This window comes from Nesterenkonia sp. Act20 (assembly GCF_019173455.1).
GTDB lineage: Bacteria > Actinomycetota > Actinomycetes > Actinomycetales > Micrococcaceae > Nesterenkonia.
Genome location: NZ_JADPQH010000002.1, coordinates 1 through 113,828 on the forward strand (window position 1 = coordinate 1; position 113,828 = coordinate 113,828).

At 66.1% G+C, this 113,828-nt stretch carries 105 protein-coding genes, 1 rRNA gene and 2 pseudogenes (1 of these 108 running past the window's edge); 40 read left to right on the forward strand and 68 right to left on the reverse strand.

All coding sequences use genetic code 11. The features are described 5' to 3' along the window. From IY716_RS09650 to IY716_RS09670, 5 genes are all read right to left on the reverse strand, one after another. Window positions 1-383: ribosomal RNA gene (locus IY716_RS09650) — 16S ribosomal RNA — on the reverse strand; the annotation flags it as partial. Window positions 384-1,100: 717 nt separating this feature from the next. Then, on the reverse strand, window positions 1,101-2,426 hold the full coding sequence (gene tyrS / locus IY716_RS09655; protein WP_369699676.1) for a tyrosine--tRNA ligase: 1,326 nt from the start codon (window positions 2,424-2,426) through the stop codon (window positions 1,101-1,103). Between the two features lie 37 nt (window positions 2,427-2,463). Next, complete coding sequence (locus IY716_RS09660) at window positions 2,464-4,728, reverse strand: AAA family ATPase (RefSeq protein ID WP_255316779.1); 2,265 nt, start codon at window positions 4,726-4,728, stop codon at window positions 2,464-2,466. Between the two features lie 143 nt (window positions 4,729-4,871). After that, the gene (locus tag IY716_RS09665; protein ID WP_218221515.1) at window positions 4,872-5,546 is read right to left on the reverse strand and encodes a DNA-3-methyladenine glycosylase; all 675 of its coding nucleotides are present in this window, start codon (window positions 5,544-5,546) and stop codon (window positions 4,872-4,874) included. Between the two features lie 39 nt (window positions 5,547-5,585). Beyond that, a complete protein-coding gene (locus IY716_RS09670) occupies window positions 5,586-6,671 on the reverse strand; it encodes a GTP-binding protein (RefSeq protein ID WP_218221516.1) in 1,086 nt (361 codons plus the stop codon). Between the two features lie 88 nt (window positions 6,672-6,759). On the opposite strand from IY716_RS09670, the gene ykgO reads away from it, so the two are divergent. Beyond that, window positions 6,760-6,882, forward strand: a complete 123-nt coding sequence (gene ykgO, locus IY716_RS09675) for a type B 50S ribosomal protein L36 (protein ID WP_084479720.1) — start codon at window positions 6,760-6,762, stop codon at window positions 6,880-6,882. Here the strand turns inward: ykgO and IY716_RS09680 are convergent. From IY716_RS09680 to IY716_RS09690, 3 genes are read right to left on the reverse strand one after another with little or no spacing between them, the layout of a single operon-like run. Next, window positions 6,863-7,612 carry a lytic transglycosylase domain-containing protein gene (locus tag IY716_RS09680; protein ID WP_218221517.1) on the reverse strand — a complete coding sequence of 250 codons (750 nt, stop codon included), beginning with the start codon at window positions 7,610-7,612 and terminating at the stop codon, window positions 6,863-6,865. The two genes, ykgO and IY716_RS09680, sit on opposite strands and share 20 nt — an antisense overlap. A 17-nt stretch (window positions 7,613-7,629) precedes the next feature. Next, window positions 7,630-9,108, reverse strand: coding sequence for an argininosuccinate lyase (gene argH / locus IY716_RS09685; RefSeq protein WP_218221518.1), 1,479 nt, complete (start codon window positions 9,106-9,108; stop codon window positions 7,630-7,632). Then, on the reverse strand, window positions 9,108-10,346 hold the full coding sequence (locus tag IY716_RS09690; protein ID WP_218221519.1) for an argininosuccinate synthase: 1,239 nt from the start codon (window positions 10,344-10,346) through the stop codon (window positions 9,108-9,110). Before IY716_RS09690 ends, argH begins: the two co-directional genes overlap by 1 nt. 164 nt (window positions 10,347-10,510) lie before the next feature. Here IY716_RS09690 and IY716_RS09695 point away from each other — a divergent pair, with 164 nt between their 5' ends. Further along, window positions 10,511-10,969, forward strand: a complete 459-nt coding sequence (locus tag IY716_RS09695; RefSeq protein WP_218221520.1) for an ankyrin repeat domain-containing protein — start codon at window positions 10,511-10,513, stop codon at window positions 10,967-10,969. Between the two features lie 20 nt (window positions 10,970-10,989). Here IY716_RS09695 and IY716_RS09700 read toward each other — a convergent pair whose 3' ends face one another. From IY716_RS09700 to argC, 6 genes are all read right to left on the reverse strand, one after another. Beyond that, on the reverse strand, window positions 10,990-11,490 hold the full coding sequence (locus tag IY716_RS09700) for an arginine repressor (protein WP_218221521.1): 501 nt from the start codon (window positions 11,488-11,490) through the stop codon (window positions 10,990-10,992). A 1-nt stretch (window position 11,491) separates the two neighbouring features. Beyond that, complete coding sequence (argF, locus tag IY716_RS09705; RefSeq protein ID WP_218221522.1) at window positions 11,492-12,466, reverse strand: ornithine carbamoyltransferase; 975 nt, start codon at window positions 12,464-12,466, stop codon at window positions 11,492-11,494. Further along, complete coding sequence (locus tag IY716_RS09710) at window positions 12,463-13,731, reverse strand: acetylornithine transaminase (RefSeq protein ID WP_218221523.1); 1,269 nt, start codon at window positions 13,729-13,731, stop codon at window positions 12,463-12,465. Before IY716_RS09710 ends, argF begins: the two co-directional genes overlap by 4 nt. Then, window positions 13,728-14,672 (reverse strand): acetylglutamate kinase, encoded by a 945-nt coding sequence (argB, locus tag IY716_RS09715; RefSeq protein WP_218221524.1) that lies wholly within the window; start codon window positions 14,670-14,672, stop codon window positions 13,728-13,730. The genes IY716_RS09710 and argB overlap by 4 nt, the downstream gene beginning before the upstream one ends. A gap of 74 nt (window positions 14,673-14,746) precedes the next feature. Further along, window positions 14,747-15,946, reverse strand: a complete 1,200-nt coding sequence (gene argJ / locus IY716_RS09720; protein ID WP_218221525.1) for a bifunctional glutamate N-acetyltransferase/amino-acid acetyltransferase ArgJ — start codon at window positions 15,944-15,946, stop codon at window positions 14,747-14,749. Further along, entirely contained in the window at window positions 15,943-16,974 is a 1,032-nt protein-coding gene (argC, locus tag IY716_RS09725) for an N-acetyl-gamma-glutamyl-phosphate reductase (protein WP_218221526.1), read from the reverse strand. The genes argJ and argC overlap by 4 nt, the downstream gene beginning before the upstream one ends. Before the next feature lie 103 nt (window positions 16,975-17,077). On the opposite strand from argC, the gene IY716_RS09730 reads away from it, so the two are divergent. After that, the gene (locus IY716_RS09730; protein ID WP_218221527.1) at window positions 17,078-18,085 is read left to right on the forward strand and encodes a quinone oxidoreductase; all 1,008 of its coding nucleotides are present in this window, start codon (window positions 17,078-17,080) and stop codon (window positions 18,083-18,085) included. Window positions 18,086-18,117: 32 nt separating this feature from the next. Here the strand turns inward: IY716_RS09730 and nagB are convergent, their stop codons facing one another. The 7 genes from nagB to IY716_RS09765 are packed head-to-tail and all read right to left on the reverse strand — an operon-like array spanning window position 18,118 to window position 27,205. Further along, complete coding sequence (nagB, locus tag IY716_RS09735) at window positions 18,118-18,900, reverse strand: glucosamine-6-phosphate deaminase (RefSeq protein WP_218221528.1); 783 nt, start codon at window positions 18,898-18,900, stop codon at window positions 18,118-18,120. Between the two features lie 53 nt (window positions 18,901-18,953). Next, window positions 18,954-21,842, reverse strand: a complete 2,889-nt coding sequence (locus IY716_RS09740) for an FAD-binding and (Fe-S)-binding domain-containing protein (RefSeq protein WP_218221529.1) — start codon at window positions 21,840-21,842, stop codon at window positions 18,954-18,956. Beyond that, on the reverse strand, window positions 21,833-22,831 hold the full coding sequence (locus IY716_RS09745) for an N-acetylglucosamine kinase (protein ID WP_218221530.1): 999 nt from the start codon (window positions 22,829-22,831) through the stop codon (window positions 21,833-21,835). Before IY716_RS09745 ends, IY716_RS09740 begins: the two co-directional genes overlap by 10 nt. Beyond that, window positions 22,828-23,760: an N-acetylmuramic acid 6-phosphate etherase gene (gene murQ / locus IY716_RS09750; RefSeq protein ID WP_218221531.1), complete on the reverse strand. Its 933-nt coding sequence runs from the start codon at window positions 23,758-23,760 to the stop codon at window positions 22,828-22,830. Before murQ ends, IY716_RS09745 begins: the two co-directional genes overlap by 4 nt. After that, window positions 23,757-25,253, reverse strand: a complete 1,497-nt coding sequence (locus IY716_RS09755; RefSeq protein WP_218221532.1) for a sodium:solute symporter — start codon at window positions 25,251-25,253, stop codon at window positions 23,757-23,759. Before IY716_RS09755 ends, murQ begins: the two co-directional genes overlap by 4 nt. 48 nt (window positions 25,254-25,301) lie before the next feature. Continuing rightward, window positions 25,302-26,486, reverse strand: a complete 1,185-nt coding sequence (locus IY716_RS09760; RefSeq protein WP_218221533.1) for an anhydro-N-acetylmuramic acid kinase — start codon at window positions 26,484-26,486, stop codon at window positions 25,302-25,304. After that, window positions 26,483-27,205, reverse strand: coding sequence for a GntR family transcriptional regulator (locus IY716_RS09765; RefSeq protein ID WP_218221534.1), 723 nt, complete (start codon window positions 27,203-27,205; stop codon window positions 26,483-26,485). Before IY716_RS09765 ends, IY716_RS09760 begins: the two co-directional genes overlap by 4 nt. Before the next feature lie 112 nt (window positions 27,206-27,317). Here IY716_RS09765 and IY716_RS09770 point away from each other — a divergent pair, with 112 nt between their 5' ends. After that, window positions 27,318-28,484 (forward strand): N-acetylglucosamine-6-phosphate deacetylase, encoded by a 1,167-nt coding sequence (locus tag IY716_RS09770; RefSeq protein WP_218221535.1) that lies wholly within the window; start codon window positions 27,318-27,320, stop codon window positions 28,482-28,484. A 126-nt stretch (window positions 28,485-28,610) separates the two neighbouring features. On the opposite strand, the gene pheT is transcribed toward IY716_RS09770, so the two are convergent. From pheT to IY716_RS09790, 4 genes are all read right to left on the reverse strand, one after another. After that, window positions 28,611-31,154: a phenylalanine--tRNA ligase subunit beta gene (gene pheT / locus IY716_RS09775; protein WP_218221536.1), complete on the reverse strand. Its 2,544-nt coding sequence runs from the start codon at window positions 31,152-31,154 to the stop codon at window positions 28,611-28,613. A 3-nt stretch (window positions 31,155-31,157) separates the two neighbouring features. Then, entirely contained in the window at window positions 31,158-32,207 is a 1,050-nt protein-coding gene (pheS, locus tag IY716_RS09780; protein WP_218221537.1) for a phenylalanine--tRNA ligase subunit alpha, read from the reverse strand. A gap of 50 nt (window positions 32,208-32,257) precedes the next feature. After that, window positions 32,258-33,355, reverse strand: a complete 1,098-nt coding sequence (locus IY716_RS09785) for a hypothetical protein (protein ID WP_255316728.1) — start codon at window positions 33,353-33,355, stop codon at window positions 32,258-32,260. 212 nt (window positions 33,356-33,567) lie between these two features. Continuing rightward, on the reverse strand, window positions 33,568-35,280 hold the full coding sequence (locus tag IY716_RS09790) for a glycoside hydrolase family 13 protein (RefSeq protein ID WP_255316729.1): 1,713 nt from the start codon (window positions 35,278-35,280) through the stop codon (window positions 33,568-33,570). A 278-nt stretch (window positions 35,281-35,558) separates the two neighbouring features. On the opposite strand from IY716_RS09790, the gene IY716_RS09795 reads away from it, so the two are divergent. The 5 genes from IY716_RS09795 (at window position 35,559) to IY716_RS09815 (ending at window position 39,738) form a co-directional block, all read left to right on the forward strand. Continuing rightward, window positions 35,559-36,287, forward strand: coding sequence for a CDP-alcohol phosphatidyltransferase family protein (locus IY716_RS09795; RefSeq protein WP_218221538.1), 729 nt, complete (start codon window positions 35,559-35,561; stop codon window positions 36,285-36,287). Window positions 36,288-36,292: 5 nt separating this feature from the next. Further along, window positions 36,293-36,769 (forward strand): DUF2231 domain-containing protein, encoded by a 477-nt coding sequence (locus IY716_RS09800; protein WP_218221539.1) that lies wholly within the window; start codon window positions 36,293-36,295, stop codon window positions 36,767-36,769. Between the two features lie 89 nt (window positions 36,770-36,858). After that, complete coding sequence (locus IY716_RS09805; protein WP_218221540.1) at window positions 36,859-37,896, forward strand: glycosyltransferase family 4 protein; 1,038 nt, start codon at window positions 36,859-36,861, stop codon at window positions 37,894-37,896. Then, on the forward strand, window positions 37,851-38,777 hold the full coding sequence (locus tag IY716_RS09810) for a methyltransferase domain-containing protein (RefSeq protein ID WP_218221541.1): 927 nt from the start codon (window positions 37,851-37,853) through the stop codon (window positions 38,775-38,777). Before IY716_RS09805 ends, IY716_RS09810 begins: the two co-directional genes overlap by 46 nt. Before the next feature lie 4 nt (window positions 38,778-38,781). Then, complete coding sequence (locus tag IY716_RS09815) at window positions 38,782-39,738, forward strand: lysylphosphatidylglycerol synthase transmembrane domain-containing protein (RefSeq protein ID WP_218221542.1); 957 nt, start codon at window positions 38,782-38,784, stop codon at window positions 39,736-39,738. Window positions 39,739-39,903: 165 nt separating this feature from the next. On the opposite strand, the gene IY716_RS09820 is transcribed toward IY716_RS09815, so the two are convergent. Continuing rightward, a complete protein-coding gene (locus IY716_RS09820; protein WP_218221543.1) occupies window positions 39,904-40,377 on the reverse strand; it encodes a (deoxy)nucleoside triphosphate pyrophosphohydrolase in 474 nt (157 codons plus the stop codon). 11 nt (window positions 40,378-40,388) lie between these two features. After that, the gene (locus IY716_RS09825) at window positions 40,389-40,910 is read right to left on the reverse strand and encodes a polyketide cyclase (protein ID WP_255316731.1); all 522 of its coding nucleotides are present in this window, start codon (window positions 40,908-40,910) and stop codon (window positions 40,389-40,391) included. A 246-nt stretch (window positions 40,911-41,156) separates the two neighbouring features. Here IY716_RS09825 and IY716_RS09830 point away from each other — a divergent pair, with 246 nt between their 5' ends. After that, complete coding sequence (locus tag IY716_RS09830) at window positions 41,157-41,789, forward strand: YitT family protein (RefSeq protein ID WP_218221544.1); 633 nt, start codon at window positions 41,157-41,159, stop codon at window positions 41,787-41,789. Window positions 41,790-41,799: 10 nt separating this feature from the next. On the opposite strand, the gene IY716_RS09835 is transcribed toward IY716_RS09830, so the two are convergent. From IY716_RS09835 to IY716_RS09855, 5 genes are all read right to left on the reverse strand, one after another. Beyond that, window positions 41,800-42,729, reverse strand: a complete 930-nt coding sequence (locus tag IY716_RS09835) for an aldo/keto reductase family oxidoreductase (protein ID WP_218221545.1) — start codon at window positions 42,727-42,729, stop codon at window positions 41,800-41,802. A gap of 96 nt (window positions 42,730-42,825) precedes the next feature. Then, window positions 42,826-45,036 (reverse strand): catalase, encoded by a 2,211-nt coding sequence (locus tag IY716_RS09840; RefSeq protein WP_218221546.1) that lies wholly within the window; start codon window positions 45,034-45,036, stop codon window positions 42,826-42,828. 151 nt (window positions 45,037-45,187) lie between these two features. Then, window positions 45,188-46,099: an NADP-dependent oxidoreductase gene (locus IY716_RS09845; RefSeq protein WP_369699677.1), complete on the reverse strand. Its 912-nt coding sequence runs from the start codon at window positions 46,097-46,099 to the stop codon at window positions 45,188-45,190. 38 nt (window positions 46,100-46,137) lie between these two features. Next, on the reverse strand, window positions 46,138-47,412 hold the full coding sequence (locus IY716_RS09850; protein WP_218221548.1) for a HAMP domain-containing sensor histidine kinase: 1,275 nt from the start codon (window positions 47,410-47,412) through the stop codon (window positions 46,138-46,140). After that, complete coding sequence (locus tag IY716_RS09855; RefSeq protein WP_369699678.1) at window positions 47,405-48,190, reverse strand: response regulator transcription factor; 786 nt, start codon at window positions 48,188-48,190, stop codon at window positions 47,405-47,407. The genes IY716_RS09850 and IY716_RS09855 overlap by 8 nt, the downstream gene beginning before the upstream one ends. Before the next feature lie 131 nt (window positions 48,191-48,321). Here IY716_RS09855 and IY716_RS09860 point away from each other — a divergent pair, with 131 nt between their 5' ends. The 6 genes from IY716_RS09860 to IY716_RS09885 all read left to right on the forward strand — a co-directional run bounded on the left by IY716_RS09860 (window position 48,322) and on the right by IY716_RS09885 (window position 53,973). Continuing rightward, window positions 48,322-48,918: a M73 family metallopeptidase gene (locus IY716_RS09860; protein WP_218221550.1), complete on the forward strand. Its 597-nt coding sequence runs from the start codon at window positions 48,322-48,324 to the stop codon at window positions 48,916-48,918. Between the two features lie 36 nt (window positions 48,919-48,954). Then, window positions 48,955-49,524, forward strand: a complete 570-nt coding sequence (locus IY716_RS09865) for a signal peptidase I (protein ID WP_218221551.1) — start codon at window positions 48,955-48,957, stop codon at window positions 49,522-49,524. 227 nt (window positions 49,525-49,751) lie between these two features. Beyond that, a complete protein-coding gene (locus tag IY716_RS09870; protein ID WP_218221552.1) occupies window positions 49,752-51,554 on the forward strand; it encodes an Ig-like domain-containing protein in 1,803 nt (600 codons plus the stop codon). Then, complete coding sequence (locus IY716_RS09875; RefSeq protein ID WP_218221553.1) at window positions 51,554-51,958, forward strand: hypothetical protein; 405 nt, start codon at window positions 51,554-51,556, stop codon at window positions 51,956-51,958. The genes IY716_RS09870 and IY716_RS09875 overlap by 1 nt, the downstream gene beginning before the upstream one ends. A 9-nt stretch (window positions 51,959-51,967) precedes the next feature. Next, the gene (locus tag IY716_RS09880; RefSeq protein ID WP_218221554.1) at window positions 51,968-52,777 is read left to right on the forward strand and encodes an aldo/keto reductase; all 810 of its coding nucleotides are present in this window, start codon (window positions 51,968-51,970) and stop codon (window positions 52,775-52,777) included. A 71-nt stretch (window positions 52,778-52,848) separates the two neighbouring features. Further along, the gene (locus tag IY716_RS09885) at window positions 52,849-53,973 is read left to right on the forward strand and encodes a glutamate--cysteine ligase (protein WP_218221555.1); all 1,125 of its coding nucleotides are present in this window, start codon (window positions 52,849-52,851) and stop codon (window positions 53,971-53,973) included. Here the strand turns inward: IY716_RS09885 and IY716_RS09890 are convergent. Both IY716_RS09890 and IY716_RS09895 read right to left on the reverse strand, forming a co-directional pair. After that, window positions 53,970-54,905, reverse strand: coding sequence for an aldo/keto reductase (locus tag IY716_RS09890; RefSeq protein ID WP_218221556.1), 936 nt, complete (start codon window positions 54,903-54,905; stop codon window positions 53,970-53,972). The genes IY716_RS09885 and IY716_RS09890 overlap by 4 nt on opposite strands. Before the next feature lie 78 nt (window positions 54,906-54,983). After that, complete coding sequence (locus IY716_RS09895) at window positions 54,984-55,712, reverse strand: sulfite exporter TauE/SafE family protein (RefSeq protein ID WP_218221557.1); 729 nt, start codon at window positions 55,710-55,712, stop codon at window positions 54,984-54,986. A 24-nt stretch (window positions 55,713-55,736) separates the two neighbouring features. On the opposite strand from IY716_RS09895, the gene IY716_RS09900 reads away from it, so the two are divergent. After that, the gene (locus IY716_RS09900) at window positions 55,737-56,453 is read left to right on the forward strand and encodes a maleylpyruvate isomerase family mycothiol-dependent enzyme (RefSeq protein WP_218221558.1); all 717 of its coding nucleotides are present in this window, start codon (window positions 55,737-55,739) and stop codon (window positions 56,451-56,453) included. Between the two features lie 49 nt (window positions 56,454-56,502). Next, complete coding sequence (locus IY716_RS09905; RefSeq protein WP_218221559.1) at window positions 56,503-57,153, forward strand: hypothetical protein; 651 nt, start codon at window positions 56,503-56,505, stop codon at window positions 57,151-57,153. Between the two features lie 127 nt (window positions 57,154-57,280). Here the strand turns inward: IY716_RS09905 and IY716_RS09910 are convergent, their stop codons facing one another. The 7 genes from IY716_RS09910 to IY716_RS09940 are packed head-to-tail and all read right to left on the reverse strand — an operon-like array spanning window position 57,281 to window position 63,244. Then, the gene (locus tag IY716_RS09910) at window positions 57,281-57,670 is read right to left on the reverse strand and encodes a VOC family protein (RefSeq protein ID WP_218221560.1); all 390 of its coding nucleotides are present in this window, start codon (window positions 57,668-57,670) and stop codon (window positions 57,281-57,283) included. Next, window positions 57,667-57,948 (reverse strand): metalloregulator ArsR/SmtB family transcription factor, encoded by a 282-nt coding sequence (locus IY716_RS09915; RefSeq protein WP_218221561.1) that lies wholly within the window; start codon window positions 57,946-57,948, stop codon window positions 57,667-57,669. The genes IY716_RS09910 and IY716_RS09915 overlap by 4 nt, the downstream gene beginning before the upstream one ends. A gap of 32 nt (window positions 57,949-57,980) precedes the next feature. Beyond that, complete coding sequence (locus tag IY716_RS09920) at window positions 57,981-59,615, reverse strand: cryptochrome/photolyase family protein (RefSeq protein WP_218221562.1); 1,635 nt, start codon at window positions 59,613-59,615, stop codon at window positions 57,981-57,983. Further along, a complete protein-coding gene (locus tag IY716_RS09925) occupies window positions 59,612-60,889 on the reverse strand; it encodes an NAD(P)/FAD-dependent oxidoreductase (protein ID WP_218221563.1) in 1,278 nt (425 codons plus the stop codon). Before IY716_RS09925 ends, IY716_RS09920 begins: the two co-directional genes overlap by 4 nt. A 30-nt stretch (window positions 60,890-60,919) precedes the next feature. Continuing rightward, window positions 60,920-61,546 (reverse strand): hypothetical protein, encoded by a 627-nt coding sequence (locus tag IY716_RS09930; protein ID WP_218221564.1) that lies wholly within the window; start codon window positions 61,544-61,546, stop codon window positions 60,920-60,922. Further along, on the reverse strand, window positions 61,543-62,454 hold the full coding sequence (locus IY716_RS09935) for an endonuclease/exonuclease/phosphatase family protein (RefSeq protein WP_218221565.1): 912 nt from the start codon (window positions 62,452-62,454) through the stop codon (window positions 61,543-61,545). The genes IY716_RS09930 and IY716_RS09935 overlap by 4 nt, the downstream gene beginning before the upstream one ends. Beyond that, window positions 62,441-63,244, reverse strand: a complete 804-nt coding sequence (locus IY716_RS09940) for a glycosyltransferase family 2 protein (RefSeq protein WP_218221566.1) — start codon at window positions 63,242-63,244, stop codon at window positions 62,441-62,443. Before IY716_RS09940 ends, IY716_RS09935 begins: the two co-directional genes overlap by 14 nt. 156 nt (window positions 63,245-63,400) lie before the next feature. On the opposite strand from IY716_RS09940, the gene IY716_RS09945 reads away from it, so the two are divergent. From IY716_RS09945 to IY716_RS09965, 5 genes are all read left to right on the forward strand, one after another. Then, window positions 63,401-64,159 carry a YqjF family protein gene (locus IY716_RS09945; protein ID WP_218221567.1) on the forward strand — a complete coding sequence of 253 codons (759 nt, stop codon included), beginning with the start codon at window positions 63,401-63,403 and terminating at the stop codon, window positions 64,157-64,159. A 5-nt stretch (window positions 64,160-64,164) separates the two neighbouring features. Then, entirely contained in the window at window positions 64,165-65,370 is a 1,206-nt protein-coding gene (locus tag IY716_RS09950) for a glycosyltransferase (RefSeq protein ID WP_218221568.1), read from the forward strand. Between the two features lie 43 nt (window positions 65,371-65,413). Beyond that, window positions 65,414-65,854: an alternative ribosome rescue aminoacyl-tRNA hydrolase ArfB gene (gene arfB / locus IY716_RS09955; RefSeq protein ID WP_218221569.1), complete on the forward strand. Its 441-nt coding sequence runs from the start codon at window positions 65,414-65,416 to the stop codon at window positions 65,852-65,854. Between the two features lie 102 nt (window positions 65,855-65,956). Further along, on the forward strand, window positions 65,957-67,129 hold the full coding sequence (locus IY716_RS09960) for a N(5)-(carboxyethyl)ornithine synthase (protein ID WP_218221570.1): 1,173 nt from the start codon (window positions 65,957-65,959) through the stop codon (window positions 67,127-67,129). Between the two features lie 68 nt (window positions 67,130-67,197). Beyond that, window positions 67,198-67,698 (forward strand): SRPBCC domain-containing protein, encoded by a 501-nt coding sequence (locus IY716_RS09965; protein WP_218221571.1) that lies wholly within the window; start codon window positions 67,198-67,200, stop codon window positions 67,696-67,698. Between the two features lies 1 nt (window position 67,699). Here the strand turns inward: IY716_RS09965 and IY716_RS09970 are convergent, their stop codons facing one another. From IY716_RS09970 to IY716_RS09980, 3 genes are all read right to left on the reverse strand, one after another. Beyond that, a complete protein-coding gene (locus IY716_RS09970) occupies window positions 67,700-68,584 on the reverse strand; it encodes an alpha/beta fold hydrolase (protein WP_218221572.1) in 885 nt (294 codons plus the stop codon). A 5-nt stretch (window positions 68,585-68,589) separates the two neighbouring features. Next, window positions 68,590-69,174, reverse strand: coding sequence for a dihydrofolate reductase family protein (locus tag IY716_RS09975; protein ID WP_218221573.1), 585 nt, complete (start codon window positions 69,172-69,174; stop codon window positions 68,590-68,592). Between the two features lie 94 nt (window positions 69,175-69,268). Continuing rightward, a complete protein-coding gene (locus tag IY716_RS09980) occupies window positions 69,269-70,687 on the reverse strand; it encodes an FAD-binding oxidoreductase (protein WP_218221574.1) in 1,419 nt (472 codons plus the stop codon). Between the two features lie 120 nt (window positions 70,688-70,807). Here IY716_RS09980 and IY716_RS09985 point away from each other — a divergent pair, with 120 nt between their 5' ends. Beyond that, window positions 70,808-71,743 (forward strand): LysR family transcriptional regulator, encoded by a 936-nt coding sequence (locus IY716_RS09985; protein ID WP_218221575.1) that lies wholly within the window; start codon window positions 70,808-70,810, stop codon window positions 71,741-71,743. Window positions 71,744-71,751: 8 nt separating this feature from the next. Here the strand turns inward: IY716_RS09985 and IY716_RS09990 are convergent, their stop codons facing one another. Then, window positions 71,752-72,618 carry an AraC family transcriptional regulator gene (locus IY716_RS09990; protein WP_218221576.1) on the reverse strand — a complete coding sequence of 289 codons (867 nt, stop codon included), beginning with the start codon at window positions 72,616-72,618 and terminating at the stop codon, window positions 71,752-71,754. Between the two features lie 174 nt (window positions 72,619-72,792). Beyond that, entirely contained in the window at window positions 72,793-73,146 is a 354-nt protein-coding gene (locus IY716_RS09995) for a DUF1801 domain-containing protein (protein ID WP_218221577.1), read from the reverse strand. A gap of 212 nt (window positions 73,147-73,358) precedes the next feature. Between IY716_RS09995 and IY716_RS10000 the strand changes: the two genes are divergently transcribed. Genes IY716_RS10000 through IY716_RS10010 form a run of 3 tightly spaced genes read left to right on the forward strand, consistent with a single transcriptional unit; the run spans window position 73,359 to window position 75,397 of the window. After that, window positions 73,359-74,051 (forward strand): MSMEG_4193 family putative phosphomutase, encoded by a 693-nt coding sequence (locus tag IY716_RS10000; RefSeq protein WP_218221578.1) that lies wholly within the window; start codon window positions 73,359-73,361, stop codon window positions 74,049-74,051. A gap of 24 nt (window positions 74,052-74,075) precedes the next feature. Next, a complete protein-coding gene (locus IY716_RS10005; RefSeq protein WP_218221579.1) occupies window positions 74,076-74,630 on the forward strand; it encodes a DUF3090 domain-containing protein in 555 nt (184 codons plus the stop codon). Beyond that, a complete protein-coding gene (locus IY716_RS10010) occupies window positions 74,630-75,397 on the forward strand; it encodes an SCO1664 family protein (RefSeq protein ID WP_218221580.1) in 768 nt (255 codons plus the stop codon). Before IY716_RS10005 ends, IY716_RS10010 begins: the two co-directional genes overlap by 1 nt. Window positions 75,398-75,547: 150 nt before the next feature. Here the strand turns inward: IY716_RS10010 and IY716_RS10015 are convergent, their stop codons facing one another. Both IY716_RS10015 and IY716_RS10020 read right to left on the reverse strand, forming a co-directional pair. Continuing rightward, window positions 75,548-76,726: an AI-2E family transporter gene (locus tag IY716_RS10015; protein ID WP_255316733.1), complete on the reverse strand. Its 1,179-nt coding sequence runs from the start codon at window positions 76,724-76,726 to the stop codon at window positions 75,548-75,550. Window positions 76,727-76,905: 179 nt separating this feature from the next. Beyond that, window positions 76,906-77,313: a GntR family transcriptional regulator gene (locus IY716_RS10020; RefSeq protein WP_255316734.1), complete on the reverse strand. Its 408-nt coding sequence runs from the start codon at window positions 77,311-77,313 to the stop codon at window positions 76,906-76,908. A 695-nt stretch (window positions 77,314-78,008) separates the two neighbouring features. On the opposite strand from IY716_RS10020, the gene IY716_RS10025 reads away from it, so the two are divergent. After that, window positions 78,009-78,920 carry a hypothetical protein gene (locus tag IY716_RS10025; RefSeq protein WP_218221582.1) on the forward strand — a complete coding sequence of 304 codons (912 nt, stop codon included), beginning with the start codon at window positions 78,009-78,011 and terminating at the stop codon, window positions 78,918-78,920. Between the two features lie 170 nt (window positions 78,921-79,090). Next, a pseudogene (locus IY716_RS13815) lies at window positions 79,091-79,199 on the forward strand (recombinase); the annotation flags it as partial. A gap of 130 nt (window positions 79,200-79,329) precedes the next feature. Here IY716_RS13815 and IY716_RS10030 read toward each other — a convergent pair. The 3 genes from IY716_RS10030 to IY716_RS10040 all read right to left on the reverse strand — a co-directional run bounded on the left by IY716_RS10030 (window position 79,330) and on the right by IY716_RS10040 (window position 81,471). Further along, window positions 79,330-79,857 (reverse strand): GNAT family N-acetyltransferase, encoded by a 528-nt coding sequence (locus IY716_RS10030; protein WP_218221583.1) that lies wholly within the window; start codon window positions 79,855-79,857, stop codon window positions 79,330-79,332. Between the two features lie 645 nt (window positions 79,858-80,502). Beyond that, window positions 80,503-80,748 (reverse strand): PspC domain-containing protein, encoded by a 246-nt coding sequence (locus IY716_RS10035; RefSeq protein ID WP_218221584.1) that lies wholly within the window; start codon window positions 80,746-80,748, stop codon window positions 80,503-80,505. Window positions 80,749-80,817: 69 nt separating this feature from the next. Next, entirely contained in the window at window positions 80,818-81,471 is a 654-nt protein-coding gene (locus IY716_RS10040) for an SDR family oxidoreductase (RefSeq protein WP_218221585.1), read from the reverse strand. Between the two features lie 134 nt (window positions 81,472-81,605). Here IY716_RS10040 and IY716_RS10045 point away from each other — a divergent pair, with 134 nt between their 5' ends. Beyond that, window positions 81,606-82,838 (forward strand): trans-acting enoyl reductase family protein, encoded by a 1,233-nt coding sequence (locus IY716_RS10045; protein ID WP_218221586.1) that lies wholly within the window; start codon window positions 81,606-81,608, stop codon window positions 82,836-82,838. A gap of 33 nt (window positions 82,839-82,871) precedes the next feature. Here the strand turns inward: IY716_RS10045 and IY716_RS10050 are convergent, their stop codons facing one another. The 3 genes from IY716_RS10050 to IY716_RS10060 all read right to left on the reverse strand — a co-directional run bounded on the left by IY716_RS10050 (window position 82,872) and on the right by IY716_RS10060 (window position 84,924). After that, complete coding sequence (locus IY716_RS10050; RefSeq protein ID WP_218221587.1) at window positions 82,872-83,255, reverse strand: transposase; 384 nt, start codon at window positions 83,253-83,255, stop codon at window positions 82,872-82,874. Between the two features lie 309 nt (window positions 83,256-83,564). Next, a complete protein-coding gene (locus IY716_RS10055; protein WP_218221588.1) occupies window positions 83,565-84,029 on the reverse strand; it encodes a hypothetical protein in 465 nt (154 codons plus the stop codon). A 1-nt stretch (window position 84,030) separates the two neighbouring features. Then, window positions 84,031-84,924: a TIR domain-containing protein gene (locus IY716_RS10060; protein WP_218221589.1), complete on the reverse strand. Its 894-nt coding sequence runs from the start codon at window positions 84,922-84,924 to the stop codon at window positions 84,031-84,033. Between the two features lie 574 nt (window positions 84,925-85,498). Here IY716_RS10060 and IY716_RS10065 point away from each other — a divergent pair. After that, the gene (locus IY716_RS10065; protein WP_218221590.1) at window positions 85,499-86,113 is read left to right on the forward strand and encodes a hypothetical protein; all 615 of its coding nucleotides are present in this window, start codon (window positions 85,499-85,501) and stop codon (window positions 86,111-86,113) included. 290 nt (window positions 86,114-86,403) lie between these two features. Here IY716_RS10065 and IY716_RS10070 read toward each other — a convergent pair whose 3' ends face one another. After that, window positions 86,404-87,093 (reverse strand): hypothetical protein, encoded by a 690-nt coding sequence (locus IY716_RS10070; RefSeq protein ID WP_255316735.1) that lies wholly within the window; start codon window positions 87,091-87,093, stop codon window positions 86,404-86,406. A gap of 37 nt (window positions 87,094-87,130) precedes the next feature. On the opposite strand from IY716_RS10070, the gene IY716_RS10075 reads away from it, so the two are divergent. Further along, the gene (locus IY716_RS10075; protein WP_218221591.1) at window positions 87,131-88,213 is read left to right on the forward strand and encodes a DUF4062 domain-containing protein; all 1,083 of its coding nucleotides are present in this window, start codon (window positions 87,131-87,133) and stop codon (window positions 88,211-88,213) included. A gap of 1,214 nt (window positions 88,214-89,427) precedes the next feature. Here the strand turns inward: IY716_RS10075 and IY716_RS10080 are convergent. Both IY716_RS10080 and ychF read right to left on the reverse strand, forming a co-directional pair. Continuing rightward, window positions 89,428-89,973 carry a hypothetical protein gene (locus IY716_RS10080; RefSeq protein ID WP_218221592.1) on the reverse strand — a complete coding sequence of 182 codons (546 nt, stop codon included), beginning with the start codon at window positions 89,971-89,973 and terminating at the stop codon, window positions 89,428-89,430. A 28-nt stretch (window positions 89,974-90,001) separates the two neighbouring features. Then, on the reverse strand, window positions 90,002-91,087 hold the full coding sequence (gene ychF / locus IY716_RS10085) for a redox-regulated ATPase YchF (protein ID WP_218221593.1): 1,086 nt from the start codon (window positions 91,085-91,087) through the stop codon (window positions 90,002-90,004). Between the two features lie 274 nt (window positions 91,088-91,361). On the opposite strand from ychF, the gene betT reads away from it, so the two are divergent. From betT to IY716_RS10100, 3 genes are read left to right on the forward strand one after another with little or no spacing between them, the layout of a single operon-like run. Then, entirely contained in the window at window positions 91,362-93,497 is a 2,136-nt protein-coding gene (betT, locus tag IY716_RS10090) for a choline BCCT transporter BetT (protein WP_218221594.1), read from the forward strand. A gap of 9 nt (window positions 93,498-93,506) precedes the next feature. Continuing rightward, window positions 93,507-95,000 (forward strand): aldehyde dehydrogenase family protein, encoded by a 1,494-nt coding sequence (locus tag IY716_RS10095; RefSeq protein WP_218221595.1) that lies wholly within the window; start codon window positions 93,507-93,509, stop codon window positions 94,998-95,000. Window positions 95,001-95,009: 9 nt separating this feature from the next. After that, on the forward strand, window positions 95,010-96,566 hold the full coding sequence (locus IY716_RS10100; RefSeq protein ID WP_218221596.1) for a GMC oxidoreductase: 1,557 nt from the start codon (window positions 95,010-95,012) through the stop codon (window positions 96,564-96,566). Between the two features lie 119 nt (window positions 96,567-96,685). Here IY716_RS10100 and IY716_RS10105 read toward each other — a convergent pair whose 3' ends face one another. Continuing rightward, window positions 96,686-97,447 carry a histidine phosphatase family protein gene (locus tag IY716_RS10105; RefSeq protein WP_218221597.1) on the reverse strand — a complete coding sequence of 254 codons (762 nt, stop codon included), beginning with the start codon at window positions 97,445-97,447 and terminating at the stop codon, window positions 96,686-96,688. A 175-nt stretch (window positions 97,448-97,622) separates the two neighbouring features. On the opposite strand from IY716_RS10105, the gene rmuC reads away from it, so the two are divergent. Further along, a complete protein-coding gene (rmuC, locus tag IY716_RS10110) occupies window positions 97,623-98,834 on the forward strand; it encodes a DNA recombination protein RmuC (RefSeq protein WP_218221598.1) in 1,212 nt (403 codons plus the stop codon). Between the two features lie 3 nt (window positions 98,835-98,837). Here rmuC and IY716_RS10115 read toward each other — a convergent pair whose 3' ends face one another. From IY716_RS10115 to IY716_RS10135, 5 genes are all read right to left on the reverse strand, one after another. After that, complete coding sequence (locus IY716_RS10115) at window positions 98,838-100,496, reverse strand: DASS family sodium-coupled anion symporter (RefSeq protein ID WP_218221599.1); 1,659 nt, start codon at window positions 100,494-100,496, stop codon at window positions 98,838-98,840. 162 nt (window positions 100,497-100,658) lie between these two features. Continuing rightward, complete coding sequence (locus IY716_RS10120) at window positions 100,659-101,873, reverse strand: MFS transporter (protein ID WP_369699679.1); 1,215 nt, start codon at window positions 101,871-101,873, stop codon at window positions 100,659-100,661. Then, window positions 101,870-102,634, reverse strand: a complete 765-nt coding sequence (locus IY716_RS10125; protein WP_255316736.1) for a sulfite exporter TauE/SafE family protein — start codon at window positions 102,632-102,634, stop codon at window positions 101,870-101,872. Before IY716_RS10125 ends, IY716_RS10120 begins: the two co-directional genes overlap by 4 nt. Before the next feature lie 38 nt (window positions 102,635-102,672). Next, entirely contained in the window at window positions 102,673-103,785 is a 1,113-nt protein-coding gene (locus IY716_RS10130) for a 4-hydroxy-3-methylbut-2-enyl diphosphate reductase (RefSeq protein ID WP_255316737.1), read from the reverse strand. An 86-nt stretch (window positions 103,786-103,871) separates the two neighbouring features. Beyond that, complete coding sequence (locus IY716_RS10135; RefSeq protein ID WP_218221600.1) at window positions 103,872-104,777, reverse strand: hypothetical protein; 906 nt, start codon at window positions 104,775-104,777, stop codon at window positions 103,872-103,874. Between the two features lie 113 nt (window positions 104,778-104,890). Between IY716_RS10135 and xseA the strand changes: the two genes are divergently transcribed. Next, window positions 104,891-106,168: an exodeoxyribonuclease VII large subunit gene (xseA, locus tag IY716_RS10140; RefSeq protein WP_218221601.1), complete on the forward strand. Its 1,278-nt coding sequence runs from the start codon at window positions 104,891-104,893 to the stop codon at window positions 106,166-106,168. Then, entirely contained in the window at window positions 106,165-106,467 is a 303-nt protein-coding gene (locus tag IY716_RS10145; protein ID WP_369699680.1) for an exodeoxyribonuclease VII small subunit, read from the forward strand. The genes xseA and IY716_RS10145 overlap by 4 nt, the downstream gene beginning before the upstream one ends. Here the strand turns inward: IY716_RS10145 and IY716_RS10150 are convergent. The 4 genes from IY716_RS10150 to IY716_RS10165 all read right to left on the reverse strand — a co-directional run bounded on the left by IY716_RS10150 (window position 106,448) and on the right by IY716_RS10165 (window position 110,652). Beyond that, a complete protein-coding gene (locus IY716_RS10150) occupies window positions 106,448-106,822 on the reverse strand; it encodes a VOC family protein (protein WP_218221602.1) in 375 nt (124 codons plus the stop codon). The two genes, IY716_RS10145 and IY716_RS10150, sit on opposite strands and share 20 nt — an antisense overlap. A 198-nt stretch (window positions 106,823-107,020) precedes the next feature. Next, on the reverse strand, window positions 107,021-108,259 hold the full coding sequence (locus tag IY716_RS10155; RefSeq protein ID WP_218222175.1) for a pyridoxal phosphate-dependent aminotransferase: 1,239 nt from the start codon (window positions 108,257-108,259) through the stop codon (window positions 107,021-107,023). 112 nt (window positions 108,260-108,371) lie between these two features. Next, window positions 108,372-109,610: a pyridoxal phosphate-dependent aminotransferase gene (locus IY716_RS10160; RefSeq protein ID WP_218221603.1), complete on the reverse strand. Its 1,239-nt coding sequence runs from the start codon at window positions 109,608-109,610 to the stop codon at window positions 108,372-108,374. 79 nt (window positions 109,611-109,689) lie between these two features. Then, a complete protein-coding gene (locus tag IY716_RS10165; protein WP_218221604.1) occupies window positions 109,690-110,652 on the reverse strand; it encodes a glycine betaine ABC transporter substrate-binding protein in 963 nt (320 codons plus the stop codon). A 46-nt stretch (window positions 110,653-110,698) separates the two neighbouring features. On the opposite strand from IY716_RS10165, the gene IY716_RS10170 reads away from it, so the two are divergent. Then, window positions 110,699-112,438 (forward strand): hypothetical protein, encoded by a 1,740-nt coding sequence (locus tag IY716_RS10170; RefSeq protein WP_218221605.1) that lies wholly within the window; start codon window positions 110,699-110,701, stop codon window positions 112,436-112,438. A 7-nt stretch (window positions 112,439-112,445) separates the two neighbouring features. Here IY716_RS10170 and IY716_RS10175 read toward each other — a convergent pair whose 3' ends face one another. Next, entirely contained in the window at window positions 112,446-113,177 is a 732-nt protein-coding gene (locus IY716_RS10175; protein WP_218222176.1) for an alpha/beta fold hydrolase, read from the reverse strand. Window positions 113,178-113,286: 109 nt separating this feature from the next. Here IY716_RS10175 and IY716_RS10180 point away from each other — a divergent pair. Next, window positions 113,287-113,828: pseudogene (locus tag IY716_RS10180) on the forward strand (helix-turn-helix transcriptional regulator); it runs 123 nt beyond the window's last position.

Here is a 113,828-nt window from a genome sequence, read left to right on the forward strand (position 1 = left end):
CTTTCGCCCATTGTGCAATATTCCCCACTGCTGCCTCCCGTAGGAGTCTGGGCCGTGTCTCAGTCCCAGTGTGGCCGGTCACCCTCTCAGGCCGGCTACCCGTCATCGCCTTGGTGAGCCTTTACCTCACCAACAAGCTGATAGGCCGCGAGTCCATCCAAAACCGATAAATCTTTCCACCAGCACCCCATGCGAGGACTGGTCGTATCCGGTATTAGACCCAGTTTCCCGGGCTTATCCCAGAGTTAAGGGAAGGTTACTCACGTGATACTCACCCGTTCGCCACTAATCCAACCGTGCAAGCACGGTCTTCATCGTTCGACTTGCATGTGTTAAGCACGCCGCCAGCGTTCATCCTGAGCCAGGATCAAACTCTCCATTAAAAATTAATAAGAGATCAGCATCCACAATCAACAACGAGAAGAACCAGACCTTGCCAGAAAAACAAGGTCCTCACGATTCCACCATCATTGATCACAGACACCGGAATGAATCCTTGGCTAAATTTGCGATCATCACCACGGGGGTGGTAATGTCGCTGTTATTAACCAAATAAATAATTTGGTATCAACAAACTTGGCACACTATTGAGTTCTCAAACAACAACCGCTACCGGCACCATCAAGAAGTTTATGTTTTCCTGAATCGCTCCGAAGCAACTTTTCAAGCTTACCAACAAGCTTTCGCTTCGTCAATTCGATGTTTCCATCGAGTTTCTCGATGTTCTCATCTGAATTTGTGACGCCAGACCGTTCTCGTCTTCGTTCCTGCAAGTGCTGCTGGAGCGAAGCTGAACTCGTCGTCTGCGCGGTTCTCAACTCTACGTCCTGGTGTCTGACTGAGTCAACTCGAGGTCAACCCAGAAACAACACCGGGTTTCACCGGAGTCTCGAACCCTTCCCCGAACGAATCGGTGAAGGAAAGCTATATGGTTTTCAAGTCCTGCTCGGCCGCTGCGGTCCGCTTCAAGCTTTTCCGCTGCGCCCTTGAGCACGAGATAGAACTTTACACAGACTCTTCGGGCCGTGCAAACCAAATCCGGTGCGACCTCGGTCACACGTCTGGATGCCTGTGACCTGGGGGTTTTGAGGTCCTGCCACTCAGGAGCGGTGGACCAGCGCGAGGTTCTTCTTGCCCCGCCGGATGAGCAGGAACTTCCCGTGCAACCACCTTGAGGCGTCCACAACGGAGTCGCCGTCGTCGATCTTTTCGTTGTTGATGTAGGCCCCGCCGTCTTTGATGGCACGGCGCGCTTCACCGTTGGACTTCACCAATCCGGTGTCGACCAGCAGCCGCACCGCGGTGGCGCCCTCCGCCGGCACGCTCGCGCTGGGCAGCTCGGCGGAGACCGCGTGCAACGTGGGTTCATCGATGTCGCTGAGCTCGCCGCGACCGAAGATGGCGGCAGAGGCGTCGATGACCTTAGCCGTGGCGTCTTCGCCGTGCACCAAGGAGGTGACATCCCAAGCCAGGGCACGCTGGGCCTCGCGCTTGAAGGATTCTTCCTCCACAGCCCGCTCAAGCTCGGCGATCTGCTCGCGGGTGCGGAAGGTGAAGACCTTGAGCCGGTCGATGACATCAGCATCGGACTGGTTGAGCCAGAACTGGTAGAACGCATAGGGCGAGCAGAGCTCGGAATCCAGCCAGATGGCATTGCCCTCGGACTTGCCGAACTTGGTGCCGTCCGAGTTGGTGATCAGCGGAGTGCCGAGCGCGTGCACCTGGGCGTTCTCCGCACGACGGACCAGCTCCGTGCCGGAAGTCAGGTTGCCCCACTGATCGGACCCGCCGAACTGCAGCGTGCAGCCATACTGGCGGAACAGCTGCAGGTAGTCGAAGCCCTGCAGGATCTGGTAGCTGAACTCGGTGTAGGAGATGCCCTCATCGGAGTTCAGCCGCTTCGCGACGATGTCCTTCTTGATCATGGTCCCGACGCGGAAGTACTTGCCGATGTCGCGGAGGAACTCGATGGCGCTCACTCCCTGGGTCCAGTCCAGGTTGTTGACCATGGTCGCGCCGCTGTCCCCGTCGAAGGAGATGTAGTGCTTGATCTGGTTCTGCAGCGAGGTGACCCAGCCGGACACGATCTCGGGAGTGTGCAGGGTCCGTTCGCTCGAGGGCCGCGGATCCCCGATGAGTCCGGTGGATCCCCCCACGAGCGCCAGCGGCCGGTGGCCGGCGAGCTGGATGCGGCGCATGGTCAGCAGCTGCACCAGGTGACCGAGGTGCAGCGAGGCAGCCGTGGGATCGAAACCGCAGTAGTACACGATCGGCTCACCCGAGAGCGCCTGTTCCAGAGCCTCTTCATCGGTGGAGACATGGACCAGCCCGCGCCAGTTCAGCTCCTGCCAGACATTCTCGAAGCTTGCGTCGTTGCGCTGGTCGGCCAGCGCCGGGTTCGTGGATTCGAGGCTCGTCTGGGTCACAGCAGGTACGTTACCAATCATCTCGGGCCGGGCGGGGCTAGAACCCGGCGGGAAGTTCCCGCGCCGCCACGACGTGCAGGGCGTGAGTGGGACGGGTGAGCGCGACGTAGAGGCTGCCGACTCTGCCGGCCGTCTCCTCAAGGATCTCGGCAGGCTCGACCAGGACCACGGCGTCGAACTCCAGGCCCTTGGCCTCATCAGCGGAGAGAGCGAGGATGTCCTCGCTCAGTGAGCCGGCTCCCCGGCCCACTCGAGAACCGAACTGGCTCACCAGCGCCCGACGGGTCGCCCCGAGCAGACGCTCCGGGACGATCGCGGCGACCAGCCCCTCCCCCACACGCTCATGCTCGGCCTGCACGGCTGCCGTCGCGGCGGAGATCAGCTCATCGGACTCAACCTGCTCCACCACCGGTGGATACTCGCCCTCCCGGACCGTGCGCAGCGAGGTGGTCTCCAGCCCATTGGCCGCGGCCACCCGCTCCGCCAGCTCGACGATGGTGCCGGGGGTGCGGTAGTTGACGGTCAGCTCCTCCACGCGCATCCGCTCCCCCACGAACGGCGCCATGGCCTCCGGCCAGCTCGAGGCCGCGGAGGGCGAGGAGCCCTGGGCGATATCCCCGACGATGGTGAAAGACTTCAGCGGGCAGCGGCGCATCAGCACGTGCCACTGCATGGGCGAAAGCTCCTGCGCCTCGTCGACCACGACATGGCCGTAGGTCCAGGTGCGGTCGACCTGCGCCCGTTCCGCGGCGGTGAGCCGAGGCCCGGATTCGGTGTTCATGTCCACCACAGCCTGGGCGTCGAGGAAGCCCTCGATGCCCATCTCTTCCAGCTGCGGGGTGGCGTTCTCCACCGCGCGCTGCGCGTTCTCCAGTGATCGTGCCTGGGCGGCCTTCTGCCGCGCCGCCTCTCGTCCTGCGGAGACGTCAAGGGTACCGAGGAGCTCGGCTGCTTCATCGAGCAGCGGCACGTCAGCGCTGGTGAAGGGGCTGCCGGGCTCACGCCGCAGCAGGTCGCGCTGTGCAGGGCTCAGCTGGGGAGCCACATCAGCGAGGTAGGCAGGCTTGGCGAAGAGGTCCTCCAGGAGACCCTGCGGGCTGCGCGGCATCCAGCACAGGTTCAGCAGCACCCGCACGTCGCGGGCGCTGCGCACATCCTCGGTCAGATAGGACCGGTCGGCCTCGTTGCCCTCGGAGCGCTTCTCGATGATGCGTTCGAGCTTCTCGGCGATCTCCTTGACCAGGACCTTGACGAAGGTGGTGCGTGCTTCGTTATAGGGCTTGCCTGTGGCGCGCGCGCGCTCCAGCGCCCGGTTGACCATCTTCGGAGTGACTCCCACTCGGGTGCCGTCCACGGTGACGTCGCGGACCTCGGGGATGGTGCGCTGCCGGTGCCTCACCGCTTCCGCGATGATCTGCACCCAGTCAAGCCGTCCCTTGAGCTCCTCGACCTGCGGGTCCTTCTCCTCGATGCCGCGCACCCCGGGGAAGAGCTCAGAGAGGGAGGACAGCACCACACCGGTCTCACCCAGAGAGGGCAGGACGCGGTCGATATAGGACATGAAGGTGGAGTTCGGTCCCACGATCAGCACGCCGGCGGACTTCAACCGGTCGCGGTTGCTGTAGAGCAGGTATGCCGCACGGTGCAGCGCCACCGCGGTCTTGCCGGTGCCGGGCCCGCCCTGGACCACCATGACGCCGGGCATGCCGGCGCGGATGATGCGGTCCTGCTCGGACTGGATGGTCGCGACGATGTCGCCCATCTGTCCGGTGCGCCGGGCGGTCAGCGCCGCGAGCAGCGCGCCGTCGCCGTGGTTGTGGCTGTCCTCCTCCAGCATGGAGGCGTCCAGCACATCGTCTTCCACACCGTGGACCTCACGCCGCTTCAGCAGCAGATGACGACGACGCCGGACCCCCTGCCGTTCGAAGGCGGTGGCCTGGTAGAAGACCCCGGCTTCGGGAGCGCGCCAATCGAGCATGAGCCGCTGGTGGTTGGCGGCGGTGAGGCCGATGCGTCCGATGTACCGGCATTCTCCGGAGTCGTGGTCGAGCCGTCCGAAGACCAGCCGATCGTCCACCGCGTTGAGCTGAGCGAGGCGGTCCTCGTACATCGCGGCGAACGCGTCGCGCTCCGAGGCGTTCTGCATGGTGCCGCTGGATCCGACGCTGCGGACCTTCGCGAGCTGGGCCTCTTTCTCGGCGCGCAGCTCATCGAGCCTGGAGTACAGCAGGCCGACGTACTCCCGCTCTTCCTCCACTCCGGCTTCGAGGCCGGGCACAGGGATGTCGTTGTCGTCGGGCATCATCTCGGCCGTGGCCGAGGAATATGAGTCACTCATCAAGCAGCGCAGCTCTCCGTCGCGAAATTGCTGACCATCGATCATACCTCTATTCGTGTGAACCGGAGGTGACACACTTCTCCACCGCTGTCAGCCGCTGTCCCCCGCTAGGAGCTGATCTCGGCGGGGACGTTGCGTCCGGCGCGGTAGGCCGAGACGGTGGGGTCCGCATCGAGCCAGTAGCGCCACGGATAGCGGGTGCTGCCTCCAGTTCCGGAGACTCCTACCCGCGGACCGCTGCGGATCTGATGAGCATTGACCGCTGCGCTGGGTGGGACCAGCGTGAACTCCACCGCGTCGTGGCTGCCTGGCGTGACATGCGTGGTGTCTGCGATGTCCACGGCCCGGGCATCCATGCTCAGGGTGATCCCGAGCCCCTGCCCCAGCCGCCCCGGTCCCGAGAGCAGCTTCGCACCGGTGTCGCGGCCGCCCCGCCGTTCGATGGCCAGCTCGCGGCCCTGCAGCACCTCACCGGCGCGCAGCAGAACCCCGCCCGCGGTGCCCTCGCTGTTGCAGGCCAGGTTCAGACAGCGGTGGATGCCGTAGTTGAGGTACACGTAGGTATGACGCGGCGGTCCGAACAGCGCCGCGTTGCGGGCGGTCTTGCCGTTGAAGCTGTGCGCGCCCGGATCCTCTCCCTGGTCCCCATACGCCTCGACCTCGGTCAGCCGCACGCGGACGGTACCAGCAGACGTGGCGACGCTGAGCTCGCATCCCAGCAGCGCGGGCGCCAGCTCGGTGGCGTGGGCGTCGAACAAAGAGCTCAGCTGCGCAGAATCCATCCATCCATGATGGCAGAGGCCCTGGGATTCCCCTGTGGATCAGTTCTCAGACACCGATTCCCAGCCCGGAAAGGGGTCGGCAAACTCTTGCCACAGCGTCGGTCCCGCATGGAGCTCCGCATCTGTGACAGCGGCGGCATCGAGCGCGGCGGTGAGGCCGATCGGATCCAGATCCACGCCGATGAAGGCGAGCTCCTGGCCGATTGCCAAGAGCTCATCCGTCGCACCAGTGTCGTCATCATCCGTGGCCGGCGTCAGGGAGATGACCTGTCCGACGTGATCCCACTGGGCGGTGATGTGCGAACGCGTGGCCAATCTGGCAAACCCGGCGGAACGGGCTACTCGGCCGAATTCCTCCGCCTCCACGCGTTGATCCAAGAGGTCCTTCAACCTTCCGGGATGGAACGGTCTGAGCTGCTCATAGCGCACTGCGGAGACGCGGTCATGCTCTCTGCCGGGATCGAAGTCGCCGTTCAAGACACACATCCATCCGGCGCGAGTTTCCTCGCCCGTGTAGCCGGCGGCGGGCACGTCTCCGTGTGCCCACGATTCGGCCACGGAGCCCGGGGTTTCGCCCGCGCACTGGACGTCGGCTCGTGGACTCAGATGCGCCACCAGCGCAGTCAGCATCAGGAGCTCCTCCCGAGCCAGCTGAGACCAGTTCACCAGGACCACCGTGGACGCGTATTCGATCTGTTTCACGATGATCTCGGCTCGACAGACATATGAGAGATCTCCGCGCGCTGTCCAGCGCTGGTCCGCCTCCAAGACCACATAGTCGGCGCGGAAGAGGTCATCCAGAAGGTGGCTGGCATCGACCACACAGAACAGCTCCCTGAGCCGCGCGGTCTGTCCCTCCGCCTCGTCGTCCCGTTGAGTCAGGGACCCGATGACATCGGTCGCCCCGGTGGCCAGCGGATACTCGATCACCAGCTCGGGCGCCGGGTGCACGATGCCCAGCAGTCCGAGTGCTGATTCCACCGCAGAGGCGTCTTCCGCGATCCGCTCGGCCGGCAGCAACACCGACTCCCGTCTGAGCGCGAGGTCTCTGGCGAAGCGCCCCCGTTCGGGTGCACATGCTCCCATCACCGCCATGACTTCGACCTGTTGGCTGAGACCGCTCATCCTTGTGCCCTCCTGCCTGTTTCGCTTAGGAACCTTCAGGTAGCGTAGCATTATTGATAACGATACTCATTAACACTAGGAGGTTGAGATGAAGGTAAGAAACTCACTGCGAGCACTGAAGAACAAGCCCGGGTCACAGGTCGTCAGGCGGAGAGGCCGCACCTACGTGATCAACAAGAAGAATCCACGGCTCAAAGCTCGTCAGGGCTGACGTAGCCCTGGGCGTAGGAGGCGACGTCGTTGACGTATTCCACCGACTGGTTATACGCAACGACGGCGTCCACCCAACCGTCGTCCGAGGTCAGCTCTCCGCCGCTTTCGCACAGGTAGACCGCGGCCGTGAGCGCCGCGTCGTCGAACTGGTGCGGATCTGACTGACCGTCGCGATCGCCGTCCTGGGCATAGAGGCCCCAGGTCACCGGGATGAACTGCATCGGCCCCACCGCACGGTCCCATTCGGGGTCCCCGTCCAGGATGCCGCCGTCGGTGTCGGGGATCTCCGCAAATCCAGGGCCGCCGTCCAGCGGGACGCCGATGATCTGCGGGGAGACCTGCCCATCCTGCTGGACCCGCGAGTCTGCGTAGGTCCCATGCTGGGACTCGACCTGGCCTATGCCGGCGAGCGTGTTCCAGCCGAGCCCACAATCCGGCCGGGTCTGGCCCACCAGCAGAGCGGCCCCGCTGTAGGCGGCCAGGGCGCGCTCAGGGATGCCCGTGCGCTCGGCCACGGCAGCGAGCCACTGCTCATCGACAAGCTCGGCGATCGGGACCCACGGCTCCCCCGGTGCGGGAACCTGCGCGGGCTCGGCCGGTTCGGGGGTGCGCTGATCCGGGGCGTCCGGGTAGTCCCGTGCTGGGGACTCTCGGGGCTGGGCGCAGCCGCTGCTCACGAGCAGAACCGCCCCGGCCAACACGGCCAGGGCGGTTCGGGGGGCGCTCATGCGCTGGGACTCATCGCTCAGCTGACGCTGTCCGGACCGACATTGCTGCCTGCGGACGCGATGAACTCCTCAATGGGCTGCAGCTGTGACTTGAGCTCGGCCAGCTGTTCGGTGACCGCGGCGGGGGCCGTGCCGCCGCGCGAGGACCGGGAGTTCAGCGACCCGAAGGTGGTGAGCACCTCACGGACCGCAGGGCTCAGCTCCGGGGAGATCCCGGCCAGCTCCTCGTCGGTGAGGTCCCAGAGTTCGACGTCGCGGGATTCAGCGATCCGGACCGCCTCACCCGAGAGCTCGTGGGCCACGCGGAACGGCACACCCTGGCGGACCAGCCACTCGGCGATGTCGGTGGCCAGCGCGAATCCGCGCGGGGCGAGCTCGGCCATCCGTTCGGTGTTGAACTCCAGCGTGGCGATCATTCCGGAGACCGCGGGCAGCAGCAGCTCCAAGGTGTCCACCGCGTCGAAGAGCGGCTCCTTGTCCTCCTGCAGGTCCCGGTTGTACGCCAGCGGCAGGCCCTTGAGCGTGGCCAGCAGCCCGGTGAGGTCACCGATGAGCCGTCCCGATTTTCCGCGGGCGAGCTCTGCGACATCCGGGTTCTTCTTCTGCGGCATGATCGAGCTGCCGGTGGAGAAGGCGTCGTCGAGCGTGACGAAGCTGGCCTCTTTGGTCGCCCAGAAGATGATCTCCTCGCTGATCCGCGAGAGGTCCACACCGATCATGGCGCTGACCCAGGAAAACTCGGCGTAGACATCGCGTGCGGCGGTGCCGTCGATGGAGTTCCAGGCCGCCTGGTGGAAGCCGAGCTCCTCCGCGACCTGCTGGGGGTCGAGGCCCAGCGAGGACCCCGCGAGCGCTCCGGAGCCGTAGGGCGAGGTGGCGGCCCGCTGATCCCAGTCCAGGATCCGCTGCAGGTCTCGCAGCAGCGCCCAGGCGTGGGCCAGCAGGTGATGACTCAGCAGCACCGGCTGAGCGTGCTGGAGGTGGGTGCGTCCGGGCATGGGGGCGTTCGGATGTGTCTCCGCCTGGGCGATGAGCGCTTCGATGGTTCCCAGCACGCCTGCTCCGATGACTCGAGCATGATCGCGCAGGAACATGCGGCCCATCGTCGCGATCTGGTCATTGCGTGAGCGACCGGCGCGCAGCTTCCCGCCCAGATCCTCCCCGGCACGTGCAAGCAGACCGCGCTCCAGCGCCCCGTGGACGTCCTCGTCGCTGACAGCCGGCCCGAAGGCTCCGGAGAGCACATCGGTCTCGAGCTGGTCGAGGGCGGCCAGCATGCCGTCTCGCTCCTCGTCGGTGAGCAGACCGGTGCGGTGCAGCACTCGAGCGTGCGCGCGGGACCCGGCGATGTCATAGCGGGCAAGCAGGAAGTCGAAATGCGTGGACTTGCTCAGCGCTGCCAGCGCATCGGCGGGACCGGTGGCGAACCGTCCGCCCCAGAGCGCCCCCTCGTTGGTGCCATGCTTCCCTTCGGCTGCACCCGGGTCCTGCGCCATCAGCGGTCCAGGCTGCCGAGGCCGGAGAAGTCCGGCTTGCCGTGGATGCGCTGCTCGCGCTGGGAGGCCACCTTGGAGGAGAGGCCGAAGATGTCGATGAATCCACGGGCGCTGGACTGATCGAATGCATCGCCGGCGTCGTAGGTGGCCAGGCTGAAGTCATACAGGCTGGTCTCGGAGCGGCGGCCCTGCACTGTGGCGCGACCGCCGTGCAGCTCCAGGCGGATCTCACCGGAGACGTACTTCTGGGTCTCGTCGATGAACGCGTCGAGGTTGCGCTTGAGCGGGGAGAACCACTGGCCGTCGTAGACCAGCTCGGTCCAGCGCTGATCCACGGTCTTCTTGAACCGGGCCTGCTCGCGCTCCAGGGTGATGTTCTCCAGCTCGCGGTGCGCGGCGATCAGTGCCATCGCGCCCGGAGCCTCGTAGATCTCGCGGGACTTGATGCCGACCAGGCGGTCCTCGACGATGTCGATCCGACCGATGCCCTGGGCGCCTGCGCGGCGGTTGAGCTGCTCGATGGCCTCCAGCGCGGTCACGGTCTGACCATCCAGCGCCACGGGAACACCCTGGTCGAAGGTGATGTTCACGACGTCGGGTGCTGGCGGGAAGGAGGGGTCCTCGGTGTAGTCGTAGACGTCCTTGGTGGGGCCGTTCCAGATGTCTTCGAGGAACCCGGTCTCCACGGCGCGACCCCAGACGTTCTGGTCGATGGAGAAGGGGTTCTTCTTGGTGGTCTCGATCGGCAGGTCGTGCTTCTCGGCGTACTCGATCGCCAGCTCACGGGTCAGCGCAAGGTCGCGGACCGGGGCGATGCACTTGAGCTCTGGGCCCAAGGTCTGGATGCCCACCTCGAAGCGGACCTGGTCATTGCCCTTGCCGGTGCAGCCGTGGGCCACGGTGCTGGCGCCGAACTGCTGGGCAGCGGCGACCAGATGCTTGGTGATCACCGGACGCGAGATTGCAGAGACCAGCGGGTAGGAGTCCATGTAGAGGCCGTTGGCCTTCAGCGTGGGCATGCAGTACTGATCGGCGAACTCGTCACGTGCGTCGGCGACGTAGGCCTCGACGGCACCGCAGTCCAGGGCACGCTGACGCACGGTCTCCAGGGACTCGCCGCCCTGTCCCACGTCGACGGCGACGGCGACGACCTCCTGGCCGGTGGCTTCGGCGATCCAGCCGATGGCCACGGAAGTGTCGAGGCCGCCGGAATAGGCGAGAACAATACGATCAGTCACAGCGGATCTCCTTGAAGAACGGAATTTTGGCTCGGGAACACTCTACATAATTATTCGCGTGTCTGCATAAAATCGAGATCGGTGAGAGGGACTCGCTGTCAGGCTATCCGTTCCATGACGATCACGGGGGTGCTGGCGGTTCGGGCTCAGATAGACTTGCGGCCATGTCACAAGACTCCCCCCACTCGGCCGATGCCCCGGAGAACCAGCAGCCCACCGACGCCGGCACCGAAGAGCTGACCGAGGAGCAGATGGAGTTTCTTGCCTCGATGTTCGATGTGGCGCGCTCGGGCAAGACCGAGGAGCTGCTGGACCTCGTCGACCGGGGCCTGCCGGTGAATCTGACCAACGACAAGGGCGATTCGCTGCTCATCCTCTCGGTCTACAACGACCACACGGACCTCGCGAAGGGCCTGCTCGCACGCGGAGCCGATGTCCACAGGATCAATGATCGCGGGCAGACGGCCCTGGGCTGCGCAGTCTTCCGGCAGAACGAGGAGGCCACGAAGGCGCTGCTCGAGGCCGGCTCCGACCCGCAGCTGGGACGGCAGAGCGCCTACGCCGTCGCAGAGATCTTCGGCCTCGATGCCATGCGCGCCGTGCTCGACGCACACCAGAGCTGAACTAGCCCACCAGAGCTGAGCTAGCTGCGGCCCTCGGCGAAGCCGGTGAACCTGTCAGCGACGGCGGCTCCTCCGGTCGGACTGGTGGTCACCACCATGATCGTGTCGTCACCGGCGATGCAGCCGAGCACCTCGGCCAGGCCGGCGTGATCCACTGCGCTGGCCAGGAACTGCGCGGCCCCCGGAGGGGTGCGCAGAATGACCAGATTCGCACTGGACTCGGCCGAGACCAGCAGGTCCTTGCACAGCGCGATCAGCCGCGCCGTCGTCGTCGCCTCGGTCTGATCGGCCTGGAGCTCCCGGTCGTGCCCGTCGGAGGGCACCGCGTAGATCAGCGAGCCCTGGGCACCGCGCACGCGTGCGGCGCCGATCTCCTCCAGATCCCGGGAGAGGGTGCCCTGGGTGACCGTCACTCCCGCGTCGGCCAGGCGCTGGGCAAGCTCGGCCTGGGAGCGCACCGAGGACCGGGTGATGAGCTCACGGATCTTGGCGTGCCGCGCGGTCTTCGTGGTCGGGGTCATCTCAGCGCGTCCCGGCCCGGACGAGCCGCTCGGTCTCGGCATCGGCAAGCCCGGACTCCACCAGCAGCCAGGCCATCAGCGCCTTCTGCGCATGCAGTCGATTCTCAGCCTCGTCCCACACCACCGACTGGGGGCCGTCGAGGACCTCGGCGCTGATCTCCACCCCACGGTAGGCCGGCAGGCAGTGCAGGACGACGGCGCCGGGTGCGGCCTGTGCCATGGCCGCGGCATCCACCCGGTACTCACCGAAGAGCTGAAGCCGGGCCTCCTTCTCCTGCTCCTGGCCCATTGAGATCCAGGTGTCGGTGGCGACCACCTCGGCTCCGCGCAGCGCTTCGGCAGGGTCGCTGGTGATCAGCACGCTGCCGCCGGTCTGCGCGGCGCGCGCACGGGCAGCCTCGACGATGCGCGGCTCCGGCAGGTAATCCTGGGGTCCGGCGATGCGGACGTCCATGCCGGCGTTGACCCCGGCGAGGAGATAGGAGTTGGCCATGTTGTTGGCCGCGTCGCCGAGGTAGGCGAGCGAGCGGCCCTGCGTGGTGCCGAGCTGTTCCCGCACGGTGAGCAGATCGGCGAGCAGCTGGCACGGGTGGTAGTCGTCGGAGAGCGCGTTGATCACGGGGACGCTGCTGTAGGCGGCCATCTCCTTGAGTCCGGACTGCGCGTAGGTGCGCCAGATGATCAGGCTGACCATCCGGTCCAGCACCCGGGCCGTGTCGGCGATGGTCTCCTTGTGCCCGAGCTGGGACTCTCCGGGATTGACCACCAGCGGGGAGCCGCCCAGGGCGGAGATTCCCGCGGCGAAGGAGAACCGGGTACGCGTGGAGGTCTTGTCGAAGAACACCGCGGCGGTCTGAGGTCCCGCCAGCGGTTTGATGGCGTAGGGGTCTGCCTTCATCGTGGCGGCGAGGGTGAGCACCTGATCCAGCTCAGCCGGGCTGAGGTCGAGATCGGTGAGGAAATGGCGGATTCTCATGAGGTGCTCCTGCGGTGGATCTCGGGAAGGGCGTCGATGAAGCGCTGGATCTGCTCGGTGGTGATGATCAGCGGAGGGGCCAGGCGCAGCGTGGTCGGGCCGGTCGCGTTGATGATGAACCCGGCCACCAGGGCGGCGGCCACCATGGCAGGCGCCGGTGCGCCGCGTGCGCCGGAGGAGGTGCTACGGCCCGAGGGGCTGCTGGCGTCAGTGCTGCCATCAGGTTCGGTGGCGATCTCGATGCCGATCAGCAGGCCGTGGGCGCGCACCTCGGTGACGAAGTCCAGGGCCTCGAGCCGCTGCTGGGCATACCTGCTGACGTGGCGCACGTGGGCGAGAAGATCCTGGGATTCGATCACCTCCAACGTGGCCAGTGCGGCCGCGGTGGCGGCGGGGTTTCCGCCGAAGGTGGTGCCGTGCTGTCCCGGGTTGAGCAATGAGCTGGTGTGCTCGCCGAAGGTCAGCATCGCACCGATGGGGAATCCACCGCCGAGCCCCTTGGCGAGCGTCATCGCATCCGGGATCACCGGAGCGCTCTGCTCCGGGGCGGAGGCGAACCAGGTGCCGGTGCGTCCGATGCCGGTCTGGACCTCGTCGAGGATCAGCAGTGCCCCGGCGGCCCGGGTGATTTCTCGGGCCTGCTCCAGGTAGCCGACCGGGTGCCCGCGCACGCCGGCCTCCCCCTGCACGGGTTCGATGATGACGGCCGCCACGGTCTCATCCACCGCAGCCCGCAGCGCCTCGACGTCTCCTGCCGGGACCCATTCAACCCCTCCGGCAAGCGGCTCGAAGGGCTCACGGTAGCTGGGCTTATGGGTCATCGCCAGCGCGCCCATGGTCCGCCCGTGGAAGCCGTGCTCCAGCGCGATGATGCGTGGCCTGGATTCGCCCCCGTGCCGGCGAGCAATTTTGAAGGCTGCCTCGTTGGCCTCGGTGCCGGAGTTGGCGAAGAAGGCCTTGGAGCCCGACGGCGCGTGGGCCAGCTCCAGGAGCTTCTCGGCCAGTGCGATCTGGGTGGGGCTGGTGAAGAAGTTGGAGATGTGCCCCAGCGTGTTCAGCTGTTCCGAGACGGCACTGGTGAGCATCGGGTGCGCATGGCCCAGCGCGTTGACCGCGATCCCTGCCAGCAGGTCCAGGTACTCGCGCCCATCGGCGTCCCAGACGGTGACTCCGGAGCCGCGGACCAGCACCTTCTGCGGGGTGCCGAAGACCCCCAACAGAGAACCGGTGTACCGGGTGAGCAGCTCTTCGCCGTGGCCGCTCATGCGCTCTCCTCATCGGGCACGATCTGCGTGCCGACGCCCTCGGTGGTGACGATCTCCAGCAGCATCGAATGCGGTTTGCGGCCGTCGACCACGTGGGCGCGCGGCACGCCGGACTCCACGGCCTTCAGTGCGGCGGTCATCTTCGGGATCATGCCGGACTCGAGGCTGGGCAGCATCGCTCGCAGGTCGCTCGCGCTGAGCGAGGAGATCAGCGAGGACTTATCGGGCCAGTTCGCGTACAGGCCCTCCACATCGGTGAGCATCACCAGCTTCGCTGCTCCCAGGGCGGAGGCGACGGCGGCGGCCGCAAGGTCGGCGTTGACGTTGAGCACCTCGCCGGTGGGCTGGGCATCAGGCTGGTCCGAGTCGAACTCCGGGGCGATGGTGGAGATGACGGGGATGCGGCCGGCCGCCAGCAGGTCCTTGATCGCATCCGGGTTCACTCCGGTGACCTCTCCGACCAGGCCCAGGTCCACGGTCTCCCCGTCCACCTCGACGCTGGTCCGCACGGCCTGCAGCAGAGCGGCATCCTCCCCGGAGAGTCCCACCGCGTAGGGTCCGTGGCTGTTGATCAGCCCGATCAGCTGGCGTCCGACCTGCCCGGTGAGCACCATGCGGACCACGTCCATGGCCTCCGGGGTGGTCACCCGCTGGCCGGCGCGGAACTCGGACTCGATGCCCAGGGTCTGCAGCATCGCGTTGATCTGCGGTCCCCCGCCATGGACGACCACCGGGTTGACGCCCACGTGGCGCAGGAACACCACGTCCTCGGCGAAGGCGCGGCGCAGCTCATCGTTGACCATGGCGTTGCCGCCGTACTTGATCACGATGGTCTGGCCGGCGAACTTCTGGATCCACGGCAGGGCCTCGACCAGGACGGCGGCCTTGTCACCGGCAGCGCTGAGGCTTCCGGCGTCGCGGGGTTTCAGGGTGGATGTCATCGGGTCCTCTGCGGGGTGTGATGCTGCGTGCTGAGCTGCCGCGAAATGGGCGGCTGCGTACTGGGCTGAACGGGTCAGGTGGAGTAGGCGGAGTTCTCGTGGACGTAGTCATGAGTCAGGTCATTGGTCAGGATCGTGGCCTCCCGATCTCCTGATTTGAGGTCGATGACCACCTTCACGTGTCGACCGCTGAGGTCCACCAGGGCGCGATCCTCACCGATCCCCCCGGCCCGGCAGATCCAGACGCCGTTGACGGCCACGTCGATGGTGCTGGGATCGAAGTCCACATCGGTGGTGCCGACTGCGGAGAGGATCCGGCCCCAGTTGGGGTCCTGTCCGAAGATCGCGGTCTTGAAGAGGTTGGATCGCGCCACAGAGCGTCCGGCGGTCTCGGCCTGCTCCTCGGTGGCCGCATGGATCGTGGAGATCGCGATCTCGTGGTGTGCGCCCTCCGCGTCAGCGATGAGCTGGCTCGCGAGGTCCTGGCACACCTGGTTCAGCGCTGTCTGAAACTCCTCCAGGTCCACGCCTGAGGGGTCGGCGTCCGGGTGCGCGCCGGAGGCCATGGCGATCACGGTGTCGTTGGTGGACATGCAGCCGTCGGAGTCTGCCCGGTTGAAGCTGATCCGCACGGCTTCGCGCAGGGCGGCGTCAAGGTCAGGCTGGGAGATCACGGCGTCGGTGGTGACCACGGAGAGCATCGTGGCCATGCCGGGGGCGAGCATTCCCGCACCCTTGGCCATGCCGCCCACGGTGAAGCCGGCGCCGTCGGCGGTGGCGACCTTCATCACCGAGTCCGTGGTCATGATCGCTTGAGCAGCCTGGTGCCCCGCGGTCTCGTGGGGGTCGAGCTGGGCCACCGCCGTGTCGATGCCGCCCAGCAGCGCGGGCATGTCCAGCCGCTCACCGATGAGTCCTGTGGAGCAGACGAGCACGTCCCCGGCGGAGACATCGGCGCCGCCGGCCTGCAGCTTCTCCGCCACCACCTCGGCGGTCTGATGCGTATCGGCGAAGCCCGGCGCTCCGGTGCATGCATTGGCGCCGCCAGAGTTCAGCACGACGGCGTCGGCCCGGCCGTCGACGATTACCTGCTGGGACCACAGCACCGGTGCTGCGGCGACCCGGTTGGTGGTGAAGACTGCCGCTGCATGCTTATCGGGTCCTTCATTGCGCACCACCGCGACGTCGCGGGGCAGGCTGCCGTCGGCGGCGGCAGATTTGAGCCCGGCGGCGACTCCGGCGGCGGTGAATCCTCGGGCGGCCGTGACACTCATGGGGTGACTCCCAACAGGTTGAGCCCGGTGGTCTCGTCGAGGCCCAGGGCGATGTTCATGGATTGCACGGCGCCGCCCGCCGTGCCCTTGGTCAGGTTGTCAGCGGCGGAGACGATGACCGCTCGCCCGGCGTGTGAGTCGACGGCCAGCTGCAGGGTGACGTGGTTGGAGCCGACGACCTGCTTGGTGACCGGCCACTGGCCTTCGGGGAGCAGGTGGACGAAGGGCTCGGCGTCGTATTGCTGGTGATAGGCGGCGCGCAGCTGCGCCTCGGTGGTGCCGGGGGCGAGCTTGGCCGTGGAGGTCGCCAGGATCCCGCGCGACATCGGCGCCAGGGTCGGGGTGAACGAGATCTGCACCGGGGCTCCCGCGGCATGACCGAGTCCCTGTTCGATCTCGGGGGTGTGTCGGTGCACTCCCCCGACCCCGTAGGGACTCATACCGCCGATGACCTCGGCGCTGAGCAGGTGCGGCTTCAAGGACTTGCCCGCACCAGAGGTGCCGGTGGCCGCGACGATGACGATGTCGGTGGGCTCCACCAGACCTGCCGCCAGCGCAGGGGCCAGTCCGAGCATGATCGTGGTCGGGTAGCAGCCGGGCACGGCGATCCGCCGGGCACCGGCGAGCTTGGCCCGCTGACCCGGCAGCTCGGGGAGTCCATAGGGCCAGGTGCCCTGATGGGCCGAGCCGTAGAACTGCTCCCAGGCGGAGGCTGATTCCAGCCGGTGATCCGCCGCGGCATCGATGACGATGGTGTCCTCGCCCAGCTGCGCCGCGATCTCGGCCGAGGCGCCGTGCGGAAGCGCGAGGAACACGACGTCGTGACCAGCGAGGTTCTCCGCGGTCGTCTCGCTGAGCACCCGATCGGCCAGCGGGATCAGCTGCGGCTGGAGCGCTCCCAGTCGCTCCCCAGCGCTGGAATGCGCGGTGACGGCGCCGATCTCCACCTCAGGGTGGCCAGCCAGCAGTCGCAGAACTTCTCCCCCGGCATAGCCGGAGGCGCCGGAGACGGCGATCTTATAGGTCATGCTCAGCAGTCTAATCGGATATATGCGGCTTATCCAATATTTATGCAATACGCTGGCAAGGGAACTTCGTCCATGCAGGCCTGTGTTGGGTACGCTTGCCGCCATGAATGAACAGAGCGTTTTCCCAGAGGATCTGCCGGACAGGGCACGAGTGGTGCACGCCGCGCAGGCCGGGGGGACAGAGGTTCTCGTCCCGGCCGAGGTGGCCATGCCTGAGCCCGGCCCCCACCAGGTGCTGGTGGAGACCGCCGCCGCGGGCGTGAACTTCCTCGAGACCTACCAGCGCAGCGGCGTCTACCCGATGGAGTACCCCTTCACCCCTGGCACCGAGGCCACCGGCACGGTGCTTGCCGTCGGTGAGGCGGTGGAGAGCCTCTCCGCAGGCCAGCGCGTGACCACCATGGAGGCAGCCAGCGGCACCTATGCCTCGCATTTCCTGGTCGACTCCTCCAAGGCGGTCGCGGTGCCCGACGAGGTCACCGATGAGCAGGCTGCCGCGCTGCCGCTGCAGGGCATCACCGCCCACTACCTGATGAACTCCACCTACCGGGTCGCCCCCGGTCAGACCGTGTTGACTCACGCCGGAGCCGGCGGGGTGGGGCAGATCCTGACGCAGCTGCTCAAAGCCAAGGGAGCCCGGGTCATCACCACCTGCTCCACCGAGGAGAAGGCTCAGATCGCCCAGGCCGCGGGCGCCGACTACGTGCTCGGCTACGAGAACTTCGCCGAGAAGGTCCACGAGATCACCAAGGGCGAGGGTGTGGCCGCAGTGTTCGACGGCGTGGGCAAGGATACGTACCTGGGCTCGCTGGAGTCTTTGGCGGTGCGCGGCACCTTTGTGCTCTACGGCGGCGCCTCGGGCCAGGTGCCTCCGTTGGATCCACAGGATCTGAACCGACGGGGAGGCCTCTACCTCACTCGACCCTCCACGCACTGGTACCTGCGCAACGCCGAGGAGCGCTCCTGGCGCTACGCCGAGCTCTTCGACTCGCTCACCGGCGGGGACCTGAAGCTCAGCATCGGTGCCAGCTACTCGCTGGAAGACGCCGGCCGGGCGCACGATGACCTGGAGAACCGGCGCACCACCGGCAAGCTGCTGCTCACCCCCTGAGGGTCGCCGCAGCACCTCGCTGAGGGGGCAGGTCAGAGGCCCTGCCAGGCCGGCTTCGCGGCGTAGGTCTGCCGGTAGTAGTCGGCGAGCTGAAGTCGTGACGCCGCGGCTTCGTCGACGAGCACCGTCGCGTGGGGGTGCAGCTGCATCACCGTGGCGGGCCACAGAGCCGAGATGGGCCCCTCCACGAGCTGATGCACCGCTTCGGCCTTGTGCCTCCCGCTGGCGAGGAGAACCAGGTGCCGCGCTTCGGATATGGTCCCGAGCCCCTGCGTCACACAGTGCACCGGGACCTGGTCGACGTCGCCGTCGAAGAACCGCGCATTGTCTGAGCGCGTCTGCGGAGCAAGCGACTTGATCCGAGTGCGCGAGCTCAGCGATGAACCCGGCTCGTTGAAGCCGATGTGGCCATCGGTTCCGATACCGAGGAGCTGGAGATCCACTCCCCCGGCCTCGGCAATAGCCTGCTCGTACTCCGCGCAGGCGGCTGGGATGTCGGCCGCGAGCCCGTCAGGGCCGTGGACCCGCTCAGCGTTCCAGTGCACTCGATCCACCAGCTCCTCCGCGATCACATTGCGATACCGCTGCGGGTGATCGGCGGGGAGCCCCACATACTCGTCCAGCATGAACCCCTGGGCCCGCGCGAAGGACAACCCGCGCTGCTCATGCCGATGAATCAGCTCTCCGTAGACCGCCAGCGGACTCGAGCCGGTGGCCAGTCCGAGGGTGGAGTCGGCCTCACGACGCAGCAGCTTCTCTATCGCGTCGGCGGCGAGCCTGGCCTGTTGGTCGACTGGGGCAATGATGACCTCCATCACCAATCACGTCCTTCTCTCGTTTCGGATCTGCGGCTTCAAAGTCGTCTCGTTCAGCGTCCTGCCGAAGCGCTTCGTTCAGTTCTTCCCGCGGCGACGTCGGCGGCGACCTCCAGCACATGACGGTAGGTGCGCCCGGTGGCACGGGTCATGGCGATCTCGCACGCCCTGTTGGACGATGCGTGCACCACAGCGTCGATCTGCTGGACTTCGCGTGCCTCGGCGGCTGTCGCGGAGGCGGTCAGCTCGGGATGCAGCATTCCGCGGTCTCCGGCGAACCCGCAGCAGGCCCAGTCATCAGGCACGTGCACTCGGTGCGCCACTGCCCGTGCAACACGGAGCAGATCTGCTTCCCCACCAGCCTTCGATGTGGAGCAGGTGGGGTGCAGCGTCAGGGACCCGACGCGTTGCCCCGGCTCGATCTCCAGACGGGGCAGCACATGCTCCGCCACGAAACTGACGGCGTCGATGACTCGGCCGGCTCGCGGATCCCCCGCCGCGCCGGCGGCAGCCATGATCGATGCCACACCTTCTGCGCAGGAGCTTGCGTCCACGACGACGGGCACAAGACCCTCGCCCCGATCATCGAGACGTCTCCTGGTTCGATCCACGGCGTCGAGAACCTGCTCGGCCATCGCCTCATGACCCTCGGCGAGACCTTTGGAGGACCACGGGGTGCCGCAGCACAGCGCATCGATCCGCTCCGGCATCACCATACTCAGACCCACGATTCCGCACAGCTCGGCGACTGAGGCCTGTGCCCCACGTGATCCATTCGGGGCGGCGAACATCGCACCCTGACAGCTCGGCAGAAATATGGCTGCCACGGGGTGCCCGGCGTCCCCGTCATCGCTCGCGCGGCTGCGGCGCCGTCCGCCGGCAGGCAGGTCCGATGTCCACAGTGGCACCGTCTCTGCTCCCAGCAGCGAGCGTGCGGAGGCGTTCGGCCAGGCGATCGCAGCGTCCGGCATGCGCGAGGCGGCGTCAAGCCCGCGACCGGCGGCCTGCGTCACGGCTGACCACCGCGTCGCAGCAAGCTTCCCCAGGCGCTGCTGGGCGGGGCCTCTGCTCTCCTCGCGCAGCCGCTTGACCAGTGCACCGGTGTCGATGCCGACGGGGCATGCGGTCGCGCACATGCCATCGGCGGCACAGGTCTGAAGACTGTCGTACTCCTGCTGCGAATCCAGCTCGGCGACAAGCGTTCGGTCCCCGCGAGCCAGCGCACGCTCGCGCTCCCGGCGCACAACGATCCGCTGCCGAGGGGTGAGCGTGAGATCCCGGCTGGGACAGACAGGCTCGCAGTAGCCACACTCGACGCAACGATCCACTTCAGCATCGACTCGGTCCACCGGCTTGAGGTGATGCAGATGCGCCTGGTCATCCGCAGTGAGCACCACGCCGGGATTGAGGATCCCCGATGGATCACAGGCTGACTTGATCCTGTGGAGGACCTGAACCAGGTCCGGGGAATATTGACGATCGATGAACGGCGCCATCGCCCGTCCCGTGCCGTGCTCCGCCTTGAGGTTTCCGCCCTGACGAAGAACCAGCTCCACGAGATCCTCGGTGAAGGCGGCCAATCGCTCCAGCGCCGCGGGGTCTTCGGTGTCCTCCGTCAGCATGAAGTGGATATTGCCGTCCTTGGCATGACCGAAGATCACGGGATCCACATATCCGTGGTCCGCCAGCAGCACGGACAGCTCCTCGCAGGTACGGGCGAGGCGCTGAACAGGCACCACCACGTCCTCCAGGAGAGCCATCGTCCCGGGCGGGCGTGCCCCTGCGACCGCCGCGTAGAGTCCCTTGCGGACCGCCCACAGCTGCGCGCGACGACTCGCATCACGAGTCAGCTCCACCGGATGCGCCGTCGGGGCCCGGTCCAGGCTCGAGGCCACGTGTGCGAGATGCTGACCAAGTTCGTCCGCTGAATCGGCACGGTACTCGACGAGGATCGCGGCGTGCGTCTCTACCGTGAGATCCGCGATGACTGCGGGGACGTCGGGGCTTCGACTCGCCACCTTCAAAGAGGTGGCGTCCATCAGCTCCAGGGCCTTGGCCCCGGTGCTGACCAGTTCGGGCAGGGCGCGAGCCGCGACGTCGAGCGAGTCGAAGACCATGAGTCCCGTCGCGCAATAGGAGTGGACGGGCACGGTGCGGAACACCGCTTCGGCCACGAAGCCCAGGGTCCCCTCGGAACCGATCATCAGCTGCAGAAGCATCTGGACCGGATCGTCATAGAGGCTGAGGGCGTCGAGGGAGTATCCCATCGTGTTCTTCATCGAGAATCGTTCAGCGATCTCGGCCATGGCGGACGGATCTGCTCGAACCTCATCCCTGAGCGCTTCCAGTTCGCTGACGAGTCCAGGTTCCTCCGCACGAAGAGTCTCCAGGGCGTCGGCTCTGGAGGTGTCCACGACTGTCCCGGAGGGCAGCACGAGCGTCATCGACTCCAGGGTCTTGGCACTGTTGTGCTCGATCCCCGCCGCCATGCCCGAAGAGTTGTTCGCGATCACCCCTCCCACGGTGCACGCCGCCTCGCTCGCTGGATCAGGGCCCAGCGCTCGACCATGGCGAGCCAGGCGGATGTTGACTGCGCGAAGCGTGGCACCTGGCTGAACCCGGACACGGCGTCCCTCATCCAGGACCTCGATCGCGCGAAAGCCTCGCCTGGTATCGACCTGGATGCCCGCGCCGATGGACTGTCCGGAGAGACTCGTCCCTCCCGAGCGGAAGGTCACCGAGGTGTCATGCTTGGCCGCCAGGTGAAGCACGGCACTCACCGCGGCGATGTCCTCCGCGATGACGACCACCTGCGGAATCATGAGGTAGTGCGAGGCATCGTGAGCACGTGCATGCAGGTCGATCGCGCGGTCAAGCACGTTTTCGGCACCCAGCTCACGGCGAAGCTCATCGATCAAGGGTGTGGTGGTCTTCAGCTCCATATGAACCCCTCCTGGGGACTCAGTACGCCCCGTCCATGGAGTCGCGCCAGGGACAGCGAGCCTTCCAGCGGGTCTCCCAAGGCTTCGCCGATCGAGACGTCCGCACGCTGGTTCGCGACTTCTTCGGCAAAGGCGTCACTGAGCAGCGGGCCGGCACCCACAAGTCCACCGGTGAGCACCAGCTGTGCGGGGCGGTCCTCCCCCAGCGCCGCGAGACCGCTCTTCGCAGCCTCCCGGCCCGCCGCGCGGACCAAAGCACGGGCGGTCTCGTCTCCGCGGGCGGCGACTGCCACCACCTCGGCGGCGAACTCGGCGAGGACGCCTGCCCGATCGTCGCGCGTGTAGAGCTGAGCAGGCCAGGATTCGGGCTCACCGAACCAGTGACGACCCGCCGTCAGCAGGGCGTGACCATGGGTCTCGAGGCCGTCGTGGGCCCGCATGGCCGCTTCCAGGCCACACCGACCCAGCCATGCCCCACCGCCACGATCGCCCAGAAGGTGTCCCCAGCCATCGACGCGACGCCACGCGTGTTCATCGCCCACCGCCTCTGCCATGCCAGGGTGGCTGATCGCGATGGCACCCGTGCCCAGCGCCACCACTGCTCCTCCTGCCTCCCCGAGCGCACCGAGATGCGCCGTGACCGCGTCGATGGCGATGGCGGTCTGCGTTCCGAGCTCGGCGCGCAGCTGCACTGCCAACTCTTGCGGGTCCTGCACCAGGGAAGCCAGTCCTGACGCCCCGATGCCGACTCCGCTCAGGCGCGAGGTCTCCTCCGGCCAGGAGGTCATGGCACGAGAGAGCATCTCGCGGATCACCTGCGGGGCAGTGGATCCGCCGGCGCGCACCTCGATTCGCGGCCCGTCCAGGACTCTTCGCAGGCCTCCGGCCAGAGGCCGCACTGCGAGACGGCTCCCCGAGCCTCCGAGGTCCAGCCCCACCAGGGACCCAGAGAGCGGCCCCTCCCGGGGATCTTCCACCTTGTGGATCATGGACGGTTCACAGCATTTCTGGGGTCTCGGAGAGCCTCGCGCACGGAACCTGCATGCTTGTCCAGGAGCTCGGCCGCTTCCGCAACGGGCAGCTCCCCCAGCGCGGAGAGGATGCCCACCTTGAGGTCTCCTCCGGTTCTTTCGAGCAGCGCCCTGGCCTCGGGCTCATCGAGATCGGCCGCTTCGCACAGGATGCGGGTTGTCCGCTCGCGGAGTTTCGCGTTGGTCGCCACCACCGAGACCATCAGGTTCTGCCAGGTGCGACCGAGCTCGATCATCAGCGCGGTGGAGAACCCATTGAGCACCAGCTTCTGTGCGGTGCCTGCTTTCATCCGGGTGGAGCCGGTGACGACCTCCGGACCGGTGTTCAAGAGAAGGTGCTGGTCCGCGTGGGCCGCCACTCGAGCATCCGGGTTGCTGGAGATCAGCACGGTGTACGCGCCAGCGCCCCGTGCCGCCTCCAGCGCACCTGCCACGTATGGGGTGTTGCCGCTCGAGGCGATGCCGATCGCGAGGTCATCGGAGCTCAGCGTGCTCGCATCGGTGCGTCCAGAGTCGACCGAGTCTTCGGCATTCTCGACGGCTTCCACCAGGGCCTGCGATCCACCTGCGATATGTCCCACGACGCGGCCTGGTTCGAGATTGAAGGTGGGCATCAGTTCGCTGGCATCGAGGACCCCCAGCCGACCCGAGGTCCCTGCCCCGAAGTAATGCACCGTCCCTCCACGGCGGAGCCGCCGTGCAGCCTCGTGCACCACGGGGGCAAGCTCGGGGAGCACCGCAGCGGCCGCGTCCACTGCCACACGATCTTCGGTGTTGAGCAGCTGCAGGACCTCCAGGGTGTCGAGGTCATCGAGGTTCATGCTGCGCGGATTGCGCTGCTCCGTCGGAGGCAGGGCACCGGTTGCGGAGGCCGAACTGGCGCTCATCGCTGCATCTCCGTGAGCTGGACGGGCGCGGCGGGGGTGGAATGACGCAGCGAGAGCAGACCCCCGACGGCGAATGTCACCAGGACGCCCATCAGCGGGTACCACTGCCACGCCACCCAGACTTCTCCCACCACATACTTCTCCATCACGAAGAAGAACGCATTGACGGCGACCGCGAACACGAAGGCGATGTTCGCGTCAGCCGCGCGGGCCCGCTTGTTGATGATGCCGAACATGAAGGCCCCCAACAGTCCGCCGTAGGTGATTCCTGCGACCCCGAGGGCGAGGACGACGATGTTGCCTTCGTCGGAGCGGAACACCATCGCCGGAGCGATGAATGCGAGTCCCCAGCCGATGGTGGCCCAGCGGCCTGCGCGGAGGCCCTGCTCGTCGGTGAGAGGGGTCTTCTTCAGTCGCGCGTAGACGTCCGTGACCGTGGAGGAGGACAGCGCTGAGAGCGAGGAGGACAGTGTGGACATGGCGGCCGCCAGGATTCCGGCGAGCAGCAGTCCGGTGACGCCTGGTGGCAGACCCTCCACGATGAACATCGGGAAGATCTCGTCATCGCGGGTCAGGCCCAGTGAATCTGGAGTCGCCTGATCGTAGTAGCCCCACAGCGCCAGTCCCACCAGCAGGAAGATGGCGAACTGGAAGAGCACGATGACGCCGGAGACGATGATGGCCTTCTGTGCCTCCGCCTTGGTGCGGCAGGCCAGGAGTCGCTGGACGACGAGCTGGTCTGAACCGTGCGAGGCCATGGCGAAGACTGCGCCGCCCAGCAGCGATGCGATGAATGACCCGCTGGTGGAAATCGGGTTGCCCTCGAAGATGAACATGGTGAATTTGCCCGCGTCCGCGGCCTCTGTGAACCATCCCCCGCCGGTCGCGGAGGTGATCACGATGATGGAGAGGATGCCGCCACCGACGTAGAGGAACATCTGCGCCACATCGACCCAGACCACGGCCTTGATGCCACCGATGAACGTGTAGAGGATGGTGACCACTGCGAGCACCACGATGATCGTGAAGTAGTTCGCGTTGATGCCGATCCCGTCGAGGATGATCTTCAGTGGAATAGCCGCGGCCAGGACGCGGATGCCGTCTGCCAGGAGCCGTGTGATCAGAAATGTCACGCCGGCGGTGGTCTGCGTGCTCTGTCCGAAGCGCTTACCGAGGTAGGCGTAGGCGGTGACCATCTCGCCGTCGTAGTAGCGCGGCAGCATGAAGAACGCGACGACCACGCGTCCCAGGATGTAGCCGAGTCCCAGCTGGAGATAGGAGATGTCTCCCAGGTAGCTCATGACGGGAATGCCGATCACGGTGAGCGCACTTGTCTCGGTCGCGACGACGGACAGACACACCGCCCACCACGGCAGGTTGCGGCCCCCGAGGAAGTAGTCCTTGAGTCCGGTCTGCCGACCGCTCAGTTTGATGCCCAGCCAGGCGGTGGCGGCGAGATACGCCACAATCACCAGAAGGTCTATGGTCTGCACGTGGTTCCTCTTTCCATCATCAAGGTGCTTCTTTCGATTGGTGTGGGGTCAGCTGGCGACATGGAGCCGTGCTGGTCCAGTGCGCAGCGGCGCCGGGAGTCGGAGCGGTTGCGCCCCTGGGGTGAACCGACCGGCGAGTGTCCCGTGGGCTGCTCCGGTGACACTTGGAATCGTCGCCGGCAGGCCGTGCCAGCTGAGCCAGCCCAGCAGGGCCATAAGGCACCCCTCCTTTGCCTCAGAGGGCAGGCCGAGCGCCTCATCGGTCGTGCTGACCGGAACCTCTGTGCCGAGTTCCGCACGCAGCTCCGACATCAGGACGGGGTTCCGCGTTCCACCTCCCGACACGGCGATCTCACTGACTCCCAGGGGCCGGCAGGCCTGCGCGACCGTGCGAGCGGTGAGTCGGGTCAGCGTTGCGATCACGTCGTAGGGGTCCAGTCCTGGATGACGCGTGAGGTGGCGGTCCAGGTAGGTGCCGTGGAACAGCTCCTTGCCCGTGGACTTGGGAGCCGGGAGGGCGTAGTAGGGATCCGCCAGGAGATCTGCCAGCAGCGCCTCGTCGACCTCACCCCGGGCGGCCAGCTCACCGTCCCTATCGAAGGCTCTGGGGTCTCCGGTGATTCTGCGCGCCATGACGTCGATCAGGGCGTTGGCGGGCCCAGTGTCGAAGGCGACCGTGTCGCTGGTGGGTGAGACGACGGTGACGTTGGCGATGCCGCCCAGGTTGAGCATCGCCCGTGGCTGGTCTCCGCCGACCAGGAGCAGGTGGTCCAACATCCCTGCGAGCGGTGCGCCCTGACCTCCCGCGGCCACGTCGCGAGCCCGGAGGTCCGAGAGGACCGGCACCCCGAGTCTCTCTGCGATCCACGCCGGCTGACCGAGCTGCAGGGTCGACTCGACCGCGCCGTCGCGGACGTCGTGCCGGATGGTCTGCCCGTGCGATACGACCAGCTCACACTCGAGACCTGTCTCCTCGGACACGGCGGCCACAGCCTCGGCGCAGAGCTGTCCAAGTCTGCGGTCCACGCTGCTCACGAGCGTGAGCGGCACCGGGTCAGGCTCCAAAAGGCGCAGGATGTCCAGAGCGAGGTCCGAGTCGAAGGGCACCTCCTGGAATGCGCGAAGGTCCATCCGCAGCTCGGGCTGATCCGCCGTGCCCCCGAGGTGGAACTCCACCAGCGCGACGTCGAGCGCGTCGGCGGATGTCCCGGTCATCAGTCCTGCCACGATCATGAGATCTCCTCCACAGTGTTCGCCGGCACGCTCAGTTCAGTCCGAATCTTGTAGCGGTCCCCGCGATAGAGAGAACGCACAAACTCGATGGGCTGCCCTTCGGGACCCCAGGACGTTCGCTCGAACATCAAGGCCGGGGAATGCAGGGGCACGTTCAGGTCTTTTGCCTCGTCACTGTCCAGGACGGTGGGTTCGATGGTCTGGACGCTGCGCCGCACGCTGATGCCCAGTCGTTCGCGGAGCAGGTCGTAGAAGGAACGATCCTCCAGGTCGGCTGCGTGAAGATCAGGCATCAGGTGTCGTGGAACGTTGAGCTCCTCCACGGCGATGGGCTCGTCATCGGCCAGCCTCAGGCGCGTCACCCGGGTGATCTCAGCCGAAGGGTCGATGTTCAGCCGTCGACCGAAACGAGCCCCCGCCGGAAGCACCTCGAACGCCAGGGTCCGAGCACCTGGACGCAGTCCCCGTGCTCGCATGTCCTCTGAGAATGAGCTGGCGAGCAGCGGCTGGTCCAGCTTCGGGCCCAGCGCGAACACCCCGGCTCCGTGGCGACGACGCACGGCGCCACGTGCCACGAGCTCGTCGATCGCGCGCCGAAGGGTCATCCGGGACACCCCGAGCTCTTGGGCGAGATCTCGCTCAGGGGGAAACGGGTCTCCCGCAGACATCTGGTCCAGGCGATCCAAGAGCTGGTTGCGCACATCGTGGTATTTGGTCACGCCACTATTGAGACACAGCCCACTCTCAGAATCAAGACCACTGGACTAACTTTGTCTCTGCTGTGATGATGTGAGGAGTCACACCTGCGAGAACCACCGCCCGGGAGGCCCGATGAACCACGTGCTCTTTGCTGACGCTGCTCTGACTCCCGAAGGGACGCTGGGACCCTATTGGCTTCGCATCGTGGCCGGAAGGATCGTGGAGGCTGGGCACGGCAGACCCCCGCAGGCTCCCGACGAACACATCACAGACGCGGTGGTGGCCCCTGGCTTCGTCGATGTGCATGCCCATGGCGGCGGGGCGGCAGCCTTCACAGATGGCGCCGTCTCCGGAGAGAGAGCCCTGGTCGCTCATCGCCGAAGAGGCACCACCACCATGCTGGCCTCCCTGGTCAGCGCCCCGGTGTCCGTGCTCCTGGACCAGGCCGAAGAGCTGCGCCCCCTGGTGAAATCCGGCGAACTCGCCGGAGTGCATCTGGAAGGGCCGTGGCTGAGTCAGGAGCACCGAGGAGCCCATGAGGCCGAGGTGCTGACCTCCCCGACCCCCGAGGCGGTGTCCACACTGCTCGAACACTCAGCGCACGACCTGATCAGGTACGTGACGCTCGCGCCCGAGCGCGAGGGGGCGACGGAAGCGATCACCCGGCTGCGGGCCGCCGGGTTCACTCTGGGAGTCGGACACACCGGGGCAAGCTGCGGGCAGACGCGAGAAGCGATCGCCGCGGGGGCTACGGCGGCCACCCACCTGTTCAACGCCATGGGGGGTCTGCATCATCGAGAGCCCGGTCCGGCACTGGCCCTGTTGGAGGAGCCCACGGCTTTCCTGGAGCTGATCAGCGACGGCGTCCACCTGGACGCCGAGATGGTCCGCTTCGTCTGGGACTACGCGACGCGCAACGGCGGCCCCCAGCGCCCCGTCCTGGTGTCAGACGCCATGCCCGGAGCTGCCGCCCCGGACGGCAGGTACAGGCTTGGCCCCGTGGAGGTCGACGTCGTCGAGGGCGTCGCTCGACGAGTCACACCCGATGGAACGCTCGGCGCGATAGCCGGCTCGACCCTGACCCTCTCAGCTGCCGTGCGCGAGAGCATTCTGAGTGCGGGCATTGACCCGGCACGCGCGCTGATGGCTGCGAGCACCAACCCTGCCGCGATGATCGGGATCGACGACGCCGGCAGACTGCTCCCTGGGGGACGCGCGGATCTGGTGCTGCTGGACCCTGCCTGGAATGTGAGCCGGGTGATGCACCGCGGTCAGTGGATCGATGACGCTGAAGGCTGACACTGAAGGCTGACGCGTAGGGATGAATCAGCACCCGCCGACATAACATGACACTGGCCCCGACCCTCGCGAGGAGGGTCGGGGCCAGGTGTGTCCTGTCTGCACAGCGTGAACCGCTGCAGAGCGTCAGCGCTGCACGGCGCCGTGGCGTTCAACGGCCAGCGCGACCGCTGCGGCCCGCGCTTCGGATGCCTCCTCGGCGGTGAGCGTCCGGTCCTCGGCACGGAAGCGCAGACCATAGGCGAGTGACTTCTTGCCTTCCTCGATATGTTCCCCGGAGTAGACGTCGAAGAGCTCGATCTCCTCCAGCAGCGCCCCCGCACCCTCGGCCAGGGTGGATTCAAGGGTCGTCGCGGGCAGCGTCTGCGCCACGATCAGCGAGACGTCCTGGGTGGTGGGCGGGAAGGTCGAGATCGACGCCGCGCTGACCTGCTCGGGTGCGGCGGCGATCAGCGCGGAGAGGTCCAGCTCCATCACCGAGGTGCGGGCGGGAAGGTCCTGATCCTCGATCACCTTCGGGTGCAGCTCGCCGGCGTACCCGACCCTGACTCCGTTCAGTCGCAGTTCAGCGGTGCGCCCGGGGTGGAAGGCCTGGTGGCGTCCCTGGGTGACCTCGAGCTGGACACGCAGCAGGTCCGCGACCTTTTCTGCGGCGTCGACGGCGTCCGCCCAGTCCCGACGCCGGCCCGCCACACCAGGCAGCTCGGCCGGTTCTGCGCCGGAGACCACCGCGGCGATGTGCAGCGGCTGCTCCGGGATGCCTGCATCCAGGTCCGCCAGCACGTCCTCGCCGGGATAGGCGCCGAGCGCCGGGATCGCGGCGGATCCCAGCTGTGTCTTGGGCAGGAAGACCAGTCCAGCCTCGAAGAGCGCGAGATCGGTGAAGCCGCGTGAGACGTTGCGGCGCACGGCCTCCAGCAGACCCGGCAGCACCGTGGTTCGCAGGGCGGGATGCTGGCTTGCGATGGGGTTGGCCAGCCGGAGCATCGGCATCGCCTCGGCGGTCTCCTCCGCACGGCCGAACAGCGTGTTCGCCGCCTCGGAGTAGAACGGGTAGCTGAGCACCTCGGTGAACCCGGCGGCGGCCAGCCCGGCGTAGACGCTGCGGCGGCGCTGCTGCGAAATGGTCAGCCCCCTGCCTGCGGGAGGCACGGGGAGCCGCGAGGGAATCTGGTCATAGCCGATGAGCCGAGCGATCTCCTCGACCAGGGAGGCAGGGATGCTCAGGTCGGGGCGCCAGCTGGGCGGGGTGACCAGCAGCTGCTCCCCGGACTGGGTCACCTCGGCCCCGATGGCGGTCAGCGTCTGTTGGATCTGCTCCTGCGTGTAGGCCACACCGGTGAGCTTCTCCGGCAGAGTCGGGTCCAGTGAGATCGGTTCGGGCAGGACCGGGGTGCCGGCGTCGGTGAACTCGCCTGCATCGGTGCCGCCCGCGAGCTCGACCAGCAGGTCCACCACTCGTTGTGCGGCAAGCGGGGGAAGCTGCGGGTCCACGCCGCGTTCGAAACGCTTGGAGGCCTCGGAGGGGAGCTTGTGCCGGCGCTTGCTGCGGCTGACGCTGATCGGGTCGAAATGCGCCGCCTCCACGATCACCGCGGTGGTGGTGTCATCCACCTCGGTGCGGGCACCACCCATGACTCCGGCGATCCCGATGGCACCGCGCGCATCGGCGATCACCAGATCCTCGGCATGCAGGCTGCGTTCCTTCTCATCCAGGGTGATGAGCTTCTCCCCCGCCGCGGCACGGCGGACCTGGATGCCGCCGTCGAGCTTGGCCGCGTCGTAGCAGTGGTTGGGCTGACCCAGTTCCAGCATCACGTAGTTGGAGACGTCCACCGCGATGCTGATCGAACGCATGCCCGCCAGGCGCAGCCGTGAGGCCATCCACGGCGGTGTGGGCGCCTGCGGATCGATGCCGGTGACCTTGCGGGTCGAGAACCGGCTGCAGCCCTCCACCCCGTAGATCGGGGCCTGATCGCTGAGGCGGACCTCGAGACCGGGCCGGGCGGCGTCGTCGGTGGTGATCTGCTCGGCAGGATCGATGAACTGCGTGCCGGTCGCGTGGGAGTACTCGCGGGCGACGCCGCGCAGCGAGAACGCATAGCCGCGGTCCGGGGTCACATTGATCTCGGCGGCAGAGTCGTAGAGACCCAGCAGCTCCATCGCGTCGGCGCCGATCTCGGGGTCCAGACCCAGTGTGGAGAGCACCAGGATGCCGTCGTGGTCCTCGCCGATGCCGAGCTCGCGCACCGAGGCGATCATCCCGGCGGAGACGTGTCCGTAGGTCTTGCGTGCGGCGATGCGGAAGTCTCCAGGCAGCACGGCACCGGGAAGGGTGACCACGACCTTGTCCCCGACCTCGAAGTTGTGGGCGCCGCAGACGATCCCCTGCACGCCGGAGGGGTCGATGCCCTCATGCGTCAGGGTCTGAGCAGAACCCTCGGGCACCACCCGGACCTGGCACCAGTTGATGGTCTTGCCGTTGGACTGGGGCTCGGGGATCTTCTCCAGCACCTCCCCGACGACGATCGGTCCGCTGAGCGCATCGGTGGGACGGTGAACGTCCTCTTCCTCGAGCCCGACCTTGACCAGCTCGGCCATCAGGTCCTCAGCGGTGCCCTCGGCGGGAAACTGGGTGTACTCACGAATCCAAGAAAGCGGAATGCGCATGTCTCAGACCTCCATTCCGAAGTGCTGGCTGAAGCGGATGTCGCCCTCGATCATGTCGCGCATGTCCGGGACGCCGTTGCGGAACATCAGCGTCCGCTCGATTCCCATGCCGAAGGCGAAGCCGGTGTATTCCTCGGGATCCACGCCGGCCGCGCGCAGCACCGCGGGGTTGATCATCCCGCAGCCACCCCACTCGATCCAGCGCGGGCCGCCCTTGGCCTCCGGGTGCCAGACATCGAGCTCGGCGGAGGGTTCGGTGAAGGGGAAGTACGCCGGGCGCAGCCGGATGGCGGCCTCTTCGCCGAGCATCCGCCGGGCGAAGTGCTCCAGGGTTCCCTTGAGGTCGGCCATGGTCAGGCCCTTGTCCACCGCGATGCCCTCGAACTGGTGGAACACCGGGGTGTGGGTCGCGTCGAGCTCATCGGTGCGGAAGGTCTTTCCCGGGCAGAGCACGTAGACGGGCAGCTCGCGGCTGAGCAGCGAGCGGATCTGGACCGGGGATGTATGGGTGCGCAGCACCAGGTGCGCCTCGGGAGGCTCCACGAAGAAGGTGTCCTGCATCTCCCGCGAGGGGTGGTCAGGGGCGATGTTCAGCGCATCGAAGTTGAACCATTCCGACTCGATCTCGGGGCCCTCGGCGATCTCCCAGCCCATGGCGATGAAGACGTCGGAGACCCGCTCCTGCAACACCGAGAGCGGGTGCCGGGCACCGAGCGGACGACGCCGGCCGGCTGCGGTGACATCGACGGTCTCCTCCACGAGGATCCGCTCGGCGTGCTCCGCCTCGAGCACCTGGGTGCGGGCGGCGAGGGCCTTCTGGATCCTTCCGCGAGCGCCGCCGAGCAGTTTGCCTGCGGCGGCCTTCTCCGTCTTGTCCAGGGTGCCGATCTGGCGATTGGCGAGCACGATCGGGGCCTTGTCACCGGTATGGGCGAGGCGCGCGGCCTTGAGCTCGTCGAGATCCCCCGCCGCAGCGAAGGCAGCAAGGGCAGCGTCGACGCTGCGCTCGATGGCGGACTCGTCCAGGGGGTGCGGTGTTTCGGGCGTGGACATGCTGCTCCCGTGTCAGAAGGGTTTGAACAATCTCGGTTAGTTTATGCGGGTCACTGATAGGAGACGAACCACGGTTTCGGGTCGACGTCGTAGGTCTGCTCCGAGGTGAAGGTCGGGGAATCCTCGTCATAGAAGTTCTTCCAGCCGAGCCAGATGTCCTCGCTGAGCCCGTCCTGCAAGGTGTCATAGGTGCCCAGCTTCAGATCTGGGGTGCCGTGCCCGTCCGCGTGCAGCACGATCGCCAGCTCCTCATGGGAGGTGTCGACCGCCTCGCGGTTCTGGATCATCGTGTGTTTGAACTGGTGCAGCATCAGCATCTTCTGCGGCAGCTCTTCGTCCGCGGTCAGCTGCGCCAGCCAGTCGGAGACCTCGTTGATCTCCTCGGCGGTGACGGAGCCGATCTGCTGCATGTGCCGCTGGCCCTCGCGCAGCCGCCACTCAGAGTCCAGCGCGAGCCCGACGTGCGGCTGCGCCAGCAGCTCCTCGTAGAGCTTGGCCTGGTCCAGGAAGGTGGAGAGTCCGGGCTGCAGATCGAGCACCACGTAGATGTCCTCCTCCGCGGCGAGCTCCACCCAGGGTTCGATAACCTCGGGATCCAGGGCATTGGAGTAGTCGCCGTCGGCCCCGGGCTCGCCCGTCGCGACGGAGGTGATGATCTCGAAGGCTGGCTGCACCGGCTCCTCCGAGTGCTTCTGGTACTGCTCGGCATAGAACTTGACCCGCTCTGCGGTGTCTTCCGCCTCAGCTTCACCCAGGACTCCCAGTCCGGGGATCCCCGGCGAGCCGTAGGCGGCGACGAAGCGCCGGTCCGGAAAGAGGGTGTCCCCACCGCCGGGAAGCTCTGTCGGCTCGGCCTCGGCCTCTTGCTCCTGGTCTTGTTCCTCGTCAGGGCCCCCCTCAGACTCCTGCGCTGCGTCGTCGTCGGGTTCTCCCTGGGACTCTTCGGCCTCCTGTTCCGGACTGGCGGAATCTTCGGCAGTGGTCCCCGCGGAGGCATCGGCAACCGATGGACGGGCGGACTCGCCCGCGTCGGCGGCGTCGTCGTCGGCAGTCTCGGCTCCGCAGGCCGTCAGGGTCAGGGCGAGAGCCAGGGCGCTGAATGTGAGCCCCGGGCTCAGCTTCTGGGCGGCGGCAGCAGTGGTCTTCATGGGAGCCCACGCTACCGGCATTCACGCTGGTCCCCTCCATTGGTGCGGTGCACGCGACGGAGTAGGCCGGCCTCCCGCTGCGCACCGCCGACACGTTTGTCGCATCCCCGTGCCATGTCCCACCGCTTTGCGCGGAAAGAACGATGAGACATGCCATAGGGATGCGACGGAGCAGTCAGATGCGCCCTCGCGAACGTGTTCACCCCATGAAGTCAGTGCTGACGCAGCCAGACCGTGGTCTCCCCGGGAAGCTCGGCGGTGCTCGAGGGTTCGGTGACCAACGGCTGTGAGCTGACGAGCACCTTCCCGGCGGGAAGCGCCACGGCCGACTGGCCGAAGTTCGTCACACAGACCCAGCCTCCGGGGCGACGGAAGGCCAGCAGATCACTTCCTGCAGCGGGCAGCTCGAGCCATTCCAGCGTGTCATCTCCCTGCAGCTGACGGCGCAGCTGAAGCGCCCGGCGGTAGAGATTCAGCGTGGAATCCTCAGCCGTGTCCTGGGCCTCGACGCTGTAGTCCGCGAACCATTGCGGCTGCGGAAGGTGGGCTGGCCCGTCTCCGAAGCCGAACGCGGTGCCGGTGCTGGACCAGGGCAGCGGGACGCGGCAGCCGTCGCGGCCGACGCTGAACCCGGGGCTGCGGAAGAACGTCGGATCCTGGCGGTCGGCGTCGGGGATCTCGGCGACCTCGTGGAGTCCCAGCTCCTCACCCTGGTACAGGTAGGCGCTGCCGGGCAGTGCCAGCTCGAAGAGGGTCGCAGCGCGAGCCCGGCGCAGCCCTTCCTCAGCCTTAAGCTCGGGGGAGCTGCCCCCGCTGAGGAGCCAGTGCGTTCCGGCCTTGTCCTCGCCCTCTGCCTTGGGCGGGAGCCCGTAGCGGGTGGCGTGACGGACCACATCATGGTTGGAGAGCACCCAGGTGCTGGAGGACCCGGACTGCGCCGCGAGCTCGAGGTTGAAGGTCACCGTCTCGCGGAACTGCGTGGCGTCGAAGCTGGCCTCGAGGAGGTCGAAGTTGAAGGCCTGGCCCAGCCCCTCTGCGGAGGCGTACTTCGGCCGCCGGGCCGAGTCCACCCAGGCTTCGGCGACGCCGATCCTGGGCGGATCGTATTCGTTGAACACCGCGCGCCATTCTCGGTAGATCTCGTGAACCTCATCCCGGTCCCAGATCGGGTGGGCCCCGTCCTTCGGCGTGGAGTCCAGCTCGGCCTGGCTCGGCAGATTCGCCGGCAGGTCTTTGGACAGCCCATGGGCGACGTCGACCCGGAACCCGTCGACTCCACGGTCGGACCAGAAGCGCAGCGTGTGCAGGAAGTCCTCATGCACCTCACGGTTGTGCCAGTTCAGGTCGGGCTGCTCCTTGGCGAAGCTGTGCAGGAACCACTGGCCCGGGCTCCCATCGGGCTCGGTGATCCTGGTCCAGGCAGGACCGCCGAAGATCGAGGTCCAGTCTGAAGGGGGTTGGTCTCCCCCGGGTCCGAGACCATCGCGGAAGATGTAGCGATCCCGAGCGGCGGACCCTTTGGGCGAGGCGAGGGCCTCGAGGAACCACTCGTGCCGGTCGGAAGTGTGGTTGGGCACGATGTCGACGATCAGTCGGATCCCCGCACGGTGCAGCGCGGCGATCATGGCGTCGAAATCCTCCAGGGTGCCGATCTTGGGATCGACGTCGCGGTAGTCGTCCACGTCGTAACCGCCATCGGCGAGCGCCGAGGGATAGAACGGGCTGAGCCACACGGCGTCGATCCCCAGGTCCTTCAGGTACTGCACCCGTGCGGTGATCCCGCGCAGGTCACCGATGCCATTGGCGTCGGCGTCGGCGAAGGAGCGGGGATAGATCTGATAGACGGCGGCCTGACGCCACCAGTGCGGGTCGGTGCCCAACTCGGCGGCAGCTGCGGGTGCTTCGGCGGTGAAGGTGAATGACAAGTCGCTGTCGTCCTTTCGATGCTTCTGTCCAAACCCCGACACGTGGGTTCATCGGCGAGGCGGGCACCGGAGGACGGGCCCTTGAGGTCTTTCCATGATTACAGGAAGCCGAGAATCCCGACAGCGTCGCTCATCAGCGCGACCTGTATATGTCGCCACCTCGCTCGCAACGTCGTTGCCGGGATGACGAACGGTAGGATCGAGGACCAGCTATGCGCCCCGGTCTCGCGCACAGACACATCCACGCGATCCACGGGAGCACGGTTAGATTGACTGCCATGCATGAGTCTGCTCGTCGTCCCGCCGCCTCCACGGGCCAGGTCTGGCGCGACGTCGTCGTGCTGCTGCTGATTCCCGGCGTGATTGCCCTCGTCCTGGCCGTGACGGCTGCCCCGAATGCACTGGTGGCCGTCGTGGTGATCGCCGCCGCGATGCTGGCGCCCACGGTCGCGGGAGTCTCGCTGCTGCGTCGCCGACCTCTTCGGGTGACCACAGCCGATCGGGTCACCCTCTTTCGGGTCGCGCTGACCGGTGTGCTGGCAGCGACTGCCGTGCTCATTCATGCTGGGGCGCTGGACCCCAGGAGCTGGATCCTCGCCGTGGTGATCGGACTCGCGCTGGTGCTCGACGCCGTCGACGGCGCGGTGGCCCGGTACACGCGCAGCTCCAGCACTGCTGGGGCTCGCCTCGACATGGAAGCCGACGCCGCGGCGCTGCTCATAGTCTCGGTGATCGCGGCGGCGACCGTGGGCTGGTGGGCAGCGGGGATCGGGCTGATGCGCTACCTCTTCGTGGCGGCCGGCTGGGTGCGCCCTGCGCTGCGCGGCGAGATGAACTACAGCTTCTTCCGCCGCAGCGTGGCCGCGACCCAGGCGGTGGCCCTCTTCCTGGCGCTGCTGCCGGTGGTGCCGGCAATGATCTCCGCGGTGATCCTCGCGATCGCACTGATTCTGCTGATCGCTTCTTTCGGCCGCGACGCCCTGACTCTGGAACGAATGGAGAGCTGAGCCCCATGGACCTGTCCCTGCACCCGTTGATCGTGCATCTCGCGGTGGTGCTCGTCCCGCTGGCGACCGTCCTGCTGGGACTGGCGTTCTTCATCCCGAGGCTGCGCGATCAGATCGGCGCCCTCGCCGCGGTGCTCGCGCTGCTGGGGATCGGAGCCTTCGTGCTGGCGCACCGCTCCGGAACCGAGCTGGCGGGACTGGTAGGAGTCCCGCATGAGCACCTGCGCTGGGCCGACCCGGCGCTTGGGGTGACCATCACCTTCGGCACGCTGACGGCGCTCTGGTATGTCCTGTGGCTGACGCTGCGCCGCCCTCGCCACCGCTCACAGCCCCGCCTCCGCGCCGCGACCACCACCCTGGGTCTGCTCGCGCTGGGCAGCGGGATCATCGCGTGCGTGTTCACCGTGCTGCTGGGGCACTCCGGCGGCGAGGCCGTCTGGTCGAACGTGCCGACAGCACCGAGCCTCTGGCGTCCCCTGTGAGCGCAGACCCGATGCCGGGGCCGAGGTCGGGGCCTGTGACGGGGCCGGTGCCACACCCCGCACCGGCCAGCCAGCAGAGCCCACGGGCGATGCTTGTTCCCCGCGATCTGCCCGGCCCCAGCGGCGGCACCACCTACAACACGCGGGTCCTCGCCGCGTGGCGCTCCGAGGGACTCGACGTCACCGAAGCGGCAGTTCCCGGCAGCTGGCCACATCCCAGCCGAGAGGACCGCTTGGAGCTGCGCGAGACGCTGCGGCAACACCCGCGGGTCCTCATCGACGGCATCATCGCCTCGGCGGCGCCGACCGAGCTCGCCCGGGCGGCCGCGGATGGCACGGAGATAGCGGTGCTGGTGCATCTGCCGCTCCCCGCGGAGTCCGGGCTCAGCCCTGCCCAGCGTGCACGGCTCGCGGCCAGTGAACGCGCCGCCCTGGAGACCGCGCACGCCGTCGTCGCCACCAGCGCCTGGGCCCGGGAGGACCTGGAAGCCCGGTATCAGCTCGGCGGGGTCGCCGTGGCGGAGCCGGGAGTCGACACGGCAGACCTGACGGCAGGCAGCACACCTCCGCGCCTGTTCATGCTCGGCGCGCTCACCCCGCGGAAGAACGCCCTGCTGCTCCTGCAGGCGCTGACCTCACTGCAGGATCTCGCGTGGGACGCCGTATTCGCCGGTCCGGACGGACAGGACCCAGGCTATGCCGAGCGGTTGCGTCGCGCCTCCACCGAGCTGCCCGCAGGGCGCGTCTCATTCCCGGGTGCTATAGCGGGCAAGGAGCTGAATACGCTGTGGCGCAGCACCGATCTGCTGATCCTGCCCTCCGTCGCCGAGACCTACGGGATGGTGGTGACCGAGGCGCTCGCTCACGGCATTCCTGCGATGGTCGGCGCAGGCACGGGAGCCGAGGAGGCCCTGCGCGGGCCGGGCACCGGCGGCCGCGCCGAACTGGAGTCACCAGGGACTGCCCTAGACCCCGGCGACGCCGCGACCTGGGCACGGACCCTGCGCCACTGGCTCGAAGATGACGCCCTGCGGCACCGCTGGAAGTCCGCCGCAGAGGCACACCGGGCTAGAATGCGAGCATGGTCAGACGCAGCGCAGGATCTCAGGACGGCGATCCATTGGTGACACGACCGGTCCCCGCCGACTGGCTGGAACAGCGCCGGCGCGCAGACCATCTGGCACGCGAAAAAGCCTCTGGACTGCTCGAGGAACTCACCCAGCGGCTCCGCGACCTCCTCGCCGAGCACAACGAGGACGCCGTCAGCGTGATCGATGTGGGCGCCGGCACCGGATCGAACCAGGCCTGGCTGGCACCGCGTCTCGCCGTTCCCCAGCGCTGGACTCTGTTGGACCACGATGCCGATCTGCTCGAGGTGGCCTCCCAGGCACCCGCGGGCTCCGAGGTGGAGCAGACCACCCGCGTGCTCGGCACCCTCGAGGATCTTCCCGGCCTGACCGAGGGCCCAGAGGTCCGGCTGGTGACCTGTTCGGCGCTGCTGGACCTGCTCACGCTGGCCGAGGCGGAGGTGCTCGCGGATGTGATCGCCGGGCCGCAAGCCGGGGCTCGCGTGACCGCCCTGTTGAGCCTCAGCGTCACCGGGGCGGTGGAGATCCACCCCGCTCACGAGCATGATGCCACCATCACTGCTGCCTTCGACGCCCACCAGCGCCGCGATCACCTCCTCGGCCCCGATGCTGTGGGCATCCTGGCCGACCTGCTGCGCCAACGCCGAACCGAGGTGCACCTCAGCCCCACCGACTGGACCCTGGGCGACGACGACGCCGCGCTCATCACCCGCTATCTCAGCGATCGCGCTGATGTGGCGGTCGAGAGTGACCCCACCCTCTCCGACATCGCCGCCACCTGGCTGAACACGCGCCAGCAGCAGCTCAGCCGCGGTGAGCTCGAGGTCAGCGTGGGACATATCGATCTGCTTGCCCTGCCTGCCCCCTCAGGTGAACCTGCCCCGACGGCTGAGCCGAGCCCCGCCGCACCGATCGGATGACACCGTGAGCAGCCCCGCCGCCGCCCGCACACCCCGAGGCCGCGTGGCCTTCTTCGCTGTGCTGCAGGTAGCGGTGACCGTCGGGATCTTCGCGGTCCTCGCCAGCGCCTGGGGCATCACACCGTTCATCGACGCATTCCGGATGCTTCCCTGGTGGAGTTTCCCCGCGGCCGCCCTCCTGGGCGGCCTCGGGGTGCTGAGCCAGGCCCTGCGCTGGCGAGTCATCGCCGGGCACCACGACATCGCCGTGAATCTCGGCCCCGCAGTGGCACGCTGTTGGCAGGCGGCCTTCCTCAACGGAGTGCTGCCGGGCGGACTCGCCGGAGACGCGCTGCGCGCCGCCGATGACAGCAGCGACGCAGATGTCGCGGCTGGCCGCAGCGCCCTGGGCCAGGCCTTCGCCTCGATGGCCGCCGAGCGACTCACCGGCACCGCGGTGGCCTTCGGCGCCGCCGGGCTTGCTCTGCTGGCCACGGCTCCGCTCTTCGGCGTCGCCGCCCTCGGTATCGCGGCGCTCGCCGTCGCCATCGCCTGGCGTTGGCTGAGGCCGCTCTCCCGTGGAGAACTCACCCGGGTCGTGCTGCTCTCTGCGGTGGGCTGGGCCGCCTTCGCGACGCTGTTCACGCTCACGATCGCTGCCGTCTCACCCAGCGTTCCGCTGGCCTGGGCTCCGGGACTGGCAGCCATCGCCATCGCGGGCATGTCAGTGCCTCTGGGTTTCGGCGGCTGGGGGCCTCGCGAGGCCGCGGCCGCCTGGGCCTTCTCCCTCGCGGGTCTCGCTCCGCATCTCGGCGTCACGGCCTCGGTCAGCTACGGGTTGCTGGCGCTGGCCTCGACCCTCCCAGGGGCTGTGATCCTCACGCTGCGGGCGCTGCCCCGGCTGCATCAGGCGCGGCGTGCCAGAGCCGAGCGTCTCTCGCGGCGGGCGGCGAAGCACGAGCCCATCGAACCTGCGTTCTGACAGTTTTCTCACAGGATCCAGCAGTAGAACATAGATTCGATCAACGAGTCTGGACACTTGCAGGGGCGTAGAATAGGTGTTCTAATAGCCTTGCGCGATGGGAAGCGCGATGCGCGCAGAGGCCCTCCTCACTGCTTCTGCGCGCATCTCCCCTGTTCTCGAAGCTCAGTCAGTCTCATAGACGGTCTTGTCCCGGAGAATCTGCTCCACGATGGGTCGATCGGCGGGGATCCAGGGGTAGTTCAGGAGACCGTCCGTCACCGGCACCCAGTCCACGCGATCATGGTCCTGCAGCGGGAACGGCTCACCCTCGAGCACTTCACCGCGGAACAGGCGCATCGCCGTCGTCTCCTTCAGTCGCCACCCGGCCTCCGGATGGAAATTCGGATGACCGGCAGCGCTGACCTCCGCATGGACCGCCACCGTCACCCCCAGCTCTTCGAGGAGCTCACGGTGCAGCCCCTCATGCAGGGTCTCCCCCGGTTCCAGCTTGCCGCCGGGAAACTCCCACATTCCCGCCACAGACTCTGGGGAGGTGCGGCGGGCGATGAAGAGCTCGACCTGAGATCCCGGGCGACGGCGCAGCAGCGCGGCCGCGACGACGGTCTTGGTGAACTGTGTGATGGTCTGGCTCTCCATGGAGCACAAGCTTAGGCCGAGGCCTCCACCACAGCCTTCAGGCGCGCGACGGACCGGGCCAGCATGGCGGAGGTGGTGGACTTCGCACGCGCCATACGTTCTTGGTCATGGAGCTGGGACCAGTCATAGGTGTGGGTGACCTCGGTGGCCCCGTCCTCGGTCGCGGCCAGGGCCCAGCGCCATAGGTGTCCTGCGGGAGGCTCGCCCATAGTCGAGGGCTTCCACGCGATCAGCTCTCCCTCGAGGAACTCCACGACATGGTTCTCCCGAACCTTGCCGTTGGTCAGGGCCATGGTGAAGATGTCTCCGACGCCATGGACGCGCTGTCCGTGCTCTGCGGCAGAGAGATTGTCGTTGCCGTCGAACTCGACCTGCAGGGCAGGATCAGCGAGGAACTCGAAGACCACCGTGGGGATCGCCCTGATGACATCCCGGGCGCAGACCACACGTCCGCAGTGCTCGGGGTCATAGGCGAGATCTTCGGCGCCGTTCTCGCCGAACTGAGCCGCATGCGCGGGAGTCGTTGGGGCCATGACACTGTCCTCGATTCGAAGTCTGGGAGCTTCAGCTTACGCCGGAGAGGTGTCGGTGCGTCCAGGATGTCGGCACTGTCGGTCCAGTCCAGTCCAGTCCAGTCCGGTCCAGTGGGCTGACACGCAGGGTCCGGTGGTGCGCTGGGACGCGACGGCGACACAAGGGCCTCACCTGTGGCGTGAGAGTGGTCACTTCTTACGGTGGACAGGAAAGCCGCGGGCTGGCGCAGCTATAGGCTGTCGCTCATGTCCGGATCCGAGAACATCCCCCCATGGCCCGAGGACACCACCATTCCGCATTCTCCGGCGGAGGATGTCTTCGGGGTGCTGATCGGCACGTTTCTCGCCTCACTGGGCCTCTACGTGCTCCAACAGTCCGAGGCCGTCACCGGAGGCACCGCGGGACTCGCGCTGCTGCTGACCTACGCCACCCCATTGAACTTCTCCGGGCTCTTCCTTTTGGTGAACCTGCCGTTCTTCGCCCTGGCGATCTGGAAGAAGGGCTGGACCTTCACGCTGAATACCGTGGCGGCGGTGGCGATCGTCTCCGGCTATGCGCTGCTGCACGGCCCCATGCTCTCGCTGCCTGAGCTCAACCCGCTCTACGGCGTCCCAGCGGGGAACATCCTGGTCGGCATGGGGCTGCTGGCGGTCTTCCGCCACGGCGCCAGTCTGGGTGGGTTCAACATCGTGGCTCTGGTGGCGCAGGAACGCCTTGGGCTGCGTGCCGGATATGTGCAGATGGGCCTCGACGTCGCGGTCATCCTCCTCGCCCTCGCGGTGGTGTCCCCGCTGAACGTGCTGTACTCCGCTCTGGGCGCAGTGCTGCTGAACCTCGTCTTGGCATTGAACCATCGCCCGGAGCGCTACCGCGCCTGAGCAGACCGGGTCAGGGCAGGTTGTGCCCGGCCGCGCGGATGAGTTCGTACCACTCTGCACGAGTCAGTCTGAGCTCGGCCCCGGCTGCGGCCTCTTCGACCCTGCTTCCCTGCGTCGTGCCGAGGACCACCTGGATGCCGGCCGGGTGACGGGTCAGCCAGGCGGTCGCGATGCCCATGGGAGTCACGGAGTACTTCTCCGCCAGCCGGCCAAGCACCGCATTGAGCTCAGGGTAGGCCGGGTTGTCGAGGAAGACCCCGTGCGGTGACTGATACGGAGACCAGGCCTGGAGGGTGATGCCGTTACGACGGCAGAACTCGACGATGTCGGACCCAGCGGGGGTGCTCTGTTCTGTCTGGGCCAACGTGTTGGCCTGCATCCCCTCGGTGAGAATCGGGGCATGGACCACGGAGAGCTGCAGCTGGTTCACCACCAGAGGCTGCTGCACGGCGGTGCGGAGCAGCTCGATCTGCCCCACCGTATGGTTCGAGACACCGAAGTGCCGCACCTTGCCAGCGGCGTGCAGCTGCTCGAACGCGCGGGCCACCTCCTCGGGCTCGACCAACGGGTCAGGCCGGTGCAGCAGCAGAATATCGAGGTAATCGGTCTGCAGCGCGCGCAGTGATCCCTCCACCTCGGTCATGATGTGCTCGTAGGAGAAGTCGTAGCTCGGGCCGTCCTTGATGATGCCGACCTTGGACTGGATCAACACCTGCTCCCGCTCGGCACTGGTGAGCTGCACGGCCTCAGCGAACCGGCGCTCGCAGTGATGCGGGCCGTCCCCGTAGATGTCGGCATGATCGAGCAGGTCCACGCCTGCCTCGCGGGCCCGGGTGTAGAGCTCGCGGATCTTGGCATCAGTCTTGTCGTTGATCCGCATGAGCCCCAGCACCAGCTGGGAGGCGGTCAGTTCGGCGGCAGGCAGCTCGAGGGTTCTCATCTGAGCAGGATACTGCGCCGCCGCCTGGACCGGGCGTTGCCATGGCCACGCGCATCGATCAGCGCGGATCAACCAGCGCAGATCAGGCAGCTGATATCAGGCGGCGAAGCGCTCCCAGGCACGGTGGGCCCCCATGAGCGTGAACAGCTCCTCCGTCAGCTGCTCCGGGGTGCCCACCAGCACTCCCGGCGCGCTGGTCGACACACCGCTGGCGCTGAGCAACGGCGAACCGTCGGGGAAGACCACTGCCTTGCCGTGCCGGTAGGCCTCAGCGGCCATCAGGGTCAGCCGGGGGTCGACCTGCGGATCCCCGGTCGGATCGCCGAGCTTGTGATCGCCGTCGGGCGAGTCCCCTGCGGCTCCCGCCGCCGTGGCGGTCAGGAACACGATCGCGTCGAACTCGATCGAGCGGGCGGTCAGGTAGGTTCGCTGCGGCGGCGTGCCGTCGGAGAGCGGCGCTCCGGTGGGGGCGACCACCAGCGGCACCATGTCCTGTGCGTCGATGGCCTTGCGGACCTTCTGGACGGCACTCACGTGGGTGGACTCATCGACGACGACGCCGACCAGCCGACCCTCGATGGGCCAAATCTGACCCAGTTGAGAAAGCGTGGGGCTGAGCACCTCGGGCTCCACCGGGGCCTGCAGCGGCTCCGGCACGGGAAGGCCGAGACCCTCGGCCACGCCCGCCGCGAGGTCTGCATCGATATGCGTGAGCTGCTGCAGCTGACGCTCCTTGATCACCGGCTCGTAGCACTTGCCCAGCTCAAAGGTGTACGCCTGGATCACATGCAGCTGCTCGGTGCGCGAGAGGCTGCGGTAGAACATCGTGACCTGGGTGTAGTGGTCATCGAAGCTCTGCGGGCTCTTGCGGATCTTCACGCTCGCGGAGACCGGCTCCGGGAAATCGATGAGCGCGCTGGGCGCACTGGCAGACTCCTCAATGTCCTTGACCGGGTAGGGGTTGCCCCCGTCGAAGGAGTTCGGGTGGTACGGCGCGACACCGGCATGATCTGCGGTCTGATGGTAGCCGTCGCGGAGCATGTCGTTGACCGCTGCACGCGGTCGGTTGATCGGGATCTGCGCGAAGTTCGGGCCGCCCAGGCGGGTGATCTGCGTGTCCAGGTACGAGAAGAGCCGGCCTTGAAGCAGCGGATCGTTGGTGACCTCGATGCCGGGAACCAGGTGGCCGGGGTGGAACGCCACCTGCTCGGTCTCCGCGAAGTAGTTCTGCGGATTGGCGTTCAAGGTCATCTTGCCGAGCATCTGCACCTCGGCGAGCTCCTCGGGCACGAACTTGGTGGGGTCGAGCAGGTCGATGCCGTGGAACATCTGGTCTTCACTGTCCGGGAAGACCTGGACGCCGAGCTCCCATTCAGGGAATGCTCCGGCCTCGATGGCGTCAGCGAGGTCCCGGCGGTGGAAGTCCGGGTCCACGCCATTGGTCATCAGCGCCTCTTCCCAGGTGATGGAGTGCACGCCGAGCTTCGGCTTCCAATGGAACTTCACCAGCGAGGACTCACCCGCGGCGTTGATCAGCCGGAAGGTGTGCACCCCGAAGCCTTCCATCATGCGCAGCGAGCGCGGGATGCCGCGGTCTGACATGTTCCAGATGGTGTGGTGCTGGGCTTCGGTGTGCAGCGAGACGAAGTCCCAGAAGGTGTCGTGGGCGCTCTGGGCCTGCGGGATCTCCCGGTCCGGATGCGGCTTGCCGGCGTGGATGATGTCTGGGAACTTGATCGCGTCCTGGATGAAGAACACCGGGATGTTGTTGCCGACGAGGTCGTAGTTGCCCTCTTCTGTGTAGAACTTGGTGGAGAAGCCACGGGTGTCACGGACCGTGTCGGCGGAGCCGCGACTGCCCAGCACCGTGGAGAACCGGGTGAACACCTCGGTGGTGGTCTTCTCTGCCAGGAACTTGGCCTGAGTCAGGTGGCCTGCAGTGCCGTAGGACTCGAAGATCCCGTGCGCAGCGGCACCGCGGGCATGGACCACGCGCTCCGGGATGCGCTCATGGTCGAAATGCATGATCTTCTCGCGCAGGTGGTGGTCCTGCAGCAGGACCGGCCCTCGGCTGCCGGCCTTGAGCGAGTGGTCAGTGTCGCGGACCCGGGCACCCTGGGCGGTGGTCAGGTACTCGCCCTGCTGGGCGCGGGCCTTGTCGCTGCCGGGCACCTCGGCGCCGGTCGGGCTGACCGGCGCAGCGGCGCGCTGGTCCTGCTTCGGAGGCAGTGGTACCCGGGACTCCACCGGCTGCTCTGCAGCTGGCGGTTCGGCCTGTGGGGCTCCTGGGATGTGGATGTCGTTCATCGCAACTCTTCTCTGTGGTTGGCGACCATAAATGGCCTCACAGAAGAACCGGTTGGTCCTCTCCCCCTGGGATGAGACCTCACGTGGTCAGGCTAGTCCTAGTGGCATGCCAGCGGTAGCTCACACAAGGTGGCCGACCGGATCGTCATGCTCAGCGGGTGGTGTCGATGAGGATCTTGCCGTTGGATCCCGACTGGTTGGCCTCCATCGCCGAGGCGGACTCCTCGAGTGGGAACACCCGGTCCACATCGACCCGGAGCGTGTCCGCCGCGACCTTTTCCAACAGCGTGCGCAGCCGTGGTCCGTCGGGGCGGACCCAGAGCCACCGGCCGCCGTGTTCCATGACGGAGGGGTCAGCGATCGAGACGTGTCGGCCGCCGTCGGCCAGCACTGCCAGCGTGTCCTCCAGGACGCCGCCGACGAAGTCGGCCACAGCGGTGACTCCGTCAGGAGCGGCCTCGTGGACCCGATCGGCGAGTCCCTCGCCGTAGGTCAGCGGCGTCACGCCCAGTTCACGGAGCTTCGCGTGGTTCTTCTCTGACGCGGTGCCCAGGACCGTGGCCCCGCGCTCCACGGCCAGCTGGGCCGCGAGGTGGCCCACGCCGCCGGAGGCAGCATGGATCAGCAGCGTGTCGGAGGAAGTGACCTCCAGGGTCTCCAGCGCCCGCTGGGCGGTCAGTCCGGTCAGCGGCAGGCCGGCGGCAGAATCGAAGTCCACACCGTCGGGAATCTTGGCCACCGAGTCTGCCGGGACGGCGACGTACTCGGCGTAGGTGCCGCCGTGGATGAAGTCTTTGCGGGCGTAGGAGGCCACGCGGTCACCCACGGAGAACTCAGGCACATCAGGACCGAGCTGCTCGATCACACCGGAGACGTCCCAACCGGGGATGGCGGGGAAGACCACGTCCATGAGCGCATCGAGGCCACCGGACATGACCTTCCAATCCACCGGGTTCACGGAGGCGCGCTGGATCTTGATCAGCACGGCCCCCGGAGCCACCTTGGGCAGGTCCAGCTCGCTGAGTTCGAGGGTATGGGGTTCGCCGTATTCTGAGTAAGTCATTGCACGCATACCCCTGGCAACCTCCTGAGGAGCGTCATCTATTCCGCGCGAGCCGGGATCCCTGCTGCGGCAGGGTCTCCTTCCGGCTGCTGGCTCAGGAGCAGCACGAAACTGGTCCGGGGGTCGGCGTCGAGTCTCAGGCTGCCCCCTGCGGCAGTGGCGAGCTCTGCAGCCACTGCGAGACCGATCCCCTCTCCCCCGCCGTGGCTGACCCTGCGCTCGAAGAGATCCGCGCGCTGCGGACGCGCGCCCTGGTCCTGAACCTCGATCCGCAGATGCGATGCGGCGTCTGCGGCGCGCAGAGTGACGTCTCCGCGTCCGTGGGACAGCGCGTTCTCTATCAGCACATCCAGGATCTGTCCCACCGGCCCTTCCCTCACCACACCGACGAGGTCCGCTGGGACGCGGACCTCGATGCTGCGTCCCAGGTCCTCGGCATGGCGGGCCCAGCGTGTGGCCGCGGCTTCGAGAAGCTCGGCGAGGTTCACGCCGACAGGCTCACCCAGGCGCCGGCCTCGCGCCAGATCCAGCAGCTCGGTCACCGCGGCGCTCAACCGGTCCAGCTCACCGAGCGCGTGATGGAGCCCCTGGGCGACCTCCGGAGCGGTTTCCGGCCAGTAGGTGAGGTCCTCCAACTCGAGCCTCAGTGCAGTGATCGGGGTTCGCAGCTGATGTGAGGCATTGGCCGCGAACTGTCGCTCACGGTCCAACAGCTCTTCGAGCTGGCTCGCACTGCTGCTCAACGCGGTCGCAATGGCCTGGGCCTCAGGCAGCCGGTACTGCGTCTCCGCGATGTCGAATCGCCCAGCACCCAGTTCGCGGGCAGTCCCGGCGAGCTCCCGGAAGGGACGCGAGAGTCTGCGTGCCATGATCAGGCAGACGAATCCGGCACTGAGCGAGAGCAGCACGCCGATGACCACCACCGGTGTCACGGAATCGACGATCCGCTCCTGGATGAAGGCCCCCGAGCGACTCACGGTCACCTGACCACCGGCTGGCAGGTCCCGGACAACGGTGATGTCGGTGCCATCGCCCAGCAGGGGATCACCTGCGGTCGCAACCACTTCACCGCTGGGATCGAGGTACTCGAGGTGCTCGGCCTCGGCGAGGAGCCCAGTCAGATACTCCTGGTCCACCGCTTCATGACGCGCACGCTCAGGGAGCAGCTCCGCCAGCAGATCTGCGGAACGCTCGATCCGGCTGGTCTCGGCCGCGCGGACCTCGTCGGCGAGGACATAGGCGCGGGGAATCCCGTAGATCGCGATGATGACGAGGATCAGAGTGCCGAAGGCGATCAGCAGCCGTTCACGCACCCTGTGTGACGTCCTCCAGCCGGAATCCCACACCGCGGACCGTCACGATACGAGTGGAGCACTCAGCCGCATCCAGCTTGTGCCGCAGCCGTGCCATCGTGACATCAAGTGTCTTGGTGGAACCGAACCAGTTCTGGTCCCACACCTGGTCCATGATCTGCTCCCGCGTCACCACGGTCCCGCGGTCGGCCTCCACGAGCGCCAGAACGTCGAATTCCTTGGCCGTCAGCGGCAGTTCCACGCCGCGCACGAATGCCTGCCGTGCCTCAGTGTCCACCACCACGTGTCCGCCGCGCTCCGGTGTGGGGGCTGTGACCCCGCGGCGCTGCAGGCCAGGCGCGGCGCCGTCAGAATGGCGCCCCGGGGCAGCTGTTGCTGCGAATTCGACCGTACGCGGGACCGCGAGCGCGGGAACGCTCCGGCGCAGCAACGCACGGACTCGGGCCAGCAGCTCGGCGAGGCCGAACGGCTTGGCCATGTAGTCGTCGGCGCCCACGTCGAGGCCGACCACCCGGTCGATCTCGGAGCCTCGGGCCGTCAGAATGAGCACGGCTCCAGCGAATCCGTTGTCCCGAGCTTGCCTGCACACCTCAAGCCCATCCATATCTGGCAGCCCGAGGTCCAGGATGATCAGGTCCGGAAGCTCCACGCCGGCTCTGCGCACGGCTGGTTCACCTGCGGCTTCCCGCTTCACGATGTATCCCTCACGCTCCAGAGCGCGGGTCAGGGGCAGGGCGATGCCGTCATCGTCCTCGACCAGCAATAGCGTGTGCCCCACACTACGGACACTACCAGGGTCCCTGTGGCTCAATTGTGGCAAATTTGAAATACACCTGTGGGGCGGCTGTGGGACTGGCCTCCGTAGCGTTGAGGGCATCAGCACAAGCCCCGAAACTCAGGAGAATCCCCATGAACAACACTGCCGGCACCACTCCCCTCGCCACCGACGCCGAAGCCGCTCCCCTCGCAACGAATGCGCCGTCACGGCGCCGCCGGATGCTGCTTCCGCTCGCCGGTCTTCTCGGCGCAGCGGCCCTCGTAGTGGGCTCGGGTGCTGACTTCGTCTCCAGCTCGGTCAATGAGGGGAACGCGTATACCACCGGCACGCTGACCCAGAGCAACTCCAAGGCCAACTCCGCCATCTTCAACATGGACGACCTCAAGCCCGGGGACACAGTGACCGGCGGCGTGGAGATCACCAACTCCGGCTCCCTCCCTGCCTCCTTCAAACTCACCGAGGATGCCACCAACGGCTTCGCTGATCCGGCCAACCTGCAGCTGAGCATCACCGACGGCAGCGACGAGACTCTGTACAGCGGAACCTTCGGCGCCCTCACCGATGGCGAGCCCTTGGACCTGGGTGACTGGGAAGCCGGTGAGAGCCGTGACTTCACCTTCAGCGTCACGCTCGATCAGAGTGCCGGCAATGAAGAGCAGGGCAAGACCGCTGGCGGATCCTACACATGGGATGCCGTGCAGGCGGAGGCCACCACGTACGACCAGTGATCCTTGCAGGCCAACCACTCCTGAAGGGAGCCCCCGATGATCCGCAGACTGCGTGATTCCAAAGCCACCGGCATGCTGGTGAATCTCACCGCGATCGCCACCGTCGTGCTGGCTGGGATCTTTCTGCTGCCTGGACTCGCGGGATACGAGCGCTACGTCATCACCGGGGCGTCCATGTCAGGGACCTTCGAGCGCGGCTCGCTGGCGTTCGCAGAGTCGGTGCCCGTGGAGGAACTCGAGGTGGGAGACATCATCACCTACCTCCCGCCCCCGGAATCGGGCATCTCGGAACTCGTCACCCATCGGATCGTGGACATTGATACCGCCCAGGGTCAGCCCGTGTTCCAGACTCAGGGAGACGCGAACGACTCTGTCGACCCGTGGATCTTCCAGCTGGAAGAACCTACGCAGGCCCGTGTGGAGGCCACAGTTCCCGGGATCGGCTGGGTGTTCATTGCGCTGGCTGACCGTGAGGCAAGGATGCTGATCATCGGCATACCTGCCGCCATGATCGGCCTGCTGAGCCTCATCGACCTGATCCGTGCCCTGCGAGAGCCCGAGTCCAACTCACGAACCTCCCGATCCGTGTCCCCCGTGCACTGCTGACTCTGGCCCGTGCACGATCGGGCACTTGCACCGTCCGATCACGGCACTCCACCCCCGAGGACCCCTTCGTGGATGCGCCCACCCTGAGTGTGGCACTCCCACGAGGGGGTCCTTTTTGTTGCCCAACTGTTGAACTGCAGCCGACCGATGTAGAGCTCCTGTAACCCGCTCCTGCCTAGTCTGGACAAAGACCGATGATTGTCGCCGCCGGAACATCTGGGAGAAATATGCTGCAACGTGTACTGCTGGTCCTCGTGGCCCTTGCAGCGACCCTGCTGACGCAGATGCCTGTGGCCTTCTCCACCGCCGCATTCACCTCTTCCTCCAGCACCGGCGAGAGCACCATTCAGGCAGCAGCCGATTGGACTCCACCCGAGGTCACGGTGACTGATCTCGGCTCTTCAGTCCGAGAGTCGGTGACCGTCTCCGCAGAAGCCTCCGACGCCGATTCCGAGCTTCGCCACGTGAGCATCCAGCACCGCGGCTCCGAGGCCACCGGTTGGACCGAATTGTGCACGGACACCTCGGCTCCCTTTTCCTGTGACTGGAACACCCAGGACAGCGACGACGGCGCGCACAGTCTGCGCGCGCTGGCCACCGACGCCTTCGGAAACACCGCAACGTCAGAGACGGTCACCACCGCTGTCGCGAATGAACTCACAGTGGTGCTCGCTGACCCTGGCACGATGATCCGCGGGGCGGCCACGCTGAACACCATGTTGCACAACGCCGGTTCCACGCCCTACCGAGTGAGCGTTCAGTTCACCCCCGCGGGGACCGAACAGTGGACCACGGCCTGCGCCGAGCTCACCTCGCCATTCACCTGCAGCGGAAACACTTCGGCCATGCCTGACGGAGAGTACGACATCCGGGCCAGCGCCACCGCCGGACACACCACCACGCACTCCGAGGTCTTGCACAAGATTCGTGTGGACAACACCGCACCCAGCGTGACGATGACCGATCCAGGCTCGACGCTGCGTGGAAAGCAGACTTTCACCAGCACCGCGGCAGATGGTGGCTCAGGACTCGCCGAGGTGACGATGCAGTTCTCCTCCGCCGGCAGCGGCACCTGGTCGGAGCTCTGCACCGACGCGGAGGCTCCGTACTCCTGTGACTACGACACCACGCGACTGACCGATGGCAGCTACAGCTTCCGTTCGGTGGCCACTGATCAGGCAGGAAACACGACCACTTCGGCAACGGTGAGTGATCGAATGATCCAGAACACCGTCTCGAAGGTCTCGATGAAGAATCCAGGATCTCCGCTCACCGGCCAGGTCACCTTGAGCGCAGCAGCGAGCTCCACCGCGGGCGTGCGCTCGGTCAAGATCCAGTTCGCCCCCAGCGGGTCGGACACGTGGACCACAGTGTGCGCCGCGACCACTTCGCCGTACTCCTGCAGCGGTGATTCCAATGCACAGCCCAACGGCTCCTATTCGCTGCGCGCCGTGCTCACCGACGGCACCGGCAAGGAGACCGTCTCGGAGCTGATCACCGGAGTCCGGGTCAGCAACATCTCGATCGCAGCCGAAGCTATTGCGGTGCACAACGGCCGCACCCCCGGCAAGGTGGATTCCGGCGACTTCATCAACTACGTCTACAGCAACCGGGTCGACCTGGACTCCATCAGCCCGGGACTCTCCGACGGTCCACGCCGCGTGCTGCTCCCATTGCAGGACAACAGCTCACGCGACACCATCGACGTCGTCCAGTGGGACGGCCGTCCGGTGAACCTCGGCGTGGTGGACCTCAACCGGGACTACATCGATTGGCGCCGGACCGCCGTCTTCGAGGCCACCATGACGCCGTCCATCTCCTCGTACAACGGGAGAGACCGCACGCTGATCAACGTGTCGGTGGGCCGGCAGATCCAAGGCGGAGACGTGCTGGTCACGAATACCGGGTCCTGGGGCTCCTGGGGCACCGGTGGTTACTCGAACATGACCTGGACACCCTCCGGATCGGCGAGCAGCGCGTCTGGGACCCCCGTCTCCACGACACCGATCACCGTCCGGAATCGGTTCTGATGGCCGCGTGCAGATCTCGCCGCGTCAGGGCAGCCGCGACAGCGACCGCGCTGCTCGCGGTGGCCCACGCATTCGAGTCCTGGACACACCTGGAGGGCGCTGTGTACATCGCTCTGCTCTCCGGCTCCGCGGCCCTGCTCGGGATCCTTGCCGCAGCACGTCTCTGGTGGCGCAACTGCATCGAGTCGCGCTTGATCAGCGCCGCCCTTGCAGTCGCTGCGCTGCTGGGCCACCTGCTGGTGGCCGTAGTCGGCCTGCCAGGACAGTCAGAGCCTTCACCACCGGGCCTCGCGGGATCAGTGGTCGTGGTGACCTCTGCAGCCGTGCTGGTGCTGCTGTTGTTGAGCTCAGGAGACCATCGATGGGGATCCTCGGGACCTGGCAGGACGCAGGAATCCGCGTAGGATCGCGGCATGATCCAGCTCAACTCAGGAACTCAGATGCCCGAGATCGGTTTCGGCACCGGAAAGACCAGCACCGAGGCCGTGGTGAACGCACTGAAGGCCGGGTACCGGCTGTTGGACACGGCACAGATGTATGGCAATGAGGCGGAGGTCGGAGAAGCGGTCAGGATCTCCGAGGTGCCCCGCGAGGAGGTCTTCGTGACCACCAAGCTGAACAACGGCCATCATGACCCGTCTGCCGTGCACGAGACCTTCGCGGCCTCGCTGGAACGCCTCGACATGGATTACGTGGATCTCTTCCTGATCCACTGGCCGATGCCGATGTTGGAGGTCGACTACGTGGACACCTGGAAGGCCATGATGGAACTGGCCGAATCCGGGCGCGCCCGCGCCGTCGGCGTCTCGAACTTCCAGCCTGACCACCTTCAGCGCCTGATCGATGCCACCGGGGTCGCGCCGGCGGTCAATCAGATCGAGATGCACCCCTACTTCCCCAATGACGAGGTTCGCGAGTACTGCCAAGACCACGGGATCGCTGTCCAGGCCTGGAGCCCGCTGGCGCGCACGGATCAGTTCGGGGAGCCGATCCTGGCGGAGATCGCTGATCGCCTGGGCGTCACCCCGGCGCAGGTGATGCTGCGCTGGCACCTGCAGCGCGGCGTGGTCGCGATCCCGAAGAGCAACACCCCGGAGCGGATCGCGAGCAACCGCGACATCTACAGCTTCGAGCTCAGCCCCCAGGACATGACGGGTATCGCCAGCCTCGACAAGGGCGAGGACGGACGCCGCGGCGGGCACCCCGACAGCTTCAGGGGCTGACCCTTCTTCCGACGCAGGATCGGGAGTACAGTCAGCCGCATCGAACCACTTCAAGGGTGAAGGACCAGCCCGTGCGGACGTTTGGCGTTGAAGAAGAACTGTTGCTGGTGGATGCGGCGGAGCTGGAACCTGTGCCGGTGGGGTGGCAGGTCGCGGAGCGGCACAGCCTCCGTCCCGAGACGGGCCATGAGATGGCGGCCGAGTTCCAGCAGGAACAGCTCGAGGTCATCTACCCGCCGCAACGCACGCTGGGCGACCAGCTCGAATGTCTCCGGACCGGCCGGGCCTGGGCGGATGACGCGGCATCGGTCTTCGGAGCGCGCGCAGTGGCGCTCGCTACGACACCAGGGCCGGTGACACCTCACCTCGTCCCGAACCCTCGGTACCAGCGAATCGCCGACTGGGCGGGCATCACCGCTGTCCATCAGCTCACCGGTGGGATGCATGTCCATGTGTATGTGGAATCACGGGCCGAGGCCGTCGCGGTGGTGGACCGCATCCGGGCGTGGCTGCCCACGCTGCTGGCGCTCAGCAGCAACTCCCCCTTCTGGAACGGCAGCGACACCGCCTTCCACAGCTACCGCAACCAACTCTGGAGCAGGTGGCCCAACACCGGCCCACCCGACCTCTTCAGCACCGTCGATGCCTATGACCGACAGCGTGAGTCCCTGCTTCGCTCCGGAGTCCCGCTGGATGAGGGGATGCTCTATTCCGATGCCAGACTCTGTGATCGCCATTCCACGGTGGAGATCCGCGTCACCGACGTCTGCCTCTACGCGACCCACGCAGCGGTGCTCGCCACGCTGATCCGCGCGCTGGTGGAGACCGCCGCACGCCAATGGAGGGCCGAGGTGCCACCGCTGCTGGCGGACACCGCCGTGCTGCGCGCCTGGACCTGGCGGGCCAGCCGATGCGGTCTGGAGAGTGCACTGGTGAACCCCCACACCGGAGTCCCCGCGCCAGCCGCAGAGGTGGTCGCAGAGCTGCTGGACGTGCTGAGACCGGTGCTCACCGAGTACGGAGAGACCGAGCAGGTCAGCGGTGTGGTCGCCGAGATCCTGCGCACCGGCACCGGCGCGCAGCACCAGCGAGAGGCTTACTTCGATGCCAGGGACACCCATGACGTCGTCGCCGCCGCCCTGTATTCGACGCACGAGCTCAGCGAAAAGACTCCGGTGAACGCCGGAGAGGACTAGAACGCTGAGGAGACCGCGGTGAGCTGCTCCGCATCCTCCGTGGAGAGCTCAAGCTGGGCGCCGGCCAGCAGGGCCGGGAGCTGCTCGGGCGTGCGCGCGCTGGCGATCGGCGCGGCCACCCGGTCACGAGAGCGCAGCCAGGCCAGTGCCACACTGGGGATCTCGATCTGCCTCCGGATGGCGATCTCCTCGAGCGTCTCCAGCACCGCGAGGCCCTCGCCCGAGACGTACTTGCCCGCCATACCTGCCCGGGCAGCACCCTCCAAGTCCTCCCGGGTACGGTACTTCCCGGTCAAGAACCCGGCCGCCAGAGAGAAGTACGGCACCACGGCCAGATCCTCCGCGCGGGCCACCGCGGCCAGTTCGGACTCGTAGTCGCTGCGGTGCACCAGGTTGTAGTGCGGCTGCAGCGCCACGGGCAGCGTGAAGCCTTCCCGCCGGGCGATCTCGAACCACTCGCGGACGCGTGCGGCGCTGTAGTTGGAGACTCCGACGGCGCGGATCGTACCGGCCGTGATGAGCTCCTCGAAGGCGCCGACGGTCTCCTCGAGCGGGGTGTCCTCGTCGTCGAAGTGCGCGTAGTACAGGTCGATGTAGTCGGTTCCCAGGCGGCGCAGCGAGGCTTCCGCGGCGGCCAACACGTTCGACGCCGCCAGCCCCGTGAACTCCGGATGCTGACTGACCTTGGTGGCCAGAACGACGTCGTCGCGCCCACCCCGGGCCGCGAGCCACTCTCCGATGATGGTCTCGGACTCTCCCCCGCCGTTGCCTTCGACCCAGGCCGAATAGCTGTCAGCGGTGTCGATGAAGTTCCCGCCCGCGGCGGTGAAGGAGTCGAGCACCTGGAAGGAGGCGTCCCGGTCGCTGGTCCAGCCGAAGGTGTTTCCACCCAGGCAGAGTTCGAAGATGCTGGTGCCGACAAGTGACGTCATGCCCCGATCCTATGCGCCCACCCGGCTCGGAGTGCCGGGGCCGTATGAGCTGAACCGTCCTCGAAGGCAGAGCTCGCGCTAGAGCAGCAGGTTCACTGCGCCGACCCCGGTCAGCACCAGGACCAGACGTTCGAAGAGCGTCTGCGAGATCCGGTCGGCCACCCACCGCCCGATGAAGGCCGCGATCACCACCACGGGCACCAGCACCCCCACGATGCTCAGCGTCGCCAGATCCAGCAGACCGAGGCCGATCTGGAAGGGCACCTTGACCAGGTTCACCACGAAGAAGAAGTAGGCGGCCGTGCCGAGGAAGGTCTTCACCTCCAGGCGCATGGCCAACATGTAGATGCTCATCACCGGGCCTCCGGCGTTGGCCACCATCGTGGTGAACCCGCCGAGCCAGCCGTAGCCATAACCGGCGATCCGCCCAGGCTTCGCCGACCGTCCGCGGCGGCGCAGCAGCGTGAGCAGCAGCAGCCCCAGAAGAATCGCGCCGATCACGCGCCGCACCGCCCCGTCCGAGGCCAGCCCGAGGAAGACGGTGCCGACGGCTACGCCTACGAGCACCGGCCAGATCAGCCGACGCAGAATCGCCCAGTCCACGGTGCGCCGATACATCCAGACGGCGAACAGATCCCCGACCAGCAACAGCACCAGCAGCGCGGCAGTGGACTCCCGTGCCGGCAGGGCCATGGCGAAGAGGACGACGGCGAGGGTGCCGCCCCCGGGCAGCGCCGTTTTGGACAGACCCACCACCAAGGCTCCCAGCCCCAGCAGCACCCAGTTCAACGCATCCAATTCGACCATCCGGACAGCCTATAGACTCCGCGCATGGACGATATCGAGGAGCCCGACCACCGCGCTCGGCTCAGCGCGCTGCAGGACGCCTTCGAGCAGCAGCTCAGCGCTGCTGACCCCTCCGCACCCGTGCCGGGATGCGGAGATTGGCGCGTCCGCGAGCTGGCCGAGCATCTGGGTTCGGTGCACCTCTGGGCGGCCGGCCGGGTGCGCGGCGAGAAGCAGACTCCTCCCATCACGCCCGCAGACCTCACCGAGTCCGAAGCACTTGTCTGGCGCTACGCCGCCTGCGCCGAGACGCTTCGGTCTGCGTTCGAGGAGGTGCCTGCCGAACACAGGTGTCGAACCTTTGAAGGTGAGGGGCCGGCGTCGTTCTGGCATCGACGCCAGGCCCACGAGACGCTCATCCATCTGTGGGACCTGGGCCAGGCCGTGGGGATGCAGCTGCCGACGGTGTCGACCGAGACCTGGGCCGACTGTGTGGACGAGGTGGTCCAGGTGATGCATCCCAGGCAGCTTCGCTTGGGCCGCGCTGAGCCGCCCACGCAGGGGTTTGCGCTCCACGCCGGGGACACCGACCGGCGCTGGGCCATCCTCGGTCAAACGGGCACCGCGGAGTCCGCCCTCGTCACGGGGCCGGCACAAGAGCTGGCGCTGCTGCTGTGGGGCCGCCGAAGTCTCCGGGGCCTCCAGGTCAGCGGGGACGACTCTGCGGTGGAGTCCGCGCTGGCCGACTCGCTCACCCCCTGACCCGTCACTGCGACATTGTCGACCTGCCCCCGACCGGAGAGTGAAGATCATGGCTGCACCAGCCGCCACCGAGAACGCCATCACAGCGAGCCTGCTCTACGCCGTGGGCTCGGGCAGGACCCCGAGCAGCGAGGCCCCTGAGCTTCCCACCGAGATGTGGGAGACCATCGCGGCGGTGCTGAAGGACCAGGGTGCCGAAGACCGTATGGCCCGAGTCGTGCAAGCTGTGCGTGCGGGCTACGAAGCAGTCGGCGCTGATGCGTCGTTGACGATCTCAGCGCAACGATACGACACGCTGCGCCGCGAGTTCCTTGCCGGGGCCGACGCGGGGCGCAATGTGTGGCCGGTGGGCTCCACGACGATTCTGAAACGCGCCGGGGGTTCGTGGAACAGCGCGCTGGGCCGGGTCGGGATGGCCGCCTCTACAAGGACGCGGGCCTCGGGTTTCGGCGCAGCGCGGTTCACCACGGAGCAGTACCGCGCCGCGGTCCACGATTTCACGCTCGCCGCAGCACGCGCGGACAGCAGCACGAGTTATCAGAACTACCTCGCCTGGCGGAAGCGCAGCATGGAGCAGGGTCGCAGCGATCTGCCTTCCGGACCCAGCCTGCGCAACACCTACGGCAGCTGGAGCGCCGCCCTGCTGGACGGGGAGGACCAGACACCGGACCCGGGGACCACGCCGGGAGGGCAGGGCTGAGCAGAACAGGGGTGAGGAGGCCAGACCTCAAGGTCGGGCTCGGCTCAGTCAGGGTCTCAGCCGCCAGTATCTCAGCCGCCGGGGCCTGAGCCGCCAGTGCCTGAGCCGGAGCTCCGCCGCGGGCATCTCAACCGTTGTACTGGGCGATCTGCAGAAAGTTCCCGCAGGTGTCATCCAGCACGGCGATGGTGACGGGGCCCATCGGGGTCGGCGGCTGGGTGAAGGTGACCCCCTGGGCGCTCAGCCGGTCATGGACCTCCTGCACGTCGTCCACGCCCAGCACGCACATCGGAATGCCATCCGCCGCCAGAGCCTCAGTGAAGGCCTTGGCCGCCGGGTGAGACTTGGGCTCGAGCGAGATCTCCGTGGCGTCTGGCCGATCAGGATCCACAACGGTCAGCCAACGGTGTTCACCGATCGGCACGTCCGCTGCGACAGTGAAACCGAGGGTCTTGGTGTAGAAGTCGAGCGCATGCTGCTGGTCATCGACGAAGATGCTGACGGTCTGCAGTTTCATGATTCGGCCTTTCGCTGGGGCCACCGCTGGGAGATCTCGGCAAGTGGCGCCGTGTTGATCGTGTGAAGTTTGTAGCGGCCCCGGCGCTCGGTGCGCACAAGGTCAGCCGCCTCGAGGACGTCCAGGTGCTGGGACACAGCCTGGCGGGAGGGTGTGAGGTCGTGATGCATCGCAAGCCTGCTGCACAGCTCGAACAGCGTCTGTTCATCGCGCGTCAGCAGTTCATCGAGCAGTGCGCGCCGCGTCTCATCAGCGAGAGCCTTATAGACGTCGGTCACAGCCACATCATAGGCAAGTGGTTACTTGCATGTCAAGAGGTGGGGTCAGCCCCGTTCGCCGGGCGCAGCAGCCGCGTCGGCTGCGAAGGTTCCAGCAGCGCGGCTGCTCGGCGGTGATGACCTTCTCGCGTGTCCTCCTTCATCCGCTCCAGCAGGGAGACGACCATCTTGGCGCGCGGGTTGGCGGCGAAGACCTCACGGTGATCCCGGATGAAGGTCCAATAGAGCCCGTCCCAGTCGGCCGTCCAGTCTCCGGCGGGCAGGTCTGACATCTTGCGCAGGTAGTTGCTCCCGGAGACATAGGGCTTGGTGGTGATCGCCTCGCCGGCAGCGAACTGGCTCATCGCGTAGACGTTGGGGACCATCACCCAGTCGTAGGCGTCGATGAAGAGCTCCATGAACCACTCGTAGACCTGCTCAGGATGCACCCGCAGCAGGGACATCGCATTGCCGAGGACCATGAGCCGCTCGATGTGGTGTGCATACCCGGTGGCCAGCACCCGTGAGATCACCAGGTCCACGGGCGCCAGGCCGGTGCTGGCGTCCCACCAGCCCTCCCCCAACCTGTTGTCGTGGCCAAGTCGATTGGCAGTGCGCAGTGCGCGGCCGCGCACCCGGTATGTCGCCCGCATGTACTCGCGCCAGCCGATGACCTGCCGCAGGAAGCCCTCCACCGAGGCCAGCGGGGTGTCCTCGTGGGCACCGTCAAGAACCGCCTGGACCACCTCCCGCGGGTCCAGCAGTCCGATGTTCAGCGGCGGGGTCAGCAGCCCATGCGCGATGAACGGGTGCTCCGCGGAGATCGCGTCCTCATAGGGTCCGAAGTCGTCCAGCCGTTCGCGGACGAACTCCTGCAGGTGTGTGCGGGCGTCCTCAGCGGTGATCGGCCAGGCGAACTGCGCCGGGTCACCCGGGGCGTCGGGGAACTCTGCGGCGACCCAGGCGATGGCGGCCGCGATGTCCTCGGCCGCGCCGTCTTCCGAGGCTCTGACCGCGCCGTCGTCGTCGTTCTTCTCGGTCTCTCCCGTGAGCGACTCGAGGTCAAACATCGGCTCCCGCTGGTGCACCGGGTGATCCGCGAAACGTCCGACCACGGGCGGGGTGTAGCCGCGTGGCAGCTTCTTGCGGTTCTCTGCGTCGAAGGACCACCGTCCACCCGCCGGCTCCCCGTCCGCGTCCACCAGCAGGGTCAGCCGTCGGCGCTGCCACACGTAGAATTCGTGCATGCGGCTGTCATGTGCCGCGAACCATTCCTGGATCTGGTTCCGGCTGGTGAGGAAGTTCGGGGTCTCCAGGACGTCCTCGGCGCGGAGCTGGTACCCCCCTTCAGCGAGCGCGGCGGAAAGCTGCTGCTCCAGCCAGTCATCGACCACGTCGAAGAGACTCACCCGTGCAGGACGCTGCTCCGTGATCAGGGCGGCCAGCTGCTGATGTGTGCTGTGCGAGGCCTCGCTGCCCAGGACATCCACCGTGAACCCGTGCTGGCGCAGGAGACGCGCGAACTGGGCCATCGACGCCCGGTGCAGCACCAGCTTCTGGGCGTGGAAGCGGTATTGGCGGAACAGCAGATCGTGCTCGATGAGCACGAACACGGTGTCCGCGGGTGCCTGGAAGTGCTCCGCGAAGAGCTGGTGCGGCAGGACCAGGCGCAGGTCGGGGCCGTTCACGTCGTAAGGAGTCTCGACACGGTCCGTGCGGCCCGATCGCCCGAGACCAGGGCTCCTTGGATGGAGCCGTTCTCCCGGTGATCTCCGGCCACCAGGATGCGCTGCCCGATGCGCTCCGGCCCCTGGTTCACCAGCGGCGGAGGCATCGCGGGCAGCGTGTGCGGGACCACGTGGTGGATGAGCATCTCCCAGTCCCGGGTGGAGGTCTGGTAGAGCCGTTCGAGGTCGCGGCGCACCGCGGCCTCCTCCGCGAGCCCATCGGGGCGGTCGAGCAGTGTGGTGGCCTGAACGAGGTGCTGACCCGCTGGGGCGTAGGAAGGTGCTGCCTGGGAGACCACCGCGGTGTTCCAGATCGGCCCCGCGGGGCCGCCGCCTGGTCGCGAGGCGTCGAGCATCAGGAAGGGTTCGGACTGGGGCAGCTCCGGGGCGCGGAACCACCAGGTGGTCAGGCCATGCGTCTGACCTGCCGGGTGACCAGCGAGGTCCCCGCCCAGCCCATCCAGCTGCTCCGTTCCGACTGCGACGACGGCGGCGCGTGCCCGAACCGTGCCCGCATCGGTGCCCACCTGGACCCCTGAGGTGCTGTGCCGCAGGTCCCTGGCAGCTGTGTTCAGTCGCACCGGGCCCTGAAGCGCGCCGGCCATCTGTGCGGGCAGCGCCTGCATACCCTCCTGGGGCAGCCCAGGCACACCGAGGGCGAAGTAGCGCACGAGCATGCGCACGTAGGCCGCCGAGTTCTCTCCGGTGCTGTCGGCGAGGACCCCGGCCAGAAAGGTGTCCAGCACGTCGCGGCGCAGTCGTCCGGTCAGGCCCACCGCGTCCAGGGAGGCATCAAGCGTCCGGTCGAGCTCCTCGCCCGAGGAGCCGCGAACACCCGGGAACCTGGGCAGATCCGGGGCGATCCAGCGTGCCAGTCCCAGCAGGTCTGAGGTGGGGGTGTGCCGGCTGCGCAGAGTGGCAAGCGCGTGCTGCGGGTGACGCAGCGGATGCGCCAACGTGGTCGTGCGCTTCCCATTGCGGATGACCGCGCCGACGCCGAAGCGCTGCAGTCCCAGCGCAGGCACATCGATCCATTCCCGCACCGCCGAGTAGGCGGGGTTCAGGACCTGGAAGCCGCGGTCGCAGCGAAAGCCGTCGACGGTGTCGGTGCGCACCCGGCCACCGACGGCGTCTCCGGCTTCGAGAACCGTGACGGTGTGACCGAGGCGCTGGAGGCGTCGAGCTGCCTGCAGGCCGGCGAGTCCGGCTCCGATCACGATGACGTCGGCGTCCATGACGCTCCCTCCGGTGGCGTGGTGGTCAGTCTAGGTGGATGCTGCGCGGGGTCCTGTGTGGGGTGTTCGATGCGCGGGGTCCCGGTTCCCGTCAAAGCGACCGAAGAACATCAGGAACAGCCCGGCGCACAGAGCGCCCAGCCCACCGGCGGCCATGTCACCAATGGTGTCGCTGTAGTCGACGCTGATGCTCTCGGCGACGTAGATGAAGCCGACCCATTCCACCATCTCCCAGACCGCGCTCAGCGCGAGCCCGAAGGCGGTGGTCAGCGTGACGCCGAGCGTGGTGGTCGCCAGCGTGCTGCGCGGGACCGGCGCCATCTGCACCCGCCCGAGCAGCAGGCAGAGACTGGCGGCCAGCACCCCGGTGCAGACGAAGTGCACGGCAAGGTCCCACCCGGGGACGCTCTCGTAGAGCCCCCACACGTTGCTCCAGCCGGCGACGAGCACGGTGAGGGACAAGGTGATGTCCGCCCCGGCTCGACTCCCGAGGAACCGCGGGGCGAAGACGACAGGGAGGACGAACGCGAGGATGCCGGCGTCGGTGGGGTCGAAGAACACTGCGGCGAAGATGACGCTGAACACGCCCAGGGCGCGCAGGACATCGGCGAGCAGCTCAGCAGGGGTCTGCGGGGGCCGCAGGAAGTTCTCGATCATGGGGTGTCGCCCTCCTTGGGAAGTGTCACCACGGCATGGACCGGAAGGTGATCGGAGGCCCAGGCGCCGCCGTGGCGCTGGGCGTTGATCGCGGTGCGAAGCACCCGGATGCCTGGCGTCGCCAGGATCCAGTCGATCCGGGGTCGGTCTCGGCGAGGGGGTCGATAGTTCGCGAAGGTGCCCCATTCGTGGCTGTCGTGGTGCTCCGCCGCGGCCCAGGTCTCGGCGAGCGCGGCGTCTTGGAGCAGCTCGGCCAAAGGTGCACTGGCACCATCGGCGTTGAAGTCTGCGGTGAGCACCGCGGGCAGGCCGCTGTGCAGGACGCGTTCGCGGATGACTTGGGCGGAGCGCAGCCGGGACCGGGCGGAGAGGTGATCGAGGTGCGTGTTCAGCGCGAGGAACACTGTCGATGTCTGGAGATCGCGGAATCGCGCGGAGACCAGGACGCGCGGAATGAGGTTCCCCCAGGAGGTGGAGCCGGGCCTGTACGGCGCATCCGAGAGCGCAGTCTGCTCACAGTCCAGCAGCTCGAGCCGGCCTGCGTCGTAGAAAATCGGGGAGGCTTCTCCCCCGCCGCGGGGCCCTCGGCCTTGACCGACGACGCCGTAGTCGGCTCCCAGCGACTCGACGAGGAAGCGAGACTGCTCTTCCAGGACCTCCTGGGCGCCCAGCAGGGTGGGGCGCTCCGCCTGGAGCAGGGCACGGACTCCTGGTGCGCGGCGATGCCAGCGGTCTGCGACCCGCGGGTGAAACCGCCCGGTGCGACGGCGGATGTTCCAGCTCATCACATGCAGGCTCGGTGCCGCGACGGGCCCGATCAGGGCGGTCCCTTCGTCGTGTGTCCGGTTGCCAGCCTCCGGCTCTGCCTTCTCGGGGTCGGGCCCATATCTGTGCTCATACGTGGCCATGCGTCCGCCACTTCTGGGCTGGGGACCCGGTGAGAGCGTGTCTGCGAGTCCACCGGGTCCAGCGGGTCCGGCGCCAGCGGTAGGGAGGAAAGTCATGGGGCCAGTGGATCGTCACGGTGCGCAGGCCTCGGCGTATACGGCGCTGAAAGGACCGTGCGTCGTGAAAGGGTCGCATCGAGATGCCCATCGGCTCCCCGCGGACGCGGACCAGCCGGTGACGCTCGCCGAGGTGGAAGGAGAGGTCCAGGTCATCGTGGATCTCCGGATCATCGCGGTGCACCTCGAGCCGGACGGCCTGCCACGCGTCGCGGCGCATGGCCAGATTGGAGCCGAACAGCGGCAGATGGCCCAGCGCGGGGAAGGAGAAGCACCGATAGGTGAAGAGGTAGACCGCTATGAGCGGGGGCCTGATCAGGGCCGGACCGTCGATGAAGCGTGAAGGACCGGTGGCCGCGGCGACCTCGGGCTGGTCTGCGAAGGCCGCGACCATTTCCTGGATCCAGGAGGCGGGCGGCACGCAGTCGGCGTCGAGGCGGAGGATCAGGTCACCGGCGGCGGCGTCGTAGCCAGCGGCACTTGCCGCAGGTATCCCCGGCTCGGGGCAACCGATGACGGTGGCGCCGTGGGCGCGGGCGGTTGCGGCTGAGTCATCGGAGGAGGCGTTGTCCACGACGATGATCTCTTCGGCCGGTCGGGTCTGGTTCTCCAGGGCGGCCAGGCAGATGGCGAGTACCCTGCTGTCGTCCTTGACCGGGATGACCACGGACACCGTGCTCGGGCGACCAGTCATCTCGCGTCCTTCGTCGTCAGTTCTCAAACCGGCTCCGGCCCTTCTAAACTTGCAGCCATCGCCGCCACCTATGTTGCGGCGCAGTCTCACGCACTTCCGCCGCTAGATAATCTACGCGGTCTGAAGCGGCTTCGCTTGAAAGGGTGGACTGACTCCATGACCGAGGCTCCCCCGCTGGGCAGCGCCGCCATCCTTCGACAACGATGGAGCGACGTCTCGTTTCTCCATTGGCGGGTCGACCCAAGCGTCGTCGAACCCTATATGCCCCCCGGCTGCACCCCCGATGTCTTCGACGGGACGACCTGGGTGGGTCTGATCGGATTCCAGATGTCGGACAGCTCCTTCTTCGGCGGTCCGCGCATCCCGTGGCTGGGGAACTTCCCCGAGGTCAATGTCCGGCTGTATTCCATCGATGCGAATGGACACCGCGGCGTCGTCTTCCTCAGTCTGGAGGCCTCGCACCTGATCCCGGTGCTGATCGCCCGGGCGGCGTTCGGACTGAAGTACCAGTGGGCCTCGATGAAGCTGCAGCGGCGCGGCGGCGAGGTCGCCTACCGGACCCGTCGGCATGGCCAGAGCGCCGCCGCCTCGCAGATGATCCTGCGGCCCGGTGGATCCTCCGCGGAGAATGCCTCCCTCGCGCAGGACCCGCTGGCGCAGTTCCTGACCTCACGATGGGGCTTCCACGAACGGCATCTGGGGCGCACCCTCTACTGCCGGAACCATCATGAGCCGTGGCCGCTGCAGCACGCTGAGCTCGTGCACCTGGAGGATGGGCTGCTCGCCGCCGCGGGTTTCGAGGGGCTCGCGGACCGAGCGCCGGATTCGGTGCTCTATGCCGCCGAGGTCACCACGGTCTTCGCCGCACCGCAGCGGGAGAATCAGCTCCACGGGAGCATGACAGAGAGGATGTGACCGGCATGCGGATCCTGATGGCCACCGCAGGCTCACGCGGAGATGTGGAACCCTTCGTGGCGCTCGCCCACCGCGCGGTGCGCGCGGGTCACCAGGTGCGACTGGTTGTTCCGGACAACTCTGGTGCCGACCTCGCGGGCCTCGACGTCGTGAGCCTGGGAGTGGACTACTCGGCGCTGATCGCGCAGCAGGGCGTCTCCGCTGCCGCCGCGCTGCGTTCCTACCGTGCGGTGGTGAAGCCGCTCATGCGCAAGGTCCTGCTGGAATCCGCCCGGGCGGCGATGGAGCACCGGCCCGAGGTCCTGGTGGCGCACCCCAAGATCCTCTCTGCCGGACTCACCGCCGATGCCCTTTCGATCCCCCACGTGCTGGTCGAGATCGTGCCCGCCGTGACGCCGACCCGCGCGTTCCCCGCCGCCGGAACTGTTGCCTGGAACCTGGGGCCCTTCAACCGGGCCACCTATCGTCTTGCCAGCGCCGGAGAGGCCATGTTCGCCACAGACCTCAACGAGGTCTCCCGGCTGGTCGGCAGCTTCCGCCGCCGCCCAGCTCCGCCGGCGGCCACGCTCATGCCGATCAGTCCGGTGCTGCTGCGCCGTCCCGACGACTGGGGCCCGACCGTGCATCTCACCGGACCGTGGAGGCGAAGCGCCCCGGATACCGTCTCTGCCGAGGTCGAGATCTCTGCTGAGCTGGCCGAATTCCTTGCGGAGGGGGACTTCGTCTACGCCGGCTTCGGCTCGATGGCTGCCGGTGATCCGGCGGCGCGGGCCCGCGAGGTCATCGGCGGGATCCGTGGCATGGGCGCCCGTGCGCTGATCGCGACCGGCCTCGGTGGTCTCCGGGTGCCGTCTGCGCTGGAGGGTGAGGACCTGCTCGTCACCTCATCGGTCCCCCACGAGGCGGTCCTGCCGCACGCTCAGGCGGCGATTCACCACGGCGGGATCGGGACGGTGCACGCGGCGACCGCCGCCGGTGCCGTCTCCATCCCGGTCCCCTTCATCGCCGACCAGCCCTTCTGGGGCAGACGCCTGCATGAGCAGGGACTTGCGCCGCGACCCATCCCGCAGCGGCAGCTTACTGCAGAGGCAGTGACCCGGGCCCTGGTGGCGGCGCAGGGCTGCCGTCCTGCGGTCGAGGCCGCCTCGCGGAACATGGAGGAGGAGGACGGAACAGGCACCGCAGTCCGAGTGCTTGAAGGACTGAGCTGATTCACGAGGTCTCGGTGCCCCGAGGTGCGGCAGACTGGTACGCGTGGAGAATCTGCGCATACCCCCGGGACCTGGAGCGCCGCATGGTCTCCTCGTCCCCGCCGGGGAGCTGTTCGAGCAGTTCTCCCACGCCTCGGGCCCGGGCGGCCAGGGGGTCAACACCACCGATTCTCGTGTCCAGCTCAGCCTCGACATCGGAACGACGACGGCGCTGACCGAGCCCCAGCGTCGGCTCGTCATGGAGCGGCTCGCCGCACGGATGGCAGGCACGGTGCTGACCATCAGCGCCGCCGAGCACCGGTCGCAGCATCGCAACAGGATCGCGGCGCGGCAGCGTCTGGCCGAGCTGATCCGCGAGGCGGTGGCTCCCCCGATCCCCCGCCGACCCACCCGGCGCACCCGTGGCTCGCACCGCCGCCGGCTGCAGGGCAAGCGTGAGCGGGCCGAGGTGAAGCAGAACCGCCGCCGCCCCGGCATGGACTGACGCTGGGGGTGCTCAACCCGCGCCCGCCTGGCGTGCGCTGCACCAGACCCGCGTAGAGTCAAGCGAGGAGTCGACCGCGACTCCCTCATGACGGGACTCTGAATGACCGGCCTCACCCCTGCTTCCCCTGCCTCGTTGCTCAGCCTCGGGCTGCTCGCGAACTCCTCGATGGAGAACGAGCGCCGACTGCCGATCCACCCCCGCCACCTGGATCAGATCGACCCGGATATCCGCGCCCGGATGATCGTCGAGCGTGGCTACGGTGATGATTTCCAACTCGAGCCGGGCTACCTCGAAGCCCGAGTGGGCAGGGTGGCGGAGCGTGCTGAGGTGATCGAGACTTCCGAAGTGCTGCTGCTGCCGAAGCCGCAGGCAGCAGACGTGGAAGCCATGCCGGCGGGCCGTGTGCTGTGGGGGTGGCCGCACTGCGTGCAGGACCCCTCCATGACCCAGACCGCGATCGATGGCCGGCTGACGCTGATCGCCTTCGAAGCGATGCAGCACTGGACCCGCCGAGGTGATTTCAGCCTGCATGTGTTCCACAAGAACAATGAGCTGGCCGGGTACTGCTCCATCCTCCACGCCACCAGTCTGATCGGCTCCACCGGGGACTATGGGCCTCGACTGAGCGCCGTGGTCATCGGTTTCGGTGCGACGGCTCGAGGCGCGGTGACCGCGCTCAAGGCGCACGGCATCCACGACATCCAGGTCCTCACCCAGCGGGGAGCGACAGCGGTGGGCTCGCCCATCCACTCCGCGCACATCGCCCAGCTCAAGACCGGCGGCGGACCGATGCACCTGAGCACCGTCCCCACCTCGAACGGCGACATGCCGCTGCCTGAGTTTCTGGCCTCGCACGACATCGTGGTCAACTGCACGCTCCAGGACGTGGCGGCGCCGCTGACCTACCTGCGCAACGAGGATCTGGGTCTCTTCGCCCCCGGCAGTCTGATCATCGATGTGTCCTGTGATGCTGGAATGGGGTTTGAGTGGGCGAAGCCCACCACGTTCGAGGACCCGATGTTCACCGTCGGCAGGGATGTGAACTACTACGCGGTCGACCACACCCCCTCCTACCTGTGGAACTCCGCCACCTGGGAGGTCAGCGAGGCGATTCTGCCGTTCCTGCGCACCGTGATGGAGGGACCCGCTGCCTGGGCCAAGAACCTGACCATCTCGCGCGCCATCGAGATCCAGGACGGCGTGATCCAGAACCACAGCATCCTGGACTTCCAGGACCGGGAGCCGGTCTATCCCCACCTGCGCACTGTGTAGGTAGTCTGGCGTCCAACCCCTCGGTGACCAGCATCACCGACCTTTTGCCTCAGCCTCGAGGAGCCCCGATGACCGCCGCACCAGAGCCCACAGGACAGCTGCAGGACGGTCCACTGGGCCGTGAACTCCAGATCTCGCGTCGGTTCCAACAGCCGCTGCAGCTCGTCTGGAACGCGATGACGGAGTCCGAACAGCTCGAGCAGTGGATCGGCCGGTGGGAGGGAGACCCCGCCGCCGGGAAGGTCATCTTCCGGATGACCGCCGAGGGCGAGGAGGCCCCGCCGGAGGAATGCATCATCCTGGACTGCAGGCCGCCCCACAGCTTCGCTGCCGAGACCAGCGTCGGGGACAACGTCTGGCACCTGCGCTTCGAGCTGCGCCAGGAGAACGGCATCACCGAGGTGGTCTTCGCCCAGCGCGCGTCGGACGAGTCGCTGGGCAGCGTGGGGCCAGGCTGGGAGTATTACCTGGACCGACTGGTCAGCGTTTTGACCGGGGAAGATGCTTCCCAAGTGGACTGGGACGACTACTACCCCCGGCTCTCGGAGTACTACGAGCAGCTGCGCTGAGCTAGCGCGTGTGCTCGATGAGCTCCTCCACCACGAGATCCCAGGTGGCGCGGGGAGGCAGCTGGTGGCCCACCCCGTCGAGCATGATCAGCCTGGCTCCGGGTATCGCCTCCGCGAGCGCCCTGCCGTGGGCGGGCGGAAACAGCGGGTCGGCGGCACCGTGGAGCACCAGCGTCGGAAGTCCCCGCAGAGTGCTCAGCGGGGCCTGAGCAGGATCATCACCGACGACCAGAAAATGATTCGTCTGGCTGGCAGCAATGTCGGTGCTGCGGTCGAAGACACGGGCTATGAGCACCCGCAGCTCTGTCTCCTGGAAGTGCCCGGGTCCCGCGTAGGGGCGCGCCGATTCGAGGATGAAGTCGATGACGGCGTCCCTGTCGCTCCAATCGGGATCGGGTGTGACCGCGTTGTCGGCGGTGCTGGCGGCGGTGCTGGCGGCGGAGATCTGAGGAGTCGGTGACGGGAGCCCCGTGATCCCCGGATCGGTGGGACTCGTCGCGATGAGCGTCAGCGATGCCACTCTGCTGCGGTGTGCAAGCGCGAGGCTCTGCGCTATGCCTCCGCCCATGGAGATGCCCACAAGATGCGCCTGGTCCACGCCGAGGCTGTCCAGGATTGCCATGGCATCTGTGGTCAGGTCCGCGGAGGTGTAGCCGGGGGCTCCCACCGGGTAATGCGTGGAACAGCCGGTGTCGCGAGTGTCGTAGCGGATCACCATTCGGCGTCGGTTTGCTATTCGGCGGCACAGCTCGTCCTCCCACCAGTCCATCGACCATGTGGCACCGCCGATCAGCAGCAGGGCAGGGTCACTGTGATCACCGAGGGTCTGCACACAGAGCTGTGCGCCGTCGTCAAGCTGCACGGTGGTGGTGTGGAAGTCCAACATCTGCCTCACCGCCTGCGCAGTCGCGGGCGATACACGAGCTCGATGGTCCTGCCGTCGAGCGTGCGGCTCTCCAGCAGGTCCAGATCGAAATCCTCGGCACCTCGCAGAATCGGGCTGGTGCCGGTCTTCCCCGAGATGACGGGGAAGATGGTGACCTGCAGGCGGTCGATCAGTCCCGCGGCCATGAGCTCCCGGTTGAGCGTGAAACTTGCCTGGGAGCGCAGCGGCAAGGTGGCGTCCTCCTTCAGCAGCCGGACGACGTCGACCGCGTCGCCCCGCATGATCTCCGCCTGCGGCCAGCCGAGGGTGTCGCGCAGCGTCGAGGAGATCACGGTGGCCGGCATCTGCAGCAGTCGAACATTCCACTCGTCCCAGGCATTGGGATCCGTGCCTGCAGACATGATCCCTGCGACCTCGCGGAAGGTGGTGGCCCCGTAGACCATGCGCTGCTGCACCGAGAACTGCCGGGCGCGGTGCTCCAACAGCTCGGGACCTTGCTTGTCCCAGTAGCCGCCCCAGCTCGCATCCTCGGTGAAGGAGCCAAATCCGTCCAGCGTGGAGAAGACATCCCAGGTGTACACAGCGCTCATCTGCGACCTTTCACAAGCTCTGGTGGCTGGCCTGTCAGCTCAGCCTCGGCCTGCCCACCCGAGAGGACCATGACCAGATCAGTGCGGCCGCCACTCAGGTCGGGGGAATGTTGTGGTTGATGCGAAACAGATTCTGCGGGTCATAGGCCCGCTTGATCTGCACCAGGCGTTCATAGGTCGCGGGTTCATAGGCAGGCTTCACCGCATCTGGATTCTGGTCGAAGCCGGTCAGGAAATTGACCTGCCTGCCTCGCGTCGCCCACCGCTCCAATGCGCCCATGATCGCCTTCAACGGTGCACGGAGCTCCTGCTCCATCCCGGGGCCCGCGACGGCGACCGCGAAGAGCTGGAACCTGGCCCCACGATGATCGATGGCACTGGGCGTGATCGGGGGCCGAGCCAAGGCGCCCTCAAGGTGTCGGATCTCGACCATCAGGGCCGGGGAGTCGACGGCTGGTCCTGCCACATCGACTAATGCACGAGCGGCCTCGGCGGGAAAGTCACTCAGCAGGACGGAGGTCTCATAGGAGGGCACTGGGTCCACTGGATCGGCGTGGATGGCGGCGAACTCTGTGTACGGCATCTCGTCGACCGTGTCGATCACCCGCGGACCGACCGCCCGCAGCGGCGCGACGAGCCGCTGACCCTCGTCCTCGGACCCGAGGTAGGCGACCCGCACGTGCAGGATGAACCGATTCTGCAGCGGGGGTGGCACAAACGGAACAGCCGGCAGCCGCAGGAAGGCGAACGAGACCGAGAGCTCCGCGGGGGCCTCGGTCACGAGACGTCGGTAGGCCTCGAGCACGCCGTCGACGTAGGCGTCGCTGAAGAACAGACCTCCGCCGTAGACCCGGGTGATCGGCACCAGACCCACCGTGAGTTCGGTGATGACCCCGAAATTGCCCTTGCCGCCGCGCATGGCCCAGAACAGGTCAGGTTCGTGGTCGGCGTCGACGCGTCGCAGCGTGCCGTCAGCGGTGACGATCTCCGCAGCGAGGACGTGATCGGAGGCGTACCCGTGGGAGCGACCCAGTGTCGGGCTGAGGCCACCGCCGAGGGCATATCCCACGAAGCCGACGTTGGGCGAGGAGCCCGCGAGCGGGGCCAGCCCGACACGCGACGCCGCCTCGACCAGCTGCTGAGCCTCGACGGCGCCCCCAATAGTGGCGGTCTGGGCGCTGGCATCGATATGGATGCTCTGGATGCGCCGCAGATTGATGAGGACCGCGTGGTCCGTCGAGAAGACGGCACCATGGCCCGTGGCGAGAACCGCGATGGGCAGGTCCCGTGCGGCGGCGAAACGGACGGCAGCCTGCACGTCGGCGGCGCTGGTCGCGCCTACGACCACAGCGGGACGGTGCGTCAGGGTCAGGTTCCAGGTCATGACCTCTTCGGCGTAGCCCTCATCGGTCGAGGTCAGAACCGGGCCCGCGATCTCCTGCTTCAGCTGGGCGATGTCTGCGGGATCGATCGGGTCTGCGAGGGCATGCGGTACTGCAGTGTAAGCGTTCACAGTGAGCTTCTCTCGGGGCAGAGGGTGAGCGAGGCGTGGTCCCATCAACGTAGCGTCGGCAGCCAGAACCCGGCAGACGAGATCTCGCTGGGAGCCATCTCGATCGGAGATACTCGGGAGGTGGAGCTTCGCCAGCTGGAGTATTTCCTCGCGGTCGCCGAAGAGGGGACCTTTACTCGCGGCGCGCGTCGAGTGCACGTCGCCCAGTCGGCCGTCTCGGCGACGATACGCAAGCTCGAGCGTGAGCTGGGCATGCCTCTCTTTCTGCGCGAGTCCCATAGATCTTCGCTCACCGAGGCGGGCGCGGCGCTGCTGCCCGAGGCCCTCGCGCTGGTGAGCGCGGCACGACACGCCCACGAGACGGTCAGCCAGGTCCGTGGTGGCCTGCGCGGAACCATCCGCATCGGCACGCTGATCGCGATCGCGAACCGAGGCGATGCGCCTGATTCCCCCGTGGTCGATCTTCCCGCAGTGCTCGGGCGCTTCCACGTCACGCACCCGCTGGTGCGCTACCACCTTCAAGTCTCACCACGCGGAACCGCAGGACACCTCGCCGACATCGCGGGCGGTCTGCTGGATCTGGCCTTGGTCGCGACCACCGACCAGCCGCCCGGCGTCCGGACCCAGCAGATCGGGGCGGTGCGGTGGTCCTTCGTGTGCCGGCGTCGTCATCGACTCGCCGACGCCGGCTCCGTCAGGCTGGAGGAGCTCAGCGGCGAGACCTTTGTGGACTTTCCACTCGGCTGGGGGAACCGATCAATGGTCGACCGGGCCTTCGCCGAGCTGGGGCTGGCGCGTGAGGTTCCCTTTGAGGCCGCCGACCAGGCCACCGCGCTCGGACTGATCCGCCACGGCTTGGGAGTCGCGTTCCTGCCCCGGGCCGGGAGCGAGCACGAGGACCTTGCGGTCCTCGAGGTGGAAGGCCCTCCACTCCTCCTGCCCATCTCACTCGCGACGCCGAGGCAGCGTCCACCCACCGCGGCGACCGCGGCGCTGATCCAGAGCATCGTCCGGGCCGCTCGGCCCAGTCCCACGGCGGTGGACGGATTCGCCTGATGATCGGCTCAGGCGCGTTCGATCGGGAACCACAGCTCACAGGTCGCCGTGCTGAAATCCGGAGCGCGGTCAAGCACGGAGACGATCGACGGTCCGGGCCGCAGCCTCCACGGATTGGAGGGGAACCACTCCGTCGCGGACGCTGCGTAGGCCTCTTGAAGAGCAGCCGGATGCGGCCCGGAGGTGCGGAACACCACCCACTCCCCCGCCGCCACATCGATCACGTCCAGGTCCTCGGGCACCGCGGTGCCGTCCTCGACCGCTGCGCCGTGGAGATAGGTCAGCTCACTGCCCTCGGCATAGTCCGGGTCGACGTCGGCGCTGACCTGGAGCAGGCCAGCAGGCTCGGTGCCGCTGAGCTCCTTCAGCCGCTCGTGCTCCTTGGCGGGCAATGAACTGATATGCCGCTGAATATGCGGGTTGGCCCCCTCGTGGATCAGCGGCACGCGGACGGCGTGCCCGATCAGCTGGAAACTCGGGCGCTCGGTGATTCTGGTGTCCATGGAGTTGCTCCCTTCTACGGTCAGGCGGAACCTGAGCTGTGGTTGACTGCGAAGGGGGCCACCATGACGGCGAACCTCTCCATGACTCACCCCGTGCACTGCACGGAACGCTCGACCGAAGGCCTCGGTCGAGCCGTAGCCGTAGCGCACGGCGATCGTCAGGAAATCCTCATCGCCGATCACATCAGCCGCGGCGATGGTCATCCGTCGACGTCGCACATATTCGGACACGGGCATGCCTGCCAGCGAGGAGAACATGCGGCGGACGTGGTAGCCGGTCGTGCCCAAAGAGGCGGCGAACGCATCGACATCCAGGTCCTCAGCGAGACGCTGCTCGATCTGATCGACCAGATGGTTGAGGTTCTTGATCATGGTTGCTCCCTTCACCCTCCACTGTGCTCGCCCTTCGGCGGTGTCGCCCGACTTCTCCGATTCGGTTCTATCGGATCAGTCGCGCGCAGAGCGTCAGCGGTGAGCCAGAGCGTCAGCGGTGAGCACCCTCTCAGGGACTGGCGAGAAGGCGCTCAGCCGGTGCGCCTTGGACACTCAGTCCACTACGGAACGAACGATCTCTCCGATGCGTTTCTCTGTGTCCTGGTCGACAGTCTCGAAATACCACGCCGCCGGCATCAGCCCCGCGTCCGCGCCGCCTGCGGGCACGAAGGGCGCCTTCTCGGTGATTGCCAGGTTCAAGCGTTCATCATTGCGCAGCGTCAACAGTGCTGGAGCGCTCGCCGCCTTGGCGTAGGCCGGCATCCCGTACCAGATCCGAGGCTTGAGGGAGGGGGCCGCAGCCACGATGAGCTCATGCACCTGCTGCATGAGCGACCGCTGCGGCTCGTCCATCTTTGAGATCTTCTCGATCACCTGGGAGAGGTTCTTCTCGTCCTTTGACGACATGTCATGTCCTTTCGTCAGCCGATGGCGAGCATCGGCGGAATGAAGTTGGCGCATCTGGGCGCCGCACCCCATCCGGACATGTCCTGAAGCACTCAGGCCTCTCCGCGATGATTCACGTGGTCCCCACGTGGAAGCGCTGTCGGTGGTTCGTACCACCACGGCCAAGATACCTGAGATGCCGGCGCCGTCGCCAGAGTGGTTAGGCTGGCGGCATGGCGACAGTGATTCTCGTGCGGCACGGCCGCACCACAGCAAATGCCACGGGGCTGCTGGCTGGCAGGGCAGAGGGCGTCCGCCTGGACGAGACCGGGCGCGACCAAGCGGTTCTGACTGCGGACCGGCTCGCGGCCGTTCCCCTGGTCGCGGTGGTCTCAAGCCCCCTGGAGCGGTGTCAGCAGACCGCCCGGCACATCCTCGATCGCCAGGACGGCACGCCAGAGGCGCCGGTCGAGGACGACCTCACTGAATGCGACTACGGGCAGTGGCAGGGCCGCAAACTCACCGACCTCGTGACCGAAGAGCTGTGGCCGATGGTGCAGTCCCAACCATCCGCCGTCGTCTTTCCGGACGGCGAGTCCATGGCCGCGATGCAGGCTCGGGCCGTGGCCGCGATTCGCCGCCACGATGCAGCCGTCGAAGCTGAGCACGGGTCCGAGGCCGTGTGGGTGGCGGTCAGCCATGGTGACGTCATCAAGTCGATCCTCGCCGACGCACTCGGGATGCACCTTGACCTGTTCCAGCGCATCAACGTGGGGCCTGCCTCTGCATCGATCGTGCGCTACGGCTCGGGTCGGCCGAGCGTGCACGCGACCAACACTGACGCAGGTGATCTTTCGTGGCTGGCCAAGGGCACCCACGCTGGCGATGCACCGGTCGGTGGCGGCGCGGGACACGAGAAACCGTGAACCACAAGCGCCTAGAATGTAGCTATGCCTACACGTGTTCACGAGTTTGACTGGCCTGATCGTGCAGTCGTCGGCACCATAGGACCTCCGGGGGCGCGCACGTTCTACCTGCAGGTGCGGGCGGGCGCCCGTGTGGTGAGCGTCGCCCTTGAGAAGCAGCAGTCTGCTCAGCTCGCTGAGAAGATCGATGAGATCCTCGACCACCTCATCACCGTGGAGGGCAATCCCTTCAGCGTTCCCACGGGGACTCCCCCGGAGCTCGTCGACAATGACGAACTCGAGCCGGTTCAGGAGGATTTCCGCACCGGCGTCATGAGCCTGGGATGGGATCCCACCACGGCCCAGGTGGTGATTGAGGCCCACCCCCTCATGGAGGGCGATGTCGATGAGGACAACGAATCCCCTGATGAAGACAGCGCCCAGGAGACCGAGATGCTGCTGGTGCGAATCCCGGTAGGCACCGCACGTGCGTTCGCGAAGCGAACCCTGGAGGTCGTGGGCGCCGGTCGCCCAGCCTGCCCGCTGTGCGGCTACCCCATGGACGCCGACGGGCATACCTGCACCCTTCCTGAGGGCTGATGTCCGCCACGGATCTGGTGACCGCCGAGCTGACGCTCACCGGCCGCATCACGACGGCGTCCAACGCGACATTTCTGGGGACCATCGGCGACGTGGTGGTCGTCTATAAACCGATGGCCGGCGAGAGTCCCCTGTGGGACTTCCCGGACGGTGCCCTGGCACGCCGAGAAGTGGCCGCCTACTTGGTCTCGCAGGCCCTCGGCTGGGACGTGGTGCCGCACACCTGGTTGCGCGATGGCCCCCTGGGCGAAGGAATGGTCCAGCTCTGGAAGGAGCAGGACCCCGACCAGGACGCCGTGGACCTGGTCGCGGCGGATGAGGTCCCGGAATCGGGCTGGAAGCAGGTCCTTGAAGGGCAGGACCAGAACGGGCGGATGGTCGCCCTCATCCACGAAGACTCACCCGAGTTACGGCGCATGGCCGTGTTCGACCTGATCGTCAACAACGCCGACCGCAAAGGCGACCACGTTCTTGCCATGGCCGATGGTCACCGGCACGGCGTAGACCACGGGCTCACCTTCCACCGGGAGCACAAGCTGCGCACGGTGCTCTGGGGATGGGTCGGTGAGCAGCTGACCACCGAGGAACGCCAGGGAGTCGATCTTGTCAGCGAAGGGCTGGACGATGAACTGGGTCGAGAACTCGCGGAATTGCTCACCGCCGAGGAGATCGAAGCGCTCGCTGCTCGCTGCGCGAGGCTGCGGCTGACCGGACGGTTTCCGGCTCCCGCTGGTGATATGCCGGCCGTTCCTTGGCCGCTGTTCTAAGAAGCGGCCGCCTGCGGCAGAGGCGCTCGAGGGCGCATGCCCGCCCCGCCTGGCATCGGCAGCAATTGCCCTTGAACGAGCTCAGAGACACGCCATCTCCTGTTAGTTCCCGCGCCGAGTACTCCACCACTTGGACTCCGGTCGAAGAATTTACGGACGAGACGAGCTCGGCTCGTCCTCTGGAGCGCCGTTCTCAAGCCCATCGTCGGGGTCTGGACTGTGGTTGTCATGGGCCTGGTCACGGTCATCCTCGTCCTGTGCGGACGCGATTTGCTCCCTCGCTTGAGCGACAGGGCCAAACTCTGGTGTTTGGTCGCGTCCGGTCCAGACCTTGATGATGTCCCACGCGACAGCCGTCAGCGGAACCGACAACAGCGCACCGACGACGCCGGCCAACACCGTGCCAGCGGTCAAGGCAATCAATATCACCAGGGCGTGGAGGTTCAGCGTTTGAGCCATCACCACCGGCTGCAATAGGTTTCCGTCCAATTGTTGAACCACGATGACCACGGCGAGAATGATCAGCGCGACGACAGGACCGTTGGTGACAAGAGCCACAAGGGTCGCCAGTGCCCCGGCGACGGTGGCGCCGATGACGGGGATGAACCCACCGAGGAAGATGATCACACCGAGTGGCAGGGCCAACGGAACCTGGAGGATGAGCAGTGCGATGGTGATTGCGATGGCGTCGATCGCGGCAATGAGTGCGGTGCCTCGGATGTAGCTGCCAAAGGTCTGGACAGCCCGATCGCCGGAGGCTATCCAGTTATCGCGGAAATGTTGCGGTGTCCAAGAGATGAAGAACGCCCAGATGCGATCACCATCTTTGAGAAAGAAGAACAAGACGACCAATAGGAGGATCAGGCTGGTGAGGAAGCTGCCTGCAGCGCCGATGGTATTCACCGCGCCAGTCCCGAACGCGGAGCTGGTGAGGAAGGTGGTGGCCGAATCGATCGCACCGTCGATCTGCTCCTGGTCGATGGTGATGCCGAAGTTGCTCATGAGGTCGTCGACCACTTGGCGCAGCTGGTTGATCCCTTGGACCGCCTGGTCCACCAATGTCGGCCACTGATTGATCACCGAGAAGACCAGGCCGGTGCCCACGCCCCCGATCACGAGCAGGGCACCCAGCAAGACCGTCCAGGCGGCGAGAACGGTGGGCATGCCCCGGCGAGCCAGTTGGACCAGCGGCCACAGCGCGCTGGCGAGGATGATGGCAATCAGGGTGGGGATGACCACCACCGTCAGATTCAACATGGCGAACACCAGCAGACCCGCCACGGCGCCGATGAGAAGCAGCTGCAGTGATCGAATGCTCAGTCGGCCCATGACATCTGTCCATAGGCCAGGGACCGTGAAGCGTCTTTGACGGCTGCTCTCGTGTATCGATTCGTTCGGCGTATCCGCCATCTGCGTCTCCCGCGGCCTGGTTGTGTCGAAAAGCTTCTCTCACGATACTTGCGTTCTTCGATGACGTCGTGCTGGCAACGGTCATGTATGCGCTCGAGTCAGCTGGCGTCTCCACCGGCGGGGTCGACGTGCGTGTCCGGTTCTACGGAGCTGACTTCTTGGCGGGGCCAGACTGCGCGGAGTATCCGGATGGCCTCGTCTAAGCTCGTCCCCGCTTGGGTGCTGGCATCGACGAGCTGACGGGCGGCGGCCAGCACGGGCTGCGCTGTGGTTGTGGCGCTGCGGCTGACGCGAGTACCCCCGGTGCGAGCGGTGAGGAAGCCCTCGACCTCCAATGACTTATATGCCTTGGCCACGGTACCTGGAGCGAGATCCAAGTCCTTCGCGAGCTGACGGACCGAAGGCAGCCGTTCACCTGCCGCGAGCTGTCCAGACACGATCAACCCGCGGATCTGATCGCGAACCTGCTCCGTGGGCGGCATGGATCCTGACAGAGCGATCATCATGACGAGGCCCTGGCCTTAGCGGCGCGACCCACCGGCATCGCGGAGAGGAACACGGTAGCCCAGAGGGCGACCCCGAGGCCCATCGCCACGAAGCTGGCACCCGATAGAACAGCGCCCAGTTTCTCGCTGGGCATGAGGGAGTCTCGTAGACCGGCCGACCCTCGCATGGCCAATGNTGTGTGCCTTGTGGCTATGGAGACCGAGTCGACAGGCTGTAGTGGCCCCTCGAGTGATCCAACCAGACTGGCGACACTCGATGTCGCTGGAACCGAGGCCGGGGTGGTGCGTGATGGGGCTGACGTCACCGACCTCGGCAATGAGGGGTGGACCCAGGTCCACGAGAACCTGTTGGTCCGGTGAGCCGAACCGGAAGCTCTCTGCCGAAGGCGAGCCGCAGCGATAGAGGCATCTGTGCTGCACGTAAGCGGATCCCTCAGCGTGCACCGAGTTCTCAATTGGAGGATACATATCCGCAGGCCGACCGGCTTACGGGCACGGCGTCCCGTCGTTTTTGAGTGAAGGTCGGCAGGGTGGGTGACCGCGGTTCGGGACATTGAGGTGAGGTGTGGAGTGTCGCTCAAGGTTCCTATTTGAGACGATGAAATATGCGAACCCCGCGACTATTCGGCCTCGTGATCGTTTCGTTCTTGCTTGTGTCCTGCGCTGAAGGTTCCGAGCAGTCTGGCACCGGAGCAGTGGATTTCGATGAGGACTTGCGAGAACGTATGGACAAGGCCTCAGCAGCTCTCGAGGAGCAGGGTTTCGAAGCCTGGTACGCGTATTCTGTTGAGCGTTCAGCTCCTTCTACCGGCGGCACAAGGTTGCCCCCAGACAGGGAAGCGGTTGCGTTTTCTGTGTGGTGCGAGGGGGCAGATCAAGGCCCCCCATTTTCCCTCGATGGGGAGGAGCGAGGGGTCATGCCTTGTTCGGAGGATGGGCAGACTTATGAGGTCGTGACGGACTACCCGTACGCAGCGGGGCAGCTGGAAATCGAGACCGAGCAGGGCCCCCGCAATGCACGGTGGGCCTTCGCGGTGGGGATCACTCCAGAGGAGAACGCGAGCGGCGGAGATTTGGACGTTTCAGAAGATCAAGCGTCGGAAGAGAACGCTTTTAACGACCTCGTTCAGAAACTCGCGTCAGATTACCCAGATCACTATTCAGCAGCCGAGTTGGATACAGATGAACAGGTCGTTGGCGAAATCGCATTTGCGGGTGAGCCACCTGCAGGAGCGACGGCGCTTATCGATGAAAGTGGTGTAAACCCTGAGGTGACTACTGATGCTGTTGCAAGCGAAGCTCAAATCGTTGCACTGCAAGAGGAGGTCTATAGAGGCGTCGTAGACATTACTGACGTGCAAGCCGTGTCGACAGTCGATGCGAAGAGGGGAATCGTAGACCTCGTCATCGACAAAACCGGTCCGGTCTCCCTTGGTGACGTTGAACGCGCTCTGTCGAATGTGCTTCAGAGTGGCCCGGCGGTGACTCTCAACGATGAAGTGATCGGGGGACCATCCGATCCTTCATCCCGAGGAGATGCCCCAGATCTCGAGATCCGCGTGTCCAAGGGGGACGTCGATGGTGGCCCAGAGTCGACCAATGGCTAAGGAGATGCCGATACCCCCAGATAACCGATGCTGATCGCGTAGCGCTATGGTGACCTGGACTATCCGCGTGTTTCTCGGCGGAGGCATCGTGTGAAGGTGTATCGAGTGCGCGAATGGATCGATATCGCTGCCCGTAATCTGGTCGCTCACCGGGCACTCCCCCACCCACCAAAGGTGTCAGGCTTAGCATCGGCGGCAGCTGGTATGACCCAAACGATGCGGTGGGCCGACTGCTCTTCAACGTCCTCGGCATGGTGGCCGAGTTCGAAGCCGAGCTCTTTGATCTCTCCCGAGCAACGATCTTCCTAGAGCTCCGACGTAGACAGCCAGAGGGGTAACCGACAAGGTAATACTGCCTGCCAGGCACTAGACACGAACCGCTCAGCCTTTTGTGACTCCGAAGAGCCGATTAGTGTTGCCCCATCCACTCGTGACGCAACGTCGAGAAGATCAGCTGATCATTCCACTGTCCATCACGCCACTGTGACGATCGAATAATCCCCTCACGTGTGAGGCTCAACTTTTCTAGACAACGAATCTCAGGAGCATTATCACTCGCCGTCGTCACCTGAATGCGGTTCACAGGCGTGTGCGTAAACAGGTAGTCAATCAAGAGTCTTTGGGCGATGGTTCCTATCCCCCTGCCCCGACAGTCAGGAAGTAGGCCAATGGCAATCTCCCAACACCATGAGGTGTCTGGACGACCCCAAGACGTTAGGAACCACTCAACACGTCCGACAAGGTCCCCGTCGCACAGCACCGCGAGCATGTTGCTGTCTCCACCCAGTAAGCCACGCTCCGAAAGCTGTCGGTAGCTTCCCGCGGAACTGAAGAATCCGAACCACTGGTAATCACTTGCGCCTTCTAGGGACTGAAACGCAACGTCGAACGTTGCCAAATCGGCAGATTCGATTTTCCTGAAAGTAACGCTATTCACCCGAATACCCCTTCAATCCATTCAATCCAGACAGAACAATATGGCTCCTTGCTCTCGTCTCTGGAGCCAGCCTCTGGAGGGTATTTCCCTCCCTCTTATCAATGATCGGCCAGACGAAACGCAAGCGTTGCCGAGCGGCTGCGACTGTTGACGTCGAATGGCGGTTCTCATGCAGCTCGGTTGACGGTGAGGTACTCCGGGGGCTCACGTTTGAGCGGCCAGTCCTTCGACTCCTACCGCGTAGGTCGAGACGCTCGATGCGAAGAGGTTCGCTATGTCTGGGTGGTGTCCTCGCCTATCTCCGTTCGGAGCCGAGAAGTCTCTGCTGTTTTACGTCACGAATGCGTGGGGCTCAAGAGTGTCGTCACCCCTCTTGGTCATGCTGCCGTACAACTCGATCAGCAGTGCATTTGCGGTGCTGTTGCGCGAGCGTATGCATACGCGATCTAGATGGGGCTGCCGAAAGTTTGGGCGCCTGGTGGAGCTAACCTCATTGATCGGTGCGGCGGACCCGACTTCTCAGCTTGGAAGCAAGGATGCCAGACCGTCGGAGACGGTGTCTCACGAAACTACAGCTTTCTCAGACACGGTCGTCTCGACGAGACGGGATGATCTCGCACTGTCGCAGCGTGCTTAAATCAACGCCTAGCGTCGGCCTTCTAGGGCCCGCTCCAACGGGATGCTTCCGTCCTGCCAAGGCATCACGACCCACACCAACAGATACGCTCCGAGGCCCAACACCGGGAGCAAGAAGGACACGAGGATCAGCAAGCGGACCAGCCACACGTTGAATCCGAACTTCTGGGCAATGCTTCCCCCGATGCCTGCGACGACGCGTCCAGGTCCACGCCGGAAACCGATGCTGCGAATGAGTCCAAAGAGTTTTTCCATACCCTCCATAATACGCGCGTCGCCGCCTTTACCCCGGTGACGCAGCCACCGGCCGCCCAGCCGCCGCGCCTAGAAGGCGGTGCTGGGCAGGTCCTTCTCACCATCGACGATCGCAGTGATGATCCGCGCTGCAACGTGGTCAGGATCCAGCGCCGCTCCGAATCGCGGGGCTGAGCCAGCGATCGGGTGCTCGGACAGTGAGGTGCCGGTGTGGCCGGGGCGGGCATCCACGAGTCGGATGCCTGCGCGCCGATACTCACGCGCCGCTGCGACGACGAAGGCCGCGAGCCCCGCTTTCGACGCCGAATATGCTGCCACTCCTGCGGTGGGTGTCTCCGCGACCACCCCGCTCAGGGTGACTACGAAGGGCTCCCGGCCCTCATCTGCCGAGGCCGCAAGGTAGGACTGGCTCTGAGCGATGAGCTGGATCGCGCTGGTCGTGTTGACCGCGAACAGTTCTTCGACGGTGGCGGGTTCAAGCTCGGAGGCGGCTCCGAAGGCGACGACCCCAGAGGCCACTACCAGACCATCGAGCCGTCCGTGCTGCGCATGCGTGGAATCCAGCACCTCCCGAATCGCGGATGGATCGCGGAGGTCCTGACCAGAGGACTTCGAGGACCGAGCGACGATGGCGCCGTTGTCTTCGAGCTGCTCGGCGATCCGCGAGCCGAGCCCGCCGGTGGCACCTACTACCAGAACAACCGCACCCTCAAGATCTGTCATGGGTAGACCATAGATCACGTGCAGCAGGCCGCGCCGAAAAAGTCGGTCCGCCGGAACGGTCTCGAGCTTCAGCGATCAGGAGAGGGATGCACTTTACGGCGCCGGTCCGGCCTCTGCTGTGGAAGACTGCCGGCATGGAGGCCCCAATGCGCGACCACGACCTCGTCCTCTTTGGTGCGACCGGCTTTGTCGGGGAACTCATCGCCGGATACCTTGCGCACCACGCTCCACCGGACCTGCGAGTCGGACTCGCCGGGAGGTCGAGTGCAAAACTCGAAGCCGTACGGTCCAGACTGCCCGTCGCCGCTCATGACTGGGCCATCATTGAGGCCGATACGGGGCGCCCTGACTCGCTCGCGACCATGGCCGCGGGCACCAGAGTTCTCTTCACCACGGTGGGTCCCTACGCGAAATATGGTCTGCCGGTTGTCGAGGCGTGTGCCCGCGCCGGCACCCACTACGGGGACCTGACCGGAGAGGTGTCCTTCGTCCGCGAAGCTATCGACCGTTGGGATGCCCTCGCGAGGACTACAGGTGCACGGATCGTCCATGCGTGCGGCTACGACTCCGTCCCATCGGACCTCGCGGTGCTCCTCCTGCACCAGGCCGCGAAGGCTGATGGCGCGGGCGGACTGACCGAGGTGCGGCTCGTTGCCAGGGCGAAGGGCGGTGTCAGCGGCGGCACCATCGAGTCCATGCGTGGGCAGCTCGACGGTATCCGGACGGACCCTGTGCTGCGATCGCTCGCGGGCGATCCCTACTCCCTCAGTCCAGACCGGACGGCGGAGCCCACGACCCGGCAGCCTCCAGATCTCGGGTGGGTCGGCCGTTCGGATGACGGACCGTGGGTGGCTCCCTTCATCATGGCGTCGGTGAATTCGCGGATCGTACGTCGCAGCAATGCCCTTCAGGGTTGGGCCTACGGTAGGTCCCTGCGGTACGGCGAAGTGATGGGTATGGGGCGAGGGCCTGTCGGCGCCGTCGCCGCCGGGGCGACGGCGCTTGGCCTGCGGCTGTCCGGAGCCGCACTGGCCCTACCCTTCACGAGGAAATTACTGGACCGGGTCCTTCCCTCGCCCGGTGCGGGCCCGAGCAAGGCCGCGCGGCGCTCAGGCTGGTTCCACTCCCAGGTGGCTGCTTCCACGGAGAGCGGCCAGCGCTACCGTGTCATCGCAGCCGGGCCCGGCGATCCGGGGTACGCCGCCACCGCCGTCATGGCCGGGGAGACAGCGCTCGGACTTGCCCTCGACGGCGACCGTCTGCCGCCCGCCACAGGATCGCTGACCCCGGCGACCGCCCTCGGCAACATTCTGGTTGAGCGGCTGCGCGAGGCAGGACATACCTACGACATCACGTCACTCACCTGACGCCGGAAGTGAGGCACTGGTCGTGCTTAATATTCAGGGAGAAATCGGAGGCCCCTTCAGCAGGAGCCCCAGAGAGATGGAGTCGCTGGGCTGAGCAGTCACTATCCAAAGGCTCATCTCGCCCATGGAAGACGACCCCTTGCTGCGCTCAACGATCATCGGCGGCAGCGGATTCAGTGGCTGAACCTGACCAGAAGAGGGCGATCCGAAAGAGATCAAGTCTGTGGTCAGGAGCTGATGCCAAACGTTGAAGCGGAACTCCACCGCATTCCGACACGGAGTAACCTCTGAAGGCTCGGCGGCGGATTCGACGTGAACGCCGAAATCTTTCGCGATCTGCGCAATCGAAACCCCTTCACGGTTCAGCGCGACCCGGACTACGTCGTCACGAAACTCTGTCGGATACGGCTTCGGCATGGTGACATCCTTCCAAGCCAGCCTTTCCTGGTAGCCCGGTTCGATGCCACCTATTCCTACAGCAAACCCTCACGACGGGTATCGGTGTCGTCGGCAAGGGGAATCTCCATCTCGTAGACGGGAGCGGGAACCTTCAGGTCACGCATGCACTGCCCGGAACATGGCCAGAGAGGTGACTGGAAGCCCGTAGATGCGACTGGACGGAAGCCAGGTCTCAGAAAAGGGCCCTCTACGTCTGGCTTCTCGGATGGGGTCCGCAGAAGCGGAAGCTGATGGGCTTACTCCCCTGAGCATAGCGAAGCGCGGGAACTAGAGCGCGAACGCCTGACCGCAGACGAGGCAGTGAATAGGGCTAGTCGTGTCCTCTGGAACCTTGATCGGTTCCCAGCCGTGGCAGGGTGAAGCCACGATCATCATGTCGTCCGGTTCGGTGAGCGGGTCCGGCTCATCCGGGACATCGAGATGACCCGTCTGCTTGATGTTGAAATTCTTGCTACTCATGCCCTTGAATGCAGATCCCAACTCATCATCGAGTGCCTGAATGGCGGCCGGCATCGCCACGCCCTGCGTGTACTCCACTTGCTCGGTCGTCCACCACTGATCGGTCGCGGCGGCGACGCCGCAAAATGGACAGTAGTAGGCGTCGGCGGGCGGCTGGTTCTCAGCTTCCTCACTGGCGGGTCCGTCGTGCCACTTGAACTGTCGAGCACAGTTCGGGCACTCACGGCGAAGAAAATCGTCGTTGTCGAGAGGCAAGGACACGGGAATGTTCATCTCAATCTGCGCTCACAAATTCTTCTTGGTTGATTTCCAAGCCATCCGCTGTCTTCCCGAGTAGTCGGATGGTGAAATACGACCGATTGGAGCGGGCAAGGCTCGCTGGCATCCGCTGCAAGACCTTGACTGACTTGCCTGCCGGAAGCTGAGGTACTGGGCCTTCGTCGTGCCGACGCTCTAGATTGTGGTCCTCTCCAACCGGCTCAGCCGACAACTCGTACACAGTGCCCGGTCCGTGGTTTGTGACGATGACATCGGAGAGCTTGTTGCCGCCTCGTTCGTGCAGTCGAGCAGTCAGACGCGGAAGCCCCGCGCTCTGAGACGAAGGAAGCTTCCGCCCAAGCGGCAACCCTCCCCCAGGCGCACTAGGAGGAGTGAGGTCTCCCGCCGAATGCCAACTAGTCCCGTCGAGGTTCACGGCGCAACCGGCGTTGCGGAGTCGCATAGCCAAGTCCTGGCGCTTCGCGACTGAATTGTCGAGCCGCACGGCATGACGACCGTGGATGTCGCTGAAGACCTTCACCTGGCCGAGTTCGACCATGACGGTCCGTTCTGGGTTCCGACCCATCGCCATTCCCGCTTCGTAGAGCACATTCGGCCTTGGCTGCATCTGAGGCTGTGTCTCTGGATCACCGGGATAAGTCAGTGACTCATGCAGATGGGCGATGTCGTCGGGCGTTTGGAGAACCACCACTGCCTGAGCGCGCCGGAAGGCAGCGTCCAGAACGTCACCGATGTATGGCGAACCGCTACCTGTCATGGAGATGGCCTCCGACCACTCGATGGGCGCAAGGTTGATGGAGCGCAGGAAGTCGAACAAAGCTTCACGCGCCGGCTCATTGCGTCCGTGGATCACGAAAACGCTACGGGTATCGGCCTCAGAGTCGGTCATGCCTCCAAGAATACGATGAGCTAGCGACATCGCGGTGAGTCTAGCGCCGGTGTCGGCGTGCGTTACTCGTCGTTGCGACCTCCCGCGATCGAGGCGAGCTTCTGGAGGCAGACGCGGTTGTCACGGACATGACCGCCATCTCAGTGACGCTGGCTGACAGCGGCCCTGCCGTCATCACCGCAGACTAGGCCGTGCAGCCGCACACCGAAAACTCGCCTGGGCTCTGCCCGTTGGCGAGCCGAGGAGCCGCTGGCTGGGGCACGAGCTCCAAAGTTCGGGCAGCAAGAAGACGTCATACGGCAAAAACGGAACTCCACCACCACATTACGTAACCGAATAACATATGGTTCACGAGTTGCTTCTTGCCCGCTCGGAATACTGGCGGCGCTTCGCAGGCTTGGCGGAGGCGGAAATGCTCAGATATGACAAAAACGCTAATCGTCCAGAGCAGACAGACGCGAGCCTGGCGATCAACTTGCTCAAATCTGCTCGACTGTGAATGACTGCAAAGTGGTCGCTAAAGATGTTCTTGGCAGGACTTCAAAGCACCGCCCAACAGTTAGCGAGAGGTACGGTGAGCGAGGTGAGCGCTCCGGATGTCATGGTCGAGGACCAAAAGCTCTACATGCGCCAGATGGTCAGAGTAAAGCTTCGGCTCGAGGAAGCCAGGCACCTGCTGTACAAGGCGAAGAGAGACGAACGGGACCTGTTGTACGCCACGTTGCAGTTGCGCTTGGCGATAGAAGAGACCGCGTGCGCATCGCTCGTTGCCAATCGTACTTCTTTCGATGACGGACAGAGAGCATTCACGCTAAGAAAGTTCGAACACGTACAGAAGGCCTTGAAGGCACTCAATCCTGACTACTGGCCCAATGGGATTTTCGAAGAAAGCCCTCAAGGCGGAATTCCTACAGTATGGACAGATAACCCCGACGCTCTGTCTGGATCTGAATGGATGAAAATGTGGGGCAAACTCAGTGAACGTCTCCACATGCGGAACCCCTGGGAAGCTCACCGGGATTTGTCTAGTGACGCCACTTTCCTGAGAGCTGTGCACTCCAAGCTAGTCAGGACCCTCAGTTCACATATCGTGACGTTGGTAGGTGGTGAACACCTCGTTATGGCGAGGCTGTGGAGCACTCCGGTTGAGGTTTACATTTTTACCGCCGTGGGCCCTGATCCTGCCTGACACGACCTCAATGGCCTCATGGCGTCCATCCGCACCAGCGGCTTGGTGGGCCTGTCACGCATTCCAAAGAACTGATGCACCCTGCGCCCCGCGGAGCACACTGGTCAGGGTAACCGGGAATCTCACACAGCTTGTAGGTCAGATACTTCACCGTATGCACACGGGTCTAGACGTTGAGCCCCACCACGTTCAGAGATGAATTCACCGCTACGGCATGCGTCGGCTGGAGAATCGCCTCCCACGGCTATCGAACGTGCGTCCGAACCCGTTCGCCGCGCTACTGCCGAATGTCACACGAGCGGGTGCAACCGAGGGTTGCTGTCCGGCGGTAAATCCCAGCCATGTCGAGCGTGGAGCTTCTGTACGGCGTCGGCCGCGTGGGTTCGCAACCTCAACAAAACCCGACCTTCGAACCCCACCGAGCGGAAATGCCTGAGGTTTCCACTGAGTGCCTGCGCCCAGCTCATGACAGGGTCAAGATTTTTTAGATGCCGCTCAACCGTGTCACCGGGCTTCGCAACCTCCATCACCTGACGCCCAATCGTCGCGCCAAGGACACGCTCGGCTTCGAGCCACTCATCAAGACCTTCCACCTCATGGAGCTCATCGACGAGCGCGATCATCGAGATTCTGAGGTTTGCCAGACGCTCCCCGATCGGCTCGGCGGTTGGGTCGAACCCTATAAAGCGTTGCACCGCTTCTTGCAGGGCGGACCATCGCGCATCTGCAGACGCCCGCCGGGACTCATGCAACGCTTCTTTCGCGCGCTTATTCGACAGGTAGGTGCCACCGAACGCGACACTCAACGACAACAAAGAGACAATCAGCGCGGTCACTTCCATTCCAACATCTTCACACAAAAAGGTGAGTTGCCCACGTCCTGCGCCGGACCCTTGAATGCCCTGAAGATGGATCCAGAGTGGCACCGAGATCTTTTCATCGCCGCGACCCACTAGCACCGCCGCTCCCCCACGACTCATGGAATCGCAGTCCCTCATGATGTGCTAGACATCTTTCATGGATCGTCGCTATCAAGTCTTCGTCAGTTCAACCTTCACCGACCTGATCGAGGAGCGGAAACAGATCATCCAAGCGCTGCTGGAACTGGAATGCCTCCCGGCTGGCATGGAAATGTTCCCCGCTGCGGACGAGGACCAGTGGACACTCATCAAGGAGGTCATCGCCCAGAGCGACTTCTACGTGGTCGTGGTGGGCGGTCGCTACGGCACCGTGAGCGAGCAAGGCATGAGCTACACCGAAAGGGAGTACGACTACGCGGTGGAACTAGGCATCCCCGTCCTGGGGTTCATTCATGCGACTCCGGGAGACATCCCGGTCAAAAAGTCCGAACGGGACGCAGCAGCACAGCAGCGTCTAGAGGAGTTTCGTGCCAAGGTACGAATGAAACACGTGAGGACGTACACCGGGGCGGAGGACTTGGGTTCAAAGGTGTCCCGCGCCCTGAACATGGCGATGCGCCGGACCGATGCCGAGGGGTGGGTGCGGGGGCGTTATGCCATGACACCGGAAGTGCAGACCGAGGTGGCGCAGCTTCGCGCTCAGGTCGCCGAGCTGAAACAAGAGGCTCAGTCAGCAAACGTGGCAGACGTCAACATTCCCGACGACGTTGCTTCAGGCGAAGACCTGTACCAGATGGAATGCCTGGTGGCCTACTACTCGGCCGAGGCGCTTCATGCCCAAGTAAATTTCCTTGAACCAGCAGAGGAGTTGCAACATTCAACCACGGTGCCTGTGACCTGGAATCAGATTATGAAGGAACTAGCACCCCGACTCCTAGACGAGGCAAGCGAGCGAGAGCTGGCCAAAGCCCTCGACGCCTACTCGCATCGATTGCTGGTCGGTGATCACCAAGAACTGTTGCCCCCGGCGCGGGGCGAGATCGTGCACGTTGGAATTTCCACGCAGACCTTTGACGACATCATCATGCAACTGTTTGCGCTTAACGTTACAGCGCACGGGACTAAGTCACGCGGTGATGCGGATGGAAACAAGTATTGGCGATTGACAAAAACTGGGCAGGACACCCTCCTCAGGCTGCGCGCCATCAAGAAGCCAGTCGCGACACCGCCCATTCCGTAATCTGCGGGTTTTGCCTGTGTCGGTCGACGACTCCACCCTGGAGGCAACCAAGCTGACAAGCTTTGGATCTCAGTCCGGCCCAGAACTTCGTGCGACTCGGACCGCGTGACCTCCGTCGGCACGGTAGCTCCCGTTCCCGCGAAGTCCGGTCTCGACCCACTATGTGGACCTGGGGGACGTGGTGCCGTACAGCTCACCCGTGCCGCCTAGGAGGGTGATCCAGACAATCAACAGCGATGTTCTTACGCCAGACAAAACCTTGCCACGTCGCCGTCTCCAGCGAAGTTCGAACGTTTCCGCTGCTAATCAACTCTTCCAGTGCGACCCGAATAGGCCTTCGGCGTCCTGCAGGTTGTTGCTGAGTGACTCGAGCAACTCGATTCGAGACGCGTTGGTCGCTGCCGGGCGCGTTTCCAACCAAGTGGCGAGCAACAAATAGTACGACGCCAAAAACATGAAAAATGGGTGAGTGTAGGTTCGCAGGGTAGCGTCGCTGCTTACAAAAGGGGAGAATGAAGAGCCGTGGAAACGTTCATTTCGGGCTGTGTAAAGTAGCAGGAGAACAAGAAAACGAGCGAGAGACGTTTCGTCTAGCTTAAACTCGCCACTCTCCCCCAGCGTGAGGCTCTCGCCTCTCAGCGCACGTCGCAACAGCATTGCGCCCTTCCGCCGATCGCCGGGAGACGAACTATTGCCGAATGTCTCCCTCAGGTATTCAAAAAGATGACGTAGAGCCGGAGTTGTCCTACCGTGAAACCGACTCATTAGTCCCGGCTCCGCCTGATCTGCGAGAAAATCCTCGACGAGTCGCTTGTACGCAAACTCGCACGTCTGAACCGGAACGCCAGAACATATGGCTCCGACAACAGCCGGGTCCAACCGAACTGATGCGCTCTCGAGTCGATCAGTGATACGTCTACCTTCGAACTGCGTGGTTTCGAGCTCGAAAGCTTTCCAGGTCGAGTCGAATGCCTGGTCAACCCGTGTTGGAAGGGAGTCGAAGGCGTCGATTAGGTAGCTCAACTCGCGATGAAACTCCACATCTTCGAGATTATTCAGCACTACAGGCCTGAAGAAAGTCCCTGTCTTTGACGCCACTCTATCCGCGAATGCCTGCTCAATTGGTAACGGAGAACGTCGTTCGAGTACCCCCGATTCGGCCCATCGCTCTATTGCGCTCAAGCGCCGGGCCCGTTCGAAAGTAGGTTCATATTTCAATTCTTAACCCCACAATTTGATCTACTTCTCATTTTCGGGAGGCGCACTACGAGACCACTATTGACTTTACCCACCAAAGAGAACCGATTCGGCTCTAGCGAATGAACCCGAAGTTCGTCTAGAACAGTTGCCGGGTCAACTCGAGTTCCCACAAGAGCATCCGAACCTGCTCGGTGCGTCGCGGTCTGCTGCCCCCGGTACACCTCAACGCGAGTGCCTTCTTCAATTGCGCGGCGACAGACGGCGCGGCAGTAGTACGCGACGAACTGTCCGTCGCCGAGCGCCGACGCGGCGTCGCGGAAATTGACCCTTTTTCCGTCGCTCTGAACCTTCAAAAACACACCCGCCGAAGCTAATGCCTTGCTGAGCGAGTCGGCATCACCGCTGCCAAATGCATCTCGCTGTGCGTCAAAGTACAGGGTGTTCGATCCCGGGAGCGCTCGCGCGCTGATATATACGCGCCCATGAGCTACGTCGTCCTCAAACTCCTCGAGCATCAGATCACGTGTCGTCGAGTCGAGGTCCTCGAATATGAAAGTCATGCTCCGCTGTCTCTATTTCTGGCCGGAACTAAACGTTAAACCGGAACTCCACGACGTCGCCGTCCTTCATGACGTAGTCCTTGCCTTCGATCCGGACCTTGCCCGCGGACTTGGCCTCGGCCATCGATCCCGCCGCCACCAGGTCATCGAAGTTGACGATCTCGGCCTTGATGAAGCCGCGCTGGAAGTCGGTGTGGATCACGCCGGCTGCCTCGGGCGCCGTCGCACCCTGGTTGACGGTCCAGGCGCGGGTCTCTTTGGGACCGGCGGTGAGGTAGGTCTGCAGCCCGAGCGTGGAGAAGCCGACGCGGGCCAGCTGGTCCATGCCGGACTCTTCCTGCCCGTTGAGCTCGAGCATCTCGCGGGCCTCCTCTTCGGAGAGCTCCACCAGATCCGCCTCGAGCTTCGCATCGAGGAACACTGCGTCTGCCGGGGCGACCGATGCGGCGAGCTCGGCCTGCTTCTCGGGAGAATTCAGCACGCCCTCATCGGCGTTGAACACGTAGATGAAGGGCTTGGCCGTCAGCAGGTTCAGCTGGGCGAGGTGTTCCATCTCCAGCTTGTCCTTGGTGATGGAGCTGAAGATCGTGTCGCCGCGCTCCAGCGTCTTCTGCGCCTTGAGGTAGGCATCAAGCGTGGCCTGCTCGGCTTTGCGCCCCTTGACCTGCTTCTCCAGCTTCGGGATCGCGTTCTCCATGGTCTGGAGATCGGCCAGGATCAGCTCGGTGTTGATGGTCTCCATGTCCGAGGTGGGATCCACCTTGCCGTCCACGTGGATGACGTTCTCGTCCTCGAACACGCGGACCACCTGGGCGATCGCATGGGCCTCACGGATAGTCGCCAGGAACTGGTTGCCCAGGCCCTCCCCCTCAGAAGCACCCTTGACGATGCCCGCGATGTCCACAAAGGAAACCGTGGCCGGCAGAATCTTCTGCGAACCGAAGATCTTCGCCAGCGCGTCCAGGCGCTCGTCGGGGAGGTTCACGATGCCCACGTTCGGCTCGATCGTGGCGAACGGATAGTTCGCCGCCAGGATCGACTGACGAGTCAGCGCATTAAAGAGGGTCGACTTGCCCACATTGGGGAGTCCCACGATTCCGATAGTCAAAGCCACGGTCACCTAACCTACCGCGCAGACCCGCTCAACCGCGACTTTCCGGGCCTGTGTGAGGCTGTCCTGCCCTATCCGTGCTGGAGTCGCCCACATACACTGAGGATCAGCTCCGGATCTGAGCCGATTCTCAGCCGTTCCACGAGATTCAGCTCACATTCTCCAGGCACTCGTGTCACGCATGCCGCGCAGGCATGTCTAAGATGCCTGAGGTTCATCACCGAATTAATACCGATACACAAGCGAACTGACACAGCACTGGAAGGAACATAACTTCATGGCATCGGCCACGCATGACGTCTCGAACGACGTCCCCAGCGAGGCCCAGGGGAACGGTTCCAGCCACACCCCTGCGCGCTCGAAGGTCAATCTGCCGGTCTTCATCGGCTCTGCGGTGATCATCATCGCCTTCACCCTGTGGGCCTGGCTTGCACCAGACACCGCCTACACCACCCTCGAAGCCGTCTTCCTGTGGATCGGGGAGAACCTCGGCTGGTACTACATCCTCACCGCCGGGATCGTCGTGGTCTTCGTCCTGATCGTCGCCTTCTCCCGGGTGGGTCGCACCAAGATGGGACCTGACCACTCCAAGCCGAAGTACAACCTCTTCACCTGGACGGCGATGCTCTTCGCCGCAGGCATCGGCGTGGACCTGATGTTCTTCTCCATCTCCGGGCCCGCCACCAACCTCACGACGGCCCCCGGAAACGAAGCCGGCTCCTCCGGGGCCACCGAGATGGCGGTCCTGTGGACGCTGTTCCACTACGGCATCCCCGGCTGGGCCATGTACGCGCTGATGGGCATGGCCTTCGGCCTCTTCGCCTACCGCTACCACCTGCCGCTGAGCATCCGCAGCGCGCTCTACCCGATCATCGGCAAGCGCGCTCAGGGCGCCACCGGCGACGGCATCGAGATCGCCGCCGTGATCGGCACCATCTTCGGCATCGCCACCAGCCTGGGCATCGGCGTGGTCTTCCTGAACTACGGGCTGGAATGGCTCTTCGGCATCGAGCAGGGCACCGGAGCGCAGGCGGGACTGATCGTCCTCGCGGTGATCGTCGTGATCTTCTCCGCCGTCTCCGGCGTGGACAAGGGCATCCGACGCCTCGCCGAGCTCAACGTCATCTTCGCCGTCATCCTGCTGCTCTACGTGCTCATCGCAGGTGAGACCACCTATCTGCTCAACGCGCTGGTCAAGAACATCGGCGACTTCGCGGCCTTCTTCCCGTCCATGCTCTTCGACACCTTCGCCTACAACCCGCCCGAGGGCCAGTGGCTCGAGTGGTGGACGCTGTTCTTCTGGGCCTGGTGGATCGCCTGGGCCCCCTTCGTGGGCCTGTTCCTTGCCCGCATCTCCCGCGGCCGCACGCTGCGCCAGTTCGTGGTCGGGACCCTGATCATCCCATTCGGCTTCATCCTGCTGTGGATCTCGATCTTCGGCAACGGCGCGATCTGGCAGTTCCTGCAGGGGAACACCGAGTTCATCACCAATGCGGTGGCGAGTCCCGAGGCCAGCTACTACCTGCTCCTCGAGCAGTACCCCGGCGCCACCTTCACCATCGGCCTCTCGGTGATCACCGGCCTGCTGTTCTACATCACCTCCGCAGACTCCGGTGCGCTGGTGATGGCGAACTTCACCTCCAAGTCACTCAGCGCCTCCGACGACGGCGCCCCCTGGCTCCGCGTCTTCTGGGCGCTGGCCACCGGCGCGCTCACCCTCGCGGTGCTGATGCTGGACGGGGTCTACACGCTGCAGATGGCCACGGTGATCATCGGATTGCCGTTCTCGGTGGTCATGTATCTGCTCATGATCGGAGTCTGGCGAGCCCTGCGCATGGAGCGGTACAACCGCGACTCGCGTGAGGCGACGCAGCCCTGGATGCCTGCCGAAGGCAGCCGCTCCGAGCGCAGCGGCATGACCTGGCGTCGTCGTCTGGCCCGGGGCATGCACTTCCCCTCCGCCAAGCAGGCCACCGAGTTCATCGACACCGTGGCGGCCCCAGCCGTCGAGGAAGTCGCCTCCGAGCTGCGCGAACAGGGCGGCCACGTCAGCTGCGAACGCGGCACGGTACCCGGGACCACCATCCCGCACGTCGATCTGCACGTGTACTTCGGCGAGCAGACCGAGTTCAAATATCAGGTCTACCCGGTGGCGTACTCCGTGCCGAGCTTCGCCCGCAGCATGCGTCCGACCGAGGAGACCTACTACCGTGTGGAGACGTTCTCCGCCACCGGCTCCGAGGGACACGACCTCATGGGCTACACCCAGGAACAGGTCATCGCCGATGTCCTGGACTCCTATGAGCGTCACCTCACGTTCCTGACCATGAGCGAGGAGGGCGGCCAGTCCGCCTCCCTGCACACCGACAGCAACATCCCAGACGACTGGGACCATGACCGCACGCACGGATAAGGAGCACGAATGAGCACAGCAGAGCAGGCCTCCACGCTGTTCATCGACGGAAAATGGGTTCCCGCCCAATCCGGCGAGACACGCACGATCTATTGCCCAGCAGACGGCTCCGAAGTCGATGTGGTCTCCGAGGCCGGCGAGGCGGACACCATCGCCGCCATCGCCGCGGCCCGCAAGGCCTTCGACTCCCATGTCTGGGCCGACACCCCTGCCGCCGAGCGCGGAGCCTTCGTGACCGCGGTGGCCGACGCCATCGAGGCCCGCAAGGACGAGTTCGCCCGCGCCGAAGCCCTGGACACCGGCAAGCGGTTCGTCGAGGCGCAGATCGACATGGACGACATCATCGCCTGCTACCGACACTTCGGGAAGCTGGCCGACGCCGAGTCCGGTCGCCTGATCGACGCCGGGGACCCCACCGTCCTCTCCCGCGTGGTCTACGAGCCGGTCGGCGTCGTCGGGATGATCACCCCCTGGAACTACCCGCTGCTCCAGGCCGCCTGGAAGATGGCGCCTGCCCTGGCGGCGGGCAACAGCTTCATCCTCAAGCCCGCAGAGCTGACCCCGCACACCGGGATGCTGATCATGGACGTCTATGACTCGCTGGGCCTCCCCGCGGGCGTGGCGAACCTGATCACCGGCGCCGGCGCCACCGCAGGCGCCCCGCTGTCCTCGCACCCGGAGGTGGACATGGTCTCCTTCACCGGAGGCGTGGTCACCGGACGCAAGATCGCCGCCACCGCGGCAGAGACCGTGAAGAAGGTCGCCCTCGAGCTCGGCGGCAAGAACCCGAACGTGGTCTTCGCCGACGCCGATTTCGACGCCGCCGTGGACAACGCGCTCAACGCCGGCTTCGTCGACTCCGGGCTGGTCTGCTCCGCAGGCACCCGGCTGATCATCGAAGAGTCCATCAAGGAGAAGTTCGTCACCGAACTGGTCCGCCGCGCGGAGCACATCCGCATGGGTGGGCCCTTCGAGGAGTCCGCCGAGACCGGTCCGCTGATCTCCGCGGAGCACCGCCAGAAGGTGTACGACTACACCCAGCGCGGCATCGAGGAGGGCGCGACCCTGCGCACCGGCCACCACTTCGGCGGCGAGGAGCACCGCAACGGGTACTTCTACGCCCCCACCGTGCTCGACGACGTCAAGCGCGGCATGTCAGTGGTCGTGGAGGAGGGCTTCGGTCCGGTCATCACCGTGGAGACCTTCACCACCGAGGCGGAGGCCATCGAGACGGCCAATGACACCATCTACGGTCTGGCCGGAGCCGTGTGGACCTCCAACCGCGGCACCGCCCACCGGGTCTCCTCGCGGCTGCGCCACGGCACCATCTGGATCAACGACTACCACCCCTACGTGCCGCAGGCCGAGTGGGGCGGCTTCAAGCAGTCCGGCGTCGGACGCGAGCTGGGTCATATGGGACTGGACGAGTACCGCGAGTCCAAGCACATCTACGAGAACACTGAGCCCGCCGTGACCGGCTGGTTCAGCATGCCGGAGAAGTAAGGAGACCCTGTGGAGAACACCAGTTTCGATTACGTGGTGATCGGCGGCGGCTCAGGCGGCGCCGCCGTCGCCGCCCGCCTGTCCGAGGATCCGAACGTCACCGTGGCCCTGCTGGAGGCGGGCCCGACCGATGCCGACAAGCCAGAGGTCCTGCAGCTCAACCGCTGGATGGAGCTGCTTGAATCCGGCTACGACTGGGACTACCTCATCGAGCCTCAGGAGAACGGCAACTCCTTCATGCGTCACGCCCGCGCCAAGGTGCTCGGCGGCTGCTCCTCGCACAACTCCTGCATCGCCTTCTGGGCGCTGCGTGAGGACATGGATGAATGGGAGGCCCAGGGTGCGGTCGGCTGGAACGCCGAGACGACCTACCCGCTGTTCCAGCGGCTGGAGACCAACGACGCCCCCGGTGAGCACCATGGCCGCAGCGGCCCGGTGAACCTGATGACGATCCCGCCGCGGGACCCCTGCGGCGTGGCGCTGCTCGATGCCTGCGAGCAGCAAGGCATCCCGCGGGTGCAGTTCAACAGCGGAGAGACCGTGCTCCAAGGCGCGAACTTCTTCCAGGTCAACCGCCGCGAGGACGGCACCCGCTCCTCCTCCTCGGTGTCCTACCTGCACCCGATCCTGGAGCGGACGAACCTGACCATCCTCACCGACACCTGGGTGCGCGAGATCATCTTCGACGGCGACCGCGCCGTGGCGGTGGACGGGGTGAACAACGCCTTCGGCCGGTCCCATCGGATCAGCGCGAACAAAGAGATCGTGCTCTCCGCCGGAGCCATCGACTCGCCGAAGCTGCTCATGCTCTCCGGGATCGGCCCGGCCGAGCACCTGGCCGAGTTCGGGATCGAGGCGCGCGTGGACTCACCCGGCGTGGGCGAGCACCTGCAGGACCACCCGGAAGCGGTCATCGCCTGGGATGCCAAGCAGCCCATGGTGGAGGACTCCTACCAGTGGTGGGAGATCGGGATCTTCTCCGCCACCCGCGAGGGGCTGGACCGTCCGGACCTGATGATGCACTACGGCTCGGTGCCCTTCGACATGCACACGCTGCGTCAGGGCTACCCCACCTCGGAGAACACCTTCTGCCTGACCCCGAACGTCACCCACGCGAAGTCCCGCGGCACCGTGCGGCTTCGTTCCAAGGACTACCGGGACAAGCCGAAGGTCGATCCGCGGTACTTCACCGACCCGGAGGGTCATGACATGCGCGTGGCGGTGGAGGGCATCAAGCTCGCCCGCGAGATCGCCGCTCAGCCTGCCATGGCCGAATGGGCCGGCGAGGAGCTCTTCCCGGGCAAGGACACGCAGACCGACGAAGACCTCGCCGACTACGTCACCCGCACGCACAACACGGTCTACCACCCGGCCGGATCCGTGCGGATGGGCGCCGACGACGATGCCATGTCACCGGTGGACTCCCAGCTGCGGGTCAAGGGCGTCAAGGGTCTGCGCGTGGCCGATGCATCGGTCATGCCGGAGCTGACCACGGTCAACCCGAACATCACCACGATGATGATCGGTGAGCGCTGCGCGGACCTGATCAAGGCGGACAACGCCTAGGTCCTCACGCCGCGCACCTCTTTTCCATCGAGTGTGCAATTTGTGCAGGTTTCCTTCCCTCTCGGGGCGGAAAAGCTGCACAAATTGCACACTCGTTGTTGTTTGGTGAGAAGAACCGCTCAGATGGCGGGGGTGGGCAGCCCGGGGTTCAGCAGCTCTGGGGAGAGATTGATCAGCCGCAGCCGCGCGTGATCGGCGATCTGCGCATCGGTGAGAGCGTGGATTGCACGGGCCTCGGCGTCGTCGTCGTGCTCCTCGTCCAGCCCGGAGTTCGGCAGCGAGGAGGAGACCGAGCCTGAGGTCAGCGGGATGTCGAGCACGGTGACCGCGGCCGGAGTCAGCGGGATGAACTGCTTGCGATGCAGCAGCCCGAGCCCCTCGAAGAGCACGCGCAGCGCGGCGCCGTGGGAGACGACGACGGCGGTGCGCACCTCGAAGCTGAGATCCGGTGAGGCGGTGGGAGCGATCTCCGCGGTGCCACGCACGATCTCGCTGAAGGTCCCGGTGATCCGAGCCTGAAGGTCCGCGTGGCTCTCACCTGCGGCGGGGGTATAGCTTCCGGCGCGCCAGCCTTCGAAGTTCTCCGGCTCCGCGTCGCGGATCTGCGCGGCGTAGGCACCCTCCCACTCCCCCAGGCTCTGCTCACGCAGTCCATCCCAGATCCTCGGCGTCAGGTCCAGGCCGAACTCCGCGAAGGTCTGCTGGGTCCGCACCAGGCTAGAGACGTGCCCCTGGGCGGGGTTCTGCGCCCGGATGAACGCCCCGGTGGTGCGCGCCTGGAGCCTGCCGGACTCGGCCAGCGAGATATCCGAATGTCCTTGCAGTCGGTGGGTCTTGTTCCAGTCGGTCTCGCCGTGGCGGACAAGCAGGATGCGGATCATGGGGCTCCTCAGGTTTTCGCGGACAGCGCCGTATGCGGCGCAGCTTCTCTGCTGCAAGCCTATGCCAGCGGGCACCGCGGCGCGCATGTCACCCGTCAGGTCAGTCTCTCTGTGGCTCGCCAGGTCACACTCCATGTCCCCCTTCATGTCAGTCCCCGGTGGCATGCTGGGTGTCATGAGCATCGTGTACTTCCTCAGCGGACTTCTCCTCGGCGTGCTGTGCAGCTGGCTGGTGCTCTATCTGCCGCGCCGCGGCACCGATGGCGCCGGCCAGCTTCGCGGCCAGCTGGAAAGCACTCAGACCGAGCTGACCAGCGCCCAGTCGGAACTTGCCGGGACCCAGCAGGAGCTGGCCACCGCGCAGGGCAGGCTGTGGGAGCTGGAGCGGCGGCGCGAGGAGGACGCCGATGCTGCACGTGAGCGCGAGACCCTCGTGGAGATGCTGCATCCGGTGCGCCAGGGCGTCACCGAGATGCAGCGGAGGGTCCAGGAGCTGGAGACCGAGCGGGCCGCCCAGCATTCACGGCTGAGCCAGCAGCTGACCGCTGCGGCAGAGACCGATGCGCGGATCATCGAATCCACGCAGGCGCTGCTCGGAAGCCTGCATTCGAACTCGGCGCGCGGACACTGGGGCGAGGTGCAGCTGCGCCGGGTGGTCGAAGCCGCAGGGATGATCCCGCATGTGGACTTCACCGAGCAGCACAGCTCCCGCGGCGCGGACGGTCAGCTGCTCATCCCGGACATGGTGGTGCATCTTCCCGGCGGACGGCAGCTGGTCCTCGATGCCAAGGCGCCGCTGAATGCCACCAATCCCACCCTGCAGGCCAAGGCGCTGCGTTCCCGCGTGGACGAGCTGGCCAAGAAGCGGTACTGGGAGGCCGTGGACCTCTCCCCCGATGTGGTGTTCTGCTTCGTGCCGGCGGAATCCCTGCTCTCCGCCGCCATGGAGGCGGACCCGAACCTGCTCGACGACGCACTCTCCAAGAGCGTCACACTGGTGTCTCCAGCCTCGCTGCTGGCCTCATTGAAGGCAGTCTCGGCCGCCTGGCGGCAGGAACGGCTGGCGCAGAACATCCGCGAGGTGGTGGATCACTCGCGGGATCTGTACCGGCGGCTGGCCAAGATGAGCGAACACCTGGCGCGCACCGGGGATCGGCTGCGCCAGGCGGTCACGGCGTATAACGGACTGATCGGCAACATCGAACGGCAGGTGCTGCCCAAGGTGGAGGCGATGAGCCGCCTGGAGGTGGGCGAGCCCTCCGCGGAGTCAGCACCGGCCGAGGGCCTGCTGGAGGATCTCGGCGAGACGCTGACCGCCACGGCGGTGACCACCGAGGTCAATCCTTTGGGCCCCCGGCTGGAGGCAGAGCGGTCAGGCTCGGAGTGAGCGCTAGATGCTGAGCCCGAAGACCCAGACCAGGATCGTCATGGACACGATGGTGATGCAGATGACCCCGGCCACGTTGAGCCAGATGCCGCCCTTGATCATCTGTCCGATCGTGACGTATCCCGAGCCGTAGGCGATGGCGTTCGGCGGGGTGGCAACAGGAAGCATGAACGCGCACGTCGCGGCCAGCGCCACCGGCGCGGCGAGGATCAGCGGGTCCAGACCGGTGCCCAATGCCACACCGGAGGCCACCGGGAGGAAGGTGGCCGCCGTCGCCGTGTTGGAGGTCATCTCGGTGAGCAGCAGGATGCCCACGGTGGCCACCAGCACGAGCACCCACACCGGGATGCCGGCGAGGCCCTCGACCTGTTCGCCGAGCCAGGTGGAGAGTCCGGAGTCGCTGAACTGGCCCGAGAGCGCCAGGCCGCCGCCGAAGAGCAGCAGCACACCCCAGGGGAGCTTCGCAGCGTATTCCCAGTCCAGCAGGCGCACGCCCTTGGCGGCTCCGCCGGGCAGCAGGAACAGCAGCAGTCCGACGACCATGGCGATGCCGGCGTCAGAGATGAAGGGGTCCTCCATGCCGAGCAGGTTCGTGGAGATCAGCGGGATCGAGACCCAGGACAGCGCGGCGAGGATGAAGATGATCAGCACGCGCATCTCGCCGGCGCCCATCGGGCCGAGCTTGCGCAGCTCATCGCGGATGAGGTCGCCACCGCCGGGGATGTCGTCGATCTCAGGCTTGAACAGCACCTTGGTCAGCATCACCCAGGTGATGATGAGCATGACCACGGAGATCGGCACGCCGACCAGCATCCACTGGCCGAAGCCGATGGTGAGGTCGTGGTTCTCCGCCATGTGCCCGACCAGCAGCGCATTCGGAGGGGTGCCGATGATGGTGCCCAGCGAACCGACCGAGGCGGCGTAGGCGATGCCCAGCATGAGCGCGGTTCCGAAGTTGGACTTCAGCGCGTTGTTGGTCTCATCCTCTCCGGCGGACTTGGCGGTCTCCGGATCCTCACCCTTGATGATCTTGTTCACCAGCATCAGCACCGAGACGCCGATGGGCAGCATCATCACGGCGGTGGCGGTGTTGGAGACCCACATGGACAGGAAGCCGGTGGCGATCATGAATCCGGCGATCAGGTTCGCCGGCTTGGAGCCCATGGCGCGCAGGGTCAGCAGCGCGATCCGGCGGTGCAGGTTCCAGCGCTGCATCGCCAGAGCCAGCATGAAGCCGCCCATGAACAAGAAGATGATGTTGTTGCCATAGCTGGCACCCACATCGTCCACGGAGACCCCGCCCACGGCTTCCTCGGCGCTGCCGAAGTCACCAGAGGGGACCAGCAGCGGGAAGATGATCAGCGGCAGCAGCGCGGTGGCGGGGATCGGGATCGCCTCGGTCATCCACCAGATGGCCATCAGCACGGCGGTGGCCGCGGTCAGCCGGGGCCAGACCTCGAGGTCACCCGGCATCACCAGGTAGACCAGCAGCGCGAGGACCACTCCGCCGACGAGGCCGACCATCCGGCGGATCAGCGCCGGACGCTCCAGCCCTTCAGCGCGAGCACCGACCGACTGTTCCTCGGACTCGGCCTCAGACTGTGTGCGGGGGTCATATTTCTTCAGGTGGTCGCCCGATACACGGGAACGCGGTGGCGTCATTGCCGATACTCCTGCTGGTGGCTGGACAGGTGTGCGCTATCTCGTGATAGGGCTCACAGAGTCTACGCGGCGCGCGCAGTGGTTGCCACTGGGAACGGCCCTGAAGAGCCGGCGCACCGCGTCCGGAAAGCACCGGGGACCTCAGTACTTCGGCAGCACAACTCAGTTCTTCGGGAGCACGACGGCGGCCAGCACGGTCGCCAATCCCGCCAGCCCGAGCACCATGGCCACTGTCCCCGGCCAGCCGGCCAGGTGCAGCGCCGTGCCGCCGAGATAACCGAAGAGCGAGGAGCCGCCGTAGTAGCCCAGGTTGTACAGCGAGGCCGACTGCGCCCGGCCGGCCGTGGCCGCGGCGCCCACCCACCCCGAGGCCACCGCGTGCGCGGCGAAGAAGCCTCCGGTCAGCACCACAGTGCCAAGGATGACGACCCACAGATGCGGAATCAGCGTGAGCCCCACACCCACCATCATGATCAAGTTTCCGGCCAGCAGCACCGGCTTGCGCGAGTGGCGCGCCGCGAGCCTGCCCGCTCGTGGAGAGGACCAGGTTCCCGCCAGGTAGGCCAGGAAGACGAAGGAGGCGATCCCCAGCGGGATCGAGAAGGGCGGCGCGGTGAGGTGGAATCCGAGGAAGTTATACATCGCCACAAAGCCACCCATGGTCAGGAAACCCTGGAGGTAGAGGACGCGCAGCGTGGGCGATCGCAGGTTGCCGGTGAGCGAGCGCAGGGCCTCCCCCGGACGGGCCCGGGCGGGGGTGAAGTTCTGTGCGGCAGGTGCCAGCCGGAGGAAGACCAGCACACAGATCGCGGCGATCACGGTGACGAGCAGCATCCCGATCTTCCAGCCCAGCTGCTCGCCCACCGGCGCGGCCACGATGCGCCCGGTCAGTCCGCCCAGGGAGGTGCCCGAGATGTAGGTGCCCGCCGCCGCCACGGCGATCTTCGGACTGACCTCCTCATTGAGGTAGGCCACCGCCAGCGCCGGCACGCCGCCGAGCATGAAGCCTTCGACCAGCCGCAGCACCAGTGCCAGCTCGAAGCCGAACTCCGCCGAGATCCCGGGCATCAACACGGCAAGTCCACCGAAGAGACAGGCCAGGCTGATCGCCCAGACCATGGCTGGTTTCCGGCCGTGGGCGTCGCCGATATAGGACCAGGGGATCACGCCCAGTGCCAGGCCGAGTGTGGCGGCCGAGATCATCAGCGCCGCCCGATCCGCGGAGATCTCCTGCTCCGCGGCGATGAGCGGGAGCAGTCCCTGCGGAGAGTACAGCTGCGCGAAGGTGGCCACTCCGATGAAGAACAGTGCGATCAGAAGGCGTCGACTGTGCGGGGTGGCCTGGCCGTCGCGGCCCACCGGGCCGCCTGGGGTCACGCGAGCACCTCAAGGGTGCCGCGGATGATCGCTCCCGCACCACCGAGCCCGGCCAGGGTCATCGCCAGTCTGCGAGCGGCAGGGATGGAGACGCGCTTGGACAGCTGGGTGCCCACCAAGATTCCCAGCACGACGGTCATCACGATCACCGGGAAGAGCCATCCCAGCGATGGGCCTTCGTGACCATTGAGGTCCACGGAACCCAGCAGCAGCTTGGCGAGGACGGAGACGGCGCCCATGGTCATGAAGATGGGCTGCAGCGTCGCGGCGAAGCTGCGCTGGTCCCAGCGGGAGAGCCGGGAGTAGATGACCATCACCGGGGCGGCCACACCGGAGGCCGCATTGAAGAACCCGCCGAGGGCACCCGCCACCAGTCCGGCGCCGCGGCCGGGCAGGTGCGGCAACCGGGGGAGCGTGACGGTCACCAGCAGCGCGAAGACCACGATCGCGCCCACGATGATGGAGAGCCATCCGGCGCTGAGCTGGCCCACCAGCCAGGCCCCGGGGATCGCGCCGATCACCGCGGCGGGCATGATGAGCCAGAAGTGCCGCCAGCTGACCTGCGACCAGACCGCGATCATGATCAGGCAGCCGGAGACGAAGGTGGTCATGTTGGTGACCAGCACACCGAAGGCAGGACCGAGAAGGATGGAGAGCACCGGGGCCACCACCAGGCCCACACCGGTGCCGGAGACGCGCTGGAGGATCGTGCCGATCAGCACCGCGGCCGCGATCACCGCCGTCATGCCCAGCACTGTCATGCGTTCATCGTATGTCAGCCTCGGTCAGGCTCCCTCGGTCAGGCGTTGCGCTTGCGTCCGCCGCGGCCGACGTCCTCATGCCCAGCCTGGGTGAGCGCCTGGCGGATCTCCTTGGGAAGCGAGAACACGATGTCCTCCTCCGCGGTGACGACCTCTTCGACCTGGCCGTAGCCGTAGTCGGCGAGCAGGCGCAGCACGTCGTCGACCAGCACCTCGGGGACCGAGGCGCCCGAGGTCACGCCGATCGTCGCGGCATCCTGGAACCATGCCTCATCGACCTGGTTGGCGTAGTCCACCCGCTCGGCGCGCGCGGCACCGTACTCCTTGGCGACCTCTTTGAGACGCACGGAGTTCGAAGAGTTCTCTGAACCCACCACGATCACCAGGTCCGAGTCGGGCGCGACCTTCTTGATGGCGGCCTGACGGTTGGAGGTGGCATAGCAGATGTCGTCCGAGGGCGGATCCTGCAGGTTCGGGAAGCGTTCCCGCAGCTTCTGCACGGTCTCCATGGTCTCGTCCACCGAGAGCGTGGTCTGCGAGAGCCAGATCAGCCGGTCGGGGTTGCGCACCTGAAGATCGTCGACCTCCCAGGGACCGTTGACGATCGTCGTGTTGTCCGGCGCCTCCCCGTAGGTGCCCTCGACCTCCTCATGACCTTCGTGGCCGATGAGCAGGATCTCGTAGTCGTCCCTCGCGAAGCGCACGGACTCACGGTGCACCTTGGTCACCAGCGGGCAGGTCGCGTCGATGGTCTGCAGATTGCGAGTCTCAGCCAGATCCTTGACCGCCGGGGAGACCCCATGTGCGGAGAAGACGAGCAGCGCACCCTCGGGCACCTGATCAGCCTCTTCGACGAAGATGACGCCCTTCTCCTGCAGCGTCTCGACCACATGACGGTTGTGCACGATCTCTTTGCGCACGTACACCGGGGCACCGTAGGTATCCAGCGCCTTCTCCACCGCGACCACGGCGCGGTCCACTCCGGCGCAGTAGCCGCGCGGAGCCGCCAACAGGACCTTGCGCGGTCCCTTGAAGGTGGACTCGGCTGCCACCTCCTCAGGGCTGCGGCGCTTGCGGGGCACCATCGGCATGGGGACCGCGATGTGCTGGCGCCGGGCCGGAGCGTCGGGGGCGGTGGCGGTGGAAGTCATGCCCAGAGTCTACCGGCGGGGCCTTGGCCGGGTCACACTGCGTCGCTGTATGAGGTCCCGCTCGGCGACGGCCCGCCATCAGCGCGTCAGGCCCGTTTATTGCGCGGCATGAGACTGCCCAGCAGCCCCACGACGACGACGGCGCCCGCTGCCCCGCTGAAGATCCACCAGGGCGGCTGAGCCCACCCGGTGTAGCGATCCTGGACATGGTTCACCAGGGACTGGGCGGCAGGATCGGGAAGCGGCCCGAAGTCCGGTGCGGCCACGGTCAGCGCGATCCAGAGTCCCAGCCCCAGGGCGAGAAGCCCGCCCACGGTCAGTGCCACCCAGCGGCTGCGTCTCGGTCCCAGCAGCAGCCCCAGCAGGGCCACCACCCCGGCCGTGATGGCGAGGACGAGCCAGTGCTCGCTGGCGGCGGCGAGCAGCGCCCAGGTGTACGGGTCGGCACCGTCCTGCAGAGTGGCCTCCACATTGATCGTCACCTCAGGGGCGAGGAACTCGAAGCTCGAGGTGTCAAGGAAGGGCAGCCAGCCCAGCGCCGAATCCAGGCCCTCGCGCAGCGGCTCCGTCATCGCCTCGGTCATCGGACTGAGGTCCACCGCGAGATCAAGATCACTGGCATCTCCCGTGGTCCCCTCCGCGAAGACACGTTCAAGCTGCGCGGTGTAGTCGCTGCGGGTCTGCTGCAGCGTGTCATCCCAGGCCGCGGAGACCTGCTCGTTCTCCACCATCGAGCCCACGAGGTCATCGACCAATCCGTCCGCGCGATCACCGACCAGCGTGGAGACGACACTGGGCAGCTCCGATTCCATCCGCTCCAGCAGTTCCGCGGAGATGATCTCGCTGAAGGCCTCCTGCTCGGGCAGGTCCCCCGCGATCTCGCGGATAGGCTCGTCCTCGCGCAGCAACTGGTTGATCTGGAAGCCCGCCAGGGAGGAAGCTGCAAGCACCGCGGCGAGCAGCAGCGCGATCACGCTGAAGACCTGACGCATGGGGATAACTCCTTCAGGCGTGTCAGAGGGTGGCATAGGCTGTAGAGCACCTTACAGAACCTTCCGGGTGAGACCGTCGAGGGGAGGCATTCTTCGATGAGCAGGAGCAGCGCATGAGCCAGCCGGCACAGGCCCAGGACACCTCTGCCGAGACGCCGTGGCCGCTGAGCACCTATTCGCGCAAGCTCAAGGCCCATATCGAGATGGCCCCACCCACCTGGGTCGAGGGGCAGCTGGTCGAGTTCAATCTGCGCAATGGAAACGCCTGGATGACGCTTCGCGATCTGGAGCAGGAGGTCTCCTTCTCCACCGTGGCCTGGCGCACCGTGGCGGGCGGACTCAACGGGACCGTCTCCCCCGGTTCGCGTGTGGTCGCGCTGGTCAAGCCGAGCCTCTATGAGAAGTCCGGCCGGCTCTCGCTGGTCGCTCAGCAGATGAAGCCCGTGGGGCTCGGAGACCTGCTGGCCAGGATCGAACAGCTCAAGCAGAAGCTCGCGGCCGAGGGACTCTTTCGGGCCGAGCTGAAACAGCCGCTGCCGGTGCTGCCGCTGCGCATCGGGCTGATCACCGGCCGCAACTCCGACGCCAAGAAGGACATTCTGCGCAACACCCATGCCCGCTGGGCGGCCGCCCAGTTCGAGATCCGCGAGGTGGCGACCCAGGGCCCCACCGCTCCCCAAGAGGTCGCAGCGGCCCTGGCAGAGCTCGATGCTGAAGCCGCCGTGGAGGTGATCGTGATCGCCCGGGGCGGAGGCGCGCTGGAAGAGGTCGTCCTGCCCTTCTCCGATGAACGGCTGATCCGAGCCGTGGCGGCGGCGCGCACCCCCGTGGTCTCGGCGATCGGGCATGAGGCGGACCGGCCGCTGCTCGACGAGGTCGCCGATATGCGCGCCTCGACCCCCACCGGGGCAGCGAAGCTGCTGGTGGTCGATGAGGCTCAGGAGAGGGCGAACCTCAGCCAGGCAAGGGAACGCATGTCCTCGGGTGTGGAGCGTCTGCTCCGCCGGGAGTCCGACTGGCTGCAGGCCGTGCGCTCGCGCCCGGTGCTGGCCCAGCCTCAGGACATGCTCTCCGTGCGCTCTCAGGAGCTGGAGGGCCTGCGCCGTCGCGCGCTCTTCGGCATGGAATCAGCCCTGGCCCGGGGCACCGACTGGGTCGCCCATACCCGCGCCCGGGTCCGTTCACTGTCTCCGCAGTCCACGCTGGACCGTGGCTACGCGGTCGTCCAGGCCCAGCGGGAAGCCGGGTGGGAGGTACTGCGCGAGGCAGGGACGGTGACCCGCGGGGATCAGTTGAGCATCATGGTGGCCTCCGGGGAGCTCACCGCCCGAGCCGAGGAGATCTATCCCCGAGACCAGAACACCTCCCAGAACCGAAAGGCAGAACAGTGACCGAAGCACCCCACGCCGAAGAGTCGGCCGGCACAGGCTCCACCGCGAGCGAGTTCGCCGCGGCGCAGACTCAGGACATCGAGACCATGAGCTACGAGCGGGCACGCGAGGAACTCGTCGCCGTGGTCACCAAGCTGGAGACCGGCGGTGCACCGCTGGAGGAGTCACTGGCCCTGTGGCAGCGCGGCGAGGCACTGGCCGATCGCTGTGAACGCTGGCTCGACGGCGCACGCACCCGCCTGGAAGAGGTGCGCGCGGAGCTCACCCAGGATGACGAGGTCAGAAGTACGGACGCGTGATGAGCTCGATGTAATGTCCCGCCGGGTCAAGCAGGTAGACCCCGCGGCCTCCGTGTTCCGTGTTCGTCTCCCCTGGCCTTCTCCGCTGCGGGTCCGCCCAGTGCTGAAGCGCTCGAGCGGTGATCTTCTCGTAGGCCCGATCGAAATGCGCATCCTCGACGAGGAACGCGTAATGCTGGGGAGGGAACTCGATCGGCGGGGCCGCGAACTGCAGCATCACTCCGTCTGCGATCGCGACGTTGGTGAAGAGCCCCCAGGAGGGGGCACGCCGGGCTTCCAGCAGATCACAATAGAACTCGGCCATCACGGCCGGATCCAGTGACGCGATGATCGTGTGGTTGAAACGCGCTGTCATGATTCTCCTTGGTCTGTGTGGGTGAGGATGAGGTCACACAGACCTGGGGCGGAGCGCGGATCAGGGCACGACCAGTTTGCCTTTCCGGGAGCGGCCGACGGAGGCCTGGCTGGTCATCATGGACAGCATTCTAGGCACCCTGCGCCTCGTGGCACGCGGTCTCCCGCCCGCACGCCGCGGGAGGCAGACTTCAGCCGATCATGCGCGAGCTGCTGCGTCCCGGTACTCGGCGAGGAACTCGGCGATCCCCGCGATGGCATGCTCGAGGTCCTCCACCGAAGGCAGCGTCACCAGCCGGAAGTGGTTGTCATCGATCCAGTTGAACGCGCGGCCATGGGAGACGAGGATCTTCTGCTGGCGCAGCAGCTCGATGACGAACTGCTCGTCGTTCTCGATGGGGTAGATCTCGGGATCGAGCCGTGGGAACAGGTACAGCGCGCCGTCGGCCTGGTGGACCTCCACCCCTTCGATCTCGCGCAGCAGCCGGTAGGCCGTCTCGCGCTGCTCGAACAGCCGCCCACCGGGGTCGATCAGGTCCTCGATGGACTGGTGTCCCCCGAGTGCGGCCTGGATGGCATGCTGGGCCGGCACATTGGCGCACATGCGCATGTTCATCAGCAGGGTCAGGCCCTCGAGGTAGTTCTTGCCGCGGTGGGTCGGTCCGGAGACGTAGATCCAGCCGGAGCGGAACCCTGCCACGCGCCAGGTCTTGGAGAGTCCGGAGAAGGTGATGGTGAAGACGTCGTCGGAGAGCGTGCAGGCGTTGACCATCTCGGCGCCCTCGAAGGTGATGTTCTCGTAGATCTCGTCCGAGAGCAGCATCAGATTGTGCCGCCGGCAGATGTCGACCATCGCCTCAAGGATCTCCCGCGGGTAGACCGCACCGGTGGGGTTGTTCGGATTGATGATGACCAGCGCCTTGGTCCGCTCGGTGACCTTGGACTCGATCTCCTCGGGATCCGGCCACCAGCTGTTGTCCTCGTCGCAGATGTAGTGCACCGCTTTCCCACCGGCGAGGGTGGTGGCCCCGGTCCACAGCGGGTAGTCCGGAGCGGGGATCAGCACCTCGTCGCCGGGGGCGAGCATCGCCTGCAGCACCATCGAGATCAGCTCGGAGACTCCATTGCCCAGGTAGATGTCGGAGGGGTCGGCCTCGGTCATCCCCCGCGCCTGGTAGTACTGCGCCACGGCGATCCGCGCCGAGTAGATGCCCTGCGAGTCTGAATACCCCTGGGCGTCGTGGAGGTTGCTGATCATCGCCATCCGGATGGAGTCCGGGGCTTCGAAGCCGAAGGGCGCGGGATTGCCGATGTTCAGGCGCGTGATCGCGTGCCCTTCGCGCTCCAGCCTGGCGGCCTCCTGCGCGATGGGTCCACGCACGTCGTACCTGACGTCTTGGAGCTTCGGCGACTGGGTGAAGTCTTCAAATTCCTGCATCCTGAGGTTGCGCACTGTTCTATCCTGCACCTTTCCGAGTGGAAGAGCCCCTGACATTTCCTGTGCTGAGCGTCTCATACACCAGCGTTCAGCACCCGGTCGTGGTGCCGGGTCAGGAACGCGCGAACGCGTCCCGGTAGGAGGCGAGGAAGTCCGCGATGCCCGCGATGGCCTCCTCGAGCTCCTCCACCGGAGGCAGCGACACCAGTCGGAAATGGTTGTCATCGATCCAGTTGAACGCACGTCCATGGGAGACCAGGATCTTCTGCTGGCGCAGCAGCTCCATCACGAAGGCCTCGTCGTTCTGGATCGGGTAGATCTTCGGATCCAGCCGCGGGAACAGATACAGCGCGCCGTCGGCCTGGTGCACGTCCACACCCTCGATCTCGGAGAGCAGCTTATGGGCGATGTTGCGCTGCTCGTAGATCCTCCCGCCGGGCCGGATGAACTCCTCCACGGACTGGTAGCCGCCCAACGCCGTCTGGATGGCGTGCTGCGCGGGAACGTTGGGACACATCCGAAGATTCGACATCAGGTTCAGGCCCTCGATGTAGTTCTTCGCCCGGTGCTTGGGTCCGGACATGTAGAGCCAGCCCGAGCGGAACCCCGCTACGCGCCAGGTCTTGGAGAGCCCGGAGAAGGTGATCGTGAAGACGTCATCGGCGAGTGTGCAGGCGTTGATCATCTCCGCGTCGTCGAAGGTGATCTTCTCGTAGATCTCATCGGAGAGCAGCATCAGGTTGTGCCGCCGGGCGATGTCCACCATGGCTTCGAGGATCTCGCGCGGGTAGACGGCTCCGGTGGGGTTGTTCGGGTTGATGAGGACCAGCGCCTTGGTCCGCTCGGTGATCTTGGACTCCACCTCTTCGGGGTCCGGCCACCAGTGGTTCTCCTCATCACAGATGTAGTGCACGGCGCGACCGCCGCACAGGGTGGTGATGCCGGTCCACAGCGGGTAGTCCGGGGCGGGGATGAGCACCTCGTCGCCGGGATTGATCATCGCCTGGAGGACCATCGTGATCAGCTCGGAGACGCCGTTGCCCAGGATCACGTCCGAGACTTCGGCGTCGCGCATGCCGCGGGACTGGTAGTACTGGGCGACCGCCGTGCGCGCCGAGTAGATGCCCTGAGAGTCCGAATACCCCTGTGACGTGGGGAGATTCTTGATCATGTCGACCAGGATCGCGTCGGGAGCATCGAAGCCGAAGGGCGCCATATTGCCGATGTTCAGCTTGGTGATTCGATGCCCGGCGCGTTCAAGTCGCGCGGCTTCTACAGCGATCGGGCCACGTACGTCGTAACGCACGTTGCGGAGCTTCTGAGCCTGAGTGAAGTCCTCGAATTCCTCCATGAACAGATTGTGCCCTATACACGCGCATCAAGCGGGACATGACGTCCACCGGCAAGTCTGAACGGCCACCCCGGGCCCGTCAGCCCCAGTCTTCGGGCTCGGCGATGAACCCCTCCTGGACCAGCCAATACTCCGCAGCCTCCTGGGGGCTCAGCCCCTGCTCGCCGTCGGTGAGCCGACGCAGGGTGACCAGGGCGTCGTCGTCGAGGGCCTGTGCCAGTTCCGCCGAGACCTCCGGCACCTCCTCGGCGACCTCGGTAGAGACCACCGGAATGAACTGCTCCTGCGGGAAGGCCCGCTCGGCATCGGTGAGCGCCACCAGCGCCTGCTCTTCGATGCTGGGATGTGAGGCGGTGAGGATGGCGGCGTCCAGACGCGCGGTGATCACTCCCTCGACGAGGTCAGCCTCCTCTGCCACGGAGATGGCGGCCGGTTCACAGTCGTAGACCTCCTCCAGCAGCGGCGCAGGCTCCGGCAGGTCTGGTCGCACCCCGATGCGCAGCTCATCGCAGGCATCGGCGAACTCCGGATCGGCCACCTCACCGGCGGCGGAGATCTCGCGCTCCTCGGCCGTGATCAAGGTGATGACCAGCGCGCTGTCCAACACGGCCACCGAGGGATCCAGCAGCTCGGCGTCATCATCCAGCCCGCCGTCGATGAGCGCCACCAGATCCGCGGAGCTGGGCTGGTCCAGCCTTGCCCAGCCCTCCTGGTCCAGCTGTTGGGCCAGCGCCATTGTTCGTCCGATGACCAGGTCAGCCTCGCCCTCGGTCACCAGAGCACCGGTAGCCTGCTCCTGAGGCTCCACCACGGTGGGAGATTCCCGGGAGGTCAGCGCCAGCGCGTAGACATTCGCGATGGTCTGGTCCAGCTCATGCTCCCCCACGGCGATGGTCCAGGCCCGCTCAGCCGCGCTTCCGGTGGGCTCCTCGGCCGGTGGCGGCGAGGAACATCCGCTCACCAGCAGCACGCCGAAAGCGGCGAGGGAGGTCAGCCCGGCAGCGCTGCGAACACGCCGAGGCGCAGGGGGGCTGAAAGTCATAGCCGCCATTCTACGGCGGCACCAGATCGGGGATACTCTGGTGCAGATGACGAGTCCGCTGCTTCCGCGTCTGACGGCCCTGATCCAGGCCGCCGGGGGGACGGCTGTGCCCGCGCACGATGCCCGCGGGTGGCTGGATCTCGCCTATGAGGGCGCTTACGGCGAGCGGTACCGCGGAGCCGCCGAGGCCGCTGAGGCGGGACTGCGCTCTCCCGGCGGCGATGAACCGGAGAATCAGCTGATGCTGCTGCGGATCCTTGCCGGGGTCCATGAGATGCGGGGCGACTCCGAGGCCTCGGCCCCCTTCTGCGCCCAGCGCATCGAGCTCCTGCGCAGCCTGGGCCGGTCCCGTCAGGCCCGGGTCGAGGAGGACCTCGGACCGATGCTGCTGCGCGAGCCCGACCGGGTCGAGGGCGAGATCCTCGCCCGTGTCGCCGAGGACCTGCGCGCCGAAGACGACGCCGCGGGAACTGCCTCCGTGGAGCTCGCCGATGTGCTCTCCTCCCTGGCCGTGCGCCGGCTCCAGGACGAGGGCCCCGAGGCCACGCTGCCGCTGGTCCGCGAGACCTGCGCCATCCTGGAGCAGCTGGACCACCCCGAGGCGCTTGCTGGGGCGCGGATGTTCCTGGCGCATACCCTGCTGCTCTGCGGCGAGCCCGAGGAGTCGCTGAGCACGGCGAAGCTGGTGCTCGCCGCCCCTACGAACCGCGCAGTCCGCGGTGCGATGGCGATGTTGCAGGCGACGATCCACCACCATGAGGACCGCAATTCCGAGGCCATCGAGGCAGCACTGAGCTCGGTGGAGCTCTACGCAGCGGCGCAGGTGCGCAAGGGCGCCGCCTCTGCCGCGGCACTGCTGGGCGGGCTCACGAGCGAAGAGGACGACGGCGAGGCCTCGGTCATGGCCTGGAGGATCGCCGTCCAGCAGGCTGAGTTGGGAGAGTTCAGCGAATCCCGGCTGCTCAGCCTGGCACTCGGGCAGCAGCTCCTGGAGCTGGAGGACCATGCAGAGGCCGAGAAGGTGCTCGACGCGCTCTCCGTGCGCCTGGCCGGCACCGACGAAGACCGTTCCACCCGGGCGCGTGCGCTGATGGGACTCGGCCACGCGGTCACCCAGCTGCGCCGGCCCGTCGAGGCGATGTCGCACTGGAATGAAGCCGCCGAGCTGTTCCTCGAGGTCCAGGAATCTGAAGAGGCCGCCCGCGCGCACCTGGCCGCCGGGGCCCTCGCCGCCTCCCTTGAGCGCCTCGACCTGGCACGCAGCCACTACGAGCAGGGTCTCAAGCTGGTCGAGCGCACCGAGGACATGGACCCGCTGGTGCTGCTGCAGGCCCTGCATTCACTCGGTCACCTGCTGACCCGCGCCGAGGACCAGGCCGGCATCGCGCACCTGGACCGGGCGCTGGCCCTGGCGGCCGAGCACGGCACCACCTGGCAGCGTGCAGACATCACCGATTCACTGGCCCGCGGGTGGACCGCCCTGGGTGAGGGCACCAAGGCCGTGGCGGCAGGCTTGGAGGCGGCAGACCTCTTCGTGGAGGCCGGAGATGATGACGCCGCAGGCGATGCCGAGGTCTTCGCCGCCAAGGTGCTGCTGGAGATGGGACGCGCCGATGAGGCGGAGACCATCTTCCGGATGTCCACCGATGAGCGTGAAGCGAGTCCCTCGCTCATGGCCGATGCACTCGAGGGACAGATTGAAGCTCTCATGCGTCAGGGCAAGGCAGAGGCTGCTGCGGACCTGCGCCGGAAGCTGACCCGGCTGAAGCGCCGGATGCGCAGCTGAGTCTGGCCTAGAGCGCGGGCTTGACCGCCGACCGAAGGACCTCGGCGAGGTCGAGGGGTCGGCTCCACATCGGCCAGTGCCCCGTGGGGAGGTCGATGATGTCGACGTCGTCGAGATTCGCGACCTCTGCAAACATGGGGTGCCCTGCCTGGACCAGCTCCATCACCTGCTCACCCGAGATCGAGCAGCACACCAGGGTCGTCGGGACTCTGTGGCGGGACTCGTTCGCGAGCTCGACGGGTTGACGCAGCACTGGGGCAGGCTCTGGGACAGCCCTCTCCCGGAATTGCTCGAGGGCCTCGGCGTTCAGGCCCTCGAGGCTCGCCTGCTGCCCGAGGGTTCCGAACGACGGCAACGGCAGTTCTTCGAGGTCCTCCGGAAAGTCAGGGGCGAAAACGCTGCCATCTGCCACGGGGCCGGAGTCGACCCATACGACCCGGCAGACAAGCTCGGGGTGCCTGTCGAGGATGAGGCTGACAGGGGCGTTGGCCCCGCTGTGCGCGACGAGAATCACGGGTTGATCGCCGTGCTGAGCGATGACATCTCGGATCGATGCTGCCTGATCGTCGAGAGTCTTCGCCGCGCGGTTGGTGTCACCGCCGTCGAGACCAGGCAGAGTCATCGCGACTGCGCGAGTGTGGTCGGTTTCGAGGTTTTCAAGGACTTCGTTCCAGGCCCATGCTCCCAGCCAATGGCCGGCGATGAGGACGATGGTCGGACTGCTCGTAGTAGTTCTGATATGACAACCCTCCCCCTCGAAATCGACAACAGTGTGTCATGATTTATGTCATGAATTTGGACAGGCCTGAACCGTGAGGCGAGCCGAACGTCTCTATGCCCTGTCCGAGATGCTGCGTCGCAGCGGCGCGCGGGGCATCTCCGCTGGACGATTGGCGAGAGAGTTTGAGGTGTCGGTGCGGACGGTGAAGCGAGACCTCGAGGCGCTGGAGAACAGCGGCGCGCCGATCTGGTCTCGCCCCGGCCCGGGTGGTGGATATGGACTGGCCAAAGGCGCGTCTCTGCCCCCCGTCACCCTTTCCTCGGCGCAGGCAGTGGCGCTCCTGGCAGCTGTATCCGCCGCACCAGACGCTCCCTATGCGGATCTGGCTGCAGCTGGCATCCGGAAGATCATGGACGTCCTCGATCCGAAGACCCGAGCGCAAGCCGACGAGCTGGCCCACCGCGTCTGGGTCAATGCGCCTTCTTCGTCATCGCGCGCCGTTAGATCGGCACTCGAGGAAGCGATGGCCGAGCAGCTGGTAGAGTTCGCATCCGCTACACGTCACGAGACGGCACCACGACCACCCGTGCCGTCGAGCCGGTGCTGTTCGCTTCCACGAGCGGCCGGTGGTACCTGGTCGGGTGGTGCTGCCTGCGCGATGCGATGCGG

Coding starts and splice junctions, on each gene's coding strand:
- IY716_RS09660 (WP_255316779.1), bottom strand. CDS start 4,728: ATGCCCGACGACAACGACATCCCTGTGCCCGGCCTCGAAGCCGGAGTG.
- IY716_RS09665 (WP_218221515.1), bottom strand. CDS start 5,546: ATGGATTCTGCGCAGCTGAGCTCTTTGTTCGACGCCCACGCCACCGAG.
- IY716_RS09670 (WP_218221516.1), bottom strand. CDS start 6,671: ATGAGCGGTCTCAGCCAACAGGTCGAAGTCATGGCGGTGATGGGAGCA.
- ykgO (WP_084479720.1), top strand. CDS start 6,760: ATGAAGGTAAGAAACTCACTGCGAGCACTGAAGAACAAGCCCGGGTCA.
- IY716_RS09680 (WP_218221517.1), bottom strand. CDS start 7,612: ATGAGCGCCCCCCGAACCGCCCTGGCCGTGTTGGCCGGGGCGGTTCTG.
- argH (WP_218221518.1), bottom strand. CDS start 9,108: ATGGCGCAGGACCCGGGTGCAGCCGAAGGGAAGCATGGCACCAACGAG.
- IY716_RS09695 (WP_218221520.1), top strand. CDS start 10,511: ATGTCACAAGACTCCCCCCACTCGGCCGATGCCCCGGAGAACCAGCAG.
- IY716_RS09700 (WP_218221521.1), bottom strand. CDS start 11,490: ATGACCCCGACCACGAAGACCGCGCGGCACGCCAAGATCCGTGAGCTC.
- argF (WP_218221522.1), bottom strand. CDS start 12,466: ATGAGAATCCGCCATTTCCTCACCGATCTCGACCTCAGCCCGGCTGAG.
- IY716_RS09710 (WP_218221523.1), bottom strand. CDS start 13,731: ATGAGCGGCCACGGCGAAGAGCTGCTCACCCGGTACACCGGTTCTCTG.
- argB (WP_218221524.1), bottom strand. CDS start 14,672: ATGACATCCACCCTGAAACCCCGCGACGCCGGAAGCCTCAGCGCTGCC.
- argJ (WP_218221525.1), bottom strand. CDS start 15,946: ATGAGTGTCACGGCCGCCCGAGGATTCACCGCCGCCGGAGTCGCCGCC.
- argC (WP_218221526.1), bottom strand. CDS start 16,974: ATGACCTATAAGATCGCCGTCTCCGGCGCCTCCGGCTATGCCGGGGGA.
- IY716_RS09730 (WP_218221527.1), top strand. CDS start 17,078: ATGAATGAACAGAGCGTTTTCCCAGAGGATCTGCCGGACAGGGCACGA.
- nagB (WP_218221528.1), bottom strand. CDS start 18,900: ATGGAGGTCATCATTGCCCCAGTCGACCAACAGGCCAGGCTCGCCGCC.
- IY716_RS09740 (WP_218221529.1), bottom strand. CDS start 21,842: ATGGAGCTGAAGACCACCACACCCTTGATCGATGAGCTTCGCCGTGAG.
- IY716_RS09745 (WP_218221530.1), bottom strand. CDS start 22,831: ATGATCCACAAGGTGGAAGATCCCCGGGAGGGGCCGCTCTCTGGGTCC.
- murQ (WP_218221531.1), bottom strand. CDS start 23,760: ATGAGCGCCAGTTCGGCCTCCGCAACCGGTGCCCTGCCTCCGACGGAG.
- IY716_RS09760 (WP_218221533.1), bottom strand. CDS start 26,486: ATGATCGTGGCAGGACTGATGACCGGGACATCCGCCGACGCGCTCGAC.
- IY716_RS09770 (WP_218221535.1), top strand. CDS start 27,318: ATGAACCACGTGCTCTTTGCTGACGCTGCTCTGACTCCCGAAGGGACG.
- pheT (WP_218221536.1), bottom strand. CDS start 31,154: ATGCGCATTCCGCTTTCTTGGATTCGTGAGTACACCCAGTTTCCCGCC.
- pheS (WP_218221537.1), bottom strand. CDS start 32,207: ATGTCCACGCCCGAAACACCGCACCCCCTGGACGAGTCCGCCATCGAG.
- IY716_RS09785 (WP_255316728.1), bottom strand. CDS start 33,355: ATGAAGACCACTGCTGCCGCCGCCCAGAAGCTGAGCCCGGGGCTCACA.
- IY716_RS09795 (WP_218221538.1), top strand. CDS start 35,559: ATGCATGAGTCTGCTCGTCGTCCCGCCGCCTCCACGGGCCAGGTCTGG.
- IY716_RS09800 (WP_218221539.1), top strand. CDS start 36,293: ATGGACCTGTCCCTGCACCCGTTGATCGTGCATCTCGCGGTGGTGCTC.
- IY716_RS09805 (WP_218221540.1), top strand. CDS start 36,859: ATGCTTGTTCCCCGCGATCTGCCCGGCCCCAGCGGCGGCACCACCTAC.
- IY716_RS09810 (WP_218221541.1), top strand. CDS start 37,851: ATGGTCAGACGCAGCGCAGGATCTCAGGACGGCGATCCATTGGTGACA.
- IY716_RS09820 (WP_218221543.1), bottom strand. CDS start 40,377: ATGGAGAGCCAGACCATCACACAGTTCACCAAGACCGTCGTCGCGGCC.
- IY716_RS09825 (WP_255316731.1), bottom strand. CDS start 40,910: ATGGCCCCAACGACTCCCGCGCATGCGGCTCAGTTCGGCGAGAACGGC.
- IY716_RS09830 (WP_218221544.1), top strand. CDS start 41,157: ATGTCCGGATCCGAGAACATCCCCCCATGGCCCGAGGACACCACCATT.
- IY716_RS09835 (WP_218221545.1), bottom strand. CDS start 42,729: ATGAGAACCCTCGAGCTGCCTGCCGCCGAACTGACCGCCTCCCAGCTG.
- IY716_RS09840 (WP_218221546.1), bottom strand. CDS start 45,036: ATGAACGACATCCACATCCCAGGAGCCCCACAGGCCGAACCGCCAGCT.
- IY716_RS09845 (WP_369699677.1), bottom strand. CDS start 46,099: ATGACTTACTCAGAATACGGCGAACCCCATACCCTCGAACTCAGCGAG.
- IY716_RS09860 (WP_218221550.1), top strand. CDS start 48,322: ATGAACAACACTGCCGGCACCACTCCCCTCGCCACCGACGCCGAAGCC.
- IY716_RS09865 (WP_218221551.1), top strand. CDS start 48,955: ATGATCCGCAGACTGCGTGATTCCAAAGCCACCGGCATGCTGGTGAAT.
- IY716_RS09870 (WP_218221552.1), top strand. CDS start 49,752: ATGCTGCAACGTGTACTGCTGGTCCTCGTGGCCCTTGCAGCGACCCTG.
- IY716_RS09875 (WP_218221553.1), top strand. CDS start 51,554: ATGGCCGCGTGCAGATCTCGCCGCGTCAGGGCAGCCGCGACAGCGACC.
- IY716_RS09880 (WP_218221554.1), top strand. CDS start 51,968: ATGATCCAGCTCAACTCAGGAACTCAGATGCCCGAGATCGGTTTCGGC.
- IY716_RS09890 (WP_218221556.1), bottom strand. CDS start 54,905: ATGACGTCACTTGTCGGCACCAGCATCTTCGAACTCTGCCTGGGTGGA.
- IY716_RS09895 (WP_218221557.1), bottom strand. CDS start 55,712: ATGGTCGAATTGGATGCGTTGAACTGGGTGCTGCTGGGGCTGGGAGCC.
- IY716_RS09900 (WP_218221558.1), top strand. CDS start 55,737: ATGGACGATATCGAGGAGCCCGACCACCGCGCTCGGCTCAGCGCGCTG.
- IY716_RS09905 (WP_218221559.1), top strand. CDS start 56,503: ATGGCTGCACCAGCCGCCACCGAGAACGCCATCACAGCGAGCCTGCTC.
- IY716_RS09910 (WP_218221560.1), bottom strand. CDS start 57,670: ATGAAACTGCAGACCGTCAGCATCTTCGTCGATGACCAGCAGCATGCG.
- IY716_RS09925 (WP_218221563.1), bottom strand. CDS start 60,889: ATGGACGCCGACGTCATCGTGATCGGAGCCGGACTCGCCGGCCTGCAG.
- IY716_RS09930 (WP_218221564.1), bottom strand. CDS start 61,546: ATGATCGAGAACTTCCTGCGGCCCCCGCAGACCCCTGCTGAGCTGCTC.
- IY716_RS09935 (WP_218221565.1), bottom strand. CDS start 62,454: ATGGCCACGTATGAGCACAGATATGGGCCCGACCCCGAGAAGGCAGAG.
- IY716_RS09940 (WP_218221566.1), bottom strand. CDS start 63,244: ATGACTGGTCGCCCGAGCACGGTGTCCGTGGTCATCCCGGTCAAGGAC.
- IY716_RS09945 (WP_218221567.1), top strand. CDS start 63,401: ATGACCGAGGCTCCCCCGCTGGGCAGCGCCGCCATCCTTCGACAACGA.
- IY716_RS09950 (WP_218221568.1), top strand. CDS start 64,165: ATGCGGATCCTGATGGCCACCGCAGGCTCACGCGGAGATGTGGAACCC.
- IY716_RS09960 (WP_218221570.1), top strand. CDS start 65,957: ATGACCGGCCTCACCCCTGCTTCCCCTGCCTCGTTGCTCAGCCTCGGG.
- IY716_RS09965 (WP_218221571.1), top strand. CDS start 67,198: ATGACCGCCGCACCAGAGCCCACAGGACAGCTGCAGGACGGTCCACTG.
- IY716_RS09970 (WP_218221572.1), bottom strand. CDS start 68,584: ATGTTGGACTTCCACACCACCACCGTGCAGCTTGACGACGGCGCACAG.
- IY716_RS09975 (WP_218221573.1), bottom strand. CDS start 69,174: ATGAGCGCTGTGTACACCTGGGATGTCTTCTCCACGCTGGACGGATTT.
- IY716_RS09990 (WP_218221576.1), bottom strand. CDS start 72,618: ATGATCAAGAACCTCAACCATCTGGTCGATCAGATCGAGCAGCGTCTC.
- IY716_RS09995 (WP_218221577.1), bottom strand. CDS start 73,146: ATGTCGTCAAAGGACGAGAAGAACCTCTCCCAGGTGATCGAGAAGATC.
- IY716_RS10000 (WP_218221578.1), top strand. CDS start 73,359: ATGGCGACAGTGATTCTCGTGCGGCACGGCCGCACCACAGCAAATGCC.
- IY716_RS10005 (WP_218221579.1), top strand. CDS start 74,076: ATGCCTACACGTGTTCACGAGTTTGACTGGCCTGATCGTGCAGTCGTC.
- IY716_RS10010 (WP_218221580.1), top strand. CDS start 74,630: ATGTCCGCCACGGATCTGGTGACCGCCGAGCTGACGCTCACCGGCCGC.
- IY716_RS10015 (WP_255316733.1), bottom strand. CDS start 76,726: ATGGGCCGACTGAGCATTCGATCACTGCAGCTGCTTCTCATCGGCGCC.
- IY716_RS10020 (WP_255316734.1), bottom strand. CDS start 77,313: ATGATGATCGCTCTGTCAGGATCCATGCCGCCCACGGAGCAGGTTCGC.
- IY716_RS10035 (WP_218221584.1), bottom strand. CDS start 80,748: ATGGAAAAACTCTTTGGACTCATTCGCAGCATCGGTTTCCGGCGTGGA.
- IY716_RS10040 (WP_218221585.1), bottom strand. CDS start 81,471: ATGACAGATCTTGAGGGTGCGGTTGTTCTGGTAGTAGGTGCCACCGGC.
- IY716_RS10045 (WP_218221586.1), top strand. CDS start 81,606: ATGGAGGCCCCAATGCGCGACCACGACCTCGTCCTCTTTGGTGCGACC.
- IY716_RS10050 (WP_218221587.1), bottom strand. CDS start 83,255: ATGCCGAAGCCGTATCCGACAGAGTTTCGTGACGACGTAGTCCGGGTC.
- IY716_RS10055 (WP_218221588.1), bottom strand. CDS start 84,029: ATGAACATTCCCGTGTCCTTGCCTCTCGACAACGACGATTTTCTTCGC.
- IY716_RS10060 (WP_218221589.1), bottom strand. CDS start 84,924: ATGACCGACTCTGAGGCCGATACCCGTAGCGTTTTCGTGATCCACGGA.
- IY716_RS10070 (WP_255316735.1), bottom strand. CDS start 87,093: ATGAGTCGTGGGGGAGCGGCGGTGCTAGTGGGTCGCGGCGATGAAAAG.
- IY716_RS10075 (WP_218221591.1), top strand. CDS start 87,131: ATGGATCGTCGCTATCAAGTCTTCGTCAGTTCAACCTTCACCGACCTG.
- IY716_RS10080 (WP_218221592.1), bottom strand. CDS start 89,973: ATGACTTTCATATTCGAGGACCTCGACTCGACGACACGTGATCTGATG.
- betT (WP_218221594.1), top strand. CDS start 91,362: ATGGCATCGGCCACGCATGACGTCTCGAACGACGTCCCCAGCGAGGCC.
- IY716_RS10095 (WP_218221595.1), top strand. CDS start 93,507: ATGAGCACAGCAGAGCAGGCCTCCACGCTGTTCATCGACGGAAAATGG.
- IY716_RS10105 (WP_218221597.1), bottom strand. CDS start 97,447: ATGATCCGCATCCTGCTTGTCCGCCACGGCGAGACCGACTGGAACAAG.
- rmuC (WP_218221598.1), top strand. CDS start 97,623: ATGAGCATCGTGTACTTCCTCAGCGGACTTCTCCTCGGCGTGCTGTGC.
- IY716_RS10115 (WP_218221599.1), bottom strand. CDS start 100,496: ATGACGCCACCGCGTTCCCGTGTATCGGGCGACCACCTGAAGAAATAT.
- IY716_RS10125 (WP_255316736.1), bottom strand. CDS start 102,634: ATGACAGTGCTGGGCATGACGGCGGTGATCGCGGCCGCGGTGCTGATC.
- IY716_RS10130 (WP_255316737.1), bottom strand. CDS start 103,785: ATGACTTCCACCGCCACCGCCCCCGACGCTCCGGCCCGGCGCCAGCAC.
- IY716_RS10135 (WP_218221600.1), bottom strand. CDS start 104,777: ATGCGTCAGGTCTTCAGCGTGATCGCGCTGCTGCTCGCCGCGGTGCTT.
- xseA (WP_218221601.1), top strand. CDS start 104,891: ATGAGCCAGCCGGCACAGGCCCAGGACACCTCTGCCGAGACGCCGTGG.
- IY716_RS10150 (WP_218221602.1), bottom strand. CDS start 106,822: ATGACAGCGCGTTTCAACCACACGATCATCGCGTCACTGGATCCGGCC.
- IY716_RS10155 (WP_218222175.1), bottom strand. CDS start 108,259: ATGCAGGAATTTGAAGACTTCACCCAGTCGCCGAAGCTCCAAGACGTC.
- IY716_RS10160 (WP_218221603.1), bottom strand. CDS start 109,610: ATGGAGGAATTCGAGGACTTCACTCAGGCTCAGAAGCTCCGCAACGTG.
- IY716_RS10165 (WP_218221604.1), bottom strand. CDS start 110,652: ATGACTTTCAGCCCCCCTGCGCCTCGGCGTGTTCGCAGCGCTGCCGGG.
- IY716_RS10170 (WP_218221605.1), top strand. CDS start 110,699: ATGACGAGTCCGCTGCTTCCGCGTCTGACGGCCCTGATCCAGGCCGCC.